Source organism: Pseudomonas sp. RC2C2, assembly GCF_018390435.1.
Taxonomy (GTDB): domain Bacteria; phylum Pseudomonadota; class Gammaproteobacteria; order Pseudomonadales; family Pseudomonadaceae; genus Aquipseudomonas; species Aquipseudomonas donghuensis.
This window is the reverse complement of record NZ_JAHBAX010000001.1, coordinates 1,526,835-1,637,679: the sequence shown is the minus strand read 5'-3', so window position 1 is coordinate 1,637,679 and position 110,845 is coordinate 1,526,835. Positions and strand designations below refer to the sequence as shown.

At 63.0% G+C, this 110,845-nt stretch carries 108 protein-coding genes, 1 tRNA gene, 3 pseudogenes and 1 riboswitch (2 of these 113 only partly in view); of the genes and pseudogenes, 58 read left to right on the top strand and 54 right to left on the bottom strand.

The annotated features are described in order from the left end of the window. On the bottom strand, positions 1-2,024 hold the beginning of the coding sequence (locus tag KHO53_RS07570) for a DUF5801 repeats-in-toxin domain-containing protein (protein ID WP_249684280.1). The gene continues 4,342 nt to the left of window position 1, outside the view; only the first 2,024 of its 6,366 coding nucleotides appear in the window; its start codon is at positions 2,022-2,024; its stop codon lies off the left edge, out of view. A gap of 357 nt (positions 2,025-2,381) precedes the next feature. After that, positions 2,382-3,758, bottom strand: coding sequence for an aminotransferase-like domain-containing protein (locus KHO53_RS07565; protein ID WP_213570158.1), 1,377 nt, complete (start codon positions 3,756-3,758; stop codon positions 2,382-2,384). 390 nt (positions 3,759-4,148) lie between these two features. Here KHO53_RS07565 and KHO53_RS07560 point away from each other — a divergent pair, with 390 nt between their 5' ends. The 8 genes from KHO53_RS07560 to KHO53_RS07525 all read left to right on the top strand — a co-directional run bounded on the left by KHO53_RS07560 (position 4,149) and on the right by KHO53_RS07525 (position 14,270). After that, positions 4,149-4,901, top strand: a complete 753-nt coding sequence (locus KHO53_RS07560) for an SDR family NAD(P)-dependent oxidoreductase (protein ID WP_010222811.1) — start codon at positions 4,149-4,151, stop codon at positions 4,899-4,901. Between the two features lie 164 nt (positions 4,902-5,065). Continuing rightward, positions 5,066-8,131, top strand: a complete 3,066-nt coding sequence (fdnG, locus tag KHO53_RS07555) for a formate dehydrogenase-N subunit alpha (RefSeq protein ID WP_213570157.1) — start codon at positions 5,066-5,068, stop codon at positions 8,129-8,131. Further along, complete coding sequence (gene fdxH, locus KHO53_RS07550; protein ID WP_159389228.1) at positions 8,131-9,081, top strand: formate dehydrogenase subunit beta; 951 nt, start codon at positions 8,131-8,133, stop codon at positions 9,079-9,081. The genes fdnG and fdxH overlap by 1 nt, the downstream gene beginning before the upstream one ends. Next, a complete protein-coding gene (locus tag KHO53_RS07545; protein WP_213570156.1) occupies positions 9,078-9,731 on the top strand; it encodes a formate dehydrogenase subunit gamma in 654 nt (217 codons plus the stop codon). The genes fdxH and KHO53_RS07545 overlap by 4 nt, the downstream gene beginning before the upstream one ends. A gap of 4 nt (positions 9,732-9,735) precedes the next feature. Next, positions 9,736-10,659: a formate dehydrogenase accessory protein FdhE gene (gene fdhE, locus KHO53_RS07540; protein WP_010222817.1), complete on the top strand. Its 924-nt coding sequence runs from the start codon at positions 9,736-9,738 to the stop codon at positions 10,657-10,659. 159 nt (positions 10,660-10,818) lie between these two features. Next, positions 10,819-12,249 carry an L-seryl-tRNA(Sec) selenium transferase gene (gene selA, locus KHO53_RS07535; RefSeq protein ID WP_159389227.1) on the top strand — a complete coding sequence of 477 codons (1,431 nt, stop codon included), beginning with the start codon at positions 10,819-10,821 and terminating at the stop codon, positions 12,247-12,249. Then, the gene (gene selB, locus KHO53_RS07530; protein WP_213570155.1) at positions 12,246-14,165 is read left to right on the top strand and encodes a selenocysteine-specific translation elongation factor; all 1,920 of its coding nucleotides are present in this window, start codon (positions 12,246-12,248) and stop codon (positions 14,163-14,165) included. The genes selA and selB overlap by 4 nt, the downstream gene beginning before the upstream one ends. Before the next feature lie 9 nt (positions 14,166-14,174). Then, positions 14,175-14,270: transfer RNA gene (locus tag KHO53_RS07525), tRNA-Sec, on the top strand. Between the two features lie 4 nt (positions 14,271-14,274). On the opposite strand, the gene KHO53_RS07520 is transcribed toward KHO53_RS07525, so the two are convergent. Together KHO53_RS07520 and KHO53_RS07515 are read right to left on the bottom strand one after the other, a co-directional pair. Beyond that, positions 14,275-15,267, bottom strand: coding sequence for an asparaginase (locus KHO53_RS07520; protein WP_036997019.1), 993 nt, complete (start codon positions 15,265-15,267; stop codon positions 14,275-14,277). An 81-nt stretch (positions 15,268-15,348) separates the two neighbouring features. Beyond that, positions 15,349-16,791, bottom strand: coding sequence for an alanine/glycine:cation symporter family protein (locus tag KHO53_RS07515; RefSeq protein ID WP_036997017.1), 1,443 nt, complete (start codon positions 16,789-16,791; stop codon positions 15,349-15,351). 175 nt (positions 16,792-16,966) lie between these two features. Between KHO53_RS07515 and KHO53_RS07510 the strand changes: the two genes are divergently transcribed. Continuing rightward, positions 16,967-17,785 (top strand): helix-turn-helix domain-containing protein, encoded by an 819-nt coding sequence (locus KHO53_RS07510; RefSeq protein ID WP_010222823.1) that lies wholly within the window; start codon positions 16,967-16,969, stop codon positions 17,783-17,785. Positions 17,786-17,791: 6 nt separating this feature from the next. Here the strand turns inward: KHO53_RS07510 and KHO53_RS07505 are convergent, their stop codons facing one another. Genes KHO53_RS07505 through KHO53_RS07495 form a run of 3 tightly spaced genes read right to left on the bottom strand, consistent with a single transcriptional unit; the run spans position 17,792 to position 20,496 of the window. Then, positions 17,792-18,631, bottom strand: coding sequence for an alpha/beta hydrolase (locus KHO53_RS07505; protein ID WP_010222824.1), 840 nt, complete (start codon positions 18,629-18,631; stop codon positions 17,792-17,794). A 9-nt stretch (positions 18,632-18,640) separates the two neighbouring features. After that, entirely contained in the window at positions 18,641-19,435 is a 795-nt protein-coding gene (locus tag KHO53_RS07500) for a TSUP family transporter (RefSeq protein ID WP_010222825.1), read from the bottom strand. Between the two features lie 17 nt (positions 19,436-19,452). Next, positions 19,453-20,496: a TauD/TfdA family dioxygenase gene (locus tag KHO53_RS07495; RefSeq protein ID WP_213570154.1), complete on the bottom strand. Its 1,044-nt coding sequence runs from the start codon at positions 20,494-20,496 to the stop codon at positions 19,453-19,455. Positions 20,497-20,791: 295 nt separating this feature from the next. On the opposite strand from KHO53_RS07495, the gene KHO53_RS07490 reads away from it, so the two are divergent. Together KHO53_RS07490 and KHO53_RS07485 are read left to right on the top strand one after the other, a co-directional pair. Further along, positions 20,792-21,676, top strand: a complete 885-nt coding sequence (locus KHO53_RS07490) for a sugar nucleotide-binding protein (RefSeq protein ID WP_010222827.1) — start codon at positions 20,792-20,794, stop codon at positions 21,674-21,676. Beyond that, entirely contained in the window at positions 21,669-22,598 is a 930-nt protein-coding gene (locus KHO53_RS07485; RefSeq protein WP_213570153.1) for an NAD-dependent epimerase/dehydratase family protein, read from the top strand. The genes KHO53_RS07490 and KHO53_RS07485 overlap by 8 nt, the downstream gene beginning before the upstream one ends. Before the next feature lie 78 nt (positions 22,599-22,676). Here the strand turns inward: KHO53_RS07485 and KHO53_RS07480 are convergent, their stop codons facing one another. The 5 genes from KHO53_RS07480 to KHO53_RS07460 all read right to left on the bottom strand — a co-directional run bounded on the left by KHO53_RS07480 (position 22,677) and on the right by KHO53_RS07460 (position 26,604). Then, entirely contained in the window at positions 22,677-23,360 is a 684-nt protein-coding gene (locus tag KHO53_RS07480) for an OmpW/AlkL family protein (protein ID WP_010222829.1), read from the bottom strand. Positions 23,361-23,470: 110 nt separating this feature from the next. Beyond that, positions 23,471-23,986 carry a DUF3299 domain-containing protein gene (locus tag KHO53_RS07475; RefSeq protein ID WP_036997008.1) on the bottom strand — a complete coding sequence of 172 codons (516 nt, stop codon included), beginning with the start codon at positions 23,984-23,986 and terminating at the stop codon, positions 23,471-23,473. 8 nt (positions 23,987-23,994) lie between these two features. Beyond that, positions 23,995-25,260 carry an ABC transporter permease gene (locus tag KHO53_RS07470; protein WP_159389224.1) on the bottom strand — a complete coding sequence of 422 codons (1,266 nt, stop codon included), beginning with the start codon at positions 25,258-25,260 and terminating at the stop codon, positions 23,995-23,997. Further along, a complete protein-coding gene (locus KHO53_RS07465; protein WP_010222832.1) occupies positions 25,260-25,979 on the bottom strand; it encodes an ABC transporter ATP-binding protein in 720 nt (239 codons plus the stop codon). Before KHO53_RS07465 ends, KHO53_RS07470 begins: the two co-directional genes overlap by 1 nt. 46 nt (positions 25,980-26,025) lie before the next feature. Further along, positions 26,026-26,604, bottom strand: a complete 579-nt coding sequence (locus tag KHO53_RS07460) for a DUF2796 domain-containing protein (protein ID WP_100782792.1) — start codon at positions 26,602-26,604, stop codon at positions 26,026-26,028. Positions 26,605-26,736: 132 nt separating this feature from the next. On the opposite strand from KHO53_RS07460, the gene KHO53_RS07455 reads away from it, so the two are divergent. Beyond that, positions 26,737-27,081 carry a hypothetical protein gene (locus KHO53_RS07455; protein WP_010222834.1) on the top strand — a complete coding sequence of 115 codons (345 nt, stop codon included), beginning with the start codon at positions 26,737-26,739 and terminating at the stop codon, positions 27,079-27,081. A 66-nt stretch (positions 27,082-27,147) separates the two neighbouring features. Here KHO53_RS07455 and trxA read toward each other — a convergent pair whose 3' ends face one another. The 3 genes from trxA to KHO53_RS07440 are packed head-to-tail and all read right to left on the bottom strand — an operon-like array spanning position 27,148 to position 29,148. Further along, positions 27,148-28,020, bottom strand: a complete 873-nt coding sequence (gene trxA, locus KHO53_RS07450) for a thioredoxin (protein ID WP_036997004.1) — start codon at positions 28,018-28,020, stop codon at positions 27,148-27,150. A 31-nt stretch (positions 28,021-28,051) separates the two neighbouring features. Then, on the bottom strand, positions 28,052-28,702 hold the full coding sequence (locus KHO53_RS07445; RefSeq protein WP_213570152.1) for a class I SAM-dependent methyltransferase: 651 nt from the start codon (positions 28,700-28,702) through the stop codon (positions 28,052-28,054). Continuing rightward, positions 28,702-29,148: a hypothetical protein gene (locus KHO53_RS07440; RefSeq protein WP_026001297.1), complete on the bottom strand. Its 447-nt coding sequence runs from the start codon at positions 29,146-29,148 to the stop codon at positions 28,702-28,704. Before KHO53_RS07440 ends, KHO53_RS07445 begins: the two co-directional genes overlap by 1 nt. 107 nt (positions 29,149-29,255) lie before the next feature. On the opposite strand from KHO53_RS07440, the gene nrdR reads away from it, so the two are divergent. The 12 genes from nrdR (at position 29,256) to KHO53_RS07380 (ending at position 37,945) form a co-directional block, all read left to right on the top strand. Then, positions 29,256-29,720: a transcriptional regulator NrdR gene (nrdR, locus tag KHO53_RS07435; protein ID WP_010222838.1), complete on the top strand. Its 465-nt coding sequence runs from the start codon at positions 29,256-29,258 to the stop codon at positions 29,718-29,720. 2 nt (positions 29,721-29,722) lie between these two features. Continuing rightward, positions 29,723-30,853 carry a bifunctional diaminohydroxyphosphoribosylaminopyrimidine deaminase/5-amino-6-(5-phosphoribosylamino)uracil reductase RibD gene (gene ribD, locus KHO53_RS07430; RefSeq protein WP_213570151.1) on the top strand — a complete coding sequence of 377 codons (1,131 nt, stop codon included), beginning with the start codon at positions 29,723-29,725 and terminating at the stop codon, positions 30,851-30,853. Between the two features lie 45 nt (positions 30,854-30,898). Next, positions 30,899-31,564, top strand: coding sequence for a riboflavin synthase (locus KHO53_RS07425; RefSeq protein ID WP_010222840.1), 666 nt, complete (start codon positions 30,899-30,901; stop codon positions 31,562-31,564). Positions 31,565-31,582: 18 nt separating this feature from the next. Continuing rightward, positions 31,583-32,677 (top strand): bifunctional 3,4-dihydroxy-2-butanone-4-phosphate synthase/GTP cyclohydrolase II, encoded by a 1,095-nt coding sequence (gene ribBA, locus KHO53_RS07420; RefSeq protein WP_010222841.1) that lies wholly within the window; start codon positions 31,583-31,585, stop codon positions 32,675-32,677. Between the two features lie 89 nt (positions 32,678-32,766). Next, on the top strand, positions 32,767-33,243 hold the full coding sequence (gene ribH, locus KHO53_RS07415) for a 6,7-dimethyl-8-ribityllumazine synthase (protein WP_010222842.1): 477 nt from the start codon (positions 32,767-32,769) through the stop codon (positions 33,241-33,243). Next, a complete protein-coding gene (gene nusB / locus KHO53_RS07410; RefSeq protein ID WP_010222843.1) occupies positions 33,240-33,740 on the top strand; it encodes a transcription antitermination factor NusB in 501 nt (166 codons plus the stop codon). Before ribH ends, nusB begins: the two co-directional genes overlap by 4 nt. Positions 33,741-33,758: 18 nt before the next feature. Next, entirely contained in the window at positions 33,759-34,724 is a 966-nt protein-coding gene (gene thiL, locus KHO53_RS07405) for a thiamine-phosphate kinase (protein WP_213570150.1), read from the top strand. Then, positions 34,721-35,224 (top strand): phosphatidylglycerophosphatase A family protein, encoded by a 504-nt coding sequence (locus tag KHO53_RS07400; RefSeq protein WP_036996998.1) that lies wholly within the window; start codon positions 34,721-34,723, stop codon positions 35,222-35,224. Before thiL ends, KHO53_RS07400 begins: the two co-directional genes overlap by 4 nt. 12 nt (positions 35,225-35,236) lie before the next feature. Then, a complete protein-coding gene (locus tag KHO53_RS07395) occupies positions 35,237-35,989 on the top strand; it encodes a substrate-binding periplasmic protein (protein ID WP_010222847.1) in 753 nt (250 codons plus the stop codon). Between the two features lie 113 nt (positions 35,990-36,102). Then, a complete protein-coding gene (gene ribA, locus KHO53_RS07390) occupies positions 36,103-36,720 on the top strand; it encodes a GTP cyclohydrolase II (protein WP_010222848.1) in 618 nt (205 codons plus the stop codon). Beyond that, positions 36,717-37,136 carry a hypothetical protein gene (locus tag KHO53_RS07385; RefSeq protein WP_010222849.1) on the top strand — a complete coding sequence of 140 codons (420 nt, stop codon included), beginning with the start codon at positions 36,717-36,719 and terminating at the stop codon, positions 37,134-37,136. Before ribA ends, KHO53_RS07385 begins: the two co-directional genes overlap by 4 nt. Next, the gene (locus tag KHO53_RS07380) at positions 37,136-37,945 is read left to right on the top strand and encodes a cobalamin-binding protein (RefSeq protein ID WP_010222850.1); all 810 of its coding nucleotides are present in this window, start codon (positions 37,136-37,138) and stop codon (positions 37,943-37,945) included. Before KHO53_RS07385 ends, KHO53_RS07380 begins: the two co-directional genes overlap by 1 nt. On the opposite strand, the gene KHO53_RS07375 is transcribed toward KHO53_RS07380, so the two are convergent. Then, entirely contained in the window at positions 37,923-39,776 is a 1,854-nt protein-coding gene (locus KHO53_RS07375) for a TonB-dependent receptor domain-containing protein (protein WP_213570149.1), read from the bottom strand. The genes KHO53_RS07380 and KHO53_RS07375 overlap by 23 nt on opposite strands. Positions 39,777-39,883: 107 nt before the next feature. Continuing rightward, positions 39,884-41,782, bottom strand: a complete 1,899-nt coding sequence (dxs, locus tag KHO53_RS07370) for a 1-deoxy-D-xylulose-5-phosphate synthase (protein ID WP_213570148.1) — start codon at positions 41,780-41,782, stop codon at positions 39,884-39,886. Between the two features lie 318 nt (positions 41,783-42,100). Here dxs and KHO53_RS07365 point away from each other — a divergent pair. Then, positions 42,101-43,029, top strand: a pseudogene (locus KHO53_RS07365) (IS110 family transposase). 48 nt (positions 43,030-43,077) lie between these two features. Here KHO53_RS07365 and ispA read toward each other — a convergent pair. Further along, complete coding sequence (gene ispA, locus KHO53_RS07360) at positions 43,078-43,965, bottom strand: (2E,6E)-farnesyl diphosphate synthase (RefSeq protein ID WP_036996993.1); 888 nt, start codon at positions 43,963-43,965, stop codon at positions 43,078-43,080. After that, complete coding sequence (locus KHO53_RS07355) at positions 43,962-44,204, bottom strand: exodeoxyribonuclease VII small subunit (protein WP_036996992.1); 243 nt, start codon at positions 44,202-44,204, stop codon at positions 43,962-43,964. The genes ispA and KHO53_RS07355 overlap by 4 nt, the downstream gene beginning before the upstream one ends. A gap of 243 nt (positions 44,205-44,447) precedes the next feature. On the opposite strand from KHO53_RS07355, the gene KHO53_RS07350 reads away from it, so the two are divergent. From KHO53_RS07350 to KHO53_RS07340, 3 genes are read left to right on the top strand one after another with little or no spacing between them, the layout of a single operon-like run. Continuing rightward, positions 44,448-45,851 (top strand): MBOAT family O-acyltransferase, encoded by a 1,404-nt coding sequence (locus KHO53_RS07350; RefSeq protein ID WP_010222855.1) that lies wholly within the window; start codon positions 44,448-44,450, stop codon positions 45,849-45,851. Then, positions 45,838-46,971 (top strand): SGNH/GDSL hydrolase family protein, encoded by a 1,134-nt coding sequence (locus KHO53_RS07345; RefSeq protein ID WP_036996990.1) that lies wholly within the window; start codon positions 45,838-45,840, stop codon positions 46,969-46,971. Before KHO53_RS07350 ends, KHO53_RS07345 begins: the two co-directional genes overlap by 14 nt. Beyond that, the gene (locus KHO53_RS07340) at positions 46,971-48,176 is read left to right on the top strand and encodes an SGNH/GDSL hydrolase family protein (protein ID WP_036996989.1); all 1,206 of its coding nucleotides are present in this window, start codon (positions 46,971-46,973) and stop codon (positions 48,174-48,176) included. Before KHO53_RS07345 ends, KHO53_RS07340 begins: the two co-directional genes overlap by 1 nt. Before the next feature lie 212 nt (positions 48,177-48,388). On the opposite strand, the gene ribB is transcribed toward KHO53_RS07340, so the two are convergent. The 4 genes from ribB to KHO53_RS07320 all read right to left on the bottom strand — a co-directional run bounded on the left by ribB (position 48,389) and on the right by KHO53_RS07320 (position 52,343). Next, the gene (ribB, locus tag KHO53_RS07335) at positions 48,389-49,039 is read right to left on the bottom strand and encodes a 3,4-dihydroxy-2-butanone-4-phosphate synthase (RefSeq protein ID WP_026001301.1); all 651 of its coding nucleotides are present in this window, start codon (positions 49,037-49,039) and stop codon (positions 48,389-48,391) included. Between the two features lie 79 nt (positions 49,040-49,118). Further along, positions 49,119-49,262: riboswitch (FMN riboswitch) on the bottom strand. A 67-nt stretch (positions 49,263-49,329) separates the two neighbouring features. Further along, positions 49,330-50,418 carry an alpha/beta hydrolase gene (locus KHO53_RS07330; protein WP_159389214.1) on the bottom strand — a complete coding sequence of 363 codons (1,089 nt, stop codon included), beginning with the start codon at positions 50,416-50,418 and terminating at the stop codon, positions 49,330-49,332. A 70-nt stretch (positions 50,419-50,488) separates the two neighbouring features. After that, on the bottom strand, positions 50,489-52,081 hold the full coding sequence (gene rtcR / locus KHO53_RS07325) for an RNA repair transcriptional activator RtcR (protein WP_213570147.1): 1,593 nt from the start codon (positions 52,079-52,081) through the stop codon (positions 50,489-50,491). 88 nt (positions 52,082-52,169) lie between these two features. Next, on the bottom strand, positions 52,170-52,343 hold the full coding sequence (locus KHO53_RS07320) for a hypothetical protein (RefSeq protein WP_213570146.1): 174 nt from the start codon (positions 52,341-52,343) through the stop codon (positions 52,170-52,172). Positions 52,344-52,678: 335 nt separating this feature from the next. Here KHO53_RS07320 and KHO53_RS07315 point away from each other — a divergent pair, with 335 nt between their 5' ends. Genes KHO53_RS07315 through KHO53_RS25590 form a run of 4 tightly spaced genes read left to right on the top strand, consistent with a single transcriptional unit; the run spans position 52,679 to position 57,002 of the window. Next, positions 52,679-53,824 carry a slipin family protein gene (locus KHO53_RS07315; RefSeq protein ID WP_010222861.1) on the top strand — a complete coding sequence of 382 codons (1,146 nt, stop codon included), beginning with the start codon at positions 52,679-52,681 and terminating at the stop codon, positions 53,822-53,824. Between the two features lie 54 nt (positions 53,825-53,878). Continuing rightward, complete coding sequence (locus tag KHO53_RS07310) at positions 53,879-55,084, top strand: RtcB family protein (protein ID WP_010222862.1); 1,206 nt, start codon at positions 53,879-53,881, stop codon at positions 55,082-55,084. 39 nt (positions 55,085-55,123) lie between these two features. Continuing rightward, a complete protein-coding gene (locus tag KHO53_RS07305) occupies positions 55,124-55,921 on the top strand; it encodes a nucleotidyltransferase domain-containing protein (protein ID WP_213570145.1) in 798 nt (265 codons plus the stop codon). A gap of 49 nt (positions 55,922-55,970) precedes the next feature. Next, a complete protein-coding gene (locus tag KHO53_RS25590) occupies positions 55,971-57,002 on the top strand; it encodes a DUF6708 domain-containing protein (RefSeq protein WP_249684278.1) in 1,032 nt (343 codons plus the stop codon). Here KHO53_RS25590 and KHO53_RS07295 read toward each other — a convergent pair. Continuing rightward, on the bottom strand, positions 56,974-57,879 hold the full coding sequence (locus tag KHO53_RS07295; protein ID WP_100782781.1) for a DMT family transporter: 906 nt from the start codon (positions 57,877-57,879) through the stop codon (positions 56,974-56,976). The genes KHO53_RS25590 and KHO53_RS07295 overlap by 29 nt on opposite strands. 97 nt (positions 57,880-57,976) lie before the next feature. Between KHO53_RS07295 and KHO53_RS07290 the strand changes: the two genes are divergently transcribed. Then, on the top strand, positions 57,977-58,864 hold the full coding sequence (locus KHO53_RS07290) for a LysR family transcriptional regulator (RefSeq protein ID WP_213570144.1): 888 nt from the start codon (positions 57,977-57,979) through the stop codon (positions 58,862-58,864). Here the strand turns inward: KHO53_RS07290 and KHO53_RS07285 are convergent. The 3 genes from KHO53_RS07285 to KHO53_RS07275 form a co-directional block, all read right to left on the bottom strand. Further along, complete coding sequence (locus KHO53_RS07285; RefSeq protein WP_213570143.1) at positions 58,845-59,459, bottom strand: glutathione S-transferase family protein; 615 nt, start codon at positions 59,457-59,459, stop codon at positions 58,845-58,847. The genes KHO53_RS07290 and KHO53_RS07285 overlap by 20 nt on opposite strands. 62 nt (positions 59,460-59,521) lie before the next feature. Further along, on the bottom strand, positions 59,522-59,953 hold the full coding sequence (locus tag KHO53_RS07280) for an Lrp/AsnC family transcriptional regulator (RefSeq protein WP_213570142.1): 432 nt from the start codon (positions 59,951-59,953) through the stop codon (positions 59,522-59,524). Positions 59,954-60,015: 62 nt separating this feature from the next. Continuing rightward, a complete protein-coding gene (locus KHO53_RS07275; protein ID WP_010222869.1) occupies positions 60,016-60,645 on the bottom strand; it encodes a LysE family translocator in 630 nt (209 codons plus the stop codon). Positions 60,646-60,868: 223 nt separating this feature from the next. Here KHO53_RS07275 and KHO53_RS07270 point away from each other — a divergent pair, with 223 nt between their 5' ends. Beyond that, positions 60,869-61,690 carry an NUDIX hydrolase gene (locus KHO53_RS07270; RefSeq protein ID WP_051636824.1) on the top strand — a complete coding sequence of 274 codons (822 nt, stop codon included), beginning with the start codon at positions 60,869-60,871 and terminating at the stop codon, positions 61,688-61,690. A 331-nt stretch (positions 61,691-62,021) separates the two neighbouring features. Here the strand turns inward: KHO53_RS07270 and KHO53_RS07265 are convergent, their stop codons facing one another. The 9 genes from KHO53_RS07265 to exaC all read right to left on the bottom strand — a co-directional run bounded on the left by KHO53_RS07265 (position 62,022) and on the right by exaC (position 71,410). Beyond that, positions 62,022-62,732, bottom strand: a complete 711-nt coding sequence (locus KHO53_RS07265; RefSeq protein ID WP_026001304.1) for a LexA family transcriptional regulator — start codon at positions 62,730-62,732, stop codon at positions 62,022-62,024. Positions 62,733-63,189: 457 nt separating this feature from the next. Continuing rightward, on the bottom strand, positions 63,190-63,717 hold the full coding sequence (gene ppa, locus KHO53_RS07260) for an inorganic diphosphatase (protein ID WP_007933577.1): 528 nt from the start codon (positions 63,715-63,717) through the stop codon (positions 63,190-63,192). 91 nt (positions 63,718-63,808) lie between these two features. Then, positions 63,809-64,624 (bottom strand): M90 family metallopeptidase, encoded by an 816-nt coding sequence (locus tag KHO53_RS07255; RefSeq protein ID WP_010222872.1) that lies wholly within the window; start codon positions 64,622-64,624, stop codon positions 63,809-63,811. 9 nt (positions 64,625-64,633) lie between these two features. Further along, the gene (locus tag KHO53_RS07250; RefSeq protein WP_010222873.1) at positions 64,634-65,284 is read right to left on the bottom strand and encodes a DedA family protein; all 651 of its coding nucleotides are present in this window, start codon (positions 65,282-65,284) and stop codon (positions 64,634-64,636) included. A 210-nt stretch (positions 65,285-65,494) separates the two neighbouring features. Beyond that, complete coding sequence (locus tag KHO53_RS07245; protein ID WP_010222874.1) at positions 65,495-65,953, bottom strand: GNAT family N-acetyltransferase; 459 nt, start codon at positions 65,951-65,953, stop codon at positions 65,495-65,497. Between the two features lie 94 nt (positions 65,954-66,047). Further along, positions 66,048-66,872 carry an ethanolamine ammonia-lyase subunit EutC gene (gene eutC, locus KHO53_RS07240; RefSeq protein ID WP_010222875.1) on the bottom strand — a complete coding sequence of 275 codons (825 nt, stop codon included), beginning with the start codon at positions 66,870-66,872 and terminating at the stop codon, positions 66,048-66,050. 11 nt (positions 66,873-66,883) lie between these two features. Further along, positions 66,884-68,278, bottom strand: a complete 1,395-nt coding sequence (locus KHO53_RS07235; RefSeq protein WP_010222876.1) for an ethanolamine ammonia-lyase subunit EutB — start codon at positions 68,276-68,278, stop codon at positions 66,884-66,886. Between the two features lie 51 nt (positions 68,279-68,329). Next, positions 68,330-69,778, bottom strand: a complete 1,449-nt coding sequence (eat, locus tag KHO53_RS07230; protein WP_010222877.1) for an ethanolamine permease — start codon at positions 69,776-69,778, stop codon at positions 68,330-68,332. A gap of 111 nt (positions 69,779-69,889) precedes the next feature. Beyond that, positions 69,890-71,410, bottom strand: a complete 1,521-nt coding sequence (gene exaC, locus KHO53_RS07225; protein ID WP_036996981.1) for an acetaldehyde dehydrogenase ExaC — start codon at positions 71,408-71,410, stop codon at positions 69,890-69,892. Between the two features lie 265 nt (positions 71,411-71,675). On the opposite strand from exaC, the pseudogene KHO53_RS07220 reads away from it, so the two are divergent. From KHO53_RS07220 to KHO53_RS07205, 5 genes and pseudogenes are all read left to right on the top strand, one after another. Next, positions 71,676-73,401: pseudogene (locus tag KHO53_RS07220) on the top strand (sigma-54-dependent Fis family transcriptional regulator); the annotation flags it as partial. Between the two features lie 92 nt (positions 73,402-73,493). Next, a pseudogene (locus KHO53_RS25935) lies at positions 73,494-73,646 on the top strand (helix-turn-helix domain-containing protein); the annotation flags it as partial. A 66-nt stretch (positions 73,647-73,712) separates the two neighbouring features. Beyond that, entirely contained in the window at positions 73,713-75,062 is a 1,350-nt protein-coding gene (gene mpl, locus KHO53_RS07215) for a UDP-N-acetylmuramate:L-alanyl-gamma-D-glutamyl-meso-diaminopimelate ligase (RefSeq protein ID WP_010222881.1), read from the top strand. After that, on the top strand, positions 75,059-75,688 hold the full coding sequence (gene ubiX / locus KHO53_RS07210; RefSeq protein WP_010222882.1) for a flavin prenyltransferase UbiX: 630 nt from the start codon (positions 75,059-75,061) through the stop codon (positions 75,686-75,688). The genes mpl and ubiX overlap by 4 nt, the downstream gene beginning before the upstream one ends. Next, on the top strand, positions 75,685-75,972 hold the full coding sequence (locus KHO53_RS07205; protein WP_010222883.1) for a YceK/YidQ family lipoprotein: 288 nt from the start codon (positions 75,685-75,687) through the stop codon (positions 75,970-75,972). Before ubiX ends, KHO53_RS07205 begins: the two co-directional genes overlap by 4 nt. A gap of 72 nt (positions 75,973-76,044) precedes the next feature. On the opposite strand, the gene KHO53_RS07200 is transcribed toward KHO53_RS07205, so the two are convergent. The 3 genes from KHO53_RS07200 to KHO53_RS07190 form a co-directional block, all read right to left on the bottom strand. Beyond that, a complete protein-coding gene (locus tag KHO53_RS07200; RefSeq protein WP_010222884.1) occupies positions 76,045-76,686 on the bottom strand; it encodes an oxidoreductase in 642 nt (213 codons plus the stop codon). A 26-nt stretch (positions 76,687-76,712) separates the two neighbouring features. Beyond that, positions 76,713-78,443 (bottom strand): C13 family peptidase, encoded by a 1,731-nt coding sequence (locus KHO53_RS07195; RefSeq protein ID WP_213570140.1) that lies wholly within the window; start codon positions 78,441-78,443, stop codon positions 76,713-76,715. A gap of 88 nt (positions 78,444-78,531) precedes the next feature. Continuing rightward, positions 78,532-78,987: a MaoC family dehydratase gene (locus tag KHO53_RS07190; RefSeq protein ID WP_010222886.1), complete on the bottom strand. Its 456-nt coding sequence runs from the start codon at positions 78,985-78,987 to the stop codon at positions 78,532-78,534. Positions 78,988-79,145: 158 nt separating this feature from the next. On the opposite strand from KHO53_RS07190, the gene KHO53_RS07185 reads away from it, so the two are divergent. The 3 genes from KHO53_RS07185 to KHO53_RS07175 are packed head-to-tail and all read left to right on the top strand — an operon-like array spanning position 79,146 to position 80,821. Then, the gene (locus tag KHO53_RS07185; RefSeq protein WP_010222887.1) at positions 79,146-79,508 is read left to right on the top strand and encodes a CidA/LrgA family protein; all 363 of its coding nucleotides are present in this window, start codon (positions 79,146-79,148) and stop codon (positions 79,506-79,508) included. Further along, positions 79,505-80,221, top strand: a complete 717-nt coding sequence (locus KHO53_RS07180) for an LrgB family protein (protein WP_010222888.1) — start codon at positions 79,505-79,507, stop codon at positions 80,219-80,221. Before KHO53_RS07185 ends, KHO53_RS07180 begins: the two co-directional genes overlap by 4 nt. A gap of 9 nt (positions 80,222-80,230) precedes the next feature. Continuing rightward, a complete protein-coding gene (locus KHO53_RS07175; protein WP_010222889.1) occupies positions 80,231-80,821 on the top strand; it encodes an LON peptidase substrate-binding domain-containing protein in 591 nt (196 codons plus the stop codon). Between the two features lie 3 nt (positions 80,822-80,824). Here KHO53_RS07175 and KHO53_RS07170 read toward each other — a convergent pair whose 3' ends face one another. Both KHO53_RS07170 and KHO53_RS07165 read right to left on the bottom strand, forming a co-directional pair. Beyond that, a complete protein-coding gene (locus KHO53_RS07170) occupies positions 80,825-82,141 on the bottom strand; it encodes a bifunctional DedA family/phosphatase PAP2 family protein (RefSeq protein WP_213570139.1) in 1,317 nt (438 codons plus the stop codon). 4 nt (positions 82,142-82,145) lie between these two features. Beyond that, positions 82,146-82,838, bottom strand: a complete 693-nt coding sequence (locus tag KHO53_RS07165) for a DNA-3-methyladenine glycosylase (protein ID WP_026001305.1) — start codon at positions 82,836-82,838, stop codon at positions 82,146-82,148. Positions 82,839-83,109: 271 nt separating this feature from the next. On the opposite strand from KHO53_RS07165, the gene KHO53_RS07160 reads away from it, so the two are divergent. From KHO53_RS07160 to KHO53_RS07100, 13 genes are all read left to right on the top strand, one after another. Next, complete coding sequence (locus KHO53_RS07160; protein ID WP_010222892.1) at positions 83,110-84,381, top strand: glutamate-5-semialdehyde dehydrogenase; 1,272 nt, start codon at positions 83,110-83,112, stop codon at positions 84,379-84,381. Between the two features lie 31 nt (positions 84,382-84,412). Beyond that, positions 84,413-85,069, top strand: a complete 657-nt coding sequence (nadD, locus tag KHO53_RS07155) for a nicotinate-nucleotide adenylyltransferase (RefSeq protein WP_026001306.1) — start codon at positions 84,413-84,415, stop codon at positions 85,067-85,069. Positions 85,070-85,114: 45 nt separating this feature from the next. Next, positions 85,115-85,543 carry a ribosome silencing factor gene (gene rsfS, locus KHO53_RS07150; RefSeq protein ID WP_010222894.1) on the top strand — a complete coding sequence of 143 codons (429 nt, stop codon included), beginning with the start codon at positions 85,115-85,117 and terminating at the stop codon, positions 85,541-85,543. Between the two features lie 9 nt (positions 85,544-85,552). Continuing rightward, positions 85,553-86,020 carry a 23S rRNA (pseudouridine(1915)-N(3))-methyltransferase RlmH gene (gene rlmH / locus KHO53_RS07145; RefSeq protein ID WP_010222895.1) on the top strand — a complete coding sequence of 156 codons (468 nt, stop codon included), beginning with the start codon at positions 85,553-85,555 and terminating at the stop codon, positions 86,018-86,020. 16 nt (positions 86,021-86,036) lie between these two features. After that, positions 86,037-87,926 carry a penicillin-binding protein 2 gene (mrdA, locus tag KHO53_RS07140; protein WP_159389200.1) on the top strand — a complete coding sequence of 630 codons (1,890 nt, stop codon included), beginning with the start codon at positions 86,037-86,039 and terminating at the stop codon, positions 87,924-87,926. Between the two features lie 38 nt (positions 87,927-87,964). Further along, positions 87,965-89,068 (top strand): rod shape-determining protein RodA, encoded by a 1,104-nt coding sequence (rodA, locus tag KHO53_RS07135; protein ID WP_010222897.1) that lies wholly within the window; start codon positions 87,965-87,967, stop codon positions 89,066-89,068. Positions 89,069-89,085: 17 nt separating this feature from the next. Continuing rightward, positions 89,086-90,096, top strand: a complete 1,011-nt coding sequence (gene mltB / locus KHO53_RS07130; RefSeq protein WP_010222898.1) for a lytic murein transglycosylase B — start codon at positions 89,086-89,088, stop codon at positions 90,094-90,096. Beyond that, a complete protein-coding gene (locus KHO53_RS07125) occupies positions 90,096-91,100 on the top strand; it encodes a septal ring lytic transglycosylase RlpA family protein (RefSeq protein WP_010222899.1) in 1,005 nt (334 codons plus the stop codon). The genes mltB and KHO53_RS07125 overlap by 1 nt, the downstream gene beginning before the upstream one ends. A gap of 134 nt (positions 91,101-91,234) precedes the next feature. Then, positions 91,235-92,395 (top strand): D-alanyl-D-alanine carboxypeptidase family protein, encoded by a 1,161-nt coding sequence (locus KHO53_RS07120; protein WP_213570138.1) that lies wholly within the window; start codon positions 91,235-91,237, stop codon positions 92,393-92,395. Between the two features lie 75 nt (positions 92,396-92,470). Continuing rightward, positions 92,471-92,743: a DUF493 domain-containing protein gene (locus KHO53_RS07115; protein ID WP_010222901.1), complete on the top strand. Its 273-nt coding sequence runs from the start codon at positions 92,471-92,473 to the stop codon at positions 92,741-92,743. Further along, positions 92,743-93,390, top strand: coding sequence for a lipoyl(octanoyl) transferase LipB (gene lipB, locus KHO53_RS07110; RefSeq protein WP_010222902.1), 648 nt, complete (start codon positions 92,743-92,745; stop codon positions 93,388-93,390). Before KHO53_RS07115 ends, lipB begins: the two co-directional genes overlap by 1 nt. Before the next feature lie 2 nt (positions 93,391-93,392). Beyond that, positions 93,393-94,391, top strand: coding sequence for a lipoyl synthase (gene lipA / locus KHO53_RS07105; RefSeq protein WP_010222903.1), 999 nt, complete (start codon positions 93,393-93,395; stop codon positions 94,389-94,391). 138 nt (positions 94,392-94,529) lie between these two features. After that, on the top strand, positions 94,530-95,489 hold the full coding sequence (locus tag KHO53_RS07100) for a S66 peptidase family protein (protein WP_213570137.1): 960 nt from the start codon (positions 94,530-94,532) through the stop codon (positions 95,487-95,489). Between the two features lie 38 nt (positions 95,490-95,527). On the opposite strand, the gene KHO53_RS07095 is transcribed toward KHO53_RS07100, so the two are convergent. From KHO53_RS07095 to leuS, 5 genes are all read right to left on the bottom strand, one after another. Then, positions 95,528-96,844, bottom strand: coding sequence for a lytic murein transglycosylase (locus KHO53_RS07095; protein ID WP_010222905.1), 1,317 nt, complete (start codon positions 96,842-96,844; stop codon positions 95,528-95,530). A 61-nt stretch (positions 96,845-96,905) separates the two neighbouring features. Then, on the bottom strand, positions 96,906-97,070 hold the full coding sequence (arfA, locus tag KHO53_RS07090; RefSeq protein WP_010222906.1) for an alternative ribosome rescue factor ArfA: 165 nt from the start codon (positions 97,068-97,070) through the stop codon (positions 96,906-96,908). Positions 97,071-97,200: 130 nt separating this feature from the next. Then, the gene (gene holA / locus KHO53_RS07085) at positions 97,201-98,238 is read right to left on the bottom strand and encodes a DNA polymerase III subunit delta (RefSeq protein ID WP_036996974.1); all 1,038 of its coding nucleotides are present in this window, start codon (positions 98,236-98,238) and stop codon (positions 97,201-97,203) included. A 36-nt stretch (positions 98,239-98,274) separates the two neighbouring features. Beyond that, entirely contained in the window at positions 98,275-98,883 is a 609-nt protein-coding gene (locus KHO53_RS07080) for an LPS-assembly lipoprotein LptE (protein WP_010222908.1), read from the bottom strand. 66 nt (positions 98,884-98,949) lie between these two features. After that, positions 98,950-101,556: a leucine--tRNA ligase gene (gene leuS, locus KHO53_RS07075; protein ID WP_100782773.1), complete on the bottom strand. Its 2,607-nt coding sequence runs from the start codon at positions 101,554-101,556 to the stop codon at positions 98,950-98,952. 240 nt (positions 101,557-101,796) lie between these two features. Between leuS and KHO53_RS07070 the strand changes: the two genes are divergently transcribed. Both KHO53_RS07070 and KHO53_RS07065 read left to right on the top strand, forming a co-directional pair. Then, positions 101,797-102,111 (top strand): hypothetical protein, encoded by a 315-nt coding sequence (locus KHO53_RS07070; RefSeq protein ID WP_010222910.1) that lies wholly within the window; start codon positions 101,797-101,799, stop codon positions 102,109-102,111. Positions 102,112-102,235: 124 nt separating this feature from the next. Further along, the gene (locus KHO53_RS07065; protein WP_010222911.1) at positions 102,236-102,997 is read left to right on the top strand and encodes a YdcF family protein; all 762 of its coding nucleotides are present in this window, start codon (positions 102,236-102,238) and stop codon (positions 102,995-102,997) included. Here the strand turns inward: KHO53_RS07065 and lnt are convergent. From lnt to miaB, 5 genes are all read right to left on the bottom strand, one after another. Next, complete coding sequence (lnt, locus tag KHO53_RS07060) at positions 102,994-104,511, bottom strand: apolipoprotein N-acyltransferase (RefSeq protein ID WP_036996973.1); 1,518 nt, start codon at positions 104,509-104,511, stop codon at positions 102,994-102,996. The genes KHO53_RS07065 and lnt overlap by 4 nt on opposite strands. A gap of 8 nt (positions 104,512-104,519) precedes the next feature. After that, entirely contained in the window at positions 104,520-105,359 is an 840-nt protein-coding gene (locus KHO53_RS07055) for a CorC family transporter (protein ID WP_010222913.1), read from the bottom strand. A gap of 28 nt (positions 105,360-105,387) precedes the next feature. Next, entirely contained in the window at positions 105,388-105,861 is a 474-nt protein-coding gene (gene ybeY, locus KHO53_RS07050; protein ID WP_036996971.1) for an rRNA maturation RNase YbeY, read from the bottom strand. Beyond that, positions 105,854-106,855, bottom strand: coding sequence for a PhoH family protein (locus KHO53_RS07045; protein WP_010222915.1), 1,002 nt, complete (start codon positions 106,853-106,855; stop codon positions 105,854-105,856). The genes ybeY and KHO53_RS07045 overlap by 8 nt, the downstream gene beginning before the upstream one ends. 123 nt (positions 106,856-106,978) lie before the next feature. Then, positions 106,979-108,307 carry a tRNA (N6-isopentenyl adenosine(37)-C2)-methylthiotransferase MiaB gene (gene miaB, locus KHO53_RS07040; protein ID WP_010222916.1) on the bottom strand — a complete coding sequence of 443 codons (1,329 nt, stop codon included), beginning with the start codon at positions 108,305-108,307 and terminating at the stop codon, positions 106,979-106,981. A gap of 130 nt (positions 108,308-108,437) precedes the next feature. On the opposite strand from miaB, the gene KHO53_RS07035 reads away from it, so the two are divergent. Continuing rightward, entirely contained in the window at positions 108,438-108,764 is a 327-nt protein-coding gene (locus KHO53_RS07035; RefSeq protein WP_010222917.1) for a DUF1820 family protein, read from the top strand. 9 nt (positions 108,765-108,773) lie between these two features. Here KHO53_RS07035 and KHO53_RS07030 read toward each other — a convergent pair whose 3' ends face one another. The 3 genes from KHO53_RS07030 to thiE all read right to left on the bottom strand — a co-directional run. Further along, positions 108,774-109,322, bottom strand: a complete 549-nt coding sequence (locus KHO53_RS07030; protein WP_213570136.1) for a tetratricopeptide repeat protein — start codon at positions 109,320-109,322, stop codon at positions 108,774-108,776. A 181-nt stretch (positions 109,323-109,503) separates the two neighbouring features. Next, on the bottom strand, positions 109,504-110,784 hold the full coding sequence (gene hemL, locus KHO53_RS07025; RefSeq protein ID WP_213570135.1) for a glutamate-1-semialdehyde 2,1-aminomutase: 1,281 nt from the start codon (positions 110,782-110,784) through the stop codon (positions 109,504-109,506). A gap of 15 nt (positions 110,785-110,799) precedes the next feature. Beyond that, on the bottom strand, positions 110,800-110,845 hold the 3' end of the coding sequence (gene thiE / locus KHO53_RS07020; RefSeq protein WP_010222920.1) for a thiamine phosphate synthase. It continues 581 nt past the right edge of the window; 46 of the gene's 627 nt are visible here — the last part of the coding sequence; its start codon lies off the right edge, out of view; the stop codon is at positions 110,800-110,802.

Here is a 110,845-nt window from a genome sequence, read left to right as displayed (position 1 = left end):
AGTTGGTTGGTCGTGGCCGTGCGGCCTTCCACCACTGTGCCATTGAGCGACAGGTTGACTGCCTCATTAGTGGCCGTGTCGGTCAGCCCGGAGGCCCCGGCTACCACGCCCAGCGCATAGGTCAGCGTACCGGCGCCATCGGCGCCAAACGCCGAGGTGAAGTTGGCGGCAAAACTCTGCGTGGCGTTGGTCGCCAGTACGGTTTCATCGACTGTCAGTATCGGCTCTGTGCCGGTGGTGCTGATGCTCGGGCCATCGTCCTCGAAGATTATCTTCGAGCCGATTTCGGCTTTCGCAATAGAGACTTGGAGCAGCTTGAAGCCACCGATATCGAAATCGGCATGGTTAGTGCCCTTGGCGTCGATGGCCGCGCCGTTCTCGATGAGCACGCGGTTGTGGTCTGCCGTTGTGGTGTATTCAATCTTGTAGCCGGCTTTAACGCCGGTGATGGTCGCAACCCCGGAAGCAAAGCTGATGACAATGGCCGGATCATTCGCCGAGCCGTCCGAGTTTTCGATCACCAGCCCGGTGCTGATGTTGATAACGCGAACATTGCCGATTGCAACCGACGCATCACCCACATAGCCGTTGATGAAATTCGCGCCAGGTTCCGCAGCGGTGCTGAATGCGCTGATTTTTACCACCGCGCTCTTGCCGCTTTGCAACTGCACGACGTCGAACGTGGCCGACCTCGTATTGAAGACATTGGTGAAGTCGATGTTGGCTTCAACATCTGCTTCGTTCTGATCCAGGTTGGGAATGGTCACATTCTGCCTGGCACCGGTGACGAACGAAAAGCGGATGCCTTCCTGTTCCGTAATCATCTGGTTGTTGGTGCCGAAGGTGGTCGGGCCACCCGCCTGGCTGGTATTGATTGTGTCGCCCGTCGTTATATTGGCGCCGCTTGACTGGTCGGCGGGGTTCTTGCCGGTGGCGATAATGGTCGGGTCCGTGATCCGCAAGACCCCACCGACGTCGACAACGGTCGGGGTCGCCGTCGTGAACATCAGGAACAGGTTCTGCCCGGAGGGCGCATTGGCCAGGCTGAATACCAAATCCTGGCTAGCACCGATGAACACCTTGTTCAGCAGGTTGAGGGCATCGTCCGGGTTACTGGCGTCCGGATGCTTGAGCGGCTGGTATTCCACGGTCCATATCTTGCCGCCGGTGACCGGCGATCCGCTTTCTTGAATGTAGGCCGCGAACACGATCGCGCCGGCTGGGCCCCCGGCTCGGCCCAGCAGGATGTTGTTGTTGGTATCGGTATAGAGAAGGATATCGGTGCCATTGAGGGTATCGAGTCCGCTGTCCAGGCCATTGAGCGGTGCGCCAGAGGTGCCGACGAAGCTGATATCGGTAATGCTGCCGCCGGGTGCCGCGGTGATGGTGAACGCATCACTGCCGGTGTTGCCCACCGCACCCGTATAGCCACTCAAGGCTGCACCCGCTGCGGTACCTGCCCCCAGCGCTGTCAAGCGAGTAGTGAAGGCCGAGGGTAGCGCCGTGAGCAGAATGTCATTGTCGTCAGCGTCTCCTGCAGGGATTGCGGTGGCCGTGCTGTTCTGCAACCCGGCGGTTTCGTCCAGCGTAACGTTCACACCCGTCGCCACGATACTCAGGGCGCTGTCGGTAAACGACGTTGTCGCGACAACGTCATCACTGGTACCGAACTGACTATCTGCACCTGCAGAGGCCGCGGTGAGCAGGAACGTTGCGCCTGCCGAGTCGTCGGGGTTCACGTACCACGAGGTCGTGACGCTGCCGTTGACTTGGCCGTCGAGATCGCCGGCACCGCCGTCGGTCACATACCAAGGCTCATGTCCCTCGCCGGTGTTGGTATCGAGTACATCGTCGGGCGTGCCCCACACGTTATCCGCGCCGGGGCCAGTGGCGTGCTCCACTTCGAGCGCCACTGTGCTGCCGGCGGCGAAGCCGCTGGCGGTGATGATGGCCGTGCTGCCGGGGGCGTAGTCTGCTTGATCAGTAGTGACGGTTGGCGTTTGTAGGGAGGGTGGATCGCTCATGAAGGTATTGCTTTGGTCTTTACTCGCGACGGCGTCCTGATGGGGGGGGGGCAGATCGGTACTGCTGTCACCGGTCAGGTCGCTCGTGGGTTTTATTATTTTTTTGCGTGTAGTCATGACTTTCTCCTGAGCAATTCCAGGCATAGGCGCCGGATCGTGGACCTACTACTGGTACATGCCGCAACTATGGATAAGCGCCGGAGCTCGCGCATCGGCCGATACTCCCAGGCGAGATGGGAGTTTCGGACTACTTGGGAGGGGTAATGAGATGACGAAGGTGTCAGGGTGTCGAAACGCAAACAAAAGCCGCAGCCGGTAACTGGCTGCGGCTTGCTTGTGGGTTTTGCCAATGTGGCATCAATAGAACAGGCGGGGCTCCGGAGAGGCCAGCAAGCTGGCCAGCTTGGTCAGGGCAAAGCCCAGTTCGGCGCGGCTCGGGGCCATCAGGGCAATGCGTACTCCGCTCGTCGCGGTGGTGCGCTGGGCCAGGAACTGACTGCCGCTGACTACTGTTACGCCGTGGGCCCGGGCCAGGTTGGCAAATTCGTCGCAGGTCCAGGGCTCAGGCAACTCCAGCCAGATATGGAAGCTGTTGGGCTGGCTGCGAATCCGATAACCGCCAAGAATGTCCCTGGCCATTTGCTGCCGAGCGGCGGCCTCTTGCTGTTGCACCTTGACCAGTTGTTCGCCCATGCCGCTGTTGATCAGGTTGCTGGCCAGTTGTGCCATCAGCGGCGAAGGCATCCACACGCTGCTGCGTACCATCGACGACAGGCGCGAGAGGGTTTCAGGGGGCGCATACAGGTAGCCGATGCGCAGTGCCGGCAGAATGCTTTTCGACAGGCTGGTCAGGTAGATGGAGCGCTCGGGAGCATAGGCCGAGATCGGCTTGTGCACCGGTTGGGCCTCCAGGAACCCGTAAATGTCATCGTCAATGATGAACACATCATGTTCACGGGCAATCTGGGCAATTGCCTCGCGGCGCTCCGCGGGCATGATCGAGTTGGTCGGGTTCTGGTGGGTGGTCACGCACACCAGCAGTGCCGGACGGTGTTCGATGCAGGCGGCCCGGAAGGCGTCGGGCAGCAGGCCGAACTCGTCGATCTGCACGCCCTTGAGGCGTCGATCCAGGCTGTGGGCCAGGGAGATGATCCCGGGGTAGCAATGCGCTTCGCAGAGAATCACGTCATTGGTGTTCGACAGGCTACTGATCGCCACCAGCAAGCCATGCTGCGCGCCAGACGTGAGGATGATCTGCTGCCACCGTGCCTCTGGCAGGCTGCGTTGTACCCAGCGGGCACCGGCTTGCTTGTGCACGGTATGACCACCGTCGGTGGTGTAGTCCAGAACGCGGCTCAAATCCGCTGACTGCGCGAGTTCGGTAATCGCATCCCGTAGCCATCCGCCCGTGTCGGCGTCATTGGGCTTGATGATCGACAGGTCGATCTGGGCGCTGTCGGTGCTGGTGCCCGGCGTGGGCGAGGCCGGCCTGGCATTGGCTTGCAGGACAAATGTCCCGCGTCCGACTTCACCAATTACCAGCCCGCGCTTGGCCGCCTCGTCATAGGCGCGACCAATGGTGCCGGGGGTGACTTTCAGGGTTTCAGCCAGGTCCTTGAGTGTTGGCAGCCGATCGCCCGGGCTCAGGTGCCCGGTACTGATGTCCTGCTCCAGGGCATCGGCAATCATCAGGTAAACCGGCTGCGCATGGCCGCTGTATTGAGGAACCCACATAGGTAAAGCACCAGAATCTACATGAGCGCGCAAGCCTAGCATGAAAGCCTTGATTAAGAGTAATCGAGGGGTAATCGAGTCTTTTTGAATGCATTTAATCTGGTTTTCGTCTGCCTGCTCTCGCCTGGAAACTGTTATGAAAGCAACGGCAGTGTGAAAATTCACTGTCATTAATATCAATATAAATCAATTAGTTGGATGTTGTTTTCGGCAGTATGCAAGGTCGCGGCGACAGAAATAAATTGAGTCGATTTTGTTTCTGTTATTACAATGATTGAGTCGATTCAATCGCTTCTGATGATCGATGCATTAACCGCATTGAGCTGGCAACACACGGGATTCGTGTGAGCGAAATACCTGACCTGAACTGCTGATAAAGGGGAAAACCGCATGAAAACCGCATTTGTGACCGGCGCATCGGCCGGTTTTGGCAAAGCCATCTGTCGCCAACTGATCGCCGAAGGTTACCGGGTCATCGGCGGCGCACGCCGCATGGACAAACTCATGCAGCTGGGGCAGGAGCTTGGCGAACACTTCATCCCGCTGGCGCTGGATGTAAGCGACAAGGCATCGCTGGACAAGGCAATCGGGCAGATCAATCAAGCCTCGTTGTCTATCGATGTCCTGGTAAACAACGCCGGCCTGGCGCTGGGCATCGAGCGCGCGCAACAGTGCGACCCCCAGAACTGGGAACGGATGATCGCCACCAACATCACCGGCCTTGCCCTGATCACCCAACGCATCCTGCCGAGGATGGTCGAGGCCAATAGCGGGCTGATCATCAATATCGGCTCGATTGCCGGCACCTACCCGTATCCGGGGGGCAATGTGTATGGCGCCAGCAAGGCCTTCGTCAAACAGTTCAGCCTGAACCTGCGCGCCGACCTGGCCGGTACCCGGGTGCGGGTGAGCAATATCGAGCCGGGCCTGTGTTCAGGGACCGACTTCTCGGTGGTGCGCCTGAACGGCAACATGGAAGCGGTCGAAGCGCTGTATAAAGATGTCGAGGCCATTCGCCCCGAGGACATTGCCAATACCGTGTCCTGGATTGCCCGGCAACCCGAGCATCTGAACATCAACTCGATCGAGATCATGCCGGTGGCCCAGAGCAGCGCTGCGCTCAACGTCGTGCGCAACCTGTAGCGGGGCGAACAGGGTGATGCCGGCGGCAATGAGCCATTTTCAGCACGCTGGTCAGGAATCTTGACTACAGTATCAACTGGTGACTGCCAGTAATGTCGCCACCGTGATCGTTCAAGCGACGCCGGCAACGCACCGCGCGTCCACCACCTGATCAGGAGTGCACGATGGATCTCAACCGTCGGCAGTTCTTCAAGGTCGCAGCAGTTGGCCTTGGAGGCTCGAGTCTGGCGGCGTTGGGCATGGCCCCGACACCTGCCTTCGCCGAGCAGGTGCGCCACTTCAAGCTGGCGCACACCAAAGAAACCCGCAACACCTGCCCCTACTGCTCGGTCGGCTGCGGCCTGATCATGTACAGCCAGGGTGATGCGGCCAAGAACGTGGCGCAGAACATCATCCATATCGAAGGCGACGCCGACCATCCGGTGAACCGCGGTACGCTGTGCCCGAAAGGCGCCGGCCTGCTCGATTTTATCCACAGCCCCAGCCGTTTGCAGTACCCCCAGGTGCGCAAGGCGGGAAGCAACGAGTGGACGCGGATTTCCTGGGATGACGCGCTTGACCGTGTCGCCGACCTGATGAAAGCCGACCGTGACGCCAACTTCATCGAGAAAAATGCCCAGGGCCAGACCGTCAACCGTTGGCTGAGCGTAGGCTTCCTGGCCGCCTCGGCGTCTTCCAATGAAGCCGGCTACATGACCCACAAGGTCATTCGCAGCCTTGGCATGCTGGGGTTCGATAACCAGGCACGTGTCTGACATGGCCCGACGGTGGCAAGTCTTGCCCCGACGTACGGCCGTGGAGCCATGACCAACCACTGGACCGATATCGCCAACGCGAATCTGATCCTGGTGATGGGTGGCAACGCTGCAGAAGCCCATCCCTGTGGCTTCAAATGGGTGACCGAGGCCAAGGCCCACAACAAGGCCCGTCTGATCGTGGTCGACCCGCGTTTTACCCGAACCGCGTCGGTGGCCGACTATTACGCGCCAATCCGCACCGGCAGTGATATTGCCTTCATGGGTGGGTTGATCAATTTCCTGCTGAGCAACGACAAGATCCAGCACGAGTACGTGCGCAACTACACCGATGTGTCGTTTATCGTCAAAGCCGGTTTCAGTTTCGAAGACGGCCTGTTCAGTGGTTACGACGCGGCCAAGCGCAGTTACACCGACAAGTCCGGCTGGGGCTACGAAATCGGCGAGGACGGCTTTGCCAAGGTCGACCCGACGCTGCAGGACCCACGCTGTGTCTACCAGTTGATGAAGCAGCACTACAGCCGCTACACCCTGGAACTGGCCAGCCAGATCTGCGGTATGCCGGCCGACAGCATGCGCAAGATCTGGGAAGAGATCGCTACTTGCTCGCAACCGGGCAAGACCATGACGATTCTTTATGCCCTGGGCTGGACTCAGCATTCGATCGGCTCGCAGATCATCCGCAGTGCCGCCATGGTCCAGTTGCTACTGGGCAACGTCGGCATGCCGGGTGGCGGAGTCAACGCCTTGCGTGGGCACTCCAATATCCAGGGGCTGACAGACCTTGGGCTGTTGTCCAACCTGCTGCCCGGTTACCTGACCCTGCCCGCGGATGCGGAGCAAGACTACAACGCCTACATCGCCAAGCGTGCGCCCAAGGCACTGCGGCCGGGGCAGCTGTCCTACTGGCAGAACTATGGCAAGTTCCATGTCAGCCTGATGAAGGCCTGGTATGGCGCCAACGCCACGGTCGAGAACAACTGGGGCTATGACTACCTGCCGAAGCTGGATATCCCCGGTTACGACGTGTTGAAAATGTTCGACATGATGGCCAAGGAGCAGGTCAACGGTTACTTCTGCCAGGGCTTCAATCCGATTGCCGCCTTGCCCGACAAGAACCGTGTTACCGCCGCCCTGAGCAAGCTCAAGTGGCTGGTGGTGATGGACCCACTGGCCACCGAGACCTCGGAGTTCTGGCGCAATGCCGGGCCGTTCAACGATGTCGAAACGGCCAGTATCCAGACCGAAGTCATTCGCCTGCCCACCACCTGCTTTGCCGAGGAGGATGGCTCGCTGGTCAACAGCAGCCGCTGGTTGCAATGGCACTGGAAGGGCGCCGAAGGGCCGGGACAGGCGCGTACCGACGTGCGCATCATGAGCGAGCTGTTCCTGCGCCTGCGCGAGCGTTATCAGCGCGACGGCGGCGCTTGGGCCGAGTCGATCCTCAAGCTCAACTGGCCCTACAAGGTGCCCGAAGAACCGACGCCGGAAGAAATCGCCAAGGAGTTCAGTGGCTACGCCGTGGCCGATGTCACCGATGCCTCGGGGGCGCAGGTCAAGGCCGGGCAGCAACTGGCCGGCTTCGCCCAGCTCAAGGACGATGGCAGCACCGCCTCCGGTTGCTGGATTTTCTCTGGCAGCTGGACCGAGCAGGGTAACCAGATGGCCCGGCGCGACAACGCCGACCCGTACGGGATGAAGCAAAACCTGGGCTGGGCCTGGGCCTGGCCGATGAACCGGCGGATTCTCTACAACCGTGCCTCGGCCGACCCTCAAGGCAAGCCGTGGGCGCCGAACAAGCGCCTGGTGTGGTGGAACGGCAAGGCGTGGGGTGGCACCGATGTGCCGGACTTCAAGGTTGATGCGGCGCCGGAGTCGGGGATGAACCCGTTCATCATGAACCCCGAAGGGGTCGCGCGCTTCTTTGCCCTGGACAAGATGGCCGAAGGGCCATTCCCCGAGCATTACGAGCCGTTCGAGACGCCAATCGGGATCAACCCGTTGCACCCGAACAACAAGCAGGCGACCAGCAACCCGGCCGGGCGGGTGTTCGATTCGGTGTGGGACAGCCTGGGGCAAGCCAAGGACTTCCCTTACGCGGCCACCAGCTACCGCCTGACCGAGCACTTCCACTTCTGGACCAAGCACTGTCCGATCAACGCCGTGACCCAGCCCGAGCAGTTTGTCGAGATCGGCGAAGCCCTGGCCAAGGAGAAGGGTATCGCCGCCGGTGACCGGGTACGGGTCTCCTGCAAGCGTGGGCATATCGAGGCAGTCGCGGTGGTGACCAAGCGGATTCGTCCGCTGCAGGTCAACAACCAGACCGTGCACCAGATCGGCATTCCGTTGCACTGGGGGTTTACCGGGGTAACCCGGCACGGCTACCTGACCAACACCCTGGTGCCGTTCCTCGGTGATGGCAACACCCAGACCCCGGAATCGAAGTCGTTCCTGGTCAATGTGGAGAAAATCTGATGGCCAGCCAAGACATCATCGCCCGTTCGGCCACCACCACCGCCCCTTCGTCGATCCGTCAGCAGGAGGAAGTGGCCAAGCTGATCGACACCACCAAGTGCATCGGATGCAAAGCCTGCCAGGTGGCCTGTTCGGAATGGAACGAGCTGCGTGACGAGGTCGGTCACAACCATGGCACCTACGACAACCCACAGGACCTGAGCGCCGAGACCTGGACCCTCATGCGCTTCACCGAGCACGAGACCGACGAGGGCAACCTGGAGTGGCTGATCCGCAAGGACGGCTGCATGCACTGCGCCGAGCCTGGGTGCCTGAAGGCCTGCCCGAGCCCGGGGGCGATCATCAAGCATGCCAACGGCATCGTCGACTTCAACCAGGACCACTGCATCGGCTGCGGTTACTGCATCACCGGCTGCCCGTTCAATATCCCGCGGATCTCGCAGAAGGACCACAAGGCCTACAAGTGCACCCTGTGTTCCGACCGGGTGTCGGTGGGGCTGGAGCCGGCCTGCGTGAAAACCTGCCCGACCGGCGCCATTGTCTTTGGCAGCAAGCAGGACATGAAGGAGCATGCCGCCGAGCGCATCGTCGACCTCAAGTCGCGTGGCTTCGACAACGCTGGTTTGTATGACCCCGATGGTGTCGGCGGTACCCACGTGATGTATGTGCTGCATCACGCCGATACGCCACGCGTGTATGCCGGCCTTCCAGACCAGCCCATCATCAGCCCGCTGGTGGGTTTGTGGAAAGGCGTGACCAAGCCTCTGGCGCTGCTGGCCATGGGCGCGGCGGTGCTGGCCGGGTTCTTCCATTATGTGCGCGTCGGCCCGCAACGGGTCGAGGAAGACGAGCACCCCAGCCCGCCGGATACCAGCGTGCATGTGGTCGACCCTGCGGTGCATGTCTATGACCCGAACCGGCCAGGTGGGCAAGGGGAGGAACGACCATGAACGACAAACCGATCCAGCGCTACAACGCCAACGAGCGGACCAACCACTGGCTGGTGGCGATCCTCTTCATCATGGCCGCGTTGTCGGGGCTGGCGCTGTTTCACCCGGCGCTGTACTGGCTCAGCCATCTGTTCGGCGGCGGTCCCTGGACGCGCATATTGCATCCGTTCATGGGCGTGTTGATGTTCGTGTTCTTTCTTGGCCTGGTGCTGCGTTTCTGGCGGGCGAATTACTTTATCGCCAACGATCGCCTGTGGCTCAAACGCATCGACCGGGTAATGCGCAACGAAGAGGAGGGCGTACCGCCGATCGGCAAGTACAACCCCGGGCAAAAGCTGCTGTTCTGGACCTTGCTGCTGTGCATGCTGGTGCTGTTGATCAGCGGCGTGGTGATCTGGCGCGCTTACTTCAGCAGCTACTTCGGCATCGGCTCGATTCGCCTGGCGACCTTGCTGCACGCGCTGGCGGCGTTCGTGCTGGTGCTGAGCATCATCGTCCACATTTACGCGGGCATCTGGATCAAGGGTTCGGCCAGCGCCATGTTGCATGGCGGGGTCAGCCGCGCCTGGGCGAAAAAACACCATGAGCTGTGGTATCGGGAGGTGACCGGCGATAAACAACCGGAGCCGCTGATCAACAAAAAAGGATGAGCGCTTGAGCACCCTTCTTGAACCCGGGCAGATCGAAGCGGCGGCCAGTACGCCGCCGTTTCTGCACTTGCCGCCAAACAATCTGTTCACTCTGCGCGCACAGCGGCTGGAACAACTGGCTGCGGGCAACCCGCTGGCGGACTACCTGCGGCTGCTGGCCGGCCTGTGCCAGGTGCAGCAAAGCCTGCTGGATCAACCGCCTGTCGCGGCCCCCAGTGACATTGAACGCCAGCGCTTGTGTGTGGAGCACGGTTTGCCACCGCTGGCGGCCGACAGCCTGGTGCGCGAAGGCCGTTGGCTGGCCTATCTGCAAGCGTTGTTGCAGCGCTATCCGGCTTCGCATGGCGCTGTGGCGGATGCGGTGGCAGTACTGCAGCGTGCTGCCGACGAACAGCGCAAGCTGTGGGCCATCGCCTTGCTCACAGGCCAGTACAGCCTGGTACCGGCGGCGTTGGTGCCGTTTCTCGGCGCTGCGTTGCAGGCAGCCTGGAGCCATTGGTTGCTGAGCCTGCAGGGTGTCGAGTTGAAGGCGGCGGACAGCCTGTGCCAATGCCCGGCCTGTGGTTCACCGGCGATGGCCGGGGTGATCCGCCACCGCGGCAAATACAACGGCCTGCGTTACCTGGTGTGTTCGCTGTGTGCCTGCGAATGGCATGTGGTGCGGGTCAAGTGCGTGTACTGCGAGCAGAGCAAGGACCTGAAGTATTTCAGCTTCGAGGACGACCGCCATGCCAGCGCCAAGGCACCGCTGCAGGCCGAGTGCTGTCCGGGCTGCAACGCCTACCTCAAGCACATCTACCTGGAAAACGACGCCGATGCCGAAGCGCTGTCGGCCGACCTGGCCAGCCTGGCGCTGGATATGCGCCTGGATCAGGAAGGATTTCAGCGCCTGGCGCCGAACCTGTTGCTGGCGCCGGGAGGGGAGTGAGATAGGGTCTACACTGAGGTTTTGCCCATGCCACCCGAACCCTGTGGGAGCTGGCTTGCCCGCGATGCAGGCGCTGCGGTCCATCGCCAGGACGGTAGTGACGCCATCGCTGGTGAGCCAGCTCCCACTAGGTCAACGCTGAAGTTGAGAACCGTCTGAATGTCGTCCAACCTCGCCAAGCTCCCGACCCGCCTACCCTCCATCGACACCCTGTTGCGCCACCCCGCCAGCCTTGCGCTGGTCGACCGCTACGGCCGCGATGCGGTCCTGGCCAGCCTGCGCCAACTGCTCGACGACCTGCGCGACGATGTCAGGCTCGGTCAACTGGATGCCGCCGAGCTGGCCGCCCCCGTGCTGCTGGGCCGGGCTGCTGAGCGCCTTGCTGCCCAGCACCGCAGCCAGGTCCGCCGGGTGTTCAACCTCACCGGCACGGTGTTGCACACCAACCTGGGGCGGGCCTTGCTGCCCGAGGAGGCCATCGACGCCGTGCAACTGGCTGCCCGCTACCCGCTCAACCTTGAATTCGACCTGGCCAGTGGCAAGCGCGGCGACCGTGATGACCTGATCGAAGGCCTGATCCGCGAACTCACCGGTGCCGAGGCCGTCACCGTGGTCAACAACAATGCCGCTGCCGTCCTGCTGGCGCTCAACAGCCTGGGGGCGCGCAAGGAAGGGATCATCTCCCGCGGCGAACTGATCGAGATCGGCGGCGCTTTTCGTATTCCCGACATCATGGCCCGCGCCGGGGTCAAGCTGCATGAGGTGGGGACTACCAACCGCACGCACGCCCGCGATTACGAAGCGGCGATCGGCCCCCGCAGCGGCCTGTTGATGCGCGTGCACTGCAGCAATTACAGCATCCAGGGCTTCACCACCCAGGTACCGACGGCAGAACTGGCGCAGTTGGCCCATCGCCACGCTTTGCCGTTGCTGGAGGACCTGGGCAGCGGCAGTTTGCTCGACCTCACCCGCTGGGGCCTGCCGGCCGAACCTACTGTGCGCCAGGCGCTGGCCGATGGCGCCGATATCGTCACCTTCAGCGGCGACAAACTGCTGGGCGGGCCCCAGGCGGGGATCATCGTCGGGCGCAAGGACTTGATTGCGCGGATCAAGAAGAACCCGCTCAAACGCGCCTTGCGAGTCGACAAGCTGACCCTTGCGGCCCTCGAAGCTGTGCTGGGCCTGTACCGCAACCCGGACCAATTGGCCGCGCGCTTGCCGAGCCTGCGCCTGCTGACCCGGCCACAGGCCGAAATCCTCCAGCAGGCTGAACGCTTGGCGCCGGCATTGGCAAAAACGCTGGGCGAACAGTGGGCGGTCAGCGCAGAACCTGCGTTGGGCATGATCGGCAGTGGCAGCCAACCGGTGGCGCGCTTGCCGAGCGCGGCCTTGTGTGTACGCCCGCAGGTGTCCAAGCGCCTGCGTGGGCGCGCCTTGCATGGATTGGAAGCCGCGTTGCGGGCCCTGCCGCTTCCGGTGCTCGGGCGCATCGATGACGATGCCCTGTGGCTGGACCTGCGCCAACTGGATGACGAAGCCGGCTGGCTGGCGCAGTTGCCACAGTTGCAGTTGCCGCAGGTGCAGGTGTGATCGTCGGTACCGCCGGGCATATCGATCACGGCAAGACCGCCCTGCTCGAAGCCTTGACCGGCCAGGCCGGCGACCAGCGTCGGGAAGAGCGTGAGCGTGGCATGACCATCGACCTCGGTTATCGCTATGCCGCCTTGACCCCTGGCGCACCGCTAACCGGTTTCATTGACGTGCCTGGCCACGAGCGCTTTATCCACAACATGCTCGCTGGCGCCCAGGGTATCGACCTGGTGCTGCTGGTAGTGGCCGCCGATGACGGCGTGATGCCGCAGACTCGCGAGCATCTGGCGATTGTCGAACTGCTGGGCATTGCGCGTGCTCTGGTGGTGATCAGCAAGTGCGATCGGGTCGAGCCGCAGCGCGTGCAGGAGGTACAGACCCAGGTCAGCGTGTTGCTGGCCGCCGGGCCTTATGCGGGCGCGGCGCCGTTCATGGTTTCCAGCGTGACCGGCGAAGGTATCGAACCGCTGCGCCGGGCCTTGCTGGCGGCCCAGAGTGAAGTCAGCCAGCGCAGCCGCGAGGGCGGGTTTCGCCTGGCCATCGACCGCGCCTTTGCGGTGGCCGGAGCGGGCATCGTGGTCACCGGTACCGCCCTGGATGGGCGTGTGCAACTGGGCGACACCTTGCTGTTGGGCAAAACCGGCAAGCCGGTGCGGGTGCGCGGCCTGCATGCGCAGAACCAGCCGGCCACCGAAGCTCATGCCGGGCAGCGGGTCGCCTTGAACATCAGCGCCGAGCGCCTGCAGCTTGAGCATGTTCACCGCGGCGACTGGCTGCTCGCCGAGTGGCTGCATGCGCCGACCCAGCGCCTGGATATCGAGCTGCAGCTGCTGGCCAGCGAACTGCGCGCCTTCGAGCATTTCAGCCCGGTGCATGTGCACCTGGGCACCCAGGATGTCACGGCCCGGGTGGCCTTGTTGCAAGGCGAGCAGTTGCTGCCGGGCGCGCGCATGTTCGCTCAGTTGCTCACTAACGCGCCGCTGCAAGCGGTGCACGGTGATCGTTTGGTGCTGCGGGATCAGCGTGCGCAGCGCACCCTTGGCGGTGGTCGCGTGCTCGATCCCTTTGCGCCTGCTCGCCAGCGCCGCAGCGAGGCACGCCTGGCCCAGCTGCAGGCATTGGCGAGCGCCGACAGCCTGGAGCAGGCCTTGCCAGCGCTGCTCGCCTGTGATGATGGCGGGCTTGATCCACAGCGCCTGGAGCGTCAGTTCAACCGCCTGCGCAGCAGTTGGCAGTTGCCCGCCAATGCCCAGGTGATCGCCACCCGGCAAGGCCCGCTGCTGTTCACCCGTGAGCATTGGCAGGCGCTGCAAAACTCAGTGTTGGAGGGGCTGGCGCGCTTCCACACGCAGGAACCGGATCAGCTTGGCCCTGATCGTGACCGCTTGCGCCGCTTTGTTGCCCTGGCGCTGGAGCGTCCGGCATTCATCAGCCTGGTGGATGAGTTGCTCGCCGCCAACAGGATGAGTAGCAGCGGGCCGTGGCTGCATTTGCCGGAACATCGAATACGTCTTAGCGATGCGGATGCATTGCTGTGGAGCCAGTTGCAGCCGTTGCTGGTGGACGGCGCCTTCGATCCCCCCTGGGTACGTGACCTGGCCAAGGCGTTATCCGTCGATGAAGCCGAGGTGCGGGTGCTGCTGCGCAAGCTCGGCCGATTGGGGCAGGTGCATCAGGTGGTGCGCGATCTGTTCTATCCTGAGGCCACGATCCGGCAAATGGCGGCTATGCTCTTGCAGCTGGCCAGCGATGACCCGGTGGTGCAGGTCGCAGCGTTTCGCGATGTCTTGGGGATCGGCCGCAAACGCAGCGTGCAGATACTCGAGTACTTCGACCGCATCGGCCTGACCCGGCGTGTTGGTGATCGGCGGCAGATCCGCGCCGACAATGCCCTGGCGCAATCGCCCGGGCAGTAATCCGTACAAGGAAGGCAATCGCGCCCGGTGGCGCGGCCGGGCTTCAAACCCGGTTGGGGACGGCAGCCGTTCCCGGGCAGGTTCGACTCCCGCTGCCTTCCGCCATTTTCTACTGCGCGCGTTCGCCGCACAGGTCCAGGGCGAACCAGTGCTCCGCCGCCTGCACATCCAGCCCGGCACCGAGCAAGGCGAACATCTTGCCCAGCGCAGCTTCGCGGGTCATGCCGCCGGCACTGACCAGGCCGGTATCGCGCAAGCGGCTGCCGGCCGCATAGGTATCGAAGTGCACCGCGCCTTCCGGGCACTGGCTGATCGCTGCAATCAATACTCCAGCTTGGCGAGCGTCGTGTAACGCATCGAGCAGGTCCTGATCGTCCGACGGCCCGGTGCCGCTGCCATAGCATTCCAGCAGCAGGCCCTGGACGCCGCTGGCCAGCAGGCTGCGCAGATGACCGACCTGCAGCCCCGGGAACACCGGCAACACCATCAGGTTTACCGGTTGGCGCACCTGACGGTAGTCCAGGCAGGCCGGGATCGACTCGGCACGTTGCCCATTGCGCTCACGCGCCAGCGCGGCGAAGGCATCGAACGCTTCGCTGCGCAGCTTCGAGGTCCGCGCGCCATGCAGCAGCTGGCCGTGGAAATACAGCTGCACGCCGTCCTCGATACCGGTCGCCATCAACCGCAGGGCGCCGCAGAGGTTGTCCCAGGCATCGCTGTCGGGGGCGCCGGCCGGCAACATCGAGCCGGTCAACAGCACCGGTGCCGGCAGGCCGAGCAACAAGAACGACAGCGCCGCTGCGGTGTAGGCCAGGGTGTCGGTGCCGTGCAGCAACAGGATGCCGTCATGCCCATCGCGCTCGACCGCGTCGACAATCGCCTCACGCATCGCCAGCCAGTTGCCTTGTTGCATGTTGGCGCTGTCGATCAACGGCCGTAGTTCGCGTAGGCGCCAGTTCAGCATTGGTGCGTCGGCCAGTTGCTGCAAGTGCTCTCGCATGCGCGCGTCGAAGCCACCGGCTGGCGCCAGGCCTTGCGGGGTTTGCAGCATGCCGATGGTGCCGCCGGTGTACAGGACTAGAAGGTTCTTGACTGCACGCATGAGAAATTTCCGGGCAGGTGAGAGAAAAGCGGGGGAGGGAGAAGCCGCCCACGAACGGGGCGGCTTTTTCTGCAGTATGGATCAGCGCTGGGTCTGAGCCTGACCGACAGCCACTTCAGCCTCGGCTTCAGCAACCGGCTTGACCGGCCAGGCTTGCGGGTCCAGGTCGAGGTCGGAAAACTTCGACGCATCGAACACCGGCTGGGCGATACCGGCGCGGCGCTGTTCGTCGTAGTCGCGCATCACGCGCAGGCCGACCTTGAACAGCAGGGCCAGGGCCACCAGGTTGACGAACGCCAGGCAGGTCATGGTGATGTCGGCAAAGGCGAACACGGTCGACAGGTTTTGCACCGAGCCCCAGAGGATCAGCAGCAGTACCAGGCCGCGGTAGGCCAGCAGCACCAGGCGATTGCGGGTGAAGAACTGCAGGCTGGTTTCACCCAGGTAGTAGTTGTAGAGGATGCAGGTGAAGACGAACAACGACAGGGCCACGCTGACGAAGATCCGCCCCCAGTCACCGACCACTGCGGCCAGGGAGTTCTGGGTCAGGGCGATGCCGTCACCTTCGAAGCCTGGGGTGTAGAAGCCCGAGAGCAGGATCAGCAGCGCGGTGCAGGTGCAGATCACGAAGGTATCGAGGAACACCGAGAAGGCCTGAACTACGCCCTGGGCCGCCGGGTGGCGTACCGCCGCGACGGCGGCGACGTTGGGGGCACTGCCAAGGCCGGCTTCGTTGGCGAACACGCCACGCTTCACACCCATGACAATGGCGCTGCCGAGCAGGCCGGCAAACGCCGGATCAAGGCCGAACGCGCTCTTGATGATGGTCTCGAGCATGGCCGGTACGTGTTCGATCTGGGTGAAGATCACGTACAGGGTGACGCCGATGTAAGCCAGGGTCTTGACCGGTACCAGCAGATCGGACACCGAGGCAATACGCTTGATGCCACCGATGAACACCAGGCCGAGCAGAGCGGCCAGGGCGATACCGGTGTACTGCGGCTCGAAGCCGAAAGCGTTCTGCAGCGAGTGGGTCACGGTGTAGGACTGCAGGCCGTTGAAGGTGAAGCCATAGGTCACCAGCAGCAGGATTGCGAACACCACCGCCATCCAGCGCAGCTTCAGGCCGTGCTGGATGTAGTAGGCCGGGCCGCCACGGTACAGGCCATCACCGTCGCTACGCTTGTAAACCTGGGCCAGGGTGCACTCGAAAAAGCTGCTGGACATGCCCACCAGTGCGGTGACCCACATCCAGAACACCGCACCCGGGCCGCCCAGGGTAACCGCAATGCCGACACCAGCGATGTTGCCGGCACCGACACGGCCTGCCAGGCTCAGCATCAGCGCCTGGAACGAGCTCAGTTGGCCTGCCTGGCCGCGAAGGGATTCCTTGAAGACGCTGAACATGTGGCCGAAATGGCGGAACTGGACGAAACGGGAGCGCAGGGTGAAATAGCTGCCGAGTCCGACGATAAGCACGATGAGGAGTTTCCCCGAGAGGAAATCGTTGAGCGCTTCGAGCATGTAATACCTCGATTCTTATTCTTCGCATGAAAGACGACAGGCCGGCGTCGATGCGCCGTATCCATGGGGGCGCATGGTTGGTCATGACAAGGTTGGTTACAATTTCGCGGGTTGCTCTCAGTTGATGCGACTTGATGCTAAACTGGCGCCTGTCGCATCACCTGGAACGGCTCACATGAGCGAATATCTCGGCACCAATCTCAAGCTTGCCTGCAGCCACTACCGCTCTATCTCGGAAGTTTGCCGGCAGCTGTCGATCAACCGCGCGCAGTTCAACAAGTACCTGAGCGGGCAGAGCCAGCCGACGGCATACAACCTCAAGCGCATCGGCGATTTTTTCGGTGTCGAGGATTACGAGCTGGGTTTGCCACCGGAACAGTTCGCCCGCCTGATCGGTGCCCGCAGCGCCATCAACCTTGTGCAAAGCCAGGATGACCCACTGGTCGAACTGCTGCGGCCGTTGCGCGAACATGCCGGCAACCTGTCGCGCTACTGCGGTTACTACTTCGAATACTCCAACTGCATGTCGGTACCGGGCTCGATCCTGCTGTCGCTGGTGCACCTGCGTGAGGAGCGCGGCAGCTTTTTGTTCGAGCGCCAGGAACGTCAGGAGCGCTCCAGCAGCACCGATGTGCAGGCCGAAGACTGGGTGCGTTGCCGCTACCTGGGTGCGGCGTTCCAGCTGCAGGACCGCCTGTTTTTGCTCGACTACGAATCGCTGACCGTCAACGAGATGAGCCAGACCATCCTGATCCCCAGCTTCAAGAGCCGCATCACCCGCCTCAACGGCCTCAAGACCGGGGTTTCCAGCGGTGACCGACGCACCCCGGCCTGCACCCGGGTGGTGTGGGAGTACCTGGGCCCCGAGATCAACCGCATCAGCGCTTACCGCCAGGTCAAGCTGTACCGCCCGGACGACCCGCGGATCGACGACGATGTACGCGAGCGCCTGAGCGCCGGGCCGATCCGCAACGGCCTGTTCGAGATCGAGTAACCGCGCTCAGCCGAGAATGAATTCCGCCACCACCTGCGCCACCTGATCGGCCACGGCCGGCTTGTCACGCAGGTGCGCGGCGATGCCGTGATCGCAGTCGGTCAGCAGCAGGCACTCAAGGTGCGGCGCCGGCACTGCGCGCAGCAGGGCCTGGGTGACTTCTTCGGGGATCGGGCTGTAACGCTGGGCGCCGGCCAGCCACAAGGTGCCGGCCGAGGTGCCTTCGCCTTGCCCGTAAGCCCTGGAGTTGAGCCCGTCGAACTCGCCGATCACCAGCAGCACCCGGCCTTGGAACTTGCGCAGGAATTCGTAGCTGTCGCAGTCGAGAAACCCGTAGGGCTGGCGGATCGCCTCGGTGAAGGCCGGGCCGAAGGGCGCCTGGTGGGCGGCATCCGGGTAAACCGCCGGGCAGATCAGCACCAGCTTGTCGATGGCCGGTGTTTGCGCGGCCAGTTTCAGCGCGATGGCGCCGCCGAGGCTGTGGCCGAGCAGGGTCTGGCAATGCTCGGCGATATGCCGGTGAAAGCGCTGCGCCTCCTCCAGGTTGGTGGTCAGCGACGGCTGTGGCGCGCCGGGCTCGGCCGCCAGGCTGTGGCCTGAGAGGTTGCCGGTCAGCGAGCCGATACCCTGCTGTTGCAAGCGATACAGCAGCGGGTTGAGGCGGGTGAAATCAGAGCGCGCGCCACCGATCACGAACAGTGGCGCGGCGCGCTCCTGATCGGGTATCAGCAGCCGCGCCTGTTGCTGGAAGCCGTCGAAGGTTTCGCTGATGAAGCGCTCGGCAGCCGGCGCGGGTTCATCGTATTGCCAGGTGGAGCGTTGCGTCGAAATCGTTTCAAGGTGCATGGACACCGCCTAGAGGAACTGATGATGCAGCCATTCGCCAAGTGGGTTGCCGGTGCTGAGCAACAGCTTGAGAGCCATGATGCAGCATACGCAGACCAGCAGCGGCTTGATCAGTTTAGGACCGAAATGCACCGCGCAGCGAGCCCCCAGTTGCGCGCCGACGAAGGCCGCGCAGGCCATCGCCAGGGCCAGGGGCCAGACGATGGCCCCGCTGAGCGAAAACACCGACAGCGCGCCGAGGTTGCAGGCGGCATTGAGCAGCTTGCTGTTGCATACCGCACGTAGCATCGGCTGGCCAAGCAGGATCACGCAGGCAACCATGAAAAACGAACCCACCCCCGGGCCGAACACCCCGTCGTAGAAGCCGATCACAGGCGCCACCGCCAGGCAGAACAGGCTGATCGAAATCCTCGCCTTGCGCTGCTGCTCGTCCGGCTTGGGGCTGAAGGCAAAGTAGGCGGCCACCAGGATCAGCAACACCGGTACGCAGGCCTGTAGGAAGCTCTTGGGCACCAGGCTGACCGACAACGCCCCCAGGGCGCCGCCGGCAAACGACATGGCGGCCATCGGCAGGCCGCGCTTCCAGTCGATCATGCCCTTGCGGGCGAAGGCAACCGTGGCCGAGACCGTGGCCGATGCGGCCTGGAACTTGTTGGTGGCGATCGCCGCCAGCGGGTCGATGCCGGCAACGAACAGCACCGGCAGGGTGATCAGGCCGCCACCGCCGGCGATGGCGTCGAAAAAGCCGGCCATCAGCGCCACCGACGCCAGGGTCAGCAACAGGGTGATATCAATTTCCATCATCTGGGTGGTTTCCTTGTTCAGCCACGCACCAGCAGCGGGTCGTCATTGAGCACTACCGGGCTCGCGAAGCGCGAGTACCCGAACAGGCGCACCAGCAGGCGCCGGTTGTCCTGGAGAATGTCGCGCCCGTGCAGGGCGCGGTTGTTGTTGACCAGCAATGCGGTGTCGGGCTGGAGCACGAACGGCAAGGGCTGGGCGTCCCTGACCAGGGCCTGGAAGGCGTCGAATGCGCGGGCGGCAGCGTCGCTGGCGTGATCGTTGAGCGAGAAACGATACGAGTTGTAGCGCAGGCTGAAACCGCCATTGGGATCGAATTGCAGCATGGTAGTGGCCTTGCCGGCATCGCCTTGGCCGGCCACGAAGCAGTCGCTGCGGGTGAAGTCGAAGGACGCCGAAGTCAGCGCCAGTGCATGCAGGCTGCCCAATTGTTCGAGGATGCCGCGCAGCGGGATGATCCGGGTCGGTTCGTTGGCCGGGTTCCAGCGGGCGGAGAGGATCAGCGCCGAGGGGGCGGGCGAGCGGCCTTCACGGGCGACAACCGAGCAGTTGTAGGGGGCTTCGGTGTGCGGCCCCAGGCGCAGTCCGGCGTGAGAGCTGAGTTCGATCCGGGTGTTGTGCTCCTCGCCGGGCCGGGGCACGCTGCCGCCACCTTTGAAGTTACCGACCAGGCGTACGATCTGGCCCTCGTTATCGATATCGAAGGCAAAAGCACGGAAGCTCGCCAGCGCCAGCAGCAACTGGTTACGCGAGGCCAGGTACAGGCAGCGTTCGCTCTGGGCCAGGGTGGCCAGTTGCGGCAGGTGTTCGGGCACAGGGTCGCTCCCCGGGCAGGTCATCTGCGAACACATCAGGGCTGACAGCTGGCCATCGGCAAAGCGTTGCAGAACAGCTTTCTGGCTGGCATCGAGGATAGGCTGCAGGCGCTGCGCCCACTGGCGGGCCTGGCTGGCGACGCCGGGTGCCTGAGGGCCGCCGAGGTCTGCGAGATACTGGCTGGCAGCAGCCAGCGTGCGGGCCTGGTCCTGATCGAATTTCAGGTACGCGACTTCCGAATCCTGCATGGGAAACATTCCTTTGTTATTGGTTTTATCTGGCAATCCGTGCCGGCCGGGTGTCAGGCTGAGCGTCTGGCCTCCGGCGAACGAATAAGCTAACTATCCTCCTGGTTAATCCATTCAGGGCAGTCAGCTAATTCCGGGCGCAGTATAGGCAGTTTCCGGATTTGTGTAAGTGCAGAATATTCTTCAGCCTTGACGCAATGCCGCGCGAGCTGCGCACCCCTGTGTTGGACTTCCCCTGCCGGAAACCGCAAAATGAAGGCTTTCTTCCAATAATCTGATCGGACCTGCTGACTCTATGCGAATGCGCCTGATGCTGTTGGGTGGTGGAAGTGCCCTCGGGCAAGCGCTGATTCGACTCGGGGCCGAGGAAGATATCGGCTTTCTGGCGCCACGCCCGCCGGACAGCGGCTGGGATCCGGCCAGCCTGACCCAGCTGCTCGACGATACCCGCCCCGATGCGCTGATCAACCTGGCCTACTATTTCGACTGGTTCCAGGCCGAAGCGGTCAGCGAGCAGCGCCTGGCCCAGCAGGAGCGCGCCGTCGAGCGCCTGTCCGAACTGTGTCAGCACCACAACATCATTCTTGTCCAGCCGTCCAGCTACCGGGTCTTCGATGGCTCGCGGGCCACCGCCTACAGCGAGAAGGACGAACCGGTGCCGTTGGGCCTGCGTGGCCAGGCCCTGTGGCGCATCGAGCAGAGCGTGCGCGCCACCTGCCCGCAACATGTGCTGTTGCGCTTTGGCTGGGTCCTTGATGAGAGCATTGATGGTGTGCTCGGGCGCTTTCTGACCCGCGCCGAGCAACCGCAGGAGTTGTTGCTGGCCGATGACCGGCGTGGCAACCCGACACCGGTGGATGACGCCGCGCGGGTCATCCTTTCAGTGCTCAAGCAGCTCGATTGCGCCGCACCCTTGTGGGGTACCTATCACTACGCCGGCAACGAGGCGACCACGCCGCTGGCGCTGGGACAGGCTATCCTCACTGAAGCTGCCCAGTTGCATACGCTGGCGGTCCAGGCACCGACTGCGCAGGCCCACGCCGCGCGCCCGGACGCCAGTGAAGAACCGCAGCATGCCGTGCTGGCCTGCAAGAAAATTCTCCATACCTTTGGCATCAAGCCTCGCGCCTGGCGCGCCGGTTTGCCGCCCTTACTGGATCGTTTCTATCGTCATGGCTGATGCCCCTATTCTGATCACCGGCGGTGCCGGCTTCATTGGTTCCCACCTCAGCGATGCGCTGCTGGAAAAAGGCTATGCGGTGCGCATCCTCGACGACCTGTCGACCGGCAAGCGCAGCAACCTGCAGATGGACAACCCACGTCTGCAACTGGTCGAAGGCGATGTCGCCGATGCCGAACTGGTCAAACGCGCTGCGGCCGGTTGCCAGGCTGTCGTGCACCTGGCCGCTGTCGCCTCGGTGCAGGCCTCGGTGGATGACCCGGTGAAAACCCACCAGAGCAACTTCATCGGCACCCTCAATGTTTGCGAGGCCATGCGCCTGAACGGCATCAAGCGCGTGCTGTTTGCCTCCAGCGCCGCGGTCTACGGCAACAACGGCGAGGGTCAGTCAATCGATGAAGACACCGTCAAGGCGCCGTTGACGCCTTATGCCGTGGACAAGCTGGCCAGTGAGCAGTACCTGGACTTCTACCGTCGCCAGCATGGTCTGGAACCGGTGGTGTTCCGTTTCTTCAATATCTTCGGCCCACGCCAGGATCCGTCCTCGCCATATTCCGGGGTCATCAGCATTTTCTGCGAGCGTGCCTTGAACGGTACGCCGATAACCTTGTTTGGCGATGGCGAGCAGACCCGCGACTTTCTTTATGTCGGCGATCTGGTCACGGTAATGGTCCAGGCACTGGAGATGGCAGCAGTCGCAGAGGGGGCGGTGAACATTGGCCTGAATCAGGCAACTTCATTGAACCAGTTGCTGGCGGCGCTGAAGTCGGTGCTCGGTGATCTGCCAGCGATCAGCTACGGGCCGGCGCGTTCGGGTGACATTCGCCATTCGCGGGCGAACAATCAGCGCTTGCTGATGCGCTTTGACGTTCCCGAGCCGACGCCATTGGTGGTCGGGCTGGCGCGTCTGCTAGGACGCTGAAAAGCATCGCGGGGCAAGCCCGCTCCTACCTGTCTTTGTAGGAGCGGGCTTGCCCCGCGATGTGCGTTTAGACGACGCTTAGAACTTGTAACCCACGCCAACCATGTAGACCCATGGATCGACATCCACGTCGACCTTGGTCTTGCCGACGCCCAGGGCGCTTGGGCCGTCGATGGTGGCCTTGGTGTCGATGTCGATGTACCAGACCGCGGCGTTGATCAGGAAGTTGTCGTTGATCATGTAGTCCATGCCCAACTGACCCGCCAGGCCGACCGAATCTTTCAACTTCATGTTGCTGAAGCCTTGAGCCTTGCGGTTGCTGCTCAGGTCTTCGTCAAAGAACATGGTGTAGTTCAGACCGATACCGGCATAAGGCTGGAACTTCGACGAAGCTTCCATCGGGTAGTACTGCAGCGACAGGGTCGGTGGCAGTTGCTTGATGTCGCCCAGCTTGCCGTCCAGGCCAGCGCCCAGGCCCTTGACGCCAACGGTGTGCTGGAACGGGGTGGCGGCCAGCAGCTCGAGGCCGATGTGGTCGGTCAGCATGTAGGCGAAGGCCAGGCCCAGCTGGGTGTCGCTGTCCAGGGTTGCCTTGGTGCCGGACATCTTGGTGCCGTCTAGCTTGATGTCGCCGCTGTTTTCGTTGGGAGCGGTGGTGATCGCGCCGGCACGCAGGATGAAGTCGCCAGCCTGGTGGGCGTGGGCAACAGGGGCTGCAAGCGCCAGAGCAACGAGCGAGGCGCCAAGCAAGGACTTGTTCATGGAAGCTCCCAAAGGACGTTTAGAATTTAATGAGTCCAATGGTAAGGAGCTGACGGACGGCGATTTTTGATTCAGCTCAATGAAATCGCTAAAGCCCTGCAAGCGGCCATTTATTCTAGCTCGTATGCGTAAATTTTCTCGGCTTCCATCTGATACCCGGCATCGGCCAGCTCACTGCTGGTGGCCTTGACCTGCATCTGGCCTTCGATCCAGTAAGGCTGGTAGAGGTCTTCGACCTTCACCCCGATCTCGCTGAAGATGTGAACGATCTGGTTCGATGGCGGTGGCGGCACATGGATGCAGGCGCCGTAGTAGGGCACCAGCAGGAACTCGGTGGTGCGGCCTGCCTCGCTGACTTCCAGCGGCACGATATAGCCCGGCAGTTTTACCTGTTGGCCATCCAGGGCCTTGACCACCGGGGCATTCGGTGCGGTTTGCCGCGCTGCTGGCGCCGCTTCCGCGGCCAGGGCATCGCTCAACTGCGAGAGGTCGTGCAGCGGCGCCAACTGCGGCTGGATCACCGGCGCCCCGGCCGGGATCAGTTGCTGCCATTCCAGGGTACGGGGTTCGGCCGCCCATGAAGGGGCGGCGATCAACAGCAGTGACAGCAGCAGGGCGCGGGTCATCGAAGTGCTCACAGGTGAATGGACAGGCCGTCGGCCAGTGACTGACGATAGGCGCGCCAGGCCGGCACGCTGCCCATCAGCAGGGCGGCGCCAAGAATGATGCCGAGCAGGGCCCACTCGTGGGCGCTGGGCCAGGCCAGGGGCAGCAACAGGCCGTAGTTGGCTTGCACGTAGCCCTGAGCCAGGGCGATGCCGGCGTACAGCAAGCCCAGCCCGGCGACGATACCCGCCAGCGCCAGGGCCAGCGCTTCGAGCACCAGCAGCCCGGCAATGTGCCAGGGGCGGGCGCCCACCGAGCGCAGGATGGCCATTTCCCGGCGCCGCTCATTGAGGCTGGTGAGGATCGCCGTGAGCATGCCGATCAGGCCAGTCAGCACCACAAACAGCGAGACCACGAACAGCGCCTGCTCGGCAGTCCCCATCAGGCTCCAGAGCTCTTGCAGGGCTACGCCCGGAAGGATCGCCAGCAGCGGTTCGCCGCGGTAGTCGTTGATTTCCCGTTGCAGGCTGAAGGTGGCCACCTTGTTGTTCAGGCCCAGCATAAAGGCGGTGATGGCTGCGGGCTTGAGGTCCATGTTGCGTGCCTGCTCGGCGCTGATACGCCCGGCACCACGGGCCGGCATGCCGTTGTGCCAGTCGATGTGGATGGCTTGCATGCCGCCCAGGCTGATGTGCAGGGTACGGTCGACCGGGGTGCCGGTGCGTTGCAGCACGCCGACCACGGTGAAGGGCTTGTCGTCGTGCTTGACCAGGCTGATGGCCGCCACACCATGGGCCAGCACCAGCTTGTCGCCAAGTTTGTAGTGCAGGGCGTCGGCCACTTCAGCACCCAGCACCACCTCGAACGGATCACTGGCAAAGGCTCGGCCTTCGGCCAGTTGCAGGTTCTGCTTGCGGCCGTACTGGTAGTGCTCGAAGTAGCGCGCGTCGGTCCCCATTACCCGGTAGCCGCGGTGCGAATCGCCCAGGGAGATGGGGATGGCCCACTTCACCCGTTTGTCGCTGGCGTAGTGCTCGAAGCTTTCCCAGCGGATGTTGTTGGTGGCGTTGCCGATGCGAAACACCGAGTACAGCAGCAGGTTCACCGAACCTGAACGGGCGCCGACGATCAGGTCGGTGCCGCTGATGGTGCTGGCAAAACTGGCGCGGGCTTCGGTGCGCACCCGCTCGACCGCCAGCAGCAGGCAGACTGACAGGGCGATGGCGAAGGCGGTCAAAAACGCGGTGAAGCGGCGGTTGGCCAGGCTGGCCAGGGCAAGGCGGAGCAGGTACATCAGGCCTCCAGGTCGTTGCCCGGCTGCGCCGCGCGGTTGAGTTCGGCAAGGGACAACTGACGGTCGAACAATGGCGCCAGGCTCTGGTCGTGGCTGACGAACAGCAGGCTGGAGCCGGCCGCACGGCACTCGGCGAACAGCAGGCGGATGAAGGCTTCACGGGTGTCGGCATCGAGGGCCGACGTCGGCTCGTCAGCGATCACCAGTTCCGGCTGGCCGATCAATGCCCGGGCGGCGGCGACACGCTGCTGCTGGCCGATCGACAGGCTGTCGGCACGGCGCGCGAGCAGCGCCGGGTCCTTCAAGCCCAGATGCGCGAGCAGGCTGGCGGCGGCCTGGTCGATGCTGCCGTGGCGCTCGGCGGCGCGTTGCGCGCGGCTGCGCGAGAAGCGACAGGGCAGTTCGACGTTCTCCCGTACCGAGAGGAACGGCAGCAGGTTGAACTGCTGGAAAATGTAGCCGGTGTGATCGACCCGGAAGCGGTCGCGGGCGGCCAGCTTCAATTCGCTCAAGTCCTGGCCGAGCAGGCGGATGCTGCCGCGATCGGGCTTTTGCACGCCACCGAGCAGGCCGAGCAGGGTAGTCTTGCCGCTGCCGCTGGGGCCTTTGAGAAACAGCGATTCGCCAGCGTCCAGGCGCAGGGCGGGAATATCCAGCAAGGGGGCTTGGCCCGGCCAGGCAAAGCCCAGGTCGGTCAGTTCAATCAGTGCCTGGCTCATAAATGAACGCCCGGGTTACCCCGGGCGTTTCGCTGCAAAAGGGCTATCAGAAGTTGATCGTGGCCTTGGCCGGGGTCGCTTCGACTCCTTGCTGGCCGTTCGGTCCGATCAGTTGTAGCGCAATTTTCTGGGTGGCAGGGAAGGCCTTGAACAACGGGCTCAGGTCGAGGCTCTTGAGCTCGCCAGGATTGTCGCAGGCCAGCCGGTAATGGGCATGGATTTCACTGTGATCATGGCCTTCGTGCTCGTCACCATCGTCATCGGCTGCCGGTTTGTCGCCGAACAGCGGGCTTTCCAGCGCCTGATCACTTTCGCTGCAGTTGGCCGCCTTGGCCAGGCCGAACAGGGCCAATGGTTTTTCCAATTGTGTGCGCACACTCGCGACCTTGGCCTTGTCGGCGACGCTGGTGGCCGGGTGCTCAAAACCCACCAGGTTCATCGCCGGGCTGTCCAGCTCCAGCTCCAGGGTCCTGTCGTCCAGTACCACATTCAGGCGGGCGACGCCGTGCTCATGGGCGGCGAGGCTGCCATGGGCGTGGTCATGATCATGGTCGTGATCGTCGTGGGCATGAGCGACGGCCAGGGGCAACAAGGCAAACGGCAAGGCAAGCAACAGACGACGCATGGATGGACTCCGCGGAGGCACTGGATGGGTTTGGTAATGTTATAACAACTTGTTCGGCGCGCGCCAGTGTGCTTGGCGATGAGGCGTTGGCGTGGGAGCATGGGCCCATTGATTGCGTACAAGGACAACCCCATGCGAATTCGCGGACACATCGGCGACTGGCCGGTAGACCTGACCCTGGAGCTGGACCCGGCGGAATGGGCGCAACTGGGCGGTCAGTTGGCTGCTGTGGCGCCAGCGCCAGCGCTGGCTACCGCTCCCGTGGCAGCGGCGCGGCCGGATGATGCGCTATGGCAGGCGGCGCGCGAGGTGCTGCGCAAGGCCGGGCAGCTCAACGGGCCGGAGTTGCTTGAACATCTGGAAGGGTTGGCGGGCAATACTGCGGCGGGCAAGCGGCTGCTGGTGCGCCTGCGCCACAGTGCCGAGGTGAAGGTGGAAAGCGGGGCGGACGCGCCGGTTTATCACTGGCTGGGGTGACAAGGGTATCGCGGGGCAAGCCCGCTCCTACAAAATCAGTAGGAGCGGGCTTGCCCCGTGATCAATTCAATACAAGGCAGCAAACAACTTGCGGCGGTAGGTGCCGACCAGCGGATGGTCATTACCCAGCAGGTCGAACACCTGCAGCAAGGTCTTGTGCGGCAGCCCGCTGTCATAGCCACGGTTGCGCTTGAACAGCTTGAGCAAGCCTTCCAGCGCCGCCTCGTACTGCTGGCGCGACAACTGCTGGATGCACAACTGGTACGCGGCTTCATCATCTTCGCCATTCTGCGCCAGGCGCGCTTTCAGGTCGGCGACTTCCGGCAGGTTGGCGGCCAGGCCCAGGAAGGTCAGCTGCGCCTTGGCGCCGGCGAGGGCGGCCTTGTGCTCATCGCTCTTGACCGAGTCGAGCACGATCTGCGCCTCACCCAGCTCGCCCCGTTCAGCCAGGCAGCGGGCGTAGAGGATCAGCGCGCCGGCATTGCTGTTGTCTTCAGTGAGCAGTGCCTTGAGGGTGCTCTCGGCTTCGCTGAAGCGCCCTTCGGCAAACAGTGCCTGGGCCTGTTCCAGCGGGTCGGCGGCAGCGGGTGGCGGCAGTTTTACGTGGGGTTCGAGCAGGGCGCGAATCGCCGACTCCGGTTGGGCGCCGGCAAAGCCGTCCACCGGCTGGCCATCCTTGAACAGCACCACGGTCGGCAGGCTGCGGATACCGAAGCGGGCGACGATGTCCTGCTCGATATCGCAGTTGACCTTGGCCAGCAGCAGTTCGCCCTGGTAGCTCTCGGTGATCTGCGCCAGCAGCGGCATCAGCGCCTTGCACGGTGCGCACCACTCGGCCCAGAAGTCGACCAGCACCGGTTTGTGGAAAGAGTTCTGGAGCACCGACTGATCGAAATCGGCGGCAGTGGCGTCGAAAATGTACGGGGTAGCAGGGTTCATCGCGACTCTCGAAAATCCGTGAATGGCATCACTATAAAGGCTGGCGGCTGGCGTGGTACAGGCTGACCCGGCGGAATTCGTGGGGCTCGGCCAGGTCCGGCAGGGTCAGGGCATCGAGCACACCCAGCGACTGGTACAGCGGATGGCTGAAGTCCCGTACCCGTGAGTCGGCCACCAGGGCCTGCTGGCCACGGCTGAGGAATTCATCCAGCAGCGGCAGGTTGGCGCGGTCGTAGAGCACGTCGGCGACCAGGATCAGGTCAAAACGGTCGGCTTCCTGGAAGAAGTCGCTGGAATAGCTCAGTTCCACTTCGTTGAGCGCGGCATTGGCCCGGCAGGCCTGCAGCGCCAGTGGGTCGAGATCGCAGGCGACCACTTCACGCGCGCCGGCCTTGGCTGCGGCAATGCCGGAGCCTGCGCCAAAGTCCAGTACCCGCTTACCCTCGACCCAGTGCCGATGCTGGTCCAGATAGCGCGCCATGGCCAGGCCGCTGGCCCAGCAGAAGCTCCAGTACGGCGGCTCGTGGAGGATGCGCCGGGTTTCTTCGGCGCTGAAGGCGCGGTCCATGTTCTGGGCATCGATCAACCACAACTTGAGCGCGCACTCGGGCAGTTCACTGACCACCAGTTGCGCGTCACCCAGCAGTTCACTCAAGGCCTGTTGCAGCGGCGCCGGTGCCATCATGGCGCCTTTTCGAAGCGCAACGGGCCGGTGGCCTGGGTTTGGGCCTGGGCGATACGCAGCGGCGGCAGGTGCAGAATCAGTTGCCCGGATTTGCTCGCGCGGCCACGCAGTTCGACCCGCGCACCGGCCGGGAAGGCCTCGGGGTTGAAGCGCAGGCGAAACGGCAGGTCCAGGCCATTGCCGCTGAGCGTGCTGCTGGCCAGCAGGCCTTGCGGGCGCCCCCGTTCATCGATCACCAGCAGGGCCAGTTCGACTTCGGCGCCCACCGGAATATTGAGCAAGGTCCCGCTCAGCTCGCGCTGATAGGCCGGCAAAGGCCCGAGCTCTTTGGCCGGTTTGCTTGCTACAGGGGCTTTGGGCGCCGCTGCAGGCTGGGGTTTATCGCTGCTGCACGCGGCCAGCACGGCGGCAAAACTGAGCACGACAAGCGCTCTTAATGGCATGGGGAATTCCTTCGCGGCATATTTCCTCACTGGATGGTAACCCCTTTGGCTTGTCTTGCCAGTGGGATGCGCTACCATGGCCCTCCCTTTTTTTGTTGCCTGCCACCATGCACTGTCCCTTCTGCGGTGCCAACGACACCAAGGTCATCGACTCGCGACTGGTTGCCGAGGGCGAGCAAGTGCGCCGTCGGCGCGAATGCGTTGCCTGCGGTGAGCGCTTCACCACCTTCGAAACCGCCGAACTGGTTCTGCCCCGGCTGATCAAGCAGGACGGCAGCCGCCAGCCCTTCGACGAGGAAAAACTGCGCGCGGGTATGCAGCGCGCCCTGGAAAAACGCCCGGTCAGTGTCGAGCGCCTGGAAGCGGCGCTGGCGCATATCAAGCACAAGTTGCGGGCCACCGGCGAGCGCGAGATCAAGTCGCTGGTCGTCGGCGAACTGGTCATGGCCGAGCTGCAGAAGCTCGATGAGGTCGCCTATATCCGCTTCGCCTCCGTGTACCGGCGTTTCCAGGACCTCAACGAGTTCCGTGAAGAAATCGACCGCCTGGCCCGCGTGCCGGCTAAAGAGTGAGCATGTCCAGCGAACGCGCGGTACTTGATGCGCACTACATGGCCCGGGCCATCGAGTTGGCCCGCAAGGGCCTGTACTCCACCCACCCGAACCCGCGCGTCGGTTGTGTGATCGTCCGTGACGGCCAGGTCGTCGGCGAAGGCTGGCACGTGCGTGCCGGCGAACCCCATGCCGAAGTACACGCGTTGCGCCAGGCCGGCGAGCTGGCCCGTGGCGCTTGTGCGTACGTCACCCTTGAGCCATGCAGCCACCACGGGCGCACGCCGCCCTGTGCCGAGGCGCTGGTCAAGGCCGGCGTGGCGCGGGTGGTGGCGGCCATGCAGGATCCTAATCCGCAGGTTGCCGGCCAAGGCCTCAAGCGCCTGGCTGATGCGGGTATCGAGGTTGCCAGCGGTGTGCTCGAAGCCGAGGCCCGCACCTTGAACCCGGGCTTTCTCAAGCGCATGGAGCACGGCCTGCCGTTCGTGCGGGCCAAGCTTGCGATGAGCCTGGACGGGCGCACGGCCATGGCCAGTGGCGAGAGCCAGTGGATTACCGGCCCGGCGGCGCGCTCGGCGGTGCAGCGCTTGCGTGCGCGCTCAAGCGTGGTGCTGACCAGCGCCGAAAGCGTACTGGCCGACAACGCGCGGATGACCGTGCGCGGTGACGAGCTCGGGCTGGACCCGCAAACCACCGCGCTGGCCCTGGCCCGTGCGCCGCTACGGGTGTTGATCGACGGCCGTTTGCGTGTGCCGCTTGATGCGCCATTTTTTCAAGCCGGGCCGGCCCTGGTGGTAACCGCCGCCGAAGCCGACTCGCGTTATGCCCAGGCCGGCCACGAGCTGCTGCGCCTGCCCGGCAGCGAGGGTCGCGTCGACTTGCCGGCATTGATGCTCGAGCTGGCAGCCCGTGGGGTCAATGAAGTGCTGGTCGAGGCCGGTGCCGGCCTGGTCGGTGCCTTTGCCCGCCAAGGCCTGATCGACGAGTACCAGATTTTTGTCGCCGGGCGCATTCTCGGCTCCAGTGCCCGGCCGTTACTCGACTGGCCACTGGAAACCATGAGCCAGGCGCCCTATTTGCAGATCACCGAAATGCGCGCGGTAGGCGATGACTGGCGAGTCACGGCCGTGCCGAAGCCCGCGCCCGGCGTATAATTTGCGGCTAGCGCCCCGCGCAGCCCTGTTCTCGAGGAGGACTCCATGTTCACCGGCATCATCGAATCGATTGGCAGCATCCGTTCCCTGACCCCCAAGGGTGGTGACGTGCGGGTGTATGTCGAAACCGGCAAGCTCGACCTGGGCGACGTCAAGCTGGGCGACAGCATCGCCGTCAACGGCGTGTGCCTGACCGCGGTCGAGCTGCCTGGCGATGGCTTCTGGGCCGACGTCAGCCGCGAAACCCTCGACTGCACCGCCTTCAACGAGCTCAAAAGCGGCAGCCGGGTCAACCTGGAAAAGGCCCTGACGCCGACCACCCGCCTGGGCGGTCACCTGGTCAGCGGCCATGTCGACGGCGTTGGCGAAGTGGTGTCGCGCAGCGATAACGCCCGCGCCATCCAGTTCCGCATTCGTGCCCCCAAAGAGCTGGCCAAGTACATTGCCCACAAGGGCTCGATCACCGTCGACGGTACCAGCCTGACAGTGAACGTCGTCGATGGCGCCGAGTTCGAGCTGACCATCGTCCCGCACACCCTGGCCGAAACCATCATGGCCGACTACCGTCCAGGTCGTCGGGTGAACCTTGAGGTCGACCTGCTGGCACGTTACCTGGAGCGTCTGCTGCTGGGTGACAAGGCCGCCGAGCCGAGCAAAGGCAGCGGTATCACCGAAAGTTTCCTGGCCGCCAACGGCTACCTGAAATCCTGATTTGAAAGGGGGTGCCCAGTGGCGCTCAACAGTATCGAAGAACTGGTCGAAGACATCCGCCAGGGCAAAATGGTCATCCTCATGGATGACGAAGACCGCGAGAACGAAGGCGACCTGATCATGGCCGCCGAGTGCTGCAAGGCCGAGCACATCAACTTCATGGCCAAGCACGCCCGCGGCCTGATCTGCATGCCAATGTCGCGCGAGCGCTGCGAAACGCTCAAGCTGCCGCTGATGGCGCCGCGCAATGGCTCGGGCTTCGGCACCAAGTTCACCGTGTCGATCGAGGCCGCCACCGGGGTTACCACCGGCATTTCCGCTGCCGACCGCGCACGCACCGTACAGGCGGCCGCCGCCCGTGATGCCAAGGCCGAAGACATCGTCAGCCCTGGCCACATCTTCCCGTTGATGGCCCAGCCGGGCGGAACCCTGGCCCGTGCCGGCCACACCGAAGCTGCCTGCGACCTGGCGCGCATGGCCGGTTTTGAGCCGAGCGGGGTGATCTGCGAGGTGATGAACGACGACGGCACCATGTCCCGTCGCGCCGAACTGGAAACCTTCGCCGCCGAACACAACATCAAGATCGGCACCATCGCCGACCTGATCCACTACCGGATGATCCACGAACGTACCGTTCAGCGGGTTTCCGAGCAGCCGCTGGACAGCGAACTGGGGCATTTCAACCTGGTCACCTACCGTGATTCGGTCGAGGGCGACGTGCACATGGCGCTGACCCTGGGCAACATCTGCGCCGAAGAGCCGACCCTGGTACGGGTGCACAACATGGACCCGCTGCGCGACCTGCTGATGGTCAAGCAACCGGGTCGCTGGAGCCTGCGCGCGGCCATGAGCGCCGTTGCAGACGCTGGCAGCGGTGTGGTGCTGCTGCTCGGTCACCCGCTCGATGGCGACGTGCTGCTGGCGCACATTCGTGAGAGCGCCGATGCTGCATCGCAGGCGAAAACCCCGACCACCTACAGCACCGTTGGTGCCGGTTCGCAGATCCTGCGTGACCTCGGCGTGCGCAAAATGCGCCTGATGAGTTCGCCAATGAAGTTCAATGCGATATCCGGATTCGATCTGGAAGTTGTAGAATACGTGCCCTCCGAATAAAGCAGGCGGTTTGTCGCGCTGCCATTCGTGTCCCAAACCCCCACAGGCCGCCCGTTTGCGGCCTGGCTCTTTAAGATGAGAACTCCGGAATGACCCTGAAGACCATCGAAGGTACCTTCATCGCCCCCAAAGGTCGCTATGCTTTGGTGGTTGGCCGCTTCAACAGCTTCGTCGTCGAAAGCCTGGTGAGCGGTGCCGTTGACGCCCTGGTTCGCCACGGTGTGAACGAAAGCGACATCACCATCATCCGTGCCCCGGGTGCCTTCGAAATTCCGCTGGTGGCACAGAAAGTCGCCCAGCAAAGCGAATATGCCGCGATCATCGCCCTGGGCGCAGTGATCCGTGGCGGTACCCCGCACTTTGAGTATGTCGCGGGCGAATGCACCAAGGGCCTGGCCCAGGTGTCCATGGAGTTCGGCGTGCCGGTCTCCTTCGGTGTCCTGACCGTCGACTCGATCGAACAGGCCATTGAGCGTTCCGGCACCAAGGCCGGCAACAAGGGCGCCGAAGCTGCCCTGTCCGCTCTGGAAATGGTCAGCCTGCTGGCGCAGTTGGAGGCCAAGTGATTAGCGACGAAAGCGATCGTTTCAACCCGCGCGATCCAAAACCTGCGGATGCTGGCAAGCCATCGAAAAGCGCCAAGCGTCGCGAAGCCCGTCAGCTCGCGACTCAGGCCCTGTACCAATGGCACATGGCCAAGCAGTCGCTGAACGAGATCGAAGCGCAGTTCCGGGTCGATAACGATTTCACCGATGTCGACGGCGCCTACTTCCGCGAAATCCTTCACGGGGTTCCTGCGAAAAAAGTCGAAATCGACGAAGCACTGAAGCCGTGCCTGGACCTGGCCCTTGAAGAGCTCGATCCGGTTGAACTGGCGGTGCTGCGCCTGTCCACCTGGGAGTTCATGATGCGCGTCGATGTCCCGTACCGCGTTGTGATCAACGAAGGTGTGGAGCTGGCCAAAGTGTTTGGCGCCACCGACGGCCACAAGTTCGTCAACGGTGTGCTCGACAAGCTGGCACCACGCCTGCGTGAAGCCGAAGTCAAGGCGTTCAAGCGCTGATTGCGGCGCTCTGTGCCAATGGGTGAGTTCGAGCTGATCCGTCATTACTTCGCCGCCGCGTCCTGTGCGCAAGGCGGTGAAGGCGTGGCGCTGGGCATTGGCGATGATTGCGCCTTGCTCAGCGTGCCGCCGGGCGAACAGCTGGCGATCTCCACCGACACGCTGGTGGCCGGGGTGCATTTCCCGGCTGTCTGCGACCCTTTTCTGCTCGGTCAGCGTTCGCTGGCCGTCGCGGCCAGTGACCTGGCGGCCATGGGCGCCACGCCCATCGGTTTTACCCTTGCCCTGACCCTGCCGGAGGTTCGCGCCGACTGGCTGCAAGCCTATGCCCGCGGTTTGAACCAGATGGCTGAAAACTGCCAGCTGAGCCTGATTGGCGGCGATACCACCCGTGGCCCGCTAAGCCTGACCATGACCGTGTTTGGCCGCGTGCCGGCCGGCCAAGCCTTGACCCGCAGCGGTGCGCGGGCAGGTGATCTGCTTTGCGTCGGCGGCGATCTGGGCAATGCCGCAGGCGCCTTGACGCTGGTGCTGGGTGAGCGCTTGGCCGATGCTGCCCAGGCCGAGCCCTTGCTTGGCCATTACTGGTCACCGCAACCGCAACTGGCGTTGGGCCAGGCGTTGCTCGGCAAGGCTACGGCGGCACTGGATATTTCCGACGGCCTGCTCGCCGATTGCGGGCATATCGCCAAGGCATCGCACCTGGCATTGCAGGTCGAGCTGGAGCGGCTGCCGTTGTCGGCTGCCCTGCAGGCTTTGCTCGGCCGCGAAGGCGCGCAACAGGCGGCACTGGCCGGGGGCGATGATTACGTCCTGGCCTTCACCCTGCCCGAAGCCGAACTGGCGCCCCTGCTGGCGGCCGGCTGGCCCATCCATGTGGTCGGGCGCGCCAGTGCCGGCAGCGGCGTGCGCCTGCTCGATGATTGCGGCCAAGACATCACCCCGCAGATCCGGGGCTATCAACATTTTAAGGAGACACCGTGACCGATCACCCCAAACAGGTGCCTGCGGAGTTCGTTCCGCCGTCGGTCTGGCGCAACCCCTGGCACTTCCTGGCCTTCGGCTTCGGTTCCGGGACCTTGCCCAAGGCGCCGGGAACCTGGGGCTCGCTGGTGGCTCTGCCTTTTATCCCGTTGTGGCAGATGCTGCCCGACTGGGGCTACTGGCTGATGCTCGGCCTGACCATGCTGTTCGGCGTCTGGTTGTGTGGCAAGGTCGCCGATGACCTGAAAGTGCACGACCATGAAGGGATCGTCTGGGACGAAATGGTCGGCATGTGGATTACCCTGTGGTTGGTGCCAGAAGGTTGGCTCTGGCTGCTGGCGGGTTTCTTGATGTTCCGTTTCTTCGACATCCTCAAGCCCTGGCCGATTCGCTGGGTTGACCGTCATGTCCATGGCGGGGTCGGGATCATGCTCGACGATGTGCTGGCAGGCGTATTTGCCTGGCTGGGCATGCAGGTCCTGGTATGGAGTTTCACCTGAGGGAGCGGGGCGATGACGGGATGGCGGCTGTTGCTGTTGCTGCTGGTTGTGACAGCGGGTGTGGTCAAGGCGGCAGACGCACCCTTGGCGATGCCTGGCCAGGTCCGTCTGGTCAGTGAGGAGTGGCTCGACTACACCAACGCCGATGGCAGTGGCCTGGCCTGGGACGTGCTGCGCAAGGTGTTCGAACCCGCCGGGGTCAAGGTCCGCACCCAAGGTGCGCCGTACAGCCGCGCGGTAGGCCTGGTCAAACGCGGTGAAGCGGATGCCTGGGTCGGCTCCTATCACGAAGAAAACGCCGACAACCTCTACCCGCGCTGGCATTTCGATATGGATCATATCTATGCCCTGGGCCTGGCCAGCCGTCCGGTCCCCAGCCAGCAGAACCTCGGCCAATACCGTCTGGCCTGGGTGCGCGGCTATGACTACAAGAACTACCTGCCCAATGTCGGCCATTTCCGTGAGATCCAGCGCCGGGAAGGGATCCTGCCGATGCTTGAGCATGATCGTGTCGACTTCTATATCGATGCCCTGACCGAAGTCGACAATGTACTCGGTCAGGCTGCCAAGCCTGAATTGTTCCGCCGCAGCCACCTGGCCGAGCTGCCGCTGTACCTGGCCTTTGGCCGCACCGCCGAGGGCAAGGCATTGCGTGCCTTGTTCGATCAGCGTATGGACAAACTGGTGGCCAGTGGTGAATTACGAGCGATTTTCGCGCACTGGCAACAGCCATATCCATTCGACGGGGCGGGCAAGCGCCACTAGGCGTTATCGAACTTCTCGATCTGTTTGCCCAGTAATTCAGCCTAAGCAGCCGCGCCACGCTGCTGATACAATCGGCCCACGTCAATTTTCAAGTTACTGATCAGGAGCACAACGTGCCCGTCGTTTTTGTTGCCGCTTCCAAGCTGCCTACCCCGTTTGCGACCTTCACTATGCATGGTTTTCTCGATGAAGCCACCGGCCGCGAGCACGTCGTGCTCAGCCTGGGTGATGTGGCCGACGGGCAGCCGGTGCTGGGGCGCCTGCATTCCGAATGCCTGACCGGCGATGCCTTGTTCAGCCAGCGCTGTGACTGCGGTTCGCAACTCGAGGCGGCCCTGCAGGCAATCGCCCGCGAAGGCCGCGGCGTGCTGCTGTACCTGCGCCAGGAGGGCCGTGGTATTGGCCTTCTGAACAAGATCCGCGCCTACGAGCTGCAAGATGGCGGCGCCGATACCGTCGAAGCCAACGAGCGCCTGGGCTTTGCTGCCGACCAGCGTGACTATGGTATGTGCCAGCCGATGCTCGAGCACCTGGGGGTCAAGTCGCTGCGGCTGATGACCAACAACCCGCGCAAGGTCAAGGCCCTCACCGGCATGGGTATCCCGGTTGCCGAGCGCGTGCCGCTGCACACCGGCCACAACCCGCATAACAAACACTACCTGGCGACCAAAGCCGGCAAGCTCGGCCACATGATGGGCAACGAGCACCAGGGCGAGGCCGGACGGGCGTGACCCGCGCCGAGGTGCGTCGCCGTCTGCAACTGGCCTGGTGGCAGTACCTGGCGGTGGCGCTGGCGCCATTGCTGGTGTTTGCCTGGGCCTTTGCTGACCTGCAGGCGCTGATCCCGATCCTGGCCATGCCGATGTTCATCGCCGGCGTGGCGTCGATGTTCCTCAGCCTGCCGCGCTTTGGCGCCTACAAGCATGCGCTGATTGCCACCCAGAAAAGCTTGAACAGTGATGACGAGCCTGGCGCCTGGATCGAGCTGGCGCGCATCCGGCGCCTGGGCATGCTGTTCGGTTGCCTGCCGGCCTGGGTCGCCGCGCTGTCGGTGTTCGTCGGCCTTGAGGCGGTGCCACAGGTTCTCCTGGCGATCTCCAGCGTGGTCCTGCTCTACCTCTACCGTATCCCTCGCCAGCTCGGCTGATGCGCCGCTACCTGTGGCTGTTGCTGCTAGCCCTCGGCATGCCGCTGGCGGCGGCGCCGCGGGTGGTCAGCCTGGCGCCTTCGATCAGCGAAATCCTCCTCGACCTGCAGGCCGGCGATCTGCTGGTGGGCATGGCCGAGTGGAGGGAGCGTCCTGCGCAATTGAGCGATGTGCCGTTGGTTGGCCGCTACGGCCAGCTGGACATGGAGCGCCTGCTCAGCGTGCGCCCGGACCTGGTGCTGTACTGGCCGGGCAGCGTGCCGGCGGCTCAGCGTGAGCAGCTTGAACGTCTTGGTATTCCGCTCTACAGCGTCGACGTCCACGAGCTGGATGACCTGGTTTCCCAGGTCGACGAGATTGGCGTGCGGATCGGGCGCAAGGCGCAGGGCGCGCAGTTGTCCGTTGCCCTGCGCCAGCGCCTTGCCGCGCTGCGCCAGCAGTACCGTCGCGAGCGGCCACTGACGGTGTTCTATCAGGTCTGGGACAAGCCGCTGTATACCGTCGGTGGTTACCAGATCATCTCCGATGCCTTGAGCGTCTGCGGCGCGCGCAACCTGTTTGCCGATCTCACCCAGCCGGCGCCACAGGTCAACCTTGAGACCGTGCTGGCGCGTAATCCCCAGGTTATCCTCGCCGCCGATCAGCCCCAGCTCGATGCCTGGAAGGCCTGGCCGCAGGTCGCGGCAGTGCGTGACGGTCTGCTGCTGCAGGTGCCGGATAAAGGCCTGGAGCGCCCCAGCGGGCAGATGATCGAAGCGACGGCGAAGCTGTGTGCGCTGCTGCAGGCTAAAGTGCCGGTGTCCAAGTGACGCCCAGCAGCCAGGTGCGGCCCTCTTCGCGGTAGTCGCGGTAGCCTGCGCCATAGCTGTACTGCGCACGGCTGTAGGTTTTATCCAGCAGGTTATCGGCCTTGAGCTCCAGGCGGAGCTCGCGGCTGAGGCTCCAACTGCTGCGTAACCCAAGCAAACCGTAGCCAGCCAGCGTCTTGGTGTTGTCCGCGTCGGCGTAACTGCTGCTGACCGCCTGCCAGCTGGCGCCGAGCCCCAGGCGATCGAACTGGCGATCCAGGTCCAGGCTCAGGGTGCGGCGGGCGCGGCGTTCCAGGGTGTGCCCGGAATCGCGGTCACGCGGGTCGATCAGCGCCACGCCGAGGTTGCTCTGCCAGCCGAACCACTCCTGATGCAGACTGGCTTCGAAACCGTTGATGCGTGCCGAGCCCACGTTGTGCGGAATGAAGTTGGGGCCCAGGGAGATCGCATTGCGCAGGTCCGTGCGGTACAGCGAGGTCTCCAGCCGGGTGGTCTCGCTCAGTTGGCTGCGCCATTGCAACTCGTAGCTTTTCGAGCGTTCGGGCTTGAGGTCGGGGTTGCCGAAGTCCGGGTAGTAGAGGTCGTTGAAAGTCGGTGCGCGCAAGCCTTCGCTGTAGGACAGCAGCAGGTCGTTGTCGGCGTTGAGCGGCAGGCCGAGGCTGGCGCTCCAGCTGTTCTGGCTACCGAACTGCTGGTTCTGGTCGCGGCGCACGCCCACTTCGCTGCTGAAGCTGTCGCCCTTGTAGCGATGTTGCACGAAAGCAGCGCGGTTCCAGCGGCTGTCTTGTTCCAGGGGCGTGCTGGCGTGCAGGCGATCCTGGTACCAATCGCCACCGAGCAGCAGGTTGTTGCGCTCGTCGAGGCTCAGGTCGTTCTGCCAGTTGACCGAGTCACGGTAGGTGTTGAACTCGCTACCGCCTGGTTGCAATGTGTCGCGCTTGGTGTCGCGGTTCTCGCTGTGGCCCAGTTCCAGGCGTGAATGCCAGATATCGCTGAGCTGAGCGTCGGCATAGGTGCCGATGCTGCTGAGGTTGAAATCGGTATAGGGCTGGCTGTGGTCGCCGAACAGGTTGTCGTATTCGCTGCGGCCGCGGCTGTCGAGCCAGTTCAGGCCCAGTTCCAGCGAGTCGCTGGCGACATGGCTGAGGTTCAGGCTCAGGCTCTTGTTGCGGTAGGCATCGTGATCGCCGTTGGCGGCGAAGGACTCGCGGGTGGCGTTGATGCCGGCGGTTTCGTCCAGGCCGGCGGCGAGGTTGAAACGGGTGCGTTCATCGCCGCCCGAGAGGCCGACGTCACGTTGCCAGGTCTTGTTGCTGCCAGCGGCCAGGTGCAAGCGGGGTTGCAGGCCGGGCTTGCTGGCGCGGCGGGTAAAGATCTGGATCACCCCGCCAATCGCATCGCTGCCGTAGATCGCCGAGCGCGAACCACGCAACACTTCGACCCGCTCGATCTGATCGATATTGAGAAACTGCAGGCCACTGTCGCCGGACGAGGTGTTGGCGATGCGCACACCATCGACCAGCACCAGGCTCTGGGCCGACTTGGTGCCGCGAATGAAAATGCCGGGCAAGCTGCCGCGCCCGCCGGTGCGCGAGACCTGAACGCCGGGTACCCGGGTCAGCAGGTCAGTGACGCTGGAAGGCTGCAGGCGATCGATGTCGTCACGGGTGAACACGGTGTTGGCGGCGCTGGTTTGGCTGCGGTCTTCGACCTGGCGGTTGGCGCTGATGAGCGTGTTGGGCAGCTTCAGGGCGCTTTCGCGGTCGATGGGCTCGGCCAGCAGGGTGGTCGGCAATAGCAGGAGTGGGGCTACCAGGCGCAGGGATTTCATGGGCAGTTCCATTGCTATCGCTGGCAAGCCAGCTCCCACAGGTTCTGCATGTGCTGTACTTGTGGGAGCTGGCTTGCCAGCGATGAGGCCGGTTAAGGCCCCGAAGATCACAGACCGAGCAGTTGCATCCGCTGACGCACCGAAGCCTCGATCCCGGCAGCATCCAGGCCGCATTCGGCGAGCATCTGTGCAGGCTTGGCATGCTCGACATACACATCCGGCAGGCCCAGGTGCAGCATCGGCTTGAGCACGGCTTCGCGGGCGAGGAACTCGCTCACCGCAGCACCAGCGCCGCCCATGATGGCGTTCTCTTCGATGGTCACCAGCAGGTCGTGGCTGCCGGCGATTTCACGCACCAGCGCCTCATCCAGCGGTTTGACGAAACGCATGTCGACCACGGTGGCGTCGATCTGCTCGGCAACCTTCAGGGCTTCGCTCAACTGCACACCGAATACCAGCAGGGCGACCTTGCTGCCCTGGCGGCGAACGATGCCCTTGCCGATGTCCAGCGGCTCGAGGTTGTTGTCGATGGGCGCATTCGGGCCGCTGCCGCGTGGGTAGCGCACGGCGGCCGGGCCGTTGTACAGGTGGCCGGTGCTGAGCATCTTGCGCAGCTCGTTCTCGTCGCTCGGGGTCATCACCAGCATGCCGGGGATGCAACGCAGGAACGACAGGTCGAAGCTGCCCGCATGGGTCGGACCGTCTTCGCCAACCAGGCCGGCGCGGTCGATGGCGAACAGCACGTCGAGGTTCTGTACCGCGACGTCGTGGATCAACTGGTCGTAGGCACGCTGCAGGAAGGTCGAATAGATCGCCACCACCGGCTTGGCACCTTCGCACGCCATGCCCGCCGCCAGGGTTACCGCGTGCTGTTCGGCAATGGCAACGTCGAAGTAGCGATCCGGGTAGCGCTCGCTGAAGGCCACCAGGTCGGAGCCTTCCTTCATGGCCGGGGTGATGCCGACCAGGCGCTGGTCAGCCGCAGCCATGTCGCACAGCCATTGGCCGAATACCGCGGAGTACTTTGGCCCGCCGGCTTTTTTCGGCGCGGCGGCGGGTTTGTCCACAGGCTCGAGCTTGGTGATCGCGTGGTAGCCGATCGGGTCGACTTCGGCCGGGGCGAAGCCCTTGCCCTTCTTGGTCACCACGTGCAGGAACTGCGGCCCCTTGAGGTCGCGCATGTTGCGCAGGGTGGTGATCAGGGTCGGCAGGTCGTGGCCATCGATCGGGCCGATGTAGTTCCAGCCCAGCTCTTCGAACAGGGTGCCGGGTACCAGCATGCCCTTGGCGTACTCTTCGGTGCGGCGGGCGATTTCCCAGGCGCCCGGCAGGCGCGAGAGGACCTTCTTGCTGCCCTCACGCATGCTCGAGTAGGTGCGGCTGGAGAGGATCTTGGCCAGGTAGTTGGACAGGCCACCGACATTGCGCGAAATCGACATGTCGTTGTCGTTGAGGATCACCAGCATGTCGGCGTCGACTTCCTGGGCGTGGTTCAACGCCTCGAAGGCCATGCCGGCGGTCAGTGCGCCGTCGCCGATCACGGCAATGGACTTGCGCGGATCGTTCTGCAGGCGTGCGGCGATGGCCATGCCCAGGGCAGCACTGATCGAGGTGCTGGAGTGACCGACACCAAAGGTGTCGTACTCGCTTTCGGCGCGGCGTGGGAAGGCGGCCAGGCCGTCCTTCTGGCGCAGGGTGTGCATGCGCTGGCGGCGACCGGTGAGGATCTTGTGCGGATAGGCCTGATGACCGACGTCCCATACCAGACGATCGTCCGGGGTATCGAAGACGTAGTGCAGGGCGATCGTCAGCTCGATGACGCCCAGGCCGGCACCGAAATGCCCGCCGGTCTGACCAACGGTATAGAGCAATTCCTGGCGCAACTCGTCGGCCAGGCTCTCCAGGTTGGCTTCAGCCAGGCGGCGCAGGCCGGCAGGCGTATCGGCACGGTCAAGCAGCGGCGTGACCGGGCGTTCGCGGGGGATCTCTTGAAACGTCGTGGGCATCAGGCGAATCGTTATAGATATGAAGTGGCGGCAGTTTACCTTATTGCGGTGTTGGCTGCCCATTGACTGGTAGAGCAGGGGCTTTTGGCCCCTATCGCCGGCAATGCCGGCTTGTGTCTTTAGGTAGGAATAGAATCAGAAGTGAGAGCGGTGAATGGCAAGCTGTACGCCGGTAGTGCTTAAAGCACGTGTGGGAGCAAAGCTGCCATTCACCTCTCCACCCTGGCCCGAGCCCGAACAGTTGATTGAGCGCCTCTCGAATCACAAGCGTGGGCCAAGCCAGAGCGCTCTCACAACTGAGTGTAAGAGGGTTCAGCCATGTTGTCTTCTGTTGGAATCGACACTGCCAAAGCCACTTTGGAAATCTGCATCAAACCTCAGAAAATCCGCTTCGAAGTAGTCAATGAACGCCCAGGCTTTGATGTGCTGATCGGGCGACTGAAGGACTTCAAGATCAGCAGAGTGTTGATTGAAGCGACCGGCGGCTACGAGAAAGAGGTGCTGATTGCATTGCGCTCAGCGGGTTTCGAAACCATCTGCATCAACCCAGCCCGTGCCCGAAAATTCGCCGATGCCATGGGTAAAAAAGCCAAAACCGACAAGATCGACGCCGAAGTCCTTGCGGACTTCACTGCACACCTCAGCGCCCCTCAAGGCCAACCGGTCAGCCCTGAACGCGAAGAGCTGCGAGAGCTGGTGAAGCAGCGCGCCCAATTTGTGCAGAGCCGTGATGACTACAAGCGGCGTCGCCTGCAATGCCGCTCGGCAATGGTGATGGCCCACTTTGATGAGCACATAGAACAGCTGAAAGTGCTGATCAAACGCCTCGACGAAGAAATTGACCAGGCGATGGTGCAACTTGACGATACCAGGGCGCGTCAGTTGTTGGCGGTGAGCGGAATCGGTCGAGTAACCGCCGCAAATCTGCTCGCCTCACTGCCTGAACTGGGGCAGTTGGACCGCCGTCAAATCGCCGCGCTGGTGGGCGTAGCGCCTTACAACAACGATAGCGGTAGCCATCGAGGGCACCGCCAGATATGGGGGGGCGGGCGCATGTAAGGCGAGTTCTGTACATGTCGAGCTGGATCATCATCCGCCACAACACGGAATTTAAAGCACGCTACGAAGCACTTCGGGAGCGTGGCAAGTGCGCCAAAGTGGCCCTCGTAGCCTGCATGCGGGTGCTGATCGTCAGGCTGAATGCAATGCTGCGGGACAATACCCCTTGGCGAGTGCAAACAGCCTGATCAAGACAGTTGCTCCCACAGGGGTTTGCTCGGTGATACCAGTGCTGCTTAGTTGCGGCGCTCGACAATGTAGCGCGCCAGCTCGCGCAGCGGCTCGGCCGCCGCGTCAAACGGACGCAGGGCATGCAGGGCCTGGTCGCGCAGTTCCAGGGCGTAGGCCTTGGCCGCGTCGAGCCCGAGCAGGGCCGGGTAGGTCGGCTTGTCGCGGGCGATGTCGGCGCCCTGGCGCTTGCCCAGGGTCTGGGTGTCGCTTTCGACGTCGAGGATATCGTCCTGGACCTGGAAGGCCAGGCCGATGGCCTGTGCATAAGTTTGCAGGGCCTTGAGCTGGGTCTGGTCGGCGCGGGCACTGGCCAGGGCGCCGAGCTTGACGCTGGCCTCGATCAGCGCGCCGGTCTTGTGCCGGTGCATGAACTCCAGCGCCGTCTGGTCGAGCTTGAGGCCCACCGAACCCAGGTCGATGGCCTGGCCGCCGACCATGCCGGCAGGGCCGGCCGCCAGCGCCAGGGCCTGGACCATGGCCAGGCGGATGCTGTCCTGCTGCGGGCTCAGTTGCGGGTCGAGCAGGGCGCTGAAGGCCAGGCTCTGCAGACCGTCACCGGCGAGAATCGCGCAAGCTTCGTCAAAAGCCTTGTGGGTGGTTGGCTGGCCACGGCGCAGGTCGTCGTCGTCCATGGCCGGCAAATCGTCGTGCACCAGCGAATAGGCGTGAATCAGCTCGACCGCGCAGGCCGCGCCGTTGGCCTGTTCCGGGGCGGCGCCGAGGGCTTCGCACGCGGCATAGGCGAGCAGTGGGCGAACCCGTTTGCCGCCGTTCATGACGCTGTAGCGCATGGCCTCATACAGGCGGGTGAGCTCCACCGAGGGGGCGATAAACAGTTGCTCGAGGGCGGCGTCGACCCGTGCCTGGCAGCTGGCCTGGTATGCGCCGATCATTCTGGCTGGTCCGCATCGAACGGCTCGGCGGCCAGCTCTCCGTCGCGCTCGAGCAATACCTGAACCTTCTGTTCGGCCTGGGCCAGGGCGCTCTGGCAGTCGCGGGTCAGGCTGATGCCTTGTTCAAAGGCGGTCAGCGAGTCTTCCAGCGACAGCTCGCCGTTCTCCAGGCGCTCGACCAGGGCCTGCAGGTCGGCGAGGGATTGCTCGAAATCAATGGAGGCTTTTTTTCGGGCCATGGCGGCTGTCTCGGTGGCAGTATAAACGGCGCGACACTAGCAGAGCGGGGCGGGGGGAGCAAATCGATAGGGGCGATCTTTCGTCGCATTCTGTTGCACAAAGGCCGCCGGTGAAGTCTTGATTTTTCTGCAGAGCTCGCATTGTGAGGGGTTGTGGCTCTCTGCCATAATCGCGCCCGCTTTACCCCGCGGGTTTCTCGCGGTGAAGCCTCCTATTTCTGTTGTCACGTAATGGACTACGTTGTGAGCTTCCTTTCGATCGAGTTCGGCCTCTGCTTCACACTGTTTTTCATCGTCTACTGGAGCCTGTGCTGGAGCGTTCGCCTGCAGAACGTCCTGCTGCTGGCGGCCAGTTATGGCCTGGTGGCCAGTTTCAGCTTCAACTCCTTGTATATCCTGCTTGGCTACAGTGCCTTGGTGTACCTGCTCGGCCTGGTCGGTGAGCGTTATCCCGGCCGGCGCTTCAGCTATTTGCTGGTGTTGCTGCTGGTGCTGGGTTGCTTCTACCTGTTCAAGTACCAGGAATTCTTTGTCGGCGGCGTGCAGGGCGCCCTGGCCAGTGCCGGGCTGGAGGTGTCGCTGCCGGTGCTGGAAGTGCTGGTGCCGATCGGTCTGTCGTTCTATGCCTTTCACTCGGTCAGCTACCTGGTGTCGATCAACCGCCGCGAGATGCCCTCGGCCTCAGCGTTTGACCTGGCCCTGTACCTGGCGTTCTTCCCCAGCCTGATTGCCGGCCCGGTCAATCGCGCCAGCCACATGCTGGCGCAGATTCGCTCGAGCCGCATCCGTGAAGTGCTGGAGCCGCAACGGGCGCTGGGCCTGATCGCCCTGGCGGTGGTCAAGCTGTTCTTTTGCAGTGCCTGGCTGGCCAGTGAATGGGTCGACCCGGTGTTCGAGACCCCGGGCAGCTATTCGCCCGAGCAGATCCTGCTGAGCGTGTATGGCTACAGTTTCCTGATCTATTTCAACTTCAGCGGCTACACCAACCTGGTTACCGGCATCGCCTTGCTGTTGGGCTTTCGCCTGCCTGACAACTTCAATGCCCCCTATGCCGCGCACAACCTCAAGGAGTTCTGGGGGCGCTGGCATATCAGCCTGTCGCTGTTCATTCGCGACTATGTCTACATCCCCCTGGGTGGTAACCGCCAGGGCGTGTGGCGCGGCAACCTGAACATGCTGCTGGCGATGCTGATTTCCGGCCTGTGGCACGGGGCAAGCATCAATTTCATTATCTGGGGCGCGCTGCACGGTATCGGCCTGGCGCTGTACAAGGCCTCGACCTACATCTTGCCGCAGCCGATGCGCTGGCCGGGCGCGGGGTTGGCGGCGCGCTTGCTGACCTTCCACTATGTGGCCTTCGCCTGGATCTTCTTTCGCAGCGCGAGCCTCGATGAAGCCATGGAGATGCTCGCCGGTATCGGCGGGCTGAGCCTTCAGGGGCTGTTCTCCAGCACCGGCCTGCTGTTGCTGGTGAGCGTGCTGTATGTCGCTGTCTACCCGCAGTTGCTGGCGCTGCTGCGCCAGTTTTTCGCAACCACCACGCGCTTGCCCTGGCAGCTGTATCCGATACCGCTGGGGTTGTTCATTTCCTTGGTCATTTTTGCTTCGCAATCGGGCGTGCCGGGGTTCATCTATGCAAGCTTCTAATGCCGGTCGTTTGCTGGCCGCGCAAACTGGCGCGGCCAAGGCCCTGTACGCCATTGTCATCACCACCCTGTTGCTGTTCTGGCTGAACCAGGATTCGATCAGCCTGTATTGCCAGCAGAAGTATCACCAGAGCTGCGAATTGCCGGTGCTCGGGCAGAGCCCGGCCTGGCGCCTGGGTGGCAACCTGACCCATGCCCTGGGCGATGCCCGCGACAGCTTCATCGACAGCCTGGAGAAACGTAGCGAGCCGGTGCTGGTGGCCAAGGTTGAGGCCAGCGACACCGTCGAACTGCCCGCGCCGGTTCAGGTGGTTGCGGTGCACCTGGACAAGCCGCCGGTTGCCGTCCCCGCCCCCGTCAGCAAGCCGGCTGCGGTCAAGGTCGCGGCACCTGCTGTTGCACCTGCACCTGCACCTGCACCTGCAGCGCAGGTCGCCCAGGCGCCCTTGCAAGCGGGTACCGTGGTGTCCCTGGCGGCCGGCGATGAAGTATTCCTGGTTGGCGATTCGCTGATGCAGGGCGTTGCTCCGCACCTGGCCAACAGCCTGCGCAAGCGCTACCAGATCAAGAGCGTCAATCTCAGCCGGCAAAGCACTGGCCTGGCCTATCCTGGGTTCTTCAACTGGCCGCAGACCGTGGCCAAGACCCTGGAAAGCGAGCCGAACATTCGCCTGATGGTAATCTTCCTCGGCCCCAACGACCCCTGGGACATGCCCCAGGGCAAGGGCAAGCCGTTTTTGCGTTTCAAATCGCCGGAGTGGGAAGTCACCTACCGCCAGCGTATCGATTCGATCCTCGACCAGGCCCGCGCGCACAATGTGCAGGTGATCTGGGTCGGCCCGCCGAACATGCAAAAGCCCAAGCTGTCTACTGCCATGGCTTACCTGAGCGGGCTCTATGAGCAGCAGACCGGCCTGTATCAACAGCATTACGTCTCGGCCAACCCGGTGCTCGGTTACAACGACGACAGCTTCTCCTATACCTTGCAGAACAGCCAGGGCAAGCGGATCAAGACCCGGGTCGATGACGGCATTCATTTCACCACCACCGGACAGAAGCTGATCTCGGAACGAATTCTCTCGATGATCGCCTTTCCCGGCCTCACTGTAACGGGACACTGATGCGTCGACTGCACAACATTCTGGGGCTGGCCCTGCTGATCTGTGCGCTGCCGGGCTGTAGCCCGGTGGCGGCGGTCAATACCACGGCCAGGCCCGCCACCTCGGCGGCCAAGGCCCCGACCCACCGCGTCGATGGCAACCTGGCGGTGCTGGCGGGCAAGTTCAAGAACGCCAATCGCGCGCCAATCAATATCATCCAGTTTGGCGACTCGCACACCGCCGCAGACCTGTTCAGCGGCGAGATGCGTCGCTTGTTGCAAGCGCGTTATGGCGACGGTGGTATCGGCCTGATCGCCGCCACGCCCGTGTCGGGCACCCGCTATGAGCAGGTCATTCTGAAAACTGCCAAGCGTCAGTGGGAGCTGGTGTCGGCACGTAATCAGCAGAGTACCCAGTTCCCGCTCGGGGGGTACTTGTCGGTGCCGATGGCGGCCAACCCCAGCGTGCGTATCGAGGCTCGTGAGCCCACTGCGCAGCGCTATCGAGTCCAGGCCCTGTACCAGGCACGGGAGAGCAGCACCCTGGTGCTGCGCGACGGCCGCGGGCGCAACCAGCGCATGCTGGCGGCAACCGGCGGGCAATGGCGTTTCGGCCCGCAGGTCGGCAACCTTGGCCTGCCGCTGGACCTGACCCTCAACAGCCGGCCCGGCACGCTGCTGGGTGGCTGGTATATCCAGGGCCAGAAGAATGCCGGGGTGATCTATTCGGCGCTGGGCATCAATGGCGCGCGCCTTGAGGTGCAAGACAAGTGGCAGGCTGGCTGGCAGGACAACCTCAAGACCCTGCGCCCGGACCTGGTGATTCTTGCCTACGGCACCAACGAAGCCTTCGATGACACCCTTGACCTCGCCCTGTACCAGACGCAACTGCGCAATACCCTCAAGCGCCTGCGCCAGGACCTGCCGCGGGCAGTGGTGCTGCTGGTTGGTCCGCCGGACTCGATCAAGCAGCGCAAGGCACGCAGCTGCGCCGCGCGCCAACCGCAGCAACTGGCCCAGGTGATCCGTATCCAGCGTCAGGCGGCCAAGCAGGCCAATGCCCTGTTCTGGGACTGGCAAGCGTACATGGGGGGGCAGTGCTCAATTGCCGGCTGGCAGGCTTCGGGCCTGGCCCGGGGGGATCTGGTGCACCTGACTGCGGACGGCTACAAGAAAAGCGCTGCAGGCCTGCATGACTTTTTGCGCACGCAGCTGGGCTTGAAGTAAGGCAGAAAAAAATAGAGGCGGGGACAACCTCGGGTTGGCTTGCGGGGCCCCATGAAGTCGTCTTCCCGCCTCTTCAATAGAGGCAGATCCGGGTGCATGTCACTGCACCCGCTCAGCACGATACGGCTGCCTTGAATCAGCCGCGATTCACACCTCTGCATTCACCTTAGTAGCTGTCTGCAAGGCTGTAAATTTTCTCGAACACAAATTTTTCAGGCGCTTTCCAGTGCCGGGGTCAGCGCTGCCTGGCGGTAGCGCGCCAGCTCGTCAATGGTCAGAACCGGCAGCGAGTATTGCTTGGCGTACACCGCCACCTGCTCACCACGAGCCATGCTGCCGTCGGGGTTCATCAGTTCACAGAGCACCGCTGCCGGGCGCAAGCCCGCCAGGCGTGCGAGGTCTACCGAGCCTTCGGTGTGGCCGCGGCGGGTGAGTACGCCGCCATCGCGCGAGCGCAGGGGGAACACATGGCCAGGGCTGACAATGCGCATGTCTGCGCTGGTCGAGTCCAGTGCGGCCTGGATGGTGGTGATGCGGTCCTGGGCCGAGACACCGGTGGACACACCTTCAGCCGCTTCGATGGTCACGGTGAAACCGGTGCCATGGCGCGCGCGGTTGTTCGGCACCATCGGCGCCAGCGACAGCTCGTCAACGGTGGTTTCATCCAGGCACAGGCAGACGATACCGCTGCAATCGCGGATCATCATGGCCATGGTTTCCAGGCTGATGTTTTCGGCGGCGGCAATGATATCCGCCTCGTCCTCGCGGTCGTCGTCATCCAGCAACAGCACGGGTTTACCGGCCTGGTAGGCGGCGACAGCAGCAGCGACGTTAGGGAATTGCTTGCGGTGCAAAGGGGACATGAAACGCTCCTCGTAAGTGATCGATGAACGTTTCAGGGCGAACAAAATGCGTGCGCCAGGGCGCATTTTGGCCCTGACCTGACGCCTTCTTTCATCCGGACTATGACCGTCGGCTCTGGAGTCTCACCAGATCTGCTGACCCTCGGCCAAAGGCCGAGGCGCTCGCGGGCTCATCTTTCGATTTACCGCCGGTGGGGACTTGCACCCCGCCCTGAAGACCGGCCAAGCATACATCAGAGTGCCATCAGGTTTGCAAGTCCCAGCCTTACGACCTAGGTCTAATTCGGACCTCACAGGCCCAGGGCGTAATCCAGGTAGCCTGGGTAGACCTTGCGCCAGTCATCCTGGAAGGTGTGCCCTTCAGGGTGTTCATGGCTCTGCACCTTGTTGTTGCTGGCGAAGGCTTTCTCGGTGGTAGCGGTCAGTTGCAGGTTGCTTTCATGCTCCTGGGCACCGTGGACCACGACTAGGCGCTTGTCCTTGGCCTTCTGCACGGTGAACGGGATCTTGAAGCCGCCTGGCGACAACAGTACTGCGCCGCTGTAGTTCTGCGGGTACTGGGCGATCAGGTGCGCCGCGTGTTCGGCACCTTGGGAGAAGCCGATCAGGGCGACTTTCGAGCGGTCGATGCGGGTGTCTTTTTCCAGTTTCTTCAGGGCTGCGGCTACCGCCTGTTCGGTCGGCTCAACCGAATGCTGCTGCCACATGAACTGGTGCGCATCACGCTTGAGGGTGCCATTCAATGCCACCAGCACCGCCTTGTCGCCGACCAGGTCAGCACGCATGTTGGTGCCATTGACGCCTTCGGTGCCGAAGCCTGCCAGCCATACCACCACCGGCCAGCCGCCGGCCGGCGCCTTGCCTTCAGGAATGCTGAACGCAGCGAGGCCGGCGTCCTTGGCCTGGGTCGGGTAGTTTTTCTCGGCGGCCTGCAGCAGCTTCTGGTAGGCCGGGTCATTTTTCATTGGCTCCAGCTCGTCGTCTTCCTTGAGGATCACAGCTTGCCAGAAACCGCGCTCGCGGGCTTCGTCGAGGTACTGCGCGGCCAGTTCCGGGCTGTCCATGGACGACAGCGCGGCAGCGGCTTGGTAGGCGGCGAAGGCATTCTTCGGGTCCAGGCGGGCGGCAGTCAGGTAGAAGGCCAGGGCGCCGGCATAGTTGTCGTGCTCGCTCTTTTCCTTGTCGCCGGCGTCCATGAACTCGGCCGGGGTGGCGTCGTTGAGGTACAGGTTGGCCATGGCGGCCATGCCTTGCCAGCGGCCCTTGTGCAGGGCCTGGTCGGTGGCTTCGTCGGCGTAGGCGGTGGTGGCAGCGAGGCTGAGGCCGGCCAGCAGGCCGAAGGAGCAGAGGTGCAGGCGGGTAGCTGTCAGCAATGACATGGCCGAGAGTCCTTTTTCGGTAGTGCTCGGCCAGGTGCGGCCGAAGAGGGCGCGAATTCTAGCACCCTGGTCAGTCCTTGAGTTGATTCCAGTCCAGGCCAAAGCGCGCCAGGTACTTGCGCAAGCGGTCGGCATCGTTGGGCTTGTCTTTCTCCAGGCGCGACACATCGAACAGCTGGCGCCCGGCCTCGGACAGGGTGCGGGCGTTGCGGCATACATTAAGCACGGCGTGCAGTTGCAGGCGGTCGAACTGGTCCAGCGCCTTGTCGCCGAGCAATGCATCCAGCGGATTCGCTCCCTGCTCCAGGCCCCAGGCGCGTTGCAGGCGCCCGATCTCCTCCAGCACCAGCGCTTCGTCGATGCGCCCGCTGTCGGCCAGGGTCGCCATGCGCGTGATCGAGGCCGACAGCTCGCGGAAGTTGCCGGCCCAGCGGGCTTGTAGCGAGTTGGCAAAGGCCAGGTAGCGGCGCTTGGCTTCAAGGTTGAAGCGCACCTGGCGGTTCTGCTCGCGGGCATGGCGCTGCAGTTCGAAATCGATGTTTGGCTCGATGTCTTCGCGGCGCCCGGCCAGGCCCGGCAGCTCGAAGGTCCAGAGGTTGATGCGGGCGTACAGGTCTTCACGAAACAGCCCTTCGGCCACCCGGCTGCGCAGGTCGCGGTGGGTACCGGCGATCAGTTGGAAGTCGCTTTCCACTTCGCGGTCCGAACCCAGCGGGAAGAAGCGCTTTTCTTCGATGGCCTTGAGCAGCATGGCCTGCTCGTCGGCGCCCAGCTCGCCGATTTCATCGAGGAACAACATGCCGCCATCGGCGGCGCGCAGCAAACCGTCGCGGGCATTCTGGGCGCCGGTGAAGGCGCCTTTACTGTGGCCAAACAGCGCCGACATGGCGCCGTCGCCGCGCAAGGTGGCGCAGTTCACTTCAACAAAGCGGCCCTCCAGTTGGTGGCGGCCGCGCTTGAGTTCATAGATGCGCCGGGCCAGGAAGGATTTACCGGCGCCGGTAGGGCCGACCAGCAGCATCGGTGCCCGCGAGCGCAGGGCCACTCGTTCGATCTGCTCGATGGAGCGGTTGAAGGCGGCGTTGCGGGTGGCGATACCGGCCTTGAGAAAGTTCAGGCTGTCGGCCTGCTCGCGTTGGAAGCGTGAGGCGATGTGATCGTAGCGCGACAGGTCGAGGTCAATCAGCGTGCTGGTGCCGGCCGGGTCGGCGGTGTCCTCCTTGCCGCGGGCTGGCGAGGTCTGGATCAGCCGCGCCGGCAGGTAGCGCGCTTCGGTAAGCAGGAACCAGCAGATCTGCGCCACGTGGGTGCCGGTGGTGATGTGGACCAGGTAGTCCTCGTGCTCGGTATCGAAAGGGTAGGCGCTGGCAAAGTCGTGCAGCGCGCTATAGACCTCCTCGAAGTCCCAGGGATTGCGCAGGACCATGGGCTGCAGGCGCACCTCGGTGTGTGGCGAGATGCTTTGGATGTCGTCACGTATGCGCTCGGCCAGGCCCAGATCGCGGGCGCTGGTGCCGTGGATCAGTTCCAGGCGATCGATAGGCGTGTGCGCTTGCTGGCACAGGCTGATGGTCGGTCGCCAGCGCTGCCAGCGCGCCGCGCCCTTGCCGTTGCGATCAAGGGTGGTTCCGAGAAAGCCGATGGCGACGCTGCGTTTGCCCATGTCTGTTTAGCTCAAAAGATAAATACGTATCTCATCATATATAAATAAATTGATTCATGTGGGGGCGGAGGAGCCGAAAATTCACGACCTAAAAAATAAATTGCTTATAAATCAATAAGATAAAAATATTTTTGATCCTGATTTTGAAACCTGGCACGCCCCTCGCAATATCTTCCTCGACCGCATCGCCAAGCTGGCCAACGGGACGGGGTTTATGTCCCCGCCGGTGCACGAGCCCACCCCAGGTGTAGGTGTCGTGCATGCCGCCGCCGCAACGAGCAGTCGATAGCGTGGCTCCTCACGGAGACGCTGGTCTCGAGGCCTGACTCGAACCTTACATACCCTCCAAGGTATCTCGAATGTTGTACCCGCCGGTGGGGCGTAGCCAGGGAAGGCTGCAAGGTGCGCAAGGAGCGCACAACGCCCACCGCCGATTTGCCCGGCTTGCCGGCCGGGCCCGGAGCAAGGCAGTTGCCGGACCGCAGGACGCGGTCAGTGGACAGGATGTCCCGGCAACTGGCTCCTCCGGGCCACGCCCGCAACGCTCGGCTCTTTGGCAACACCGGCACCAAGGATTAATTGCACAGGATGACCAAGATGAAACTGTTGAAACGCTTTATCGTGAAAAAGAACGAACGCGGCCTGCTGTTCTGCGAAGGCGACTTTGTGTCGATTCTCGAACCTGGCGTGCACAAGCGTTTCGACCTGCACAACCGGCTGACGGTAGAAACCTTCAGCCTCAATACTTCGCTGTTCGAACATCGCCTGGCCGGCTACCTGCGTCAAAGCGAGCCGGCTCTGGTCGAGCAGTATTTCGAACGCATGGACCTGGCGGAAAACGAAGCCGGCCTGCGTTTTGAAGACGGCGCCCTGGTCGAGTTGCTGGCCCCGGGCAGCCGCCAGCTGTACTGGAAAGGCCAGAGCGCGCAGACCCTGCAGCGCATCGACCTGAGCCAGACCTATCGCCTGGATACCAGCCTGGTGGCCCAGCTTAACCAGCCCAAATTGCGCGGCCGCAGCCTGGCCGGGCTGGAGGCGGTGTTGCTGTCGGCGGTGCCGGCGTTCCACGTCGGTGTGCTCAAGGTCGATGGCGTGGTGGAAGAGTTGCTGGGAGCCGGGCAGTACGGCTTCTGGCGCTTCAACCGCCAGGTCAGTGTCGAGTTGGTCGATATGCGTATCCAGGCCATGGAAATCAGCGGGCAGGAGATCCTCACCCGCGACAAGGTCAGCCTGCGCCTGAATCTTGCGGCCAACTGGCGCTACAGCGATGTGCTCGGTGCGTTCGCGCAGTTGAGCAAGCCGCTGGAGCATCTTTACCGCGAGGTGCAGTTCGGCCTGCGGGCGGCGGTGGGTACTCGTACCCTCGACGAGCTGCTGGAAAACAAGCAGTTGATCGACGATTCGGTCAGCCAGTACCTGCAGGACAAGCTCATTGGCAGCGGCATCGAAGTCAGCGGCCTGGGGGTACGCGACATCATCCTCCCGGGCGAGATGAAAACCTTGCTGGCGCAGGTGGTGGAGGCGGAGAAAGCGGCGCAAGCCAACGTCATCCGCCGCCGTGAAGAGACCTCGGCGACCCGTTCGCTGCTCAATACCGCCAAGGTCATGGAAGATAACCCGACGGCCCTGCGCCTGAAGGAGCTGGAAACCCTGGAGCGGGTGGCGGAGCGCATCGACCGGATTTCGGTGTTCGGCGGCCTGGATCAGGTGTTGAATGGACTGGTCAGCATCAAGGCCGGATGAAATTTGCCGGGCCCCAGCGGCCCGGCAGCAACAGATAAAAGTGGAAGTACGACAATGAACATTCTCGAAGTGGCCGGCGGCAAGCCGATCAAGCTCTGGACCGACGGCGTCCCGGTGGACGAGGGCGCCCGTGAGCAACTGCTGAACACCGCGAAGATGCCGTTCATCTTCAAGCACCTGGCGGTGATGCCCGATGTGCACCTGGGCAAGGGCTCGACCATCGGCAGCGTGATTCCGACCCTGGGCGCGATCATCCCGGCGGCGGTCGGCGTCGATATCGGCTGTGGCATGATCGCTGCGCGCACCTCGCTGACCGCCAGCGACCTGCCGGACAACTTGCATGGCCTGCGCACTGCAATCGAGAAAGCGGTGCCCCATGGCAAGACCTTTGGCCGTCGCGACCAGGGCGCCTGGGACAGCGTGCCGGCGCTCGCCGACCACGCCTGGCACGACCTGGCCGCGCGCTTCAAGGCGATCACCGATAAGTACCCGAAGCTGGAGAAGACCAACAACCGCCAGCACCTGGGCACCCTCGGCGGCGGCAACCATTTCATCGAGGTCTGCCTGGATGAGGCCAACTGCGTCTGGTTGATGTTGCACAGCGGTTCGCGCGGGGTCGGCAACGCCATCGGCAACCTGTTCATCGAACTGGCCCAGGCCGACATGCGCCAACACATCGCCAACCTGCCGGACCGTAACCTGGCCTATTTCGAAGAGGGCAGCCGGCACTTTGCCGACTACGTCGAAGCGGTGGAGTGGGCCCAGGATTTCGCCCGGCAGAACCGCGCGTTGATGATGCACGCGGTGATCGCCGCCACGCGCAAGGTGATCGGCAAGCCCTTCGAGGCCAACCTCGAAGCGGTCAACTGCCACCACAACTATGTGCAGCGCGAGCGGCATTTTGGCCACGACGTGCTGATCACCCGCAAGGGTGCGGTGTCGGCGCAGAAGGGCGAGCTGGGGATCATTCCCGGGTCCATGGGGGCGAAGAGTTTCATCGTTCGCGGCCTGGGCAACGAGGAATCGTTCTGCTCCTGCAGCCACGGCGCCGGGCGGGTGATGAGCCGCACCCGGGCCAAGCAGGCGTTCACCGTCGAGGATCAGCAACGCGCCACCGCCCATGTCGAATGCCGCAAGGACAAGGACGTGATCGACGAGATCCCCATGGCCTACAAGGACATCGACGCGGTGATGCAAGCCCAGCGCGAGCTGGTGGAAGTGGTGCACACCCTGCGTCAGGTGGTGTGCGTCAAAGGTTAGAGAGGGCGCCTTGAGGCGCCCGACTGCAAGGACACGAACATGAACAAGGAAGACCGTCACCCATTGCCCGGGGCCATGCGCGAGTGGGTGCTTGACGAGTTGCGCCGGGTCGAGCGCGAGCACGACGTTACTGTGCTCTATGCCTGCGAATCCGGCAGCCGCGCCTGGGGCTTTGCCTCTACCGACAGCGACTTCGATGTGCGCTTCATCTACGTCCCGCGCCAGGACTGGTACCTGCGCGTCGACGAGCCGCGCGACGTCATCGAGCGGCCGCTGACCGACGAGCTGGACATCAGTGGTTGGGAGCTGCGCAAGACCTTGAAGCTGCTGCGCAACTCCAACCCGACCCTGCTCGAATGGCTCGGCTCGCCGCTGGTGTACCGCGCTGAACCGGGTGCAGTGGAGTCGCTCCAGGCGCTGGCACTGAATTTCTACAGTGCCCGGGCGGCGCGGCACCACTACCTGTCGATGGCGAAAAAGAACCACCGCGACTTCCTTCAGGGCGCGCAGGTGCGCTTCAAGAAGTACCTCTACGTACTGCGTTCGCTGTTGGCGGTGCGCTGGATCGACCTGGGCCTGGGCATGCCGCCGACAGCTTTTGCCGATCTGCTGGCAGGCACCCTGAGCGAGCCGCAAATGCTCGCCGAGATCGATGAGTTGTTGCGCATCAAGCGCCAGGCCGTCGAAGCCGACTATGGGCCGCGGCGGATGCTGTTGCACTCGTTTATCGACAGCGAGTTGCGGCGTGCCGAAACCTCGCCGACCTTGCCAAAGCTGCGTGGTGATACGCAACTGCTGGATGACTATTTGCGCGATACTGTGCGGCGTTATTCATAGGAAGCGCGCCTGGCGTGTCTTCCCTGTCGAAAGGACTCGGAACGTTTTCATGCCTGACAGCAAATACCAGCGTCTGCCCCATGCCGGAGACTTCGAGCAAGTCTCCGGCACTCAGATCGTCTACCTGTCGCCGAAACCCTTGCCCACCGGGGTAGAGGCCTATAGCTACCGGCATTTGCATCGTGATGCCAATGAGGTCTACCTGGACTTCGGTATCGGTCGGGGCAACTTCGAGTTCATGGCTCGCTGCGGTATTGCCGCCGTCATGGGGGTGGTGAGCTGCGTGGTGATGACGGCGTTTCTCGGAGCCTGGGTGCGGCGTAGGCTTGAGCCGTTCTGGGAGGGGGTCTACGACTTTCTCGCATCGCCGCCCATCTGGGGTTTTATCGGGCTGCTGGCGTTGATGTACGTCGTCATATTTTGCCTGGCCGTGCGCCAGCTCAGCGTCCAGCCACCGATCCGCTTCAATCGCCAGCGACGTGAAGTGGCGATGGTGCCGAAGAAGGGCGCCGCACCCCAGTATGTGCCCTGGGAAGAGGTCATCGCCTGTGTCTCGGCCGGGCAATTGGTCACCGAATACGCGGTGATGCCCGAGTTCAAACTGATGATCGGCCTGCGTGACGCCGACAGCGGGAACGTCCTGTGGCTGACCGTGGCCTGTGGCAGCCTGCGCGGTGCAGTGGCCGAATGGGAGGCGATTCGCGCCTACATGGAAGAGGGCCCGGCAGCCTTGCCTGAACCGCCGCCGGAAGAATTTGAAGAGGGCACGGTGGCGTTTTTCCATATGGCCCGCATTGGCTATCGCGACAACTTTCCGTGGCTGCAGTATGTGTTTGGCTTTCTGTTCGTCCAGGCGTTCGGTGGCTGGACCTTGCCGTGCCATCTCTCCAACTGGGTCAACAATCGCCCCAGAGCAACGTTTCCCAAAGTGGTGCGGGAGTGGTCCCGGCCATTGCCGGTGGATCAGCAGGCGGTGCCCAGCGAGGCGCTGGTCAAAGAAAGTAACGAGGTGCGCAAGGCCTTTCGCCGTGGGCAAACCCTGCTGGACTACTTCAAGGTGAAATTTGCCGAGCCGGCCTAGGGCTGGACAAACCCGGCGTCAGGTTCAAGGCCAGCACGCTGCTCAATACCACCAGTGCCCCGAGGACCACCAGCAGTGAAGGTTGTTCGCCGAGCAAAACCGCGGCAATCAATAGTGCGCAGGGTGGTATCAGGTACAGCGCCATGGACGCCCGACTGACGTCCGAATGGCTCAGTACATAAGCCCAGCCGAGGTACGCCAGGGCACTGGGAAATACGCCGAGCAGCAGTACCGCCAGGTTTGCCTGGGGCGGCGCCGCAGTCACTGCAGCGCCAAGGCCTGGCAGGTACACCAGCAACAACGCCGTGCCGGCCCAGAGGGTGTAGCAGACCATGGTCAGGCCGTCGTAACGATGACCGTGAAGTTTCTGCAGGGTGAAGTAGATACTCCACGACAGCGCGGCCAACAGCACCAACAGGCCATGGGCGTCGAGCGCTCCTACTCCGTGATCATCTGCAACGACCATCGCTGCTCCGAGCATACCCAGCACCAGGCATCCCCAGTGCCAGGCGCTGACCTTCTGGCGCAGGACAAAACAGGCAATCAGCAGGCTGAACAAGGGCGTGGACTGCGCCAGCACACTGGACGCCCCGGCACTGATTCCGCGCTGACCAAAGTTGAGCGCCACATGGTGCAAAAACACCGCGAACAGCCCAAGCAGCATTAACAGCGGCAGGTCCTTGAGCCGTGGCAGGCTGATCCCGCGCCACACTGCGACACTCGCCATGAATACCGAGGCCACGATAAACCGCGCCAGGGCCAGATGACCTGGGTCGTAACCTTGCAGGGCGATATGAATACCGGCGGGTGAGTACGCCCAGCACAACACCACGAACAGAGTCGCCAGGACGATTTTCAGGGATTGGGTGCGTAGCATTGAAAGTCGCTCCAGAGGCAGGGAGCTTCAGTATCAAAAAGGCCTTTGCTCACCACAATCGACTTATACTGAGCTGATCGTTCACTTTGGGTGATGTATGGAGTTGATGCAGATTCGCATGTTCAAGACGGTCTACGACACCGGCAGCATCGCCCGTGCAGCCGAGGTGTTGCACTACGTACCGTCGAACATCACCGCGCGGATCAAGGCACTGGAAGAGGAGCTGGGCGTGGCGCTGTTCTTTCGACATGGGCGCGGCTTGAAGATCAGCCCGGCCGGCGAAACCTTCCTCGAATACGCCACCCAGATGCTCGCCCTGGCCGAAGCCTCCAAGGCCGCCTTGAGCCCGCAAGCCGTGCCCAGCGGACGCTTGCGCATCGGCGCCATTGAGTCCTCGGCCAGTGGCCGGCTCCCGCGCTTGCTGGCCGAATACCATGCGCGTTTCCCGCAGGTATCACTGGAGCTGAGCACGGGCACCTGGTCGCAGTTGCTCGATGACGTGCTCAACCATCGCCTCGATGGGGCCATTGTCGCGGTCGAGGTCGAGCGGCCATTGCTCAAGCGCACGCCCATGTACCAGGAAGACCTGGTGCTGATCGCCCCCGAATCCCTGGGGCCGATCCGCAGCGCCGAAGACCTGCAGGGCAAGACGATTTTCATGTGGCCGGAAGGTTGCCCGTACCGTGCAGCGCTCGAGCACTGGCTGCTCGAGCAGGGGCAAAAGCTGCCGATTGTCGGCATTGCCAGCTATGGCGCCATCGTCAGTTGCGTGAGTGCGGGTGCCGGAGTGTCGCTGGTACCTCGGGGCATCTTCGAGCAATACCGTAAAGGCGCCGGCTGGAGCGGCCATGAGTTTGCCGAACTCAAGGCCATCAACAACGCCTTTTACTGGCATGCCCAGGCAGGAAGGCATCCGGCAAGGGATGCCTTCGTACAGATGTTGCGCGAGGGTTTGGCGCCAGGCGCTATTCGATCGGGTACTTGAGCATTGCCGGATGCCCTTCAATCTTCTGCGCCAGGCGCTGTACATGCGGATAGTCACTGGCCGCCACCACCTCGGCGCATACGTACTGGGTGAACGACCAGGCCACTGCGGTGGTGATTTCCGCCTGGCTCAAGGGCAGGGTGGGGCACTTGGTCGGCTGTTCGGCAAGCAGCCCGTCGAGCTGCGCATACGCGGCCAGCAACTGCCCGGTCACCCGCTCCAGCCAGGGCGTATGCAGTTTCTCCTGCGGGCGCAGGTTGTGTTCGTAGTAGATCTGCACCGACTTCTCACTGGCCGCCAGCGCCAGGCCGATCACCCGCAAATCGCTGGCGCGGGCCTGAGGTTCCTGCGCCAGGAGCTTTTTCGCCGGCGAGGCCAGGGCTTCGAAGTAATCCAGAATCAGCGTCGAATCCATCAACACCGTGCCGTCGTCGAGGACCAGGCTGGGCGCCTTGACCACCGGGTTGATTGCGGCGAACTCGGCGAAATTGCGGAATACCGACAACGGCTGGTGTTCGAAGCGGATGCCATACAGCTCCAGTGATACCGCAACGCGGCGGACATAGGGGGAATCGAGCATGCCGATCAGTTTCATGAGGCCTCCATTTCAGAAAATTCCAGACTGGGTAGACAGTAGCTGAGGATTGGCACTGCAACTCACGGCATCAGGTTTCGCCGCTCAATGGGTTCGGAAAGCACGATGCTGGTGCGGGTTTCCCCGTAAGGGTTGATCCTGGAGATGATGCTTTCGATATCGGCCATGGACCTTGCGTAGAGCCGGATCAGGTAGGAGTCGTTGCCGGTGACATGCAGGCATTCGACGACTTCGGGGATTTGCTCAAGCAAGGCAATCAACTTGGCCTTGGCCGGCTTGAAGGTGGTGATGCCCACCACCGCTGACACGCCATAACCGAGTTTTACCGGATCGACCTGGGCAGCGTAGCCCTTGATCACCCCGGCCTCTTCGAGCTTGCGCAGGCGCTCGGTGGTGGCGGGAATCGACAGGCCGGCATGGCCTGAGAGTTCGGTGATGGACATCCGTCCCGAGCGCTGCACCGCGGCGAGGATTTTGCTGTCGATTCGGTCCATGTCGATCTCCTCTGCAAGAACCCTGACAGTAGTGAAACTTGCAGGCTTTGAGCAATCTGAAATTAGCCGCCTCGCAGCAGCACACCGGTGATGATCTGGTAGACACCCAGCAAGGTGATGGTCGAAGCGGAAAATACGTTGATCAGCTTCAGCTTCGAGTTTGAAAGTCTCGTGGCGAACAGGGCCGAAAATCCGCTCAACCCCAGCCACCAACCGGCGGAGCCCAGGAAGATGCCTGTGACCATCAATGCAAGGGCATAACTGTTGCTTTGGCCCGCGCCGACGCCATCGCTGATTGCGGCGAATATGGCAATGAACGACAGGATGGTCATCGGGTTGGACAAGGTCAGCAGCAAGGTTGTGGAGTAAGCTCTCCACGGCTTGTAGGGTTCCCCGGATGACCTGCTCGAAGTCGCTTCCGATGTGATGATTCGATAGCCCACATACGCCAGAAAAGCACCGCCGAAAATGCACAGCCAGGGTTTCCAGCCCACTAGGGTTGTGATCAACGCGCTGATCCCCAGCGCCCCGATAAAACCATAGATAGCATCCGCCGTTGCCGCGCCCAACCCGGTGGCGAACCCGGCGCGCCAGCCCTGCGTGAGGCTGCGTTGAATGCACAGCAAGCCGATCGGGCCGACTGGCGCGGCGATGCACAGGCCGATGAGCAGGGATTTCAGGAACAGCAGCATGGTTGAATCTCCGGTGGGCGGTGACTCAAGGCTAAGGCGCGAAGTGGGCTTGGTTAATGTGGGATTGAAGGATTTTTGCGGGAGTGACGGAAGAATTTAAGGTGGTGGCGCCTGCACATGGCCTGGAGCCCCGCAATCTTCGGGGCTCGGAAATCGGCGACGGATGACGTTGCAGGCGTCATTATCATGCCTTCTTGTACCTATCTCGCATTGAGCAACGAATATGACATGGATTATCCCCCAGGCCAGCGCATACGGCGGCGTTCTATTGAACTCCGATGGACAGGTTCTCTTGCGCGAGCCGGCAAATCACCACGACGGCTATGTCTGGACATTTGCCAAGGCGCGCCCGCTCGCTGACGAGGAGCCTGAGCAAACAGCTGTCCGCGCGGTGCGTGTGGACGCGGGGCACGAAGGTAAAGTGATCGGCGTACTCCCTGGGCTCTATGAAGGCGGTACAAGCAAGAATGCTTTTTTTCTAATGATCTCGGGTTTCGCTCACGGCCCGACAGGGGGCCACACCCAAAACACGTGTTGGGCGAGTTTTGAGCACGCGCGCGAACTCATTGGCAAAACAACCAACCCCATCGGTCGCACCCGTGATCTACAGGTGCTTGAGGCTACTCAGCGGTGGTTAGCAAGCAACCGCAAGGGTGTCGTCGCTTTCGAGCAACAAGGCTCAAAAGGCTGGGCGGTCAAGGGCAATTGGCTCACTAAGGAAATGCCAGAGCAATTCGTAACCCTTTCTCTGGATTTTGTTCTCGACGCTGAAGAGGCGTGTGCCATCCGCAAGGGATTTATCCCGTCTGAGATGGAAGAAAAATGGTTCAGTTATTACGTGGACGATGTGCTTTATCAGCATCGTAGCTGGACGGGGGTTCTGGTGGACCGCATCAGGTTTGTCGACGAGGCAGACGGTATTCGGGCAATACAAGCCGATGTGAACCGAGATCAAGAGCAGTATTCGCAAATGGATGATGCGCAAGATATTCGGCGCATAGAGTCAATGGTTCGAAACCTGGCGAGTCGTAATCGGTTGGTGTAGCTGGCCGATTTCTGAGTACCAACATGCCAATGATGTGGATGCGCGAGCGAGTGCGCATCTGGCGGCCATCGTTGCCCGGCTATTGATGGCTGGCTTTTCAACCAGGCATTAAAAAGCCGGCTTGTGGCCGGCTTCCGGGGACGGGCTTGGCTAATTTTTGGTAAGCCGCAACCGCCTTAAAATCGTTGCTCCGGCGCTGGGGCCGGGAGGTGGCGGGCAAGCGGTGGGGTGCCGCGCCAGGGCCGCGGGCGAGCTGGGCCGCCGGGCTAAATGTGCGGCGTAGCATACTGGGATTGGCCAGCGATGCCCAGCAAAAATTCTTCGCCAACGCTCAAGCCGGGCGGCTGTCGCGCAGGTGGCCCCACCAGAAGACCCAGCCGAGCACCTCCAGGTGCTGGGTCTTGAGTTGCGCCGGGCTGTAGGTTTCAGTCGGGTATTCGTCGCTGTCCTGGCTGTGCAGGCGCAAGGCGCCGTTGGCGCGGCGGCTGAGGCTGTTGATGCGCAGGCGGCCATTGTGCAGCAGGGCGTAGATCTCGCCGTCGACCACGCGGGTGAGGCTGCGGTCGACGGCCAGGGTGGTGCCGCGCGGTAGCAGCGGGCTCATGTTGTGCCCGGGCATGCTCAGGCACAGGGCATCGCCAGGGTCGACCCCCAGGGCGTCGAGGGCGCGGATGGGCAGGCGCAGGTAGCGGTCATCAACAGCTTTTAACTGGCGGGCCTGGACGCTGTAGAACGGCAGTTGGATGTCATTGTGGTTGTGCGCCGCCAACAGGCTGGCATCGGGGCTTTCGACGCCCGGGCGGGCCGCCTGGCTGTTGAGGCGCGGCAAGGGGTTGGGGTGTTTGGGGCCTTCGCCGTTGCGCAGCCAACGGCTACGCACGCACAACAGTTCGGCGATTTCATCCAGGCGGGCCAAGGGCACGCCGCGCTTGAACCAGTTGTTGACGTGCTGTGGCGTGACCTTGCGCTGCGCGGCAAAGTCGGAGGGGGACAGGTTGCACTCGCTCAGGAGCACTTTGAGACGATCGCCAGATGTATTCATGAGGCCCGAGTTTAGTGGGCTTGCAGCGCCTGGGCTATAAACGCGAGGTTCATTTTGAAGGCGGGAAAATGGCTGGCTTACAGGCGTTTGCCTAGGCTGGCGTAAGAGGTTTCCTGGCAAAAAAATCCACTTGGAAGGTGTTCGGACCTATCCTACGCACGCTGCTGCCTTTTCACTGTTGTGATAAAGGTGCTACAGGGCTAGTTTCCTCGGGTCGCTACGTTGGCGACCGGGTGTGAGAGCTCGAGTAGATAGTAGAAGCAGCTAGTTATGGCAGCTGTGCGCGGGCAGACCTCGGTCTGGCCGGGTTTCCTATGTCTACCGGTCTCTCACCCCGCGTACGGCTGCCACCCTAATCCTGTGAGAAGGATTGAGGTGGAGGCTCCCACCTTGAATGGGGCGTTCTTGCCCTGAAACAAAAAGCCCCGCAGGTGCGGGGCTTTTTGTTGAGGGTTGCTTAGCCTTTGTAAGCTGCAACCGACTTGGTGATCGCGGCGCGAGCGGCGTCAGCGCCATCCCAGCCTTCGATCTTGACCCACTTGCCTTTCTCGAGATCTTTGTAGTTCGCGAAGAAGTGCTCGATCTGCTGGATCAGCAGGGCAGGCAGGTCGGTATATTCTTTGACGTCGACGTACAGTTGCGACAGTTTGTCGTGCGGTACGGCGATGACTTTGGCGTCGCCGCCGCCATCGTCGGTCATGTTCAGGATGCCGACCGGACGGGCGCGGATGACCGAGCCTGGGGCAACCGGGTACGGCGTCACGACCAGCACGTCGAGGGGATCACCGTCGTCGGCCAGGGTGTTGGGGATGTAGCCGTAGTTGGCCGGGTAGAACATCGGGGTGGCCATGAAACGGTCAACGAACAGGCAGTCGCTGTCCTTGTCGATCTCGTATTTGATCGGCGCGTGGTTGGCTGGAATCTCGATGGCGACGTAGATGTCGTTCGGCAGGTCTTTGCCAGCCGGAATCTTGCTGTAGCTCATTGGGCAGTGCCCCCATGTTTGGCCAAAAATTGGTCGCGATTATAGGCACATTCCGCTGCGCTTGCCACGCCCGCCCGGATGTCCGGCTGGCTCAGTCCTGGGGCTGCCGGTAATGCGGGTGATGGTGCTGCAACTGCTGCAGGCGGGCGAGCGGGTCCTGGCGGTAAAAGCCGCGCAGTTGCTGGTACACCGCGGGGTAGGCGTCGTTGAGCAGGTCGGGGGCGCTGAAGAAGTATTCGCTGGTCACGGCAAAGAACTCCGCCGGGTTTTCCGCGGCATAGGGGTCGATGGCGGTCTCGGCGTCGGGGTTGCGGTCGAGCTGGCGGTTGAGGTCGTCAAAGGCCTCCTGCATGGCCTGGGCCCAGTCGCTGACGCGTAAATCGCTGTGCAGTGGCGGCAGGCCGTTGGCATCGCCATTGAGCATGTCGAGCTTGTGCGCCAGTTCGTGGATCACCAGGTTGTAGCCTTCCCAGCCACCGCTGGCCTGTACCCCCGGCCAGGCCAGGATCACCGGGCCCTGCTGCCAGGCTTCGCCACTGTGCTCACCGTCCCACTCGTGTTCGATACCACTGGCGTCGCGATGGCGCTGGGGGCTGAGGAAGTCGTCGGGGTAGAGGATGATCTCGTGGAAACCCTGGTACCAGTTCAGCTCGCCCAGGTGCAGCAGCGGCAGTTGCGCCTGGGCGGCGAGAAACAGCCGCTGCTCGCCGTCCAGCTCGACCCCGGGCAGGGCACTGAGGTGTTTGTCGTGCAGGAACAGTACGCAGGCTTCACGCAGCCATTGGTCTTCTTCGTCGCTGAGGCCATCGAGCATCGGCAGGCGCTCGCGCACCCGCTGCCAGCGCTGCGGGTCGAGCGGGTGTCGGGCCAGGGTGCGGCGACGGCGCCAGGCGCGGAGCGACCACATAGGCCGGGCTTAGTGAACCTTGGCTTCGTTGCGGCTCATGCGGCTGCGCACTACGCCGATGATCATCGGCACCAGCGACAGCAGGATGATGGCGACGATCATCAGCGACAGGTTCTGCTTGATGAACGGCACGTTGCCGAAGAAATAGCCGAGGGTCACCAGGCCGCCCACCCAGAGCACGGTGCCGGCGACGCTGAAGCCGAGAAAACGCGGGTAGTGCATTTTCGCGATGCCGGCGACGAACGGCGCGAAGGTCCGCAGGATCGGCAGGAAGCGCGCCAGGGTCACGGTCTTGCCGCCATGGCGTTCGTAGAAGTCGTGGGTCTGCTGCAGGTAGTCGCGGCGGAAGATCTTCGAGTTGGGGTTGCGGAACAAGCGTTCGCCCGCCGTTCGGCCAATCACGTAGTTGGTGCTGTCGCCGAGGATGGCTGCGGCCATCAGCAGGCCGCCGAGCAGAACCGGGTCCATGCCGCCGCCAGCAGCGACGGCGCCGGCGATGAACAGCAGGGAATCACCCGGCAGGAACGGCATGACCACCAGACCGGTCTCGCAAAAGATCACCAGGAACAGGATCGCGTAGATCCACGGGCCGTAGTTGTTGACCAACAGGTCCAGGTAGGCGTCGAGATGCAGAATAAGGTCCAGCGGGTTGAAATCCATGTACAGCACCTGTGTTCTTGACCCGAGGGACGGGCTTGCGATGGCTGGCAGTGCGAATGCGGACGGTCGCTACCCGGGAGATGGGTAAAGTTTCACACACAATGAAGAGGCGCATTATACGGCTACGAACAGATTGTGCCTGCGCAGTTTGTAGCGGCGGATGTCGAATGGATGTGAACGGCAGGCGCGGCGCCTGCCGTTGCGCCCGGATCAGTCCGAGTTGATAGGCAGGATGTAGCTCTTGAACTCGGTGTCTTCGTGAAAACCGATGGATTCGTAGGTTTTCATCGCCACTTCGTTGTTGCTGCTGGTAGACACCCGCAGGCGCACCGCGTTGGTTTCCTTGGCCAGCTTCTTGGCTGCGCGCATCAGGTGGTCGGCCACCAGCATGCGCCGGGAGTCTTCGGCGACATAGATGTCGTTGAGGATCCACACGCGCTTGAGCGACAGCGACGAAAAGCTCGGGTAGAGCTGGCAGAAGCCCATCAGTTTGCTGTCGTCATCGTCCGGCAGAGCCAGGTAGATGATCGACTCGCCACGTTCCAGGCGTTTTTCCAGGAATGAGCGCGAGGAGTCCGGGTAAGGCAGCTGGCCGTAGAACTCGCGGTACCTGACGAACAGCGGGACCAGCATGTCCAGGTGTTCCAGGGTTGCTTGGATGATTCGCATAAGCAGGCCTCAGAGTCCATGGGAGTTTACGGTGAGTCGCCGACAGCCTTGGTAGATGCTGCCTGAAAGCAATTAGAAAACGCAATCTAGGATCTCAAGGTTTACTCAGCAGGAAGTTTGCGCTTTTCGGCGCATCGCTGTCTGACTCAAGGGTTTGCACCTGGGCTTCATCCTTCAGGTTGACCCCCGACAACTGCCGCCGACAGGCTTCGCGCATCAGGTACAACAGGCGATGGGCGGCCATGCCGTAGCTCAGACCTTCCAGGCGCACGTTGGAAATGCAGTTGCGGTAGGCATCGGTGAGGCCGACCTTGGGGTTGTAGGTGAAATACAGCCCGAGGCTGTCCGGCGAGCTCAGGCCTGGGCGTTCGCCGATCAGGATCACAGTCATCTTGGCCCGGAGCAGTTCGCCCACTTCATCGGCAACCGCCACCCGGCCTTGCTCCACCAATACCACCGGTGAGGTCGACCAGCCGTCGGCGGCGCTCTGTTCTTCCAGGCGGGCGAGAAACGGCAGGGTATGGCGGTGCACGGCCAGGGCCGAGAGGCCGTCGGCGACGACGATGGCCAGGTCAACGCCGCCGGGGTTGGCCTGGGCATGCTCGCGCAGCCGTTGTGCTGAATCGTCGTGCAGCCGGCGCCCCAGATCGGGGCGTTGCAGGTAGCTGTGGCGATCGGCGGCGGCACTGTGCAGCAACAGGCTGTCACGCCCGCGTGCGCTCAATTGCTCGCGCAGGCCGGCGTGGTCGAAGGCCAGGTGCACGGCATCGCGGGCCTGGGCGTGGGCGAACTGGAAGTCGAGCTGGGCGCCAGTGGGCAGGCTGGTACCGGTGCGGCCCAGGGCAATGCGCGCCGGGGTCAGGCGGCGCAATTCCAGCCAGGGATTGCTGCTGTTGTCGTGTTGGGGAGTGTTGGCCATAGTCGACTCGCTTATCCCAGTTGCGCCAGGGCCTGGCGGAAGGCCGGAGGCAGGTTGTCACCAAAACGCACCCGGCCGTCGGCCTGGGTGAAGATGCCCATGCGCGCCAGCCAGGCCTCGAATTCCGGCGCGGGCTTGAGGCCCAGGGTCTGGCGGGCGTAGAGCGCATCGTGAAACGAGGTGGTCTGGTAGTTGAGCATGATGTCGTCGGAGCCGGGGATGCCCATGATGAAGTTGATCCCGGCGACACCCAGCAGGGTCAGGAGCATGTCCATGTCATCCTGGTCGGCTTCGGCGTGGTTGGTGTAGCAGATGTCGCAACCCATGGGCACGCCGAGCAGCTTGCCGCAGAAGTGATCCTCAAGCCCGGCGCGGATGATCTGCTTGCCGTTGTAGAGGTATTCCGGGCCGATGAAGCCGACCACGGTGTTGACCAGAAACGGCTTGAAGTGGCGGGCCACGGCATACGCGCGGGTTTCGCAGGTTTGTTGGTCGACGCCGTGGTGGGCATTGGCCGACAGGGCGCTGCCCTGGCCGGTCTCGAAGTACATCAGGTTCTGCCCGAGGGTGCCGCGGTTGAGGCTGAGACCTGCGTCGTAGCCTTCCTTGAGCACATTGAGGTTGATGCCGAAACTGGCGTTGGCCGCCTCGGTGCCGGCAATCGACTGGAATACCAGGTCCAGCGGCACGCCACGGTTGATCGCCTCGATCGAGGTGGTCACGTGGGTCAGCACGCAGGCCTGGGTCGGGATGTCGTAGCGCTGGATGATGGCGTCGAGCATCTCCAGCAGCGCGCAGATCGAGGCGATGCTGTCGGTGGCCGGGTTGATGCCGATCATGGCATCGCCGTTGCCGTACAGCAGGCCGTCGAGAATGCTTGCGGCAATGCCCGCCGGCTCATCGGTGGGGTGGTTGGGCTGCAGGCGGGTCGACAGGCGCCCGCGCAGGCCCATGGTGCCGCGAAAACGGGTGACCACGCGGATCTTCTGCGCCACCAGCACCAGGTCTTGGACGCGCATGATCTTCGAGACTGCCGCGGCCATTTCCGGGGTCAGGCCCGGGGCCAATGCACGCAGGCTGTGTTCATCGGCTGCTTCGCTGAGCAGCCAGTCGCGCAGCCCGCCCACGGTCAGGTGGCTGACGGCGGCAAAGGCGCTGGCATCATGGGTGTCGATGATCAGCCGGGTGACTTCATCGTCTTCGTAAGGGATCAGCGCTTCGCTCAAGAAGTGCTTGAGCGGGATATCGGCCAGGGCCATCTGCGCCGCCACCCGTTCGCCGTCGTTGCTGGCGGCGACGCCGGCGAGAAAGTCACCCGAGCGCGCCGGGCTGGCCTTGGCCATGACTTCCTTGAGGCTGTCGAAACGGTAGGTCTGGTTGCCCGCCGTGTGTACAAAACTTGCCATACAGACTCTCCAGAACGCCGCAGGGCTGGCCTGCGGCGTAGGTGGCGTTGATCAGTGCAGGGCCTCTTCGGCCTTCTGGATCGCGGCGAATTCTTCTTCCGGGGTCCCAGCGACCAGGTGGTGCCGACTGTAGAACGCAAAATAGGCAATCAATACCGCATAAATCACTGCGGCGCCAATCACTACCCGCGGGTCGACCAGAAAGCCCGCCACCACCGCGATGCAGGCCAGCACCAGGGCCACGCCCGAGGTGAAGATGCCGCCGGGGGTGCGATACGGGCGCTCCATTTTCGGCCGGCGGATGCGCAAGGTGATGTGCGCGGCCATCATCAGTACATAAGACAGCGTAGCGCCGAACACCGCGACCAGGATCAACAGGTCGCCCTGGCCGGTCAGCGACAGGCCGAAACCGATGATCCCGGGGATCACCAAGGCCAGTACCGGGGCCTTGCTCTTGTTGGTTTCCGACAGCTTGCGTGGCAGGTAGCCGGCACGGGACAAGGCAAAGATCTGCCGCGAATAGGCGTAGATGATCGAGAAGAAGCTGGCGATCAGGCCGGCCAGGCCCACCAGGTTGACGAAACCGCCCATCCAGGTCGAACCGCCGTAGGCTTTCGACAGCGCTTCCACCAATGGGTTACCGGAGGCTTTCAACGCTTCGGCACCGGCGCCACCAGGGCCGACCACCAGGATCAGCAGGGCGAAGGCCAGCAGCACCAGCATGGCGCCGATCAGGCCGCGGGGCAGGTCGCGCTTGGGGTTCTTGGTTTCTTCGGCGGCCAGCGGTACGCCTTCGACGGCGAGGAAGAACCAGATCGCGTAAGGGATCGCGGCCCACACCCCGACATAGCCGAACGGCAGGAAGCTGCTGGCGCCAACGGCGTCGGTCTGGGCGATATCGAACAGGTTGTTGACGTCGAAGTGCGGCACCATCGCCACCAGGAACACGCCCAGGGCAATGGCGGCCACGGCGGTGATGATGAACATCAGCTTGAGCGCTTCACCGACACCGAAGATGTGGATGCCAATAAAGATGATGTAGAACGCCAGGTAGATCATCCAGCCGCCGATGCCGAACAATGACTGGCAATAGGCGCCGATAAACACCGCAATGGCCGCCGGGGCGATGGCGTACTCGATGAGGATCGCCGTACCGGTAAGAAACCCGCCCCAGGGCCCGAATGCGCTGCGGGCAAAGCCGTAGCCGCCACCGGCGGTGGGGATCATCGACGACAGTTCCGCCAGCGAGAAACACATGCACAGGTACATGGTCGCCATCAGCAAGGTGGCGAGGAACATGCCGCCCCAGCCACCCTGGGCGAGGCCGAAGTTCCAGCCGGCGTAGTCGCCGGAAATCACGTAGGCGACGCCCAGGCCCACCAGCAATACCCAGCCGGCGGCGCCCTTTTTCAGTTCACGTTGTTGGAAGTAGTCGGAGCCGACCTTTTCGAAGTCGACAGAAGAGCCTGCCGGCACGCTGCCGGTATGATCGCTTGGCATAGGGTTCACCTGTTCTTTTTATCAATACCGGCGGGTGCCGGTTTGTCTGGTGATGGTCTTGCAGGAAGCGAGCCAGAGCGGCCCCGGGATTGGAGCCGCCCTGTTTCTCGTTTAGAAGAAGCCCAGCGGATTGATGTCGTAGCTGACCAGCAGGTTTTTGGTCTGCTGGTAGTGATCGAGCATCATTTTGTGGGTTTCACGGCCGACGCCGGACTTCTTGTAGCCACCGAACGCGGCGTGGGCCGGGTACAGGTGGTAGCAGTTGGTCCATACGCGACCGGCCTTGATGCCGCGGCCCATGCGGTAGGCGCGGTTGATGTCGCGAGTCCAGACACCGGCGCCGAGGCCGAACTCGGTGTCGTTGGCAATCGCCAGGGCTTCGGCTTCGTCCTTGAAGGTGGTGATGCTCACCACCGGGCCGAAGATTTCTTCCTGGAACACGCGCATCTTGTTGGTGCCCTTGAGCAGGGTCGGCTGGATGTAATAACCGGTCGACAGGCTGCCTTCGAGTTTTTCCACCTTGCCGCCGGTCAGCAGCTCGGCGCCTTCCTTCTCGGCGATTTCCAGGTACGAGAGGATCTTGTCGAACTGTTGCTCGGAGGCCTGGGCGCCGACCATGGTGTCGGTGTCCAGTGGGTCGCCGCGCTTGATCTGCTTGATCTTCTTCATCACCTCTTGCATGAACGCCGGGTAGATCGACTCCTGCACCAGGGCGCGGGATGGGCAGGTGCACACTTCGCCCTGGTTGAAGAACGCCAGCACCAGGCCTTCGGCGGCTTTTTCAATGAAGCTCTGCTCGGCCTGCATGATGTCTTCGAAGAAGATGTTCGGCGACTTGCCGCCCAGCTCGACGGTGGACGGGATGATGTTCTCGGCGGCGCATTTCATGATGTGCGAGCCGACCGGGGTGGAGCCGGTGAAGGCAATCTTGGCGATGCGCTTGCTGGTGGCCAGGGCTTCACCGGCCTCGCGGCCATAGCCTTGCACCACGTTGAGCACGCCTGGCGGCAGCAGGTCGCCGATCACTTCCAGCAGCACGCTGATGCCCAGCGGAGTTTGCTCGGCGGGCTTGAGTACCACGCAGTTGCCGGCGGCCAGGGCCGGGGCGAGTTTCCATGCGGCCATCAGGATCGGGAAGTTCCACGGGATGATCTGCCCGACCACGCCCAGCGGTTCATGGAGGTGGTAGGCCACGGTGTTGCCGTCGATCTCGGCGGCACTGCCTTCCTGGGCGCGCAGGCAGCCGGCGAAGTAGCGGAAATGGTCGGCCGCCAGCGGGATGTCGGCGTTGAGGGTTTCGCGGATGGCCTTGCCGTTGTCCCAAGTTTCGGTGATGGCCAGCAGTTCGAGGTTCTGTTCGATACGGTCGGCGATTTTCAGCAGGATCAGCGAGCGTGCCTGCACCGAAGTGGCGCCCCAGGCATCCGCCGCGGCGTGTGCGGCGTCCAGGGCCTTTTCGATGTCTTCGGCAGTGGAACGCGGGAATTCGGCAATCAGTTGGCCGTTCACCGGTGAGGTGTTTTCGAAGTACTGGCCTTTGACGGGGGCAACGAACTCGCCACCGATGTAGTTCCCGTAACGGCTCTTGAAGGAAACCTTGGCGCCTTCGGTACCGGGATGTGCATAACGCATGATGTGTCTCCTGGCTATTGTGCTTGTTGGGAGGATGTAAAGCATAGAGCAAGGGTTGGGCCAGTGTAGGCGGCCTTAGGTAAATCAAGGGTTTAGGCGGTTTCTGCGCCGGCGGTGGCGGGGCGCTGTAGCGTGCCTGGCACAGCCAGGGTGACACTTTGTACCGTTGTTGACACAAGGCGTGACCCAACAGTCAAGCCAGCATTGCATTGCGCCGATGGGTGGAGGATGCTGGGCCTGTCTCGTCTGCGGAGAACAATAAAAAGTGCAGAGCAATCACCTCAGCCGGCATGCCCGGCAAGTACTCACCGTGACCCAGGGCAAGGCCCTGGCACAGGGCCCTGGCAGCGATCCGTCGATCGCCCGCTCGTGGTTGCGTTGCCTTGAGGACTATCACCTGGACCCGGCCCAGAGCATGGCCCCGACCGTGCTTGAACATGGCCGCGTGCTGGAAAGCCGCGAACGCTTGCAGCAGGTGCTGCAGATCGCTGGCAACGAAATGAACAGCCTGCACCAGCAGCTTTCCGGCGCCGGCCATGCGGTACTGCTCACCGACGCCCGCGGGGTAATCCTCAATTGCGTCACCGCGCCCACCGAGCGGCGCATCTTCGAGCGTGCCGGGCTGTGGCTCGGTGCCGACTGGAGCGAAGCCCGCGAAGGCACCAACGGCATCGGCACCTGCCTGGTCGAGCGCCAGGCGGTGACCATTCATCAGGATGAGCACTTTCGTGGCCGTCACACCGGGCTGACGTGCTCGGCCAGCCCGGTGTTCGACCCGCACGGCGAACTGCTGGCAGTGCTCGATGTGTCCTCGGCGCGGGCTGAAGTTTCGCGCCAGAGCCAGTTTCACACCATGGCGCTGGTCAACCTCTCGGCGAAGATGATCGAGAGCTGCTACTTCCTGCGTTATTTCGAAAACCAGTACCTGCTGCGCTTTCACCTGCAGGCCGAGTCCGTCGGGCTGTTCAGTGAAGGGTTGCTGGCCTTTGATGGCGACGGACGGATTTGCGCGGTCAACCAGAGCGCCTTGAACCTGCTGGGCACCGTCCGTGGCGGCTTGCTCGGCAAGCCTGTGGATATGTTCTTCGATTGCTCCCAGAGCGAGCTGCTCAGCCGTGCCACCGCCCAGGCGAGCACCAGCTGGCCGCTGCGCACCCGCGATGGGCGCTTGCTGTTCGCCAGTTTGCGTGGCCAGGTGCGGTCGATGCTGCCTGCGCTGGCGCCGCTTGCGACGTCAGTCAAAACCGAGAAAGCGGCGGGTATCTGCCTGGTCGATCCGGCCCTGCAGAACGATTTTCGCCGTGCGGTACGGGTGTTCGAGCGCGATGTGCCGCTGCTGCTCAACGGCGAGACCGGCTGCGGCAAGGAGGCTTTCGCCAAGGCCGTGCACTTGGCCAGCCAGCGCAGCGGCAAGGCGTTTGTCGCCCTTAACTGCGCATCGATCCCTGAGAGCCTGATCGAGAGCGAGCTGTTCGGCTATCGTGGTGGCAGTTTTACCGGGGCGCGCAAGGAAGGCATGCGCGGCAAGTTGCAGCAAGCCGATGGTGGCACGTTGTTGCTGGACGAGATCGGCGACATGCCCCTGGCCCTGCAAACCCGCTTGCTGCGTGTCCTGGAAGACCGCATGGTGGTGCCGATCGGCGGCGAGCCGCAGGCGGTCAACGTGCGCATCATCAGCGCCACCCACCGCAACCTGCTGGAGCGGGTCGAGGATGGCAGCTTTCGCGAGGACCTTTATTACCGGCTTAACGGGCTTGAGATCGAGCTGCCGGCCTTGCGCGAGCGCAGTGACAAGTCGCAACTGCTGGACTTCATCCTGGCTGAAGAGGCCGGCGAGCAATCGGTGAGCCTGGAACCTGCGGCGCGCAGGGCGTTGCTCGACTTCGCCTGGCCGGGCAACGTGCGCCAGTTGCGCAACGTCTTGCGTACCCTGGTGGCGCTGTGTGATGACGGCTGTATCCGCCAATCCGAGCTGCCAGCCACTATTGTAGGAGCGGCGGTGCGGTTACCCGACGTGCCCCGCAATAGCGGTCTGTCTGAGCCACCCCTTTGCGGTGCAAGCCCGCTCCGGCAGGGGGAAGGCGAGTCTCCTTTGGAGGACGCCGAACGCAGCGCCTTGCTGGTCACGCTCGAAAAACACCGCTGGCACATGACCCATGTCGCGGCGCAGTTGGGGGTCAGCCGCAATACCTTGTATCGAAAACTTCGCAAACACGGCATCGCCCGAGACGCTTGAGCGAAACACAGGATGCGATTTGTCGCGCCCTAGGCTACCCTGCCTCGACGTTTTGCGAGGTCGATCATGCACATTCATATTCTCGGTATTTGCGGCACTTTCATGGGTTCGCTGGCCGTGCTGGCCAAGGAGCTGGGCCATCGGGTCACCGGCTCCGATGCCAACGTCTACCCACCGATGAGCACTCAGCTCCAAGCCCAGGGCATCGAACTGACCCAGGGCTATGACGCCGCCCAGCTGGACCCGGCGCCGGACCTGGTGGTGATCGGCAATGCCCTGTCGAGGGGCAACCCGGCAGTGGAATACGTACTGAACAAAGGCCTGCCCTATGTGTCGGGGCCACAGTGGCTGGCTGACCATGTGCTGCAAGGCCGCTGGGTGCTGGCGGTTGCCGGTACCCATGGCAAGACCACCACCAGCAGCATGCTCGCCTGGGTGCTGGAGCATGCCGGCATGAGCCCGGGTTTCTTGATCGGCGGCGTGCCGCAGAACTTCTCGGTGTCGGCACGTCTGGGCGGTACGCCGTTCTTCGTGGTCGAGGCCGACGAGTACGACAGCGCCTTCTTCGACAAGCGCTCCAAGTTCGTTCATTACCGTCCGCGCACTGCAATCCTCAATAACCTTGAGTTCGATCACGCGGACATCTTCCCCGACCTGGCAGCCATCGAGCGGCAGTTCCACCATTTGGTGCGCACCATACCGAGCGAAGGCCTGGTGATTCATCCCACCACCGAGCCGGCGCTGGAGCGGGTGATCAAGATGGGCTGCTGGACCCCGGTACAAACCACCGGTGAAGGCGGGCAGTGGCAGGTCAAACTGCTCAGCGCCGATGGTTCGCGTTTCGAAGTCAGCTTCGAGGGCGAAACTCAAGGCGTGGTCGAGTGGGAGCTGACCGGTCAGCACAACGTCGCCAACGCGCTGGCCACCCTGGCCGCTGCTCGCCATGTCGGCGTGGTGCCGGCCATGGGTATTGCTGCGCTGAGTGCGTTCAAAAGCGTTAAACGCCGGATGGAAAAGGTCGCTGAAGTGCAGGGCGTGACCATCTATGACGATTTCGCCCACCACCCAACGGCTATCGCCACCACCCTCGACGGCCTGCGCAAGCGCATCGGCGATGCGCCGCTGATCGCCGTGATCGAACCGCGCTCCAACTCGATGAAGCTCGGTGCCCACCGCGATGGCTTGCCGGAAAGCGTCAACGATGCCGACCAGGTGATCTGGTATGCACCGCCGAACCTGGGGTGGGACCTGGCCGCCACCGCTGCCGAATGCAAGGTGCCGGCCGTGGTCGCCGACAGCCTTGAGGCGATCATCGAACGGGTCAAGAGCCAGGCCAAGCCCGGCACCCAGGTGGTGATCATGAGCAACGGCGGCTTTGGCGGCCTGCACGGCAAGCTGGCCGAGGCGCTGAAATGAGCGGGCCGGAACGCATCACGCTGGCCATGACCGGGGCTTCGGGGGCGCAGTATGGGCTGCGCCTGCTCGATTGCCTGGTGCGCGAAGACCGCGAGGTGCATTTTCTGATCTCCAAGGCCGCGCAACTGGTCATGGCCACCGAGACTGATGTGTTGTTGCCGGCCAAGCCGCAAGCCATGCAAGCCTTCCTCACCGAGTACACCGGCGCTGCCGCCGGGCAGATCCGCGTGTATGGCAAGGAAGACTGGATGTCCCCGGTAGCCTCGGGCTCCGGCGCGCCAGCGGCGATGGTGGTGGTGCCGTGTTCTACCGGCACCCTGTCGGCGATCGCCACCGGCGCCTGCAACAACCTGATCGAGCGGGCTGCGGATGTCACCTTGAAGGAGCGTCGTCAGTTGGTCCTGGTGCCGCGCGAGGCTCCATTCTCGACCATCCACCTGGAGAACATGCTCAAGCTGTCGAACATGGGCGCAGTGATCCTGCCGGCGGCACCGGGCTTTTATCATCAGCCACAGACCATCGATGACCTGATCGACTTTGTCGTCGCACGGATCCTCAACGTGCTGAACATTCCCCAGGACATGCTGCCGCGTTGGGGTGAGCATCATTTTGGCGCGGATGAATGAAGCGTCAGCTTGGCGTGGTGCTGCTGTGCTTGATGGCTAATGGTTGCGCCAGTGTGCGTACCCTGGATGCGGCCAAGCCGGGAGCGCCGGTGGTTTATGCCGGAACGCGCCTGGACTTGTACGCCCTGAAGGGTGGCTGTTGCGCCATGGACCGCTTTGGCGCCGAAGCGCCGAAGTACCCTGGGCTGGATCTGCCGGGCAGCGCCTTGCTCGATACCTTGCTGCTGCCGCTGTCGGTGTTGACCGCGTTGGGAATTGGCTTTCAGGCGACGGGCGGGTTGTAGCCTCTGGTCTCATCGCGGGTCAAGCCCGCTCCTACAGCGATCAACTGTGGGAGCGGGCTTGCCCCGCGATTGCTACTTGCCCAACCGGCGCAATTCATCCGACTCGACAATCCGAATCCCGTCCTGCTCTTCCAGCGCCAAACGCCACAGCGCCCTGGCCAGTTGGCAGGCCTCGATGCCCCGGTACTTGCCTGGAATCAGCTTCGACAGCGGCCCGGCCAACCTTTCTGACAGGCGCGGCTCGATGCGATCACCCAGCAGCAGCGACGGTCGGGCAATGGTCAACTGCGGCCAGTCCTGCGCCTTCAATGCGGCCTCCATTTCGCCTTTGACCCGGTTGTAGAAGATCGGCGATCTGCGGTCGGCGCCGAGGGCGCTGACCACCAGCAAATGCCGGGCGCCCATCTCCCGGGCGCGTTTGCCGAAGGCGACGACCATGTCCAGGTCGACCGCACGAAAGGCCTGTTCCGATCCGGCCTGCTTGATGGTGGTACCCAGGCAGCAGAAGGCGATGTCGACGCGACCCGCCAGTTGAGGGAGGAACACCGCCGGATCACCCACCGGGTTTTCCAAGTGCGGGTGTTCGGCCAGAGGGCGACGGGTTGGGGCTAGTACGCGGCTGACGGTAGGCTCGTTGAGCAGCCGATCAAGTAAATGTTCACCGGTAAGACCGGTGGCTCCGGCAAGCAGGATGTGCTGAGGCGTCAAGTACATGATGTCTCTCCCTTGATACAGTCAGCTTAGTGGTTGCTCGCATTTTTTGCATGCTCGCCTGATATGCCCGCGTCACTTTGCAACGCCTTGCGAGCTTGCTGCTGGCGCAGTCGCTGCCAGTGTTCAAGGACTGCCTTGGGGGCCCAGATCTGCGGCTCGGAGGCATCAAAGCCTTCGATCGACTCGCGTTCCGAAACGGCGGTCCTGGCCCGGTCAAAGGCCTGCTGCAGATCATCGGTCTGATTCAGGGCCTGGGCGAACAGGGCGTCACCGAAATACGTGAAATCGGCCTCTTCCGAGCAGCCGAACGACACGCGGTCGGCGCGCGAGGCGGTCATGATCAGGGTTTTTTCGTCCTTCAGCGGGGCAATATACCCACCCGAGTAACAGGCCGAGATGACAATGATCTTGTCGCGGTCTTTCAGCGGCGCCAGGGTTGCGGCCAGGGCGTCGGCGGGCAGGTCGGCCAGTTGCAGGCGCGGCTGGTCGAGTACCAGCTCGTGTTCGTGGCTGCCGTGGCTGGTCAGGTAGACGAACACAAGGTCTTCCGGCCCGCTGCGTTCTGCCAGGGTGCGCACGGCGCGGGCGAGATTCTCGCGGGTGGCCATGGGCCGGTCAGCGAGGTGGTCGCGGTGGTTGACCAGGCTGACCTGGCCGATCGCGCCAAAGCGGCTCTTGAGCATGTTGCTGACGTAGTCGGCCTCGCGCAGGAACACGCTTTGCTTGCCATCGCCGCCGAGGGCCAGGCTGTACAGTTCGATTTCTGGGGTCGAGGCCGGTACTTTCGCCAGGGCCTGGTCGAGCAGGCTGCCCTGGTTCAGCAGCGCCAGCTCCAGTGGGTCGGGCAGCAGCTTGCCGTGCTCGTCGCGCACGCGTTGGCCGTTGAGCCACAGGCCGCTTTCACTGCGCCCATCGACCAGGGTCAGGCGGCCATTGCCCTGGTAGGTATCGTTCTCGAAGCCGCCGACATACACGCTGCCGTCCGCCAGTCGCAGGCGCCCGTTACCGGAAAAGCGCCAGTCGCGAAAGTTGCCCTTGTAGTGGCTGTCGTCGCTGCCGATCAGCTCGCCTTTACCGCTGAGCGAGCCATCTTTGAACTGGCCGATCCATACGTCACCGTCGGCGTTTTCGTAGCGGCCACGGCCTTCCAGGCGATTGTCATGAAAAGCGCCGATGTACTGATCGCCGTCAGCGCTGTTGAAGGTGCCGCTGCCTTCGAGCTGGCCATTGACGAAATGGCCGCTGAACTGGTTACCGCTGGCATCGCTGCGGATGCCTTCGCCATTAGGTTTGCCGCGGGCGAACAGGCCCTGGTACTGGCTGCCGTCAGCCAGTTCGAGATGGCCGGCACCGTTGTACTGGTCGTCCTTGAACTGGCCACGGTAAAGCAGGCCGGGCTCTTTCAGCGTGCCTTCGCCGTCGCGACGGCCGAGCTTGAAGCCGCCGGTGTAGCTGCTGCCTGGCGTCTTCAGGGTGCCCAGGCCGTGGAACAGGCCCTGCTGGAACTGGCCACGGTAAACCTCGCCATTGCTACCGTGCCATTCACCCTGGCCATGCCACTGGCCGTTGAGGAAGTTGCCTTGGTACCAGCTGCCATTGGGGTAGTCGATGCGCCCGGCGCCTTGCAGCAGACCGTCGACCACTTCGCCACGATAGCGGCCGCCATCGGGCAGGCGCGCATCAGGGGGCGACAACGGTTCGCCGTCACCGCAAGCGGCCAGTAGCAGGGTCAGGGCAAGAGGAACGAGTGGGCGCATGGCGGGGTCCGGACGAGTGAGGCCCCGAGTATGCCGCAGAATGCGGCGGGTGAAACAGTCGCGAGGACGGTTTCACCCAGTGCCAGGCTCAGACGAAGCAGAGCGACAGCGGTTCGGCAATGTAGGCGGGTTTTTCCTGGCCTTCGATTTCCAGGGTGGCGGTGACCTTGAGCAGCCATTGCCCGGGTTTTTTCTCGGTGGCGTCGGCCAGGTCGACCTTGAGCCGCACCTTGCTGTCGACCTTCACCGGCTGGATGAAGCGCACGCTGTCCAGGCCATAGTTGACGACCATCTTCAGGCCTTCAGGCAAGACCAGGATGTTCTCCATCAACTTGGGGATCAGCGACAGGGTGAGAAAGCCGTGAGCGATGGTGCTGCCAAATGGCGTTTTTGCCGCCTTGATCGGGTCGACATGGATGAACTGAAAGTCGCCGGTTGCCTCGGCGAAGAGGTTGATGCGCTGTTGATCGATGGTCAGCCATTCGGAACATCCCAGTTCCTTTCCAACGTACTGCGAAAGCTCTGCAACAGGTACATAGGGCATTGTGACTCTCCAGATTGTCTTTGGTTTTCTTATCACTTCGGCAGATTCGAAAGTCTAAGATCAGCACGCCTGCCGGGTATGGTCAAGTCGGCCAAGATCGGCTTATAGCCCGGTCGTTAGCGTGCTTATAATGGCCGCCAGGCTTCAAGGAGATGCTTATGCTGTTGCGTGGTTTGACCTGGCTGGTGTTGTTCCAGTTGCTCGGGACGGCGATCAACCACCTGTTCGTGCCGATCCTTCCGGGGCCGATCATCGGCCTGCTGTTGCTGCTGGTGTACCTGATGCTGCGAGGTGAAGTCGGTGCGCCCCTGAGCGAGGCGGCCAACAGCCTGCTGCGTTACCTGCCACTGTTGCTGGTGCCGCCGGCGGTGGGGGTGATGGTCTATGCCGCGGACATTGCCGCGGACTTCTGGGCCATCGTCGGCGCGCTGGTGCTGTCGGCGCTGCTCACCCTGGTGTTTGTCGGCGTGTTGATGCACAAGCTGATGGCCCGTCAAGACAACCAGGAGGAACAGCCATGAGCCTGGACTGGAGTGGTGCTGTCGATGCCGTGATACACCATCCGCTGTTCGGCATCGGCATTACCCTGGGTGCCTATCAACTGGTGCTGGCGGCCTACGAGAAAACTCGCTGGATCTTCCTGCAGCCGGTGCTGGTGTCGATGCTGGTGGTGATTGGTGTACTGCTCACTTGTGGCCTGACCTACAGCGAGTACCGTAAAAGCACCGAGATCATGAATATCCTCTTGGGCCCGGCGACCGTGGCGTTGGCGGTGCCGCTCTACCTTAATCTGCGGCGCATTCGCCAGCTGTTCTGGCCGACCTTTACTACGCTGGTAATCGGAGGGGTATTCGCCACGGGTGCCTGCCTGTTGCTGGGCGGGTGGTTCGGCGCCGAACACATGATCCTGATGACCATGGCGCCCAAGTCGGTGACCTCGCCAATTGCCATGCTGGTGGCTGAACAGATTGGCGGCGTGGCGGCGCTGGCGGCGGTGTTCGTGTTGATCACCGGGGTGATCGGGGCGATTTTCGGCCCCGCGCTGCTCTCGCGTTGCGGTGTTCACAGCCCGGAGGCGCGTGGCATGGCCCTGGGCGTCACCGCGCATGCGGTGGGTACCTCGGTGGCGCTGCAGGAAAGTGAAGAATGCGGGGCCTTCGCGGCCCTGGCGATGAGCCTGATGGGGGTTGCCACAGCGGTGTTCCTGCCCCTGGCGGTCAGCCTGGTTGCTTGAGGAATTGCAATGACGTTACCCCTGTTTCCGCTCAATACCGTGCTGTTTCCTGGCTGCTTTCTCGATTTGCAGATCTTCGAGGCGCGCTACCTGGACATGATCGGCCGCATCATGAAGCAGGGCGGTGGTTTTGGCGTGGTATGCCTCCTTGAAGGCGAGCAGGTCGGCGCTGCGCCAACAGGCTTCTCGCAGATTGGCTGCGAGGCACTGATTCGCGACTTTCAGCAGCAGGACAACGGCCTGCTCGGGATTCGTGTCGAGGGTACCCGGCGCTTTCGCGTCGGGCCGTTCGAGGTGCAGAAAGACCAGTTGCTGGTCGCCGATGTGTCCTGGTTGCCGGAGCTTGCCGATGAGCCGCTGGAAGATGACCATCACGACTTGCTGGCGCTGCTGCAGGCGCTGGGTGAGCACCCGATGGTCGAGGCCTTGGGCATGCCGGTAGCGGTGACCGGCCAGCAGGCGCTGGCCAATCAGTTGGCCTACTTACTGCCTTTCGTCGAAGAAGACAAGCTCGACTTGCTGGCCCTCGACTCACCGCGCAAGCGCCTGGAGGCTATCCAGGCGCTGCTCGATCGGCTGCAGGGCGAGCTGTTTGCCTGAGTCTCAGTACTGGTAGCGCAGCAGGGCGTGAGGCAGCGAGTGCAAGGCGAAAAACGCCAGCAGGGCGACGCAGGCCGGCAGGATCAGCCACCACACCCGTAGCGGCAAGGCCGTGAGCGGCTGGCGATTCTGGGTCAGGGTCAGGCTGGTGGCGCACACGCAGCAGGCGAGCATGGCGCCGGCGAGGATGTCGGTCGGCCAGTGCGCCCCCAGGTACACCCGTGACAGCGCGATCGACAGCGCCGGGATGCAGCCCAGCAGGATCCAGGTCAGGCGCATGCGCGGCGGTTGTCCGCGTCCGGCCAGTACCGCCAGCACCAGAAAGAACGCAAACGACGCCGAGCTGTGGCCGCTGGGCATGCTGTAGGTGGTCAGCGGATCGGTCAGTACTTGCGGGCGCGCCCGGGCAAACAGCCATTTGAGGCTGCCGTTGGCCAGGGCCGTGCCGATCAGGGTGCTGCCGGCGAAAATCGCCGGGCGCCACTGGCGGGCCAGCAGCAACAGGCCAGTGAGCAGGCCGCCGAGGAAGAACTGGGTACGGAAATCGCCGAGGCGGGTGATCAGCACCACCGTGCCGTCGATGGCGCGACTGCGGTTTTCCTGGATCAGGGTCATCAGGCCCTGGTCGAACTGGGTCAGGTACGGCCAGCCGAAAAACAGCCCGGTCAGGGCCAGCAGGCTTATCCCGGCAATCAGCCGGGTGCCGCGGCGCATGCTGCGCAGGCTGCTGTTGATGCTCAGGCCGATCAACACTGCCAGGCCGCCGCCGACAACCCCGGCTTGCGGCCAGAACCCTTCCGGTAATGGCAGGCGCATGGCCGCGCCAGTGGCCCAGCCTGGTAGCAGGTAAGCCACTGCCCAGCCGGCACCGGCAATCAGGCTTACCGCAATAAAGCGTGGCAGCGGCATGTCGAACATGCCGGCGACCATGGGCAGCATCGGCCGCAGCGGGCCGATGAAGCGCCCCACCAGCAGGCTGGCGATGCCGTAGCGCTGGAAGTAGGTCTCGGCGCTGCCGATCCATTCCGGATGATGGCGTAGCAGGGGCAAGCGGCGGATGTTCTGGTGAAAGCGTCGGCCCAGGGTGTAGGAGATCGCATCACCCAGCAGGCCGCCGGCAAAGCCCAGCAGCAGGGTTTCGCCCAGGCTCAGGGCGCCGCTGCCGGCCAGTACGGCGACGGCGAACAGCAGGATGGTGCCGGGGACAATAATCCCGGCAATTGCCAGGCATTCCACGCAGGCCACCAGAAAAATGGCCAAACCCAGCCACTGCGGGTTGGCGCTGAGCCAGGTGGTCAGGCTGTCGAGCCATGGGCCCATCGTGTCAGTTTCCTTGTGTCAGTAAAAAGTAGTCCCGGCCTTCGACTTGGCCCCGGCGCAGCGGGTTCCGTGTGCAATGGCGGGCGAAGCTGGCATCGACGAAACGGTAGGGCAGGTGTTCATCGCGGCCGTGGGGAATTCCCAAGCGGGTGGTCTGGATAATCTGTTTCACGTTGATACCGCAGTCTTCGACAAACAGCTGTTCGGCATCGAAGCGTTTGCCGTCCCAGTGCGGCACTTTCAGGCCCAGGGCTTTGCACAGCAGGGTCTGGCCGGCGCACAAGCGTTCGGGCGGGCGCGCCTGGCCGTTGGCGTCGGGGTTGTTGCGTTGCATTTGCGCCAGGCTGTTGTCGTCCGAAAGGGCGTCGACGAAGGGGTAGGCCGACTTGATCAGCACCGCATTGCCCGGGCCGTGGGCGCTGAAGTTCAGCGAGTCGCCGCCGCGGGCGTAGTACATGTAGATGTGCCCGCCATCGAGGAACAGCGCCCGGCGCTTTTCCGTGTAGCCGAGGGAGGCGTGGCTGCCCTTGTCGGTGAGGTAGTAGGCCTCGGTCTCGATGATCCGTGCCGCCAGCCAGTACGGGCCGTGGCGATGACGGATGACCTTGCCCAGCAGGGCCTTGGCCAGTTCTTCGGCGTCGCGATCGAAGAAACTGTCGGGCAGGGCCTGGAGCGGGCAGGGGGCGGAGTCGGGCATGTTGGCGGGTTCGCGGGTGGACAGGTGGGCGATGATAGCAATTTCTGTCTTAACCAACCCTGAATGGCCGAAGTGCACTGTTGGAGCAACTGTCTGTGGGCGGCTTCAGCGCTGGCAAGCCAGCTCCCACACGTCTTGCAACAACCCTGAGAGCACCGTCAATCCTGTGGGCGCGGCACTCTTTTCGACCATCCGCCTGTCACCGCTGGGCGTGGGGCCGCACGACAGCTATAATCATCCGATTTTCCCCTTCGCCAAGACCACTGAGCCCATGACTGAGTCCGTTCTTGACTACATGACCCGCCTGGGGCGCGCTGCCCGCGCGGCTTCCCGCGTGATCGGCCGTGCCAGCACTGCGCAGAAGAACCGCGCCCTGCAAGCTGCCGCCAACGCCCTGGATGCTGCCCGCGCCGAGCTGACCGCCGCCAATGAGCTGGACCTGGCCGCTGGCCGTGCCAATGGCCTGGAACCGGCCATGCTCGAGCGTCTGGCGCTGACCCCGGCGCGCATCGACAGCATGATCGTCGGCCTGCGTCAGGTGGCCAGCCTGCCGGACCCGGTCGGTGCGATCCGCGACATGAGCTACCGGCCGTCGGGTATCCAGGTCGGCAAGATGCGTGTACCGCTGGGGGTGATCGGCATCATCTACGAGTCGCGGCCGAACGTGACCATCGACGCCGCCAGCCTGTGCCTGAAGTCGGGCAACGCCACCATCCTGCGCGGCGGCTCCGAGGCCATCCACTCCAACCGCGCCATTGCCGCCTGCATCCAGCGCGGCCTGGCCGAGGCCGGCTTGCCGGCAGCGGTGGTGCAAGTGGTGGAAACCACTGATCGCGAAGCGGTCGGCGCGCTGATCAGCATGCCGGAATTCGTTGATGTCATCGTGCCTCGTGGTGGCAAGGGTCTGATCGAGCGCATCAGCCGCGACGCACGGGTGCCGGTGATCAAGCACCTGGACGGTATCTGCCACGTTTACGTGGCCGAGCATGCCGATCTGGACAAGGCCCGGCGCATCGCCTTCAACGCCAAGACCTACCGTTACGGCATCTGCGGGGCGATGGAAACCCTGCTGGTCGATCAGTCGGTAGCTGCGGAGTTCTTGCCGGAAATGGCCCGCCAATTTCGGGAAAAAGGCGTCGAACTGCGCGGTTGCGAGCGTACCCTGAAAATCATCGAGGCGGTGCCGGCGACGGAACAGGACTGGAGCACCGAATACCTCGCGGCCATTCTGTCGATCCGTGTGGTGGACGGCCTGGACCAGGCGATTGAACACATTAACCGGTATGGCTCGCACCATACCGATTCCATCGTGACCGAACATCAGGCACAGGCTCGCCAGTTCATGGCCGAGGTCGATTCGTCCTCGGTGATGATCAATACACCGACCTGCTTTGCCGACGGTTTCGAGTACGGCCTGGGCGCGGAGATCGGGATTTCCACCGACAAGCTGCACGCCCGCGGCCCGGTCGGCCTGGAAGGCCTGACCTGTGAGAAATACGTGGTGATCGGCGACGGTCAGTTGCGCGGACAGGAGTCGCTCTGACTTGGCCGAGCGCAAGCCGCCCGCCCGCCTCATGACGATGTCGCCCGCCCGGCGCATCGGTGTGCTCGGCGGGACATTCGACCCGGTGCATATCGGTCACCTGCGCAGTGCGCTGGAGGTGGCCGAAGTGCTGGCGCTGGACGAGCTGCGGCTGATGCCCAACGCCCGCCCGCCGCACCGCGACACGCCGCAGGTGTCGGCACAGGACCGTCTGGCGATGGTCCAGTGCGCTGTTCAGGGCGTGCCAACGCTGTCGGTCGATGCCCGCGAGCTTGCCCGCGACAAGCCGTCGTACACCATTGAAACGCTGGAACTGATGCGCGCTGAAATGGCCGCCTCGGAGCAACTGTTTCTGCTGCTGGGCTGGGACGCGTTCTGCGGCCTGCCCAGTTGGCACCGTTGGGAAGAATTGCTGCAACACTGTCACATCCTGGTGCTGCAACGCCCGGATGCCGACGTCGAGCCGCCGGATGCCTTGCGCAACTTGCTGGCAGCGCGTTCGGTCAGTGATCCGCAGGCCCTGGAAGGGCCTGCCGGGAATATTGCATTCGTCTGGCAGACACCGCTTGCGGTGTCTGCCACGCAGATCCGACAGCTGCTGGCCAGCGGCAAGTCGGTGCGGTTTCTGGTGCCGGACGCAGTACTGGCCTACATCGATGCGCACAACCTTTACCGTGCGCCGAACTGAGGGTGCTGAGAAGCGCCTTACATTATTGAGTTGAATGAGTTTTATATGACCAAGCAAAAACACAACGCCGTCAGCGCCGAAGAACTGGTCGAACTGACCAAGTCCGCCCTGGAAGACGTCAAGGCCCAGGACATCCAGGTCATCGACGTGCGCGAAAAGCACAGCCTGACCGATTACATGATCATCGCCACCGGTACTTCCAACCGCCAGATCAGTGCGATGCTGGAAAAGGTTCGCGAACAGGTCAAGGCCAAGGGCGTGCAGCCTCTGGGCGAAGAAGGCAAGGGCGACAGCGACTGGGTGCTGCTCGACCTCAACGACGTCATCGTCCACATGATGACCGCCGCTGCCCGTCAGTTCTACGACCTCGAACGTCTGTGGCTGGGCGCCGAGCAGAGCCGCGCCGCCGATGGCAAGCACCACAGCCCGGAAAACACCCACGACTTTTCAGACAAGCTCAAAGACCGGGAATAAGGAACGCTCGTGCGTCTGCGTCTGATCGCGGTCGGCTCGCGCATGCCCAAGTGGGTCGAGGACGGTTGGCATGAATATGCCAAGCGCCTGCCCTCGGAGCTGTCGCTGGAGCTGGTGGAAATACCGCTCAATACCCGGGGCAAGAATGCCGACGTCGCCCGTCTGATTCGTCAGGAGGGTGAGGCCATGCTCGCCAAGGTCCAGCCAGGGGAACGGATTGTCACCCTGGAGGTCCATGGCAAGCCCTGGAGTACCGAGCAACTGGCGGTCGAGCTGGACCGCTGGCGCCTGGACTCGCGTACGGTCAACTTCATGGTTGGCGGCCCCGAAGGGCTGGCGCCGGAAGTCTGTGCGCGGGCCGAGCAGCGCTGGTCGCTGTCGCCGCTGACACTGCCCCACCCGTTGGTAAGGATACTGATCGGCGAACAGCTGTACCGCGCCTGGACCGTATTGTCCGGGCATCCCTACCATAAATAAGCCTTAAGCCCTTTCAATGTCGCAGCCGATTCGCCTCAAGGATCACGAGAAAGACGCCCGCCTGGTGCGTAGCCGCGTCGTGGTCGGTGCAGTGGCGATCGTCCTGCTGATCTGCGTGTTGATTGCCCGCCTGTATTACCTGCAGGTGATCCAGTACGACTATCACTCGACCCTGTCGGAAAACAACCGGGTGCATGTACAGCCGATTCCGCCGACTCGCGGGCTGATTTTCGACCGTAACGGGGTGATCGTCGCCGACAACCGGCCAAGTTTCAGCCTGAGCATGACCCGCGAGCGCTCCGGCGACTGGCAGCAGGTGCTCGACGTGATCGTCGAGGTGCTGGAACTGACCCCGGATGACCGCACCCTGTTCGAAAAGCGCATGCGCCAGGGGCGTAGGCCGTTCGAGCCGGTGCCGATCCTGTTCGAGCTGACCGAGGAGCAGATCGCCCGTATCGCGGTGAACCAGTTCCGGCTGCCGGGTGTGGAAGTGGTTGCCCAGTTGGTGCGCCATTACCCGCAGGGTGCGCACTTCGCGCATTCGGTCGGCTATGTCGGGCGGATCAACGAGAAAGAGCTGAAAACCCTCGACCCGGTCAACTACAGCGGCACCCACCATATCGGCAAGACCGGCATCGAGCGCTTCTACGAGCCGGAACTGCACGGCCAGGTGGGGTACGAAGAGGTCGAGACCAACGCCCGGGGCCGCGTGTTGCGGGTGCTCAAGCGTACGGACCCGATCCCCGGCAAGGACATCGTCCTGAGCCTCGACATCAAGCTGCAAGAGGCCGCCGAGGCTGCTTTGGGCGGGCGTCGCGGCGCCATTGTCGCCCTCGATCCGAACACCGGCGAAGTGCTGGCGATGGTCAGCCAGCCGAGCTTCGACCCCAACCTGTTCGTCACCGGCATCAGCTTCAAGGCCTACGCCGAGCTGCGCGACTCGATCGACCGGCCGCTGTTCAACCGCGTGTTGCGCGGCTTGTATCCGCCAGGCTCGACGATCAAGCCGGCGGTGGCGATTGCCGGCCTGGACAGTGGCGTGGTCACCGCATCGAGCCGGGTGTTCGATCCGGGCTATTACCAACTGCCCAATTACGACCACAAGTACCGCAACTGGAACCGCAGCGGTGATGGCTGGGTGGACCTGGACACGGCGATCATGCGTTCCAACGACACCTACTTCTACGACCTGGCGCACAAGATGGGCATCGACAAACTGTCGTCCTACATGAACCGCTTCGGCATCGGCCAGAAAGTCTCGTTGGACATGTTCGAAGAGTCGCCGGGGCTGATGCCGTCGCGGGAATGGAAGCGTGCCACCCGCAAGCAGGCCTGGTTCCCGGGGGAAACCCTGATTCTCGGGATCGGCCAGGGCTACATGCAGACCACGCCGTTGCAGCTGGCCCAGGCCACCGCGCTGATCGCCAGCAAGGGCAAGTGGAACCGCCCGCACCTGGCCAAGACCATCGAGGGCCTGCCGCCGGTGGACGAAAACCCCATGGACGACATCGTCCTGCGCGACAAGTCGGACTGGAACAAGGTCACCCACGGCATGGAGCAGGTGATGCACGGTGCCCGGGGTACCGCGCGCAAGGCCTCGGTCGGCGCTCAGTACCGGATTGCCGGCAAGAGTGGTACCGCTCAGGTGGTAGCGATCAAGCAGGGTGAGAAGTACGACCGCAACAAGCTGCAAGAGCGCCACCGCGACCACGCCCTGTTCGTTGGCTTCGCGCCGGCCGACAACCCGAAGATCGTGGTCTCGGTGATGGTCGAGAACGGCGAGTCCGGCTCCGGCGTCGCCGCGCCGGTGGTGCGCCAGGTGATGGACGCCTGGCTGCTTGGCCCGGACGGCCGCCTCAAGCCTGAATTCGCCAACCCCACCGTTGCCCAGGAGCCTGCCCCGTGATGAGTAACTTCGATCGCATGCTCTCCAGCGAGGATGTGATGCGGCGCCGCGCCAGTTTCCTGCAGCGCATCCATATCGACGGGCCGTTGCTGATCCTGCTGCTGACCCTGGCGGCCGGCAGCCTGTTCGTCCTCTATTCGGCCAGCGGCAAAAACTGGGACCTGTTGCTCAAGCAGGCCAGCTCCTTCGGCATCGGTCTGGTGTCGATGTTCGTGATTGCCCAGCTCGAGCCACGCTTCATGGCCCGCTGGGTGCCTCTGGCCTATGTGGTCGGGGTGATCCTGCTGGTGGTGGTTGACGTCATGGGCCACAACGCCATGGGGGCCACTCGCTGGATCAACATCCCCGGGGTGATCCGCTTCCAGCCCTCGGAGTTCATGAAGATCATCATGCCGGCGACCATCGCCTGGTACCTGGCCAAGCGCTCGCTGCCGCCGCACCTCAAGCACGTGATGATCAGCCTGATCCTGATTGGCGTGCCGTTCATCCTTATCGTGCGCCAGCCGGACCTGGGCACCGCCTTGTTGATCCTGGCCTCCGGCGCCTTCGTGCTGTTCATGGGCGGCCTGCGCTGGCGCTGGATCCTCAGCGTGGTGGCGGCGGCGGTGCCGGTGGCGGTGGCCATGTGGTTCTTCGTCATGCACGACTACCAGAAGCAGCGGGTACTGACCTTCCTCGACCCGGAAAGTGACCCGCTGGGCACCGGCTGGAACATCATCCAGTCGAAAGCGGCGATCGGTTCGGGCGGCGTGTTCGGCAAGGGCTGGCTGCTGGGCACCCAGTCGCACCTGGATTTTCTCCCGGAAAGCCACACCGACTTCATCATCGCCGTGCTCGGCGAGGAGTTCGGCCTGGTCGGCATTTGCGCACTGTTGCTGATCTACCTGCTGCTGATCGGCCGCGGCCTGGTGATTACCGCCCAGGCCCAGACGCTCTACGGCAAGCTGCTGGCTGGCAGCCTGACCATGACCTTCTTTGTTTATGTGTTCGTCAATATCGGTATGGTCAGCGGCTTGTTGCCGGTAGTAGGTGTGCCGCTGCCCTTCATTAGCTATGGCGGAACTTCGTTGGTGACGCTGCTGTCAGCGTTTGGGGTTTTAATGTCGATCCATACGCATCGCAAATGGATTGCGCAGGTTTGAATAAGGTGAAGAATTACATGCAAGCAATGCGTGGCTGGGCGGCTCGCTGTGCGCCTTGGGTCGGCTTTCTGGGTTTGTTCGGCGCAGCGCAAGGCGCTTGTGCCGGCGACTACGATGGCTCGCCCCAGGTGGCCGAGTTCGTCGGCGAAATGACCCGCGACTACGGTTTTGCCGGTGAGCAGCTGATGGGGGTGTTTCGCGAGGTTCAGCGCAAGCAGTCGATCCTTGACGCGATCTCGCGCCCGGCCGAGCGGGTAAAACCCTGGAAAGACTATCGCCCGATGTTCCTCACGGACGCCCGGGTCGCCCGCGGCGTCGACTTCTGGCGCCAGCACGAGGCCACCCTGGCCCGTGCCGAGCAGGAATACGGCGTGCCAGCCCAGGTGATCGTTTCGATCATCGGCGTCGAGACCTTCTTTGGCCGCAACACCGGCAACTACCGGGTGATCGACGCGCTGTCGACCCTGGGCTTCGACTACCCGCCGCGCGCCGAGTTCTTCCGCAAGGAGCTGCGCGAGTACCTGTTGCTGGCCCGCGAAGAGCAGGTCGACCCGCTGACCCTCAAAGGTTCCTACGCCGGGGCCATGGGCCTGCCGCAGTTCATGCCGAGCAGTTTTCGCGCTTACGCCGTGGACTTTGACGGCGACGGCCACATCAATATCTGGAACAACCCGGACGATGCCATCGGCAGCGTGGCCAGCTACTTCAAGCGCCACGGCTGGGTGGCCGGCGAGCAGGTGGTCAGCCGTGCCACGGTGCGTGGCGAGCGCGTCGACGAGGGCCTGAGCCCGGGCATCGACGCGGTCAAGACGGTCGGGGAGTTGCGGGCACTGGGCTGGTCGAGTCATGATGCGCTGCGCGATGATCTGCCGGTCACCGCCTTCCGGCTCGAAGGCGACAATGGCCCGGAATACTGGCTGGGCCTGAAAAACTTCTACGCGATCACTCGCTATAACCGCAGCGTGATGTATGCCATGGCAGTGCATCAGCTCTCGGACCTGCTGGTTCAAGCACGGGGCGCCAAGTAATGCGCGTAATGTTCTCCGCTACATCGCTGAAACTGCTCGGTTGCGCGGCCCTGGGCCTGGTGCTGGTGAGCTGTTCGAGCAGCCGCCCAAGCACTTCTACCCAGGGCAATACCAATGTGGTGCGGGCCAAGCCTGGCCTGGACATCAACCGGGCCCACAAGGATGGTGCACCCTGGTGGGATGTCGACGTCTCGAAGATCCCGGACGCGACCCCGACCGTGCACACCGGTAACTACAAGGCCAACCCCTACACCGTGCTGGGCAAGACCTACTTCCCGATCCCCGACTCGCGCAACTACCGCGCCGAGGGCACGGCGTCGTGGTATGGCACCAAGTTCCATGGCCAGAACACCGCCAACGGCGAGGTCTATGACCTCTACGGCATGAGCGCGGCGCACAAGACCCTGCCGCTGCCGGCCTACGTCAAGGTCACCAACCTCGACAACCAGCGCAGCGTGATCCTGCGGGTCAACGACCGCGGGCCGTTCTATTCCGACCGTATCATCGACCTGTCGTACGCGGCGGCGAAGAAGCTCGGCTATGCCGAAACCGGTACCGCGCGGGTGCGCGTCGAGGGTATCGACCCGAAACAATGGTGGGCCCAGCGTGGCCAGCCGGCGCCGATGGTTCTCGACCAGCCGCAAGTGGCCCAGACCCAGGCCATGCCGGCCAGCACCGGCACGGTCGAACAATGGACGCCGCCACCGCAGCAGCATGCCGCCGCGGTCGTGCCGCTGCAGGTTGCCAGCAACAACAGCATGGCCGGCAATGGTCTTTACTTGCAGGTCGGCGCCTTTGCCAACCCGGACGCCGCCGAACTGCTGCGCTCCAAGCTCAGCAGCATGGTCAGCGCGCCGGTCTTCATCAGTTCGATCGTGCGTAACCAGCAGACCCTGCACCGGGTCCGCCTGGGGCCGATCAACAGCCAGGGTGAAGCCCAGCAGATGCAGGACAGCGTGCGTCTGGCCAACCTGGGGCAGCCCAAAGTCGTCACGGCAGACTGATCGGGGGGACTGATCGGTTTGTCATGCAGCCGGGCGCAGCTGCCATGTACAATGGCGGTTTTGCCCGTCAGGCCATGTGCCTGTAAACGTTTTGCCCATGAGGGCATGAGCCCATTAGCCATTTCGAGAGACGGATGAACATAACCAGCTTTGCCAAACGCCTTTGCCTGCTTGTACCGCTGATGATTGCCCCTGCCGCCTTCGCGGCAGAGCAGATGATGCCGTCGCCGCCGCAACTGGCTGCCAAGTCCTACGTGCTCATGGAAGCCTCCAGCGGCAACATCCTGGTCGAGAACAATGGTGACCAGCGTCTGCCTCCGGCGAGCCTGACCAAGCTGATGACCGCCTACATCGCGACCCTGGATATCCGTCGTGGGCAGATCGGCGAGAACGATCCGGTCACCGTCAGCGAAAACGCCTGGCGCACCGGTGGTTCGCGGATGTTCATCAAGGTCGGTACCCAGGTCAGCGTCAGCGACCTGCTGCACGGCATCATCATCCAGTCGGGTAACGACGCCAGCGTCGCCCTGGCCGAGCACATCGCCGGCAGCGAAGACGCTTTCGCCGACATGATGAACAAGACTGCCAGCGATCTTGGCATGAGCAACAGTCACTTCATGAACCCGACCGGCCTGCCGAACCCCGAGCACTACTCGTCGGCCCACGACATGGCAGTACTGGCACGCGCGATCATCCACGAAGACCCGGCTCACTATGCGATCTACTCGCAGAAGGAGTTCTTCTGGAACAACATCAAGCAGCCTAACCGCAACCTGTTGCTGTGGCGCGACAAGACTGTCGACGGCCTGAAAACCGGCCACACCGACGAAGCCGGCTACTGCATGGTGTCTTCGGCGGTCCGTGACGGCATGCGCCTGATCGCCGTGGTCTTCGGTACCAACAGCGAGCAATCGCGTGCGGCCGAAACCCAGAAGCTGCTGACCTATGGCTTCCGCTTCTTCGAAACCCAGACCTTCTACCAGAAGGGTACGGAACTGGCCCGGGCGCCGGTATGGAAGGGTGCGACCAATCAGGTCAAAGCCGGTCTTGCCCAGGACCTGAGCATGACTTTGCCTAAAGGCCAATTGAAAAAGCTGGCCGCAAGCATGACCATGAACCCGCAATTGATCGCTCCGATCAACAAAGGTGACGTGATCGGTAAAGTGGAAGTCAAACTGGATGACAAGGTTGTCCACAGTGCCGACCTGATCGCGCTGGATGGCGTTGAGGAAGGTGGTTTCTTCCGTCGTGTGTGGGATAGCATTCGGCTATTCTTCTACGGGTTGTTCAACTGATATCGTGACCTGCCACGCCCCCGCCCACTCACGCGGGGGCGTTGTTGTTGCCACGGCTACGAGGCCGTTATTGCCATGAGCGAAGACGTCAAGTCGCACAAAATCGAATTCCCCTGCGCCGATTACCCGATCAAGGTCATCGGTGACACCGTGGTCCATTTCAAGGACACGGTGATCGAGATCCTCAAGAAGTACGCCGAGGTCGATCTCAAGACCCTGGCTGAGCGTCAGAGCAAGGAAGGCAAGTACACCACGGTGCAGCTGCACATCGTGGCGACCAGTGAAGACCAACTGCACAACATCAACAGCGCCCTGCGCGCGACCGGTATCGTGAAAATGGTGCTCTGATGCCCGATTGCCTCGGCTTTCGCGACCTTGGCCTGCTGCCCTACGAGCCGGTGCTCGAGGCCATGCGCCGGTTTACCGACCAGCGCGGCCCGGGCACGGCGGATGAGGTATGGCTGGTTGAACACCCGGCGGTGTTCACCCAGGGCCAGGCCGGCAAGGCCGAGCATCTGCTGGTGCCGGGTGACATCCCGGTGGTGCAGACCGATCGCGGTGGCCAGGTGACCTATCACGGCCCGGGCCAGCTGGTGGCCTATCTGTTGCTGGATGTGCGCCGCCTTGGGTTTGGCGTGCGCGATCTGGTCAGCCGCATCGAACGCTGCCTGATCGAGTTGCTGGCCAGTTACAACGTCGAGGCGGCGGCCAAGGCCGATGCGCCGGGCGTCTATGTCGACGGGGCGAAGATCGCCTCGCTCGGCCTGCGGATTCGCAATGGCTGTTCGTTTCACGGCCTTGCTCTGAACGTGGACATGGACCTTGCGCCATTCCGCCGGATTAACCCCTGCGGGTATGCGGGGCTGGCCATGACCCAGCTGCGCGATCAGGCAGGCTCGATCGAACTCTCTGAGGTAAGGGCAAGGCTGCGCGGGCAGCTGGTCAAGCACCTCGACTATGCTGAGCAGGCGACCCTTACGGGCGGAATCTTCTGAATATGACTACTGTTGTGCAAGAACCAGTGCAAAGCGTGACGCCAGCGCCACGGCCCAAGGTCGAGGCGGGTGTCAAACTGCGTGGCGCGGAAAAAGTCGCGCGTATCCCGGTAAAGATCATCCCCACCGACGAGCTGCCAAAAAAGCCTGACTGGATTCGCGTGCGTATCCCGGTTTCGCCGGAAGTCGACCGCATCAAGCAACTGCTGCGCAAGCACAAGCTGCACAGCGTCTGTGAAGAAGCTTCCTGCCCGAACCTGGGCGAATGCTTCTCCGGCGGTACCGCCACCTTCATGATCATGGGTGACATCTGCACCCGTCGTTGCCCGTTCTGCGACGTCGGCCATGGCCGGCCAAAGCCACTGGATGTCGACGAGCCGAAGAACCTCGCCGTGGCCATCGCCGACCTGCGCCTGAAGTACGTGGTGATCACCTCGGTGGACCGCGACGACCTGCGTGACGGCGGCGCCCAGCACTTTGCCGACTGCATCCGCGAGATTCGCGCGCTGTCGCCGGGCGTCCAGCTCGAAACCCTGGTGCCGGACTACCGCGGGCGCATGGACGTCGCCCTGGCGATCACCGCCGAGACGCCACCGGATGTGTTCAACCACAACCTGGAAACCGTGCCGCGCCTGTACAAGGCGGCGCGCCCGGGTTCGGACTACCAGTGGTCGCTGACCCTGCTGCAGAAGTTCAAGGAATTGGTGCCGCACGTACCGACCAAGTCCGGCCTGATGCTGGGCCTGGGCGAAACCGACGAAGAAGTGATCGAAGTGATGCATCGCATGCGCGAGCACAACATCGACATGCTGACCCTCGGCCAGTACCTGCAGCCGTCGCGCAGCCACTTGCCGGTGCAGCGTTTCGTGCACCCGGACACCTTCGCCTGGTTCGCCGAAGAAGGCTACAAGATGGGCTTCAAGAACGTCGCCTCCGGCCCGCTGGTGCGTTCTTCGTACCATGCCGACCAGCAGGCGCACGAGGCCAAGATCAAGCTCTGATCGCCGTCGCAGTGCCTCAATGCCGATGCTCGCTACCCTGCGGCATCGGCATTTTTGTTTGCGGCAAGGCTTCCTTGCGCCGTCGAACGGATCGTTGATTTACTGTGGGCGGATCTGTCCACACAAGGAGTCGTCTGGATGAACCTTCCCTTCACGCATCAGGCCCGCGTGCTGTCCCATGCCCAGCCGTTGCCCATGGCCTTGCCCGCTGGCGGGCTGATCGCGATCATTGCCCCGGCAGGTCCCGCCCAGGTCGATACGCTCAAGGTCAACCAGTGGTTCGAGGCGCGCGGCTATCGCTGCCGGATCTACCCGGGGGTGACTGCCGCCGAGGGCTATCTGGCTGGTAGCGATGCGCAGCGCCTGCAAGACCTGCACAGCGCCTTCGCTGCCGAAGATGTCGATGCCATCATCTGCCTGCGTGGTGGCTACGGCAGCATGCGCCTGCTGGAAAACATCGATTTCGACCTGCTGCGCCGTCACCCCAAGCCTTTGGTCGGCTACAGCGACATCACCGCGCTGCACACGGCCATTGCCCGTCATGCCGGGTTCGTGTCGTTCCACGGCGCCATGCTCAAGTCGGAATTGCTGGGCAACAAGCAGGAGCCGACCCTGTCATCGCTGTTCCAGCAGCTCAGCGGCCGCCTGGGCGCCGGCGACCGCCTTGAACACCCCGATGCCTGGCCGTTGACCTCGATCCTGCCAGGCGCTGCCAGCGGGCCCTTGCAGGGCGGTAACCTGTCGATATTGTGCGCAACCCTGGGCACCCCTGCAGAAATCCACTGCGGCGGTGGCATTCTGTTTGTCGAAGACGTCAATGAGCCACTGTATCGGGTTGACCGCCTGCTGACGCAGTTGCGCCTGGCGGGCAAGCTCGAAGGGGTTCGTGGCGTGTTGCTGGGGGATTTTGCCGGAATCACGCTAGAGGCGCTGGCGCCCTTGATGCGGCAGTTCTTCGCGCCGTTGCAGGTGCCGGTGCTGGCCGGATGGCGCAGCGGTCATTGCGACCCGAACCTGACCTTGCCGCTAGGGGCCAGGGTGCACCTGGATGCCGATCGCAAGTGCTTGCGGCTGGAGCAGGACTTGTTCAGGCGCTGAATGAAAAACGCCCCTGAACAGGGGCGTTTTTGTATTGCTTAGCGTTGACGCAGGCTATCGAGCAGCTTGTGCGTCGGATAGCCGTCGGCAGGCCAGCCCAGCGCCTGCTGAGCACTGCGAATGGCCTTGCGGGTGTTGGCGCCGATAATGCCGTCGGCGGCCCCGGCGTCGTAGTTGCGGGCGCTGAGCAGGGTCTGCAATTCGACCCGCTCGCTGCGGCTCAGCGGCAGGTCATCTTTGGGCCAGGATCCGGCGATGTAACCTGAGCCATCGAACCGTTGGCCAAGCAGGCCGACGGCCATGGCGTAGGACGACGAGTTGTTGTACTTGAGGATCGCGCGGAAGTTGTCCAGCACCAGGAAGGCCGGGCCGCGGTAACCGGCCGGCAACAGCAAGGCGGCGGACAACTGCTCGCTACCGGCAGGCAAACGCACACCGGCAGGCAGTTTCAGGCCCATTTGCATCCATTCGGACACCGTCTTGCGCTGGCTGCCATCCGCCAGCCAGTAGTCGAAGCCAGGTGTCAGCTGCACCTCAAAACCCCAGGGCTCGCCGCGTTTCCAGCCGGAGCTCTGCAGGTAGTGGGCAGTGGACGCCAGGGCGTCAGCCGAGCTGTTCCAGATATCCCGGCGGCCATCGCCGTCAAAATCCACCGCGTGGGTGTTGTAGGTGGTGGGGATGAACTGGGTCTGGCCCATGGCGCCGGCCCACGAGCCTTTCATCGCATCGGGCTGGATATCGCCGTTCTGCAGGATCTGCAGGGCCGCAATCAGCTGCGCCTGGGCGAAGGCCGGGCGGCGGCCTTCATAGGCCAGGGTCGCCAGGGAGCGGATGACCGATTTGTTGCCCTGGAACTGGCCAAAGTTGCTTTCCATGCCCCAGACCGAAACCAGCACATTGCGGTCGACGCCATAGCGTTGTTCGATCTGGCTCAGCAGTTCGGCGTGTTTTTCCAGCAGACCCTTGCCATTGCGCACACGCAACGGCGACAGCGCGCCATCGAGGTATTCCCATACCGGCCGGGTGAACTCCGGCTGGCTGCGGTCGGCCTTGATCACGTCCATGTCGGGGATGACGCCAAGGAAGGCACGGTCAAAGGTGTTGGTATTGATACCGGCTTGCAGGGCTTGCTGACGGAACCCCGCTTGCCATTGGGCAAAGCTTTGCAGCGGCTGGATTTCGCTGCTGGTGTCGACGATGGGGTTGGGCAGTGTCACGACCGGAGCAGGCTGGGCAGGAGCCAGCGGCAGCGCATCGGCGGCGGTGGGCTTTTCCGCGCAGGCGACAAGCAGGATGAGGCTGGAGGCGGCAATCAGCTGGCGAGGTTGCCAGCGACGGGTAAGACAAAAGGGCATGCACAGGTCCAGGTATTTCAAGTCAGGTGCCGACCATACCACGCCTGCCGGATTCTTGCTTTTATGCGGCCAAAAAGTAAGAAGCCTCCCAATCTCTCGATTGGAAGGCTTCGCGGCGGTAGCTGCCTTTGCCTTTGCCGGCGCGTTCCTGGCGGCTGCGGAACAATGGCTGGGCAATGATTGATTTGGCCTTGTTGGGCCCGGGTTTTGCGGGTTTCTTGCTCATCACAGGATGTCCTGCCAGGTGGGTGTGGGGCGCAATATAGGCGTTGAAGCCATCGCTGGCAAGCCAGCTCCCACAGAGACGGTCGTGGGAGCTGGCTTGCCAGCGATGGGCTGCAAAGCAGCCCCCGGCTTCACTCAGCCGGCAACGCCAGACGCTGCCCCGCCATCAGCAACGACAAGCGCGCCAGGCTGGTCCAGGCCGAGCCCTGAGCCTGGCCCTTGATTTGCGCATCGATGCGCTGGGCATCTTGCAACAACTGGCTCCAGCGCTGCGCCGAATGGCGTTGCAGGGCCTTGCTCATCAGTGGTTTGCGCTTGTCCCAGACCGGCGGCCGGGCCTGGCTGAAGGCCTTGTCCAGCGGCACGCCCTGGCTGAACTGCTGGGCCAGTCCGGCCAGCAGGCGCAGTTCCCGGGCCAGGGCCCAGAGAATCACCGGCGGTTCGACGCCTTCGCCGCGCAAACCTTCGAGCATGCGCAAGGCATGGGCGGCCTCGCCATTGAGGATGGCGTCGACCAGGCCGAAGACATCAAAGCGGGCGCTGTCGGCTACCGCTGCCTGGACGGTTTCGACAGTGATCTGATTGCCTTCGGCCAGTAGCTTGAGCTTCTCGATCTCCTGGGCTGCCGCCAAAAGGTTGCCTTCCACCCGCGCGGCAATCAGATCAACGGCGTCGCGCTGGGCGCTCAGCCCGGCCTGGGACAGACGCTGGCTGATCCATTGCGGTAGCTGGTGACTGTCCACCGGCCAGATTTGCACGAACTGGGTGTGTTGCCCTTCGATCAGCGCCTTGCCCCACTTGGTTTTCTGCGCACTGCCGTCGAGCTTGGGCAGGCTGATCAGCAGCAGGGTGTCTTCAGCGGGGTTGGAGCAGTATTCGATGAGTGCCGCGGCGCCTTTGTCGCCAGGCTTGCCGGACGGCAGGCGCAGTTCGAGCAAGCGCCGCTGGGCGAACAGCGACAGGCTGGCACCGGCCTGGAGCAGGGTGCCCCAGTCGAAGTTGGCGTCGGCGCTGAACACCTGGCGTTCGTCGAAACCTTGCTGGCGTGCCGCCGTGCGGATGGCGTCGGCAGCTTCCTGGCACAACAGCGGGTCATCGCCGCTGATCACGTAGACCGGTGCGAGGCTGCCTTGCAGGTGCTTGTTAAGTTGGGCGGGAGTGAGTTTCATGATGGCAGACGGGGCACCGAAGTGCCCCGTTCAATCTCAGTTGGCTGGCAGTTGCAGCGGCGACTGCTGAGGCGTTTCGTCCTGGGCGCGGCGGGCCGCTTCGAGGGCATCGGCTTCGGCCTGGGCACGTTCATCAGCCTTTTGCTGCAGGCCTTCAAGCTGGCCAGGGGTCAGCAGTTGCAGGCGTACCAGCATGTTCTGCACCAGGTCGCGGCGCATTTCGTTCCGAGCTTGTGTGGCTTCCTGTTGCGAGCCGGTGATGTTGTTGCCGTCATGCACATAGATCTTGCGCACTTCGAGCTTGTCGTTGAGCAGGTTGGTGTTGTTGTGGCCTTCAATGCTGTAGCTCAGCACGGTGGTCAGCTCATACTCGGCCGAACGACCCGAACCTCCAGCATAGGTGGCTGCGCGTTGGGTTTCGGCTTCGTTGGTCAGAACCAGTTTGTAAGGCGCGCCGGCGTAGACGTTGACGCCGCTGCTCTGCAGGGCCTGGCGCAGTTGGACCACGGTATCGCCGTAGGCGTTACGTGCACTCAGGTCCAGTTCCTTGATCGCCAGTTCACTGGTTCCGGTACCGCGCAGCTGGAAACCGCAGGCGCTGAGCATCACGGCCAGGCCCATTACCAGCAGATTGCGTTTGATCATGTTGTAGCTCCCTTGTGGGCCGATTCTGTGCGCCGGCCCGCATAATTGGCGGGCCGGCGTTTCCTGTCAGTTGGCGACGATGTTGACCAGCTTGCCCGGTACCACGATGACCTTGCGGATGCTCAGGCCTTCGGTGAAGCGCAGCACGTTCTCGTTGCTGCGCGCAGCGGCTTCGACTTCCTCGCGGCTGGCTGCGGCCGGCATTTCGATCTGGCCACGCAGCTTGCCGTTGACCTGGATGACCAGGACGATGCTGTCCTGGACCAGGGCGCTTTCGTCCAGTACCGGCCAAGGTGCGTCGATCACGGCGCCCTGGTGACCCAGTTGCTGCCACAGCTCATGGCTGATGTGCGGGGTGATCGGCGCCAGCAGCAGGGTGACCGCTTCCAGGCCTTCGTGCAGCAGGGCGCGGTCCTGTTCGCTGGCTTGCGGGGCTTTTTCCAGTACGTTCATCACGGTCATCACCTGGGCGATGGCGGTGTTGAACTTGTGGTACTGGCCGACATCGGTGCTGGCCTGCTTGATGGCAGCGTGGATGGCGCGGCGGATCACTTTCTGTGCGTCATCAAGGCTGGCGACATCCAGCTTGCCCGGCAGGCCCTGGGCCACGTGGGCCTGAGCCAGGCGCCAGACGCGGCGCAGGAAGCGGTTGGCACCTTCGACACCAGAGTCGGACCATTCCAGGCTCATGTCGGGCGGCGAGGCGAACATCATGAACAGGCGGCAGGTGTCGGCGCCGTAGGCTTCGATCATTGCCTGCGGGTCGACGCCGTTGTTCTTGGACTTGGACATCTTCTCGGTGCCGCCGATCTCGACCGGCAGGCCGTCGGTCTTCAGCGTGGCGCCGATGATCTTGGCCTTGGCATCGCGCTCGATTTCGACGTCGGCCGGGTTGAACCAGTCCTTGCCGCCGTTGCTGGCAACGCGGTAGTAGGTTTCGGCGACGACCATGCCCTGGGTCAGCAGGTTCTTGAACGGCTCGTTGGAGGTGACCAGGCCTTCGTCGCGCATCAGCTTGTGGAAGAAACGCGCGTACAGCAGGTGCAGGATCGCGTGTTCGATACCACCGATGTACTGATCTACCGGCAGCCAGTGGTTGGCCGCTTTCGGGTCGACCATGCCGCCTTCGTAGTTAGGCGAGGCGTAGCGGGCGAAGTACCAGGACGACTCGACGAAGGTGTCCATGGTGTCGGTTTCGCGCTTGGCCGCCGTGCCGCATTTCGGGCATTCGCATTCGTAGAACTCGGGCATGCGTGCCAGTGGCGAACCGGCGCCATCGGGTACGACGTTTTCCGGCAAGGTGACCGGCAGTTGGTCTTCCGGTACCGGCACATCGCCACAAGCTGGGCAGTGGATGATCGGGATCGGGCAACCCCAGTAGCGCTGACGGCTGATGCCCCAGTCGCGCAGGCGGAACTGGGTGCGGGACTTACCCAGCTCTTTCTTGATCAGTGCCACTTCGATGGCGTCGAAGGCACCCTGGAAGTCCAGGCCGTCGAACTCACCGGAGTTGATCAGCTGGCCGTGCTCGCCGTAGGCGGCCAGCCACTCGCTGCCGACTTCATCGCCAGCGCTGGTACGGATCACAGCCTTGACCGGCAGGTTGTACTTGTGGGCGAACTCGAAATCGCGCTCGTCGTGGGCCGGGACAGCCATGACCGCGCCGTCGCCGTAGTGCATCAGCACGTAGTTGGCGACCCACACCGGCAGTTTTTCGCCGGTCAGCGGGTGCTCGACGAACAGCGAGGTGGCCAGGCCTTTTTTCTCCTGGGTCGCGATGTCGGCTTCGGCGACGCTGCCGCTCTTGCACTCATCGATGAAGGCTTGCAGCTCGGGGTTGCCCTGGGCGGCCTGGGTGGCCAGCGGGTGCTCGGCGGCAACGGCCACGTAGGTGGCGCCCATCAGGGTGTCCGGACGGGTGGTGAAGACTTTCAGGGCCCCGGCGTGGCCGATGCTGGCCTGATCGTAGGGGAACTGCACTTCCATGCCACGGGACTTGCCGATCCAGTTGCGCTGCATGGTCTTGACCTGCTCAGGCCAGCCCGGCAGATCGTCGAGGCTTTCCAGCAGCTCGTCGGCGTAGTCGGTGATCTTGAAGTAGTACATCGGGATTTCGCGCTTCTCGATCAGCGCGCCCGAACGCCAGCCGCGACCGTCGATGACTTGCTCGTTGGCAAGGACGGTCTGGTCGGCCGGGTCCCAGTTCACGGTACCGTTTTTGCGGTAGATCACGCCTTTTTCGAACAGGCGGGTGAACAGCCACTGTTCCCAGCGGTAGTAGTCGGGCTTGCAGGTGGTGACTTCACGCGACCAATCGAACGCCAGGCCCAGGCTCTTGAGCTGGGTCTTCATGTACTCGATGTTTTCGTAGGTCCACTTGGCCGGGGCGACGTTGTTCTTCATCGCGGCGTTTTCCGCCGGCATGCCAAAGGCGTCCCAGCCCATTGGCTGCAGGACGTTCTTGCCGAGCATGCGCTGGTAACGGGCGATCACGTCACCGATGGTGTAGTTGCGCACGTGGCCCATATGTAGCTTGCCGCTTGGGTACGGGAACATCGATAGGCAGTAGTACGTGTCCTTGCCTGGCTGTTCACTGACTTCAAAAGACTTTCGCTCATCCCAGTAAGACTGGGCGGCGGCTTCGATTTCGCGGGGCTGATAGAGTTCGTGCATGGCTACTTTGCGCTGAGAAATGGGAGACCTTATCCAGGCAGCGATCAAACCGCTGCATCGGCAATCCGGTGTCAAGTATGGTGAACGCCCTAGCATACATGACCCCTGTCCACCGAGGGAAACCCTGATTGCACCGCCTGTGGCGCAGCGGGCCGTTGGTCGCGGCGTCCGGCTGCTTTTGCGAGTAACGCTAAGCTCATGTGTGGGGGGAGATATATTTATCTTCAATGAGGTGAACGGATGGGAGAGTCGCAGCAACAAGCAACGAAACCGGAGCTTTACGAACGGCTGATCGACCGTCTGGGCCTGGCCCTCGAGGTCGCGAGAACCTCCGTTCGATTACGCGATGAAGTGCCTGCTGAATTGGAGTTGCGTGGTCTGAGCCGCGCTGAATTCGAAGTGATCAAGGCCTATCTGGAATCCCTTCCGGAGGGCGGGCATGGACGCGTCGGCGCATTGCCACAACCGGAGACGCCGACTTCGGCCAGAATCGTCTGGCTCAAGGATAAGCGCTCCGCTACCACAGCAAAGTCCAGGACGCTGCAATTCAAGTAGCCGTTCGGGTTTTTCCGGCGCAAAGCGGAGTGCGCCACCGAGTCAAAAACTTCACTGATCGGCACCTGACTATTGTTGCCAGGTGCCGATCCTCTTAGGCTGCGCACCTCCAAGGAGGTGTCCCGTGCCGATTCGTTATCTCATCAAACAAATGATCATGCCGCCTGGCGTGCTGTTTCTGCTGCTGCTGGGCGCCTGGTGGCTGCGCAAATCCTGGCCGCGCTTGTCGAGGCTGTGTTTCGTCCTGGGTTTGGGCGGGTTGTGGCTGATGAGCCTGCCGGTCGTGGTGGAACAGGCTGCCCGGCAACTGGAAACCGAGCCGGCGCTGGCCACCAGCCAATGGGCAGGGCTGGCCGAGCATGCCGATGCCATTGTCATTCTTGGCGCTGGCCGCGAACGCGGTGATCCGGCCTGGGATTCGCAGGATCAACCCACGGGCGTGGCCATGGAACGCATGCGCTACGCGGCGCAGTTGGCCAAGGCTTCGGGCTTGCCGGTACTGACCAGCGGCGGCCTGCACTACGGTACGCCGCCCAGCGAAGCGCAGTTGATGGCCGATTCCCTCCAGCGTGACCTGGGCGTGAGCGTACGCTGGAAAGAGGAGCGCAGCCGCACCACGTGGGAAAACGCGCAGATGAGCGCCGAGCTGTTGCAGCCCCTGGGGATCAAGCGCGTGGTGGTGGTGACCCAGGCCTGGCACATGCAGCGCTCGCGCTGGAGCTTCGAGCAGGCGGGTTTTGACGTAGTGACGGCGCCGGTGGGCTTTCTTGGTCGTGACCATGCCCGACCATTCGGTGGCTGGCTGCCGGAGGGCAAGTCGCTGTGGCAGAGCGGCCAACTGCTCAACGAGGCAGTCGGCCTGCTCGGCTACAAAGTGTTCTACTAGACGGTCTTGGCCATCCGGCTGGCCAGCAGGGCCCAGCCCAGCAGCAGCGCGCAGAGGATCAGCAGTGGCCAGGAGCGCCATTGCAGGTACGGGGTGAGCTGCTGCATCGGCACTACCTCACCGTAGAGGATGCCGCGTTCGAACTGCGGGATCTGCGCAGTGATGCGGCCGAACGGGTCGATCAGGCCGGTGACGCCGTTGTTGGTGGCGCGGATCATCCAGCGTCCGGCTTCCAGGGCGCGCATCTGCGCCATCTGCAGGTGCTGCAGGGGGCCGATCGAGGTACCGAACCAGGTGTCGTTGCTGATGGTCAGGAGAATGTCGCTGCGCGCCGCCAGGCTCGCCGCAAATTCCGGATAGACCACTTCGTAGCAGATGTACGGCGCGATCTGATAGCCCTTGGCCTGCAACAGCGGCTGGTCGGCCGGCCCGCGGGCAAAGTCCGACATCGGCAGGTCGAAGAAGGCAATCAGGCCACGGAGCATGTCCTGCAATGGCACGTACTCGCCAAACGGCACCAGTTTCTGCTTCAGGTAAGTGCCATCACCTTCGCCGGTCACGGTGATGCCGTTGTAATAGCGGCGTTGCTGGTGCACCACTTCGCGCACCGGCACGCCGGTGATCAAGGCCGTATTACGCTCGGCGGCGAAGTTGCCCATCATGTCCAGGTAGCCCTGGGCCTGATCCTTGAGGACCGGTACCGCGGTTTCTGGCCACACCAGCAGGTCGACCGGTTTGGAGCTGAAGCTCATGTCGCGGTACAGGGCCAACTGGGCGTTGACGTGTTCCGGGTTCCATTTCAGCTCCTGCTCGACGTTGCCTTGCAGGGCGGCGACGCTCAGCGGCTTGCCGGAAGGGCTGGTCCAGGCGTGGTTCTTCAGTGCCAGGCCGATCGCCCAGGGCGCCAGCAACAGCACGACGGCCACAGCCAGGAACGACTTGCGTGCCCGCAAGCGCGGCAGGTTGCACACCAGTGCCGCGCACAGGGCCAGGCAGAACGAAATCAGCCACATGCCACCCAGCGGCGCCAGGCCCGAGAGCGGCCCGTCAAGCTGGCTGTAACCGGAGTACAGCCAGGGAAACCCGGTGAGGAACCAGCCGCGGAAGGCTTCCTGGCCGACCCACAACGCTGCGAAGCACAGGGCATCGGCCAGCGGCGCCTCGTTGCGCCGCAACCAGCGCGCCCAAAGCCAGGCGGGCAGGGCGAAGAACCAGGCAATGGCGGCAAAGAACGCCAGCAACAAGCCGGTAGCCAGCAACGGCGTGGCACCGCCATAGGTGTTGATACTGACGTAGATCCAGCTGGTGCCGGCGGCGTACAGGCCAAAGCCGAAGCACCAGCCGCGGCCCAGGGCCTGGCGTGGGCTGAGCTCGCGCAGGCCGAGGTAGAACAGGCCGGCCGCGAGCAAGGCCAGCGGCCAGATGTCGAACGGCGCCAGGGCCAGGGTGGTGATTGCACCGGCCGCCACGGCCAGCAGGTTACCGGGCCAGCCGGGGCGGGTGATCCAGCGCATGGGTGTCCTTAACGGGTGATAGGGGTTAGACGCAGCAGGTGAATCCGGCGGCTGTCGGCATTGAGGATGCGGAAACGGTACGGGCCGATCTCGGTGGTCTCGTTACGCTTGGGCAGGTGGCCGAAGGCACTCATGACCAGGCCGCCGACAGTGTCGAACTCGTCGTCGGAGAACTGGCTGTCGAAGAACTCGTTGAAGTTCTCGATCGGCGTCAGCGCCTTGATCAGGAAGTCGCCACTGGGCAGCGGCTTGATGTAGCTGTCTTCCTCGACGTCATGCTCGTCTTCGATGTCGCCGACGATCTGCTCGAGTACGTCTTCGATGGTCACCAGACCCGCCACGCCGCCGTATTCGTCAATGACGATGGCCATGTGGTTATGGTTGGCGCGAAATTCACGCAGCAGCACGTTCAGGCGCTTGGACTCGGGCACGAACGTGGCCGGGCGCAGCAGGTCCTTGATGTTGAAACTGTCGCCGTTCTCCTTGAGGATCAGCGGCAGCAGGTCCTTGGCCAGCAGCACGCCGAGCACGTCGTCGTGGCTTTCGCCAACGACCGGGTAGCGCGAGTGCGCGGCATCGATCACCGCCGGCAGGAACTCACGCGGCGACTGGGTCGCCTTGATGCTCATCATCTGCGAGCGCGGCACCATGATGTCGCGCACTTGCAGGTCGGCGACCTGGATGGCGCCCTCGACAATGGTCAGCGCCTCGCTGTCGAGCAGCTTGTTCTGATGGGCTTCGCGCAGCAGCTCAAGCAGCTCCTGACGGTTTTTCGGCTCGTGGGCAAAAGCCTGGGTCAGTTTGCCCAGCCAGGACTTTTGCCCGTTGCTCGATCGATCTTCGCTCATGGCGGTTACTCGTGATCCTTTGCAGATATCAGTGTTGAATGTCGTCGTGTTCGTCGTCGGCGTACGGGTCCGGATGACCCAGTTCGGCAAGCAACGTTCGTTCCAGTGCTTCCATTTCCTCGGCCTCATCGTCGTCGATGTGGTCGTAGCCCAGCAGGTGCAGGCAGCCGTGGATCACCAGGTGCGCCCAATGGGCCTCCAGCGCCTTGCCCTGTTCGGCGGCTTCGCGCTCGACCACGGCGATGCAGATCACCAGGTCGCCCAACAGCGGGATGTCGAGCAGTTCATCAGGCACGTCGGCCGGGAAGGACAGCACGTTGGTGGCGTAGTCTTTGCTCCGCCAGGTGCGATTCAGTTCGCGGCCTTCGGCTTCATCGACCAGGCGAATGGTCAGCTCCGAGTCGGCCGTGCGCTGGCGCAAAGCCAGCTCACACCATTGGCGGAACTGTTGCTCGGTCGGGTGTGGTGCATTACTTGCCAGTTGCAGATCGAGCTCAAGCATCGCGTTGTTTGCCTTCGGTCGGGTTCTGCTGCTGGCTGTCGAAGCGCTCGTAAGCCTCGACAATGCGCTGCACCAACGGGTGGCGGACCACGTCCTTGGGCAGGAAGTGCGTGAAGCTGATGCCCGGCACGCCCTTGAGCACCTCGATAACGTGGGCCAGGCCCGACTTGGTGCCGCGTGGCAGGTCGACCTGGGTGATGTCACCGGTGATCACGGCGGTGGAACCAAAACCGATACGGGTGAGGAACATCTTCATCTGCTCGACCGTGGTGTTCTGGCTCTCATCGAGGATGATGAAGCTGTTGTTCAGGGTGCGGCCACGCATGTAGGCCAGCGGGGCGATCTCGATCACCTGGCGCTCGATCAGCTTGGCCACGTGCTCGAAGCCGAGCATCTCGTACAGGGCGTCGTAGAGCGGGCGCAGGTACGGGTCGATCTTTTGTGCCAGGTCGCCGGGCAGGAAACCGAGTTTTTCGCCCGCCTCGACCGCCGGACGTACCAGCAGGATGCGCCGCACCTGTTCACGCTCCAGGGCATCAACCGCGCAGGCCACGGCCAGGTAGGTCTTGCCGGTACCGGCCGGGCCGATGCCGAAGTTGATGTCGTTGCCGAGAATTTCCTTCACATAGCGCTGCTGGTTCAGCCCGCGTGGACGAATCATGCCCTTGCGCGTGCGCAGGGAAACACTGACTTCGTTGACAGCCGGGTTTTCCAGCTCTTCGACGGCCGATTCCTGCAGGTACAGGTGGACCATTTCCGGCGACAGCTCGGTGGCCTTGGCCTCGCGATAGAGGCGGCGCAGCAGTTGTTCGGCAGAGGAGGTGTGTTTGGGTTCGCCGATCAGTTCGAACTGATTGCCGCGGTTGCGGATTTCGATGGCCAGGCGCTGTTCGATCAGGCGCAGATGCTCGTCGAACTGCCCGCACAGGTTGGCGAAGCGGTGGGCCTCGAAGGGCTCGAGGATGAAACGATGTGGTTCGATAGGTGCGTTCAAGGTCGTTTTTCAGCCGCCCAACGGCAAAGGATATGGTCTCAAGGATAACCCTAGCCGCTGCAGGGCGAAAGCGCTGAAACGATCAAGGGTCGCCGGGCCTGTAACAAGGCCCGGCAGGTCAGCTCAATGGGCCAGCGAGCCGAACAGCGAGTGCGGGCGCGCATCGTCGATATGGATGTCGACGAACTGGCCGATCAGCTTCGGATTGTCGCAGCGAAAGTTGACGATACGGTTATTCTCGGTGCGCCCCTGCAACTGGCCGGGGTCGCGGCGCGAGTAATCGGTGACGAGAATGCGCTGAACGGTACCGACCATTTGTCGGCTGATCTCGAAGCCCTGGGTGTCGAGGCGATGTTGCAGGGCCTTGAGACGCTCCTTTTTCAGCTCTTCCGGGGTTTCGTCCGGCAGGTCCGAGGCCGGGGTGCCCGGGCGCTGGCTGTAGACGAACGAGTAGGAGAAGTCGAAACCGACGTCGGCCACCAGCTTCATGGTTTGCTCGAAGTCTTTCTCGGTTTCGCCGGGGAAGCCGACGATGAAGTCCGAACTGATGCAGATGCCCGGCACTGCGGCCTTGAGTTTGCGCAGCTTGGACTTGTATTCGAGGATGGTGTGGTTGCGCTTCATTGCCGCCAGCACGCGGTCGGAGCCCGATTGCACCGGCAGGTGCAGGTGCTTGACCAGCTCCGGCACTTCGGCGTGGGCCTGGATCAGGCTGTCGGAAAACTCCAGCGGGTGCGAGGTGGTGTAGCGAATGCGATCGATGCCATCCACCGCCGCCACCACGCGGATCAGCTCGGCCAGGTCCGCCAGGCGCCCGTCGTGGGTCTGGCCACGGTAGCCGTTGACGTTCTGACCCAGCAGGGTGATTTCACGTACACCGTTTTCGGCCAGGTGGATGACTTCGGCCAGCACATCGTCGAACGGTCGGCTGACTTCCTCGCCACGGGTGTAGGGCACCACGCAGAAGGTGCAGTACTTGCTGCAGCCTTCCATCACCGAAACATAGGCGCTGGGGCCATCGATGCGCGGCTCGGGCAGGTGGTCGAATTTTTCGATTTCCGGGAACGACACGTCGACCTGGGGCAGGCGCGTGGTGCGCGCGGCGTCGATCATTTCCGGCAGGCGGTGCAGGGTCTGCGGGCCGAAGACCACGTCGACGTAAGGCGCGCGCTTGCGGATCGACTCGCCTTCCTGGCTGGCCACGCAGCCGCCAACGGCGATGACCATGTCCGGGTTCAGGTCTTTGAGTTCACGCCAGCGGCCCAGCTGGGAATACACCCGGTCCTGGGCGCGCTCGCGGATCGAGCAGGTGTTGAGCAGGATGACGTCGGCGTCTTCGGCGCGGGCCGTGACTTCAAGGGCTTGATGTTCACCCAGCAGATCGACCATGCGCGAGCTGTCGTACTCGTTCATCTGGCAACCGTGGGTTTCGATGTAAAGCTTCTTGGCCATGGGAGATCATCTGGTAATTCGAAGAACCGCACATTATAAGGGCCCGGGGCCGTGGATCCTAGCGTTGTCGGCCTGGTGCCTATGTTATAGTTTGCGACTTCTTTACCACCCGTGATTGTCCCCGCCCAAAATGACCAAACGCGAAGCTCCGATCTACAAAGTGATCTTTCTCAACCAGGGCCAGGTGTACGAGATGTATGCCAAGCAGATCTATCAAAGCGATCTGTGGGGCTTTCTTGAAGTTGAAGAGTTTGTCTTTGGCGAGCGCACCCAGGTGGTGGTCGATCCGAGCGAAGAAAAGCTCAAGGCCCAGTTCGAAGGCGTGGTGCGCAGCTTTGTGCCGATGCACTCGATCGTGCGCATCGATGAGGTCGAGCGTCTGGGCACGCCAAAGATCAGCGAGGCGCGCGGTACTGGCAATGTAATGCCGTTCCCGATGCCAATGCCGGAAAAGTAAGTACGGGTTTCAGGGCAGCGGCGAGAAGGGCGTGCGACCGTCGACGGTCTGTAGCTCCAGCAGGTATTTGCGAAAGATCTGCCCCAGCACCTGGGTCGCGATTTCCAGCTCGTCGCGCGGCATCTTGGCAGACACCTCGTCAGCCATGTCCAGTGCATCCTCGGCACCATTGACCGCTGCCATCTTCAGCAGGATGTAGGCCTGCACATTGTTGGCCGCCACACCTTCACCCTTGTAGAACATGGTGCCCAGACGGTATTGCGCCTCGGCGTGGCCTTGCAGCGAGGCTTGCTCGAAGTAGCTCAGGGCCTGGTTGAGGTCGCGTGGGGTGTTGGTGCCTTCGTAGTAGAACTCACCCAACTCGTACTGGGCTTGTGCATCCCCGGACTTGGCCGCGTCCTGGCAGGCAGCGAGCGCTTGCGGCAGGTCTTCGGGCTGGGAATCGAGGGTGCAGCGGCCCATCGCCGGAATCAGCAACGAGTTACCGCCTGCTGTGGCTAGCAGGGGCTGAAGAAGCAACAGGCAGCCCAGGGCGAGGGCGCGGCCGGTGCGGTTCATGGGGATCGACTTACCTCTGCAAAGCTGCGGCCAAAGTGTCTGGTGGCACATTATGGGATAAGCAGCGCCTACCTTACAAAGTCTTTACTCGATTTTCTGCTTCCAAGGCACCATCGCGGGGCAAGCCCGCTCCCACAATGATCACTGTGGGAGCGGGCTTGCCCCGCGATGGCTGCAAAAATCAGAGCTTGGCGAACGCTCGCTCAGCCGCATCCAGGGTGATCTGCAGCTCGGTTTCACCGTGGGCAATCGAGGTAAAGCCGGCTTCGAAGGCGCTTGGCGCCAGGTACACGCCGCCTTCGAGCATCAGGTGGAAGAAGCGCTTGAAGCGCTCGGCATCGCTGGCCATGACGTCATCGAAGGTGACGATATCGTCGGCACCGCTGAAGTACAGGCCAAACATGCCGCCGGCCTGGGTGGTGACGAACGGGATGCCGGCGGCATCGGCGCGCTGTTGCAGGCCATCGAGCAGGCGGCTGGTGAAGGCGCTCAGGTCGTCATGAAAGCCTGGGCGGCTGATCAGTTTGAGGGTGGTCAGGCCAGCGGCCATGGCCAGCGGGTTGCCCGACAGGGTGCCGGCCTGGTAGACCGGGCCCAGCGGCGCGATCTGTTCCATGATCTTGCGCTTGCCACCGAAGCAGCCCACCGGCATGCCGCCACCGACGATCTTGCCGAAGGTCGAGAGGTCCGGGGTCACCCCGTAATGAGCCTGGGCGCCGCCCAGGGCGACGCGGAAACCGGTCATCACTTCGTCGAAGATCAACACCACGCCATGCTTGTCGCACAACGCGCGCAGGCCTTCGAGAAAGCCTGGCGCCGGCGGCACGCAGTTCATGTTGCCGGCGACCGGCTCGACGATGATGCAGGCGACGTCCTGGCCGACGTCAGCGAGCATCTTCTCGACCGCGTCGATGTCGTTGAACGGCAGGGTCAGGGTGTGTTTGGCAAAGGCTGCCGGCACCCCGGCGGAGCTCGGTACGCCTTGCGTCAGCAGGCCGGAGCCGGCTTTGACCAGCAGGCTGTCGGAGTGGCCGTGGTAGCAGCCTTCGAATTTGATGATGCTGTCGCGGCCGGTGTAGCCACGGGCCAGGCGGATGGCGCTCATGGTCGCTTCGGTGCCGGAGCTGACCATGCGCACCATCTCCATCGACGGCACGATCGAGCAGACCAGGTCGGCCATTTCGGTTTCCATGGCGGTTGGCGCGCCATAGGACAGGCCGTGCTCCAGCTGCTTGCGCACCGACTCCAGTACATCCGGGTGGCTGTGGCCGAGGATCATCGGGCCCCAGGAACCGACGTAGTCCACGTAGCGCTTGTCGTCTTCGTCAGTGACATAGGCACCGGCGGCGTGCTTGAAGAACAGCGGCGTGCCGCCAACGCTCTTGAACGCCCGTACCGGCGAGTTGACGCCACCGGGGATGTGTTTCTGGGCGTTGGCAAACAGGGTTTCGGAACGAGACATGATGGGCTCTCTCAATCAGGCAGAAGCGAACAGGGCGTTGAAGGCGCGGGCACGGCGGGTG

What these genes read in the sequence shown, in the direction of transcription:
- KHO53_RS07565 (WP_213570158.1), bottom strand. Translation starts at nt 3,758, where the DNA reads ATGTGGGTTCCTCAATACAGCGGCCATGCGCAGCCGGTTTACCTGATG.
- KHO53_RS07560 (WP_010222811.1), top strand. Translation starts at nt 4,149, where the DNA reads ATGAAAACCGCATTTGTGACCGGCGCATCGGCCGGTTTTGGCAAAGCC.
- fdxH (WP_159389228.1), top strand. Translation starts at nt 8,131, where the DNA reads ATGGCCAGCCAAGACATCATCGCCCGTTCGGCCACCACCACCGCCCCT.
- KHO53_RS07545 (WP_213570156.1), top strand. Translation starts at nt 9,078, where the DNA reads ATGAACGACAAACCGATCCAGCGCTACAACGCCAACGAGCGGACCAAC.
- selA (WP_159389227.1), top strand. Translation starts at nt 10,819, where the DNA reads ATGTCGTCCAACCTCGCCAAGCTCCCGACCCGCCTACCCTCCATCGAC.
- KHO53_RS07520 (WP_036997019.1), bottom strand. Translation starts at nt 15,267, where the DNA reads ATGCGTGCAGTCAAGAACCTTCTAGTCCTGTACACCGGCGGCACCATC.
- KHO53_RS07515 (WP_036997017.1), bottom strand. Translation starts at nt 16,791, where the DNA reads ATGCTCGAAGCGCTCAACGATTTCCTCTCGGGGAAACTCCTCATCGTG.
- KHO53_RS07510 (WP_010222823.1), top strand. Translation starts at nt 16,967, where the DNA reads ATGAGCGAATATCTCGGCACCAATCTCAAGCTTGCCTGCAGCCACTAC.
- KHO53_RS07505 (WP_010222824.1), bottom strand. Translation starts at nt 18,631, where the DNA reads ATGCACCTTGAAACGATTTCGACGCAACGCTCCACCTGGCAATACGAT.
- KHO53_RS07500 (WP_010222825.1), bottom strand. Translation starts at nt 19,435, where the DNA reads ATGATGGAAATTGATATCACCCTGTTGCTGACCCTGGCGTCGGTGGCG.
- KHO53_RS07495 (WP_213570154.1), bottom strand. Translation starts at nt 20,496, where the DNA reads ATGCAGGATTCGGAAGTCGCGTACCTGAAATTCGATCAGGACCAGGCC.
- KHO53_RS07490 (WP_010222827.1), top strand. Translation starts at nt 20,792, where the DNA reads ATGCGAATGCGCCTGATGCTGTTGGGTGGTGGAAGTGCCCTCGGGCAA.
- KHO53_RS07485 (WP_213570153.1), top strand. Translation starts at nt 21,669, where the DNA reads ATGGCTGATGCCCCTATTCTGATCACCGGCGGTGCCGGCTTCATTGGT.
- KHO53_RS07480 (WP_010222829.1), bottom strand. Translation starts at nt 23,360, where the DNA reads ATGAACAAGTCCTTGCTTGGCGCCTCGCTCGTTGCTCTGGCGCTTGCA.
- KHO53_RS07475 (WP_036997008.1), bottom strand. Translation starts at nt 23,986, where the DNA reads ATGACCCGCGCCCTGCTGCTGTCACTGCTGTTGATCGCCGCCCCTTCA.
- KHO53_RS07470 (WP_159389224.1), bottom strand. Translation starts at nt 25,260, where the DNA reads ATGTACCTGCTCCGCCTTGCCCTGGCCAGCCTGGCCAACCGCCGCTTC.
- KHO53_RS07465 (WP_010222832.1), bottom strand. Translation starts at nt 25,979, where the DNA reads ATGAGCCAGGCACTGATTGAACTGACCGACCTGGGCTTTGCCTGGCCG.
- KHO53_RS07460 (WP_100782792.1), bottom strand. Translation starts at nt 26,604, where the DNA reads ATGCGTCGTCTGTTGCTTGCCTTGCCGTTTGCCTTGTTGCCCCTGGCC.
- KHO53_RS07455 (WP_010222834.1), top strand. Translation starts at nt 26,737, where the DNA reads ATGCGAATTCGCGGACACATCGGCGACTGGCCGGTAGACCTGACCCTG.
- trxA (WP_036997004.1), bottom strand. Translation starts at nt 28,020, where the DNA reads ATGAACCCTGCTACCCCGTACATTTTCGACGCCACTGCCGCCGATTTC.
- KHO53_RS07445 (WP_213570152.1), bottom strand. Translation starts at nt 28,702, where the DNA reads ATGGCACCGGCGCCGCTGCAACAGGCCTTGAGTGAACTGCTGGGTGAC.
- KHO53_RS07440 (WP_026001297.1), bottom strand. Translation starts at nt 29,148, where the DNA reads ATGCCATTAAGAGCGCTTGTCGTGCTCAGTTTTGCCGCCGTGCTGGCC.
- nrdR (WP_010222838.1), top strand. Translation starts at nt 29,256, where the DNA reads ATGCACTGTCCCTTCTGCGGTGCCAACGACACCAAGGTCATCGACTCG.
- ribD (WP_213570151.1), top strand. Translation starts at nt 29,723, where the DNA reads ATGTCCAGCGAACGCGCGGTACTTGATGCGCACTACATGGCCCGGGCC.
- KHO53_RS07425 (WP_010222840.1), top strand. Translation starts at nt 30,899, where the DNA reads ATGTTCACCGGCATCATCGAATCGATTGGCAGCATCCGTTCCCTGACC.
- ribH (WP_010222842.1), top strand. Translation starts at nt 32,767, where the DNA reads ATGACCCTGAAGACCATCGAAGGTACCTTCATCGCCCCCAAAGGTCGC.
- thiL (WP_213570150.1), top strand. Translation starts at nt 33,759, where the DNA reads ATGGGTGAGTTCGAGCTGATCCGTCATTACTTCGCCGCCGCGTCCTGT.
- KHO53_RS07395 (WP_010222847.1), top strand. Translation starts at nt 35,237, where the DNA reads ATGACGGGATGGCGGCTGTTGCTGTTGCTGCTGGTTGTGACAGCGGGT.
- KHO53_RS07380 (WP_010222850.1), top strand. Translation starts at nt 37,136, where the DNA reads ATGCGCCGCTACCTGTGGCTGTTGCTGCTAGCCCTCGGCATGCCGCTG.
- KHO53_RS07375 (WP_213570149.1), bottom strand. Translation starts at nt 39,776, where the DNA reads ATGAAATCCCTGCGCCTGGTAGCCCCACTCCTGCTATTGCCGACCACC.
- dxs (WP_213570148.1), bottom strand. Translation starts at nt 41,782, where the DNA reads ATGCCCACGACGTTTCAAGAGATCCCCCGCGAACGCCCGGTCACGCCG.
- ispA (WP_036996993.1), bottom strand. Translation starts at nt 43,965, where the DNA reads ATGATCGGCGCATACCAGGCCAGCTGCCAGGCACGGGTCGACGCCGCC.
- KHO53_RS07355 (WP_036996992.1), bottom strand. Translation starts at nt 44,204, where the DNA reads ATGGCCCGAAAAAAAGCCTCCATTGATTTCGAGCAATCCCTCGCCGAC.
- KHO53_RS07345 (WP_036996990.1), top strand. Translation starts at nt 45,838, where the DNA reads ATGCAAGCTTCTAATGCCGGTCGTTTGCTGGCCGCGCAAACTGGCGCG.
- KHO53_RS07340 (WP_036996989.1), top strand. Translation starts at nt 46,971, where the DNA reads ATGCGTCGACTGCACAACATTCTGGGGCTGGCCCTGCTGATCTGTGCG.
- ribB (WP_026001301.1), bottom strand. Translation starts at nt 49,039, where the DNA reads ATGTCCCCTTTGCACCGCAAGCAATTCCCTAACGTCGCTGCTGCTGTC.
- KHO53_RS07330 (WP_159389214.1), bottom strand. Translation starts at nt 50,418, where the DNA reads ATGTCATTGCTGACAGCTACCCGCCTGCACCTCTGCTCCTTCGGCCTG.
- rtcR (WP_213570147.1), bottom strand. Translation starts at nt 52,081, where the DNA reads ATGGGCAAACGCAGCGTCGCCATCGGCTTTCTCGGAACCACCCTTGAT.
- KHO53_RS07320 (WP_213570146.1), bottom strand. Translation starts at nt 52,343, where the DNA reads ATGCACGACACCTACACCTGGGGTGGGCTCGTGCACCGGCGGGGACAT.
- KHO53_RS07315 (WP_010222861.1), top strand. Translation starts at nt 52,679, where the DNA reads ATGAAACTGTTGAAACGCTTTATCGTGAAAAAGAACGAACGCGGCCTG.
- KHO53_RS07310 (WP_010222862.1), top strand. Translation starts at nt 53,879, where the DNA reads ATGAACATTCTCGAAGTGGCCGGCGGCAAGCCGATCAAGCTCTGGACC.
- KHO53_RS07305 (WP_213570145.1), top strand. Translation starts at nt 55,124, where the DNA reads ATGAACAAGGAAGACCGTCACCCATTGCCCGGGGCCATGCGCGAGTGG.
- KHO53_RS25590 (WP_249684278.1), top strand. Translation starts at nt 55,971, where the DNA reads ATGCCTGACAGCAAATACCAGCGTCTGCCCCATGCCGGAGACTTCGAG.
- KHO53_RS07295 (WP_100782781.1), bottom strand. Translation starts at nt 57,879, where the DNA reads ATGCTACGCACCCAATCCCTGAAAATCGTCCTGGCGACTCTGTTCGTG.
- KHO53_RS07290 (WP_213570144.1), top strand. Translation starts at nt 57,977, where the DNA reads ATGGAGTTGATGCAGATTCGCATGTTCAAGACGGTCTACGACACCGGC.
- KHO53_RS07285 (WP_213570143.1), bottom strand. Translation starts at nt 59,459, where the DNA reads ATGAAACTGATCGGCATGCTCGATTCCCCCTATGTCCGCCGCGTTGCG.
- KHO53_RS07280 (WP_213570142.1), bottom strand. Translation starts at nt 59,953, where the DNA reads ATGGACCGAATCGACAGCAAAATCCTCGCCGCGGTGCAGCGCTCGGGA.
- KHO53_RS07275 (WP_010222869.1), bottom strand. Translation starts at nt 60,645, where the DNA reads ATGCTGCTGTTCCTGAAATCCCTGCTCATCGGCCTGTGCATCGCCGCG.
- KHO53_RS07270 (WP_051636824.1), top strand. Translation starts at nt 60,869, where the DNA reads ATGACATGGATTATCCCCCAGGCCAGCGCATACGGCGGCGTTCTATTG.
- KHO53_RS07265 (WP_026001304.1), bottom strand. Translation starts at nt 62,732, where the DNA reads ATGAATACATCTGGCGATCGTCTCAAAGTGCTCCTGAGCGAGTGCAAC.
- ppa (WP_007933577.1), bottom strand. Translation starts at nt 63,717, where the DNA reads ATGAGCTACAGCAAGATTCCGGCTGGCAAAGACCTGCCGAACGACATC.
- KHO53_RS07255 (WP_010222872.1), bottom strand. Translation starts at nt 64,624, where the DNA reads ATGTGGTCGCTCCGCGCCTGGCGCCGTCGCCGCACCCTGGCCCGACAC.
- KHO53_RS07250 (WP_010222873.1), bottom strand. Translation starts at nt 65,284, where the DNA reads ATGGATTTCAACCCGCTGGACCTTATTCTGCATCTCGACGCCTACCTG.
- KHO53_RS07245 (WP_010222874.1), bottom strand. Translation starts at nt 65,953, where the DNA reads ATGCGAATCATCCAAGCAACCCTGGAACACCTGGACATGCTGGTCCCG.
- eutC (WP_010222875.1), bottom strand. Translation starts at nt 66,872, where the DNA reads ATGGCCAACACTCCCCAACACGACAACAGCAGCAATCCCTGGCTGGAA.
- KHO53_RS07235 (WP_010222876.1), bottom strand. Translation starts at nt 68,278, where the DNA reads ATGGCAAGTTTTGTACACACGGCGGGCAACCAGACCTACCGTTTCGAC.
- eat (WP_010222877.1), bottom strand. Translation starts at nt 69,778, where the DNA reads ATGCCAAGCGATCATACCGGCAGCGTGCCGGCAGGCTCTTCTGTCGAC.
- exaC (WP_036996981.1), bottom strand. Translation starts at nt 71,410, where the DNA reads ATGCGTTATGCACATCCCGGTACCGAAGGCGCCAAGGTTTCCTTCAAG.
- mpl (WP_010222881.1), top strand. Translation starts at nt 73,713, where the DNA reads ATGCACATTCATATTCTCGGTATTTGCGGCACTTTCATGGGTTCGCTG.
- ubiX (WP_010222882.1), top strand. Translation starts at nt 75,059, where the DNA reads ATGAGCGGGCCGGAACGCATCACGCTGGCCATGACCGGGGCTTCGGGG.
- KHO53_RS07205 (WP_010222883.1), top strand. Translation starts at nt 75,685, where the DNA reads ATGAAGCGTCAGCTTGGCGTGGTGCTGCTGTGCTTGATGGCTAATGGT.
- KHO53_RS07200 (WP_010222884.1), bottom strand. Translation starts at nt 76,686, where the DNA reads ATGTACTTGACGCCTCAGCACATCCTGCTTGCCGGAGCCACCGGTCTT.
- KHO53_RS07195 (WP_213570140.1), bottom strand. Translation starts at nt 78,443, where the DNA reads ATGCGCCCACTCGTTCCTCTTGCCCTGACCCTGCTACTGGCCGCTTGC.
- KHO53_RS07190 (WP_010222886.1), bottom strand. Translation starts at nt 78,987, where the DNA reads ATGCCCTATGTACCTGTTGCAGAGCTTTCGCAGTACGTTGGAAAGGAA.
- KHO53_RS07185 (WP_010222887.1), top strand. Translation starts at nt 79,146, where the DNA reads ATGCTGTTGCGTGGTTTGACCTGGCTGGTGTTGTTCCAGTTGCTCGGG.
- KHO53_RS07180 (WP_010222888.1), top strand. Translation starts at nt 79,505, where the DNA reads ATGAGCCTGGACTGGAGTGGTGCTGTCGATGCCGTGATACACCATCCG.
- KHO53_RS07175 (WP_010222889.1), top strand. Translation starts at nt 80,231, where the DNA reads ATGACGTTACCCCTGTTTCCGCTCAATACCGTGCTGTTTCCTGGCTGC.
- KHO53_RS07170 (WP_213570139.1), bottom strand. Translation starts at nt 82,141, where the DNA reads ATGGGCCCATGGCTCGACAGCCTGACCACCTGGCTCAGCGCCAACCCG.
- KHO53_RS07165 (WP_026001305.1), bottom strand. Translation starts at nt 82,838, where the DNA reads ATGCCCGACTCCGCCCCCTGCCCGCTCCAGGCCCTGCCCGACAGTTTC.
- KHO53_RS07160 (WP_010222892.1), top strand. Translation starts at nt 83,110, where the DNA reads ATGACTGAGTCCGTTCTTGACTACATGACCCGCCTGGGGCGCGCTGCC.
- nadD (WP_026001306.1), top strand. Translation starts at nt 84,413, where the DNA reads ATGACGATGTCGCCCGCCCGGCGCATCGGTGTGCTCGGCGGGACATTC.
- rsfS (WP_010222894.1), top strand. Translation starts at nt 85,115, where the DNA reads ATGACCAAGCAAAAACACAACGCCGTCAGCGCCGAAGAACTGGTCGAA.
- mrdA (WP_159389200.1), top strand. Translation starts at nt 86,037, where the DNA reads ATGTCGCAGCCGATTCGCCTCAAGGATCACGAGAAAGACGCCCGCCTG.
- rodA (WP_010222897.1), top strand. Translation starts at nt 87,965, where the DNA reads ATGCGGCGCCGCGCCAGTTTCCTGCAGCGCATCCATATCGACGGGCCG.
- mltB (WP_010222898.1), top strand. Translation starts at nt 89,086, where the DNA reads ATGCAAGCAATGCGTGGCTGGGCGGCTCGCTGTGCGCCTTGGGTCGGC.
- KHO53_RS07125 (WP_010222899.1), top strand. Translation starts at nt 90,096, where the DNA reads ATGCGCGTAATGTTCTCCGCTACATCGCTGAAACTGCTCGGTTGCGCG.
- KHO53_RS07120 (WP_213570138.1), top strand. Translation starts at nt 91,235, where the DNA reads ATGAACATAACCAGCTTTGCCAAACGCCTTTGCCTGCTTGTACCGCTG.
- KHO53_RS07115 (WP_010222901.1), top strand. Translation starts at nt 92,471, where the DNA reads ATGAGCGAAGACGTCAAGTCGCACAAAATCGAATTCCCCTGCGCCGAT.
- lipB (WP_010222902.1), top strand. Translation starts at nt 92,743, where the DNA reads ATGCCCGATTGCCTCGGCTTTCGCGACCTTGGCCTGCTGCCCTACGAG.
- lipA (WP_010222903.1), top strand. Translation starts at nt 93,393, where the DNA reads ATGACTACTGTTGTGCAAGAACCAGTGCAAAGCGTGACGCCAGCGCCA.
- KHO53_RS07100 (WP_213570137.1), top strand. Translation starts at nt 94,530, where the DNA reads ATGAACCTTCCCTTCACGCATCAGGCCCGCGTGCTGTCCCATGCCCAG.
- KHO53_RS07095 (WP_010222905.1), bottom strand. Translation starts at nt 96,844, where the DNA reads ATGCCCTTTTGTCTTACCCGTCGCTGGCAACCTCGCCAGCTGATTGCC.
- arfA (WP_010222906.1), bottom strand. Translation starts at nt 97,070, where the DNA reads ATGAGCAAGAAACCCGCAAAACCCGGGCCCAACAAGGCCAAATCAATC.
- holA (WP_036996974.1), bottom strand. Translation starts at nt 98,238, where the DNA reads ATGAAACTCACTCCCGCCCAACTTAACAAGCACCTGCAAGGCAGCCTC.
- KHO53_RS07080 (WP_010222908.1), bottom strand. Translation starts at nt 98,883, where the DNA reads ATGATCAAACGCAATCTGCTGGTAATGGGCCTGGCCGTGATGCTCAGC.
- leuS (WP_100782773.1), bottom strand. Translation starts at nt 101,556, where the DNA reads ATGCACGAACTCTATCAGCCCCGCGAAATCGAAGCCGCCGCCCAGTCT.
- KHO53_RS07070 (WP_010222910.1), top strand. Translation starts at nt 101,797, where the DNA reads ATGGGAGAGTCGCAGCAACAAGCAACGAAACCGGAGCTTTACGAACGG.
- lnt (WP_036996973.1), bottom strand. Translation starts at nt 104,511, where the DNA reads ATGCGCTGGATCACCCGCCCCGGCTGGCCCGGTAACCTGCTGGCCGTG.
- KHO53_RS07055 (WP_010222913.1), bottom strand. Translation starts at nt 105,359, where the DNA reads ATGAGCGAAGATCGATCGAGCAACGGGCAAAAGTCCTGGCTGGGCAAA.
- ybeY (WP_036996971.1), bottom strand. Translation starts at nt 105,861, where the DNA reads ATGCTTGAGCTCGATCTGCAACTGGCAAGTAATGCACCACACCCGACC.
- miaB (WP_010222916.1), bottom strand. Translation starts at nt 108,307, where the DNA reads ATGGCCAAGAAGCTTTACATCGAAACCCACGGTTGCCAGATGAACGAG.
- KHO53_RS07035 (WP_010222917.1), top strand. Translation starts at nt 108,438, where the DNA reads ATGACCAAACGCGAAGCTCCGATCTACAAAGTGATCTTTCTCAACCAG.
- KHO53_RS07030 (WP_213570136.1), bottom strand. Translation starts at nt 109,322, where the DNA reads ATGAACCGCACCGGCCGCGCCCTCGCCCTGGGCTGCCTGTTGCTTCTT.
- hemL (WP_213570135.1), bottom strand. Translation starts at nt 110,784, where the DNA reads ATGTCTCGTTCCGAAACCCTGTTTGCCAACGCCCAGAAACACATCCCC.